Origin of the sequence: Bradyrhizobium sp. B025 (genome assembly GCF_042257955.1) — a bacterium.
Taxonomy (GTDB): Bacteria; Pseudomonadota; Alphaproteobacteria; order Rhizobiales; family Xanthobacteraceae; genus Bradyrhizobium; species Bradyrhizobium diazoefficiens.
In genome coordinates, this window is the sequence record NZ_CP170150.1 from 5,946,351 (window position 1) to 6,056,350 (window position 110,000).

General features: G+C 64.4%; 116 protein-coding genes and 1 pseudogene (1 of these 117 only partly in view). 62 read left to right on the top strand and 55 right to left on the bottom strand.

All coding sequences use genetic code 11. From position 1 onward, the window contains the following. Window positions 1-185 precede the first annotated feature (185 nt). Window positions 186-365: an integrase core domain-containing protein gene (locus ACE10W_RS27880; protein ID WP_162603688.1), complete on the top strand. Its 180-nt coding sequence runs from the start codon at window positions 186-188 to the stop codon at window positions 363-365. Window positions 366-566: 201 nt separating this feature from the next. Here the strand turns inward: ACE10W_RS27880 and ACE10W_RS27885 are convergent, their stop codons facing one another. Beyond that, complete coding sequence (locus ACE10W_RS27885) at window positions 567-1,133, bottom strand: hypothetical protein (protein ID WP_097532620.1); 567 nt, start codon at window positions 1,131-1,133, stop codon at window positions 567-569. Between the two features lie 554 nt (window positions 1,134-1,687). Between ACE10W_RS27885 and ACE10W_RS27890 the strand changes: the two are divergent. Beyond that, a pseudogene (locus ACE10W_RS27890) lies at window positions 1,688-2,751 on the top strand (IS110-like element ISBj4 family transposase). 530 nt (window positions 2,752-3,281) lie between these two features. Here the strand turns inward: ACE10W_RS27890 and ACE10W_RS27895 are convergent. Both ACE10W_RS27895 and ACE10W_RS27900 read right to left on the bottom strand, forming a co-directional pair. Beyond that, window positions 3,282-3,755 carry a GNAT family N-acetyltransferase gene (locus tag ACE10W_RS27895; protein WP_304564189.1) on the bottom strand — a complete coding sequence of 158 codons (474 nt, stop codon included), beginning with the start codon at window positions 3,753-3,755 and terminating at the stop codon, window positions 3,282-3,284. Between the two features lie 307 nt (window positions 3,756-4,062). Further along, window positions 4,063-4,257, bottom strand: a complete 195-nt coding sequence (locus tag ACE10W_RS27900; RefSeq protein ID WP_161534046.1) for a hypothetical protein — start codon at window positions 4,255-4,257, stop codon at window positions 4,063-4,065. A gap of 331 nt (window positions 4,258-4,588) precedes the next feature. Between ACE10W_RS27900 and ACE10W_RS27905 the strand changes: the two genes are divergently transcribed. Beyond that, entirely contained in the window at window positions 4,589-4,774 is a 186-nt protein-coding gene (locus tag ACE10W_RS27905; RefSeq protein ID WP_028174439.1) for a hypothetical protein, read from the top strand. 66 nt (window positions 4,775-4,840) lie between these two features. Here the strand turns inward: ACE10W_RS27905 and ACE10W_RS27910 are convergent, their stop codons facing one another. The 3 genes from ACE10W_RS27910 to ACE10W_RS27920 form a co-directional block, all read right to left on the bottom strand. Continuing rightward, window positions 4,841-5,014 (bottom strand): DUF3606 domain-containing protein, encoded by a 174-nt coding sequence (locus ACE10W_RS27910; protein WP_011088855.1) that lies wholly within the window; start codon window positions 5,012-5,014, stop codon window positions 4,841-4,843. Between the two features lie 97 nt (window positions 5,015-5,111). Beyond that, window positions 5,112-5,303 carry a DUF3606 domain-containing protein gene (locus tag ACE10W_RS27915; protein WP_143279753.1) on the bottom strand — a complete coding sequence of 64 codons (192 nt, stop codon included), beginning with the start codon at window positions 5,301-5,303 and terminating at the stop codon, window positions 5,112-5,114. 159 nt (window positions 5,304-5,462) lie between these two features. Continuing rightward, window positions 5,463-5,897, bottom strand: a complete 435-nt coding sequence (locus ACE10W_RS27920) for a phytanoyl-CoA dioxygenase family protein (RefSeq protein WP_304564188.1) — start codon at window positions 5,895-5,897, stop codon at window positions 5,463-5,465. Window positions 5,898-6,229: 332 nt separating this feature from the next. Between ACE10W_RS27920 and ACE10W_RS27925 the strand changes: the two genes are divergently transcribed. Then, on the top strand, window positions 6,230-7,582 hold the full coding sequence (locus ACE10W_RS27925) for an NRAMP family divalent metal transporter (protein WP_110116789.1): 1,353 nt from the start codon (window positions 6,230-6,232) through the stop codon (window positions 7,580-7,582). Between the two features lie 153 nt (window positions 7,583-7,735). On the opposite strand, the gene ACE10W_RS27930 is transcribed toward ACE10W_RS27925, so the two are convergent. Then, complete coding sequence (locus ACE10W_RS27930; protein ID WP_304564187.1) at window positions 7,736-7,924, bottom strand: hypothetical protein; 189 nt, start codon at window positions 7,922-7,924, stop codon at window positions 7,736-7,738. A gap of 176 nt (window positions 7,925-8,100) precedes the next feature. Here ACE10W_RS27930 and ACE10W_RS27935 point away from each other — a divergent pair, with 176 nt between their 5' ends. Beyond that, on the top strand, window positions 8,101-9,315 hold the full coding sequence (locus ACE10W_RS27935) for a mandelate racemase/muconate lactonizing enzyme family protein (RefSeq protein ID WP_182869100.1): 1,215 nt from the start codon (window positions 8,101-8,103) through the stop codon (window positions 9,313-9,315). A 7-nt stretch (window positions 9,316-9,322) separates the two neighbouring features. Here ACE10W_RS27935 and ACE10W_RS27940 read toward each other — a convergent pair whose 3' ends face one another. The 4 genes from ACE10W_RS27940 to rocF all read right to left on the bottom strand — a co-directional run bounded on the left by ACE10W_RS27940 (window position 9,323) and on the right by rocF (window position 12,661). Beyond that, window positions 9,323-9,607: a hypothetical protein gene (locus ACE10W_RS27940; RefSeq protein WP_028174435.1), complete on the bottom strand. Its 285-nt coding sequence runs from the start codon at window positions 9,605-9,607 to the stop codon at window positions 9,323-9,325. A 114-nt stretch (window positions 9,608-9,721) separates the two neighbouring features. Beyond that, window positions 9,722-10,264, bottom strand: a complete 543-nt coding sequence (locus ACE10W_RS27945) for a c-type cytochrome (protein ID WP_011088861.1) — start codon at window positions 10,262-10,264, stop codon at window positions 9,722-9,724. Continuing rightward, window positions 10,251-11,519 carry a sulfite dehydrogenase gene (gene soxC / locus ACE10W_RS27950; protein WP_182872218.1) on the bottom strand — a complete coding sequence of 423 codons (1,269 nt, stop codon included), beginning with the start codon at window positions 11,517-11,519 and terminating at the stop codon, window positions 10,251-10,253. Before soxC ends, ACE10W_RS27945 begins: the two co-directional genes overlap by 14 nt. Window positions 11,520-11,683: 164 nt before the next feature. After that, window positions 11,684-12,661, bottom strand: coding sequence for an arginase (gene rocF / locus ACE10W_RS27955; protein ID WP_028174433.1), 978 nt, complete (start codon window positions 12,659-12,661; stop codon window positions 11,684-11,686). Window positions 12,662-12,938: 277 nt separating this feature from the next. Here rocF and ACE10W_RS27960 point away from each other — a divergent pair, with 277 nt between their 5' ends. Continuing rightward, window positions 12,939-13,199 (top strand): hypothetical protein, encoded by a 261-nt coding sequence (locus tag ACE10W_RS27960; RefSeq protein WP_060908356.1) that lies wholly within the window; start codon window positions 12,939-12,941, stop codon window positions 13,197-13,199. Between the two features lie 27 nt (window positions 13,200-13,226). Here ACE10W_RS27960 and ACE10W_RS27965 read toward each other — a convergent pair whose 3' ends face one another. Beyond that, window positions 13,227-15,965 (bottom strand): EAL domain-containing protein, encoded by a 2,739-nt coding sequence (locus ACE10W_RS27965; protein ID WP_375762210.1) that lies wholly within the window; start codon window positions 15,963-15,965, stop codon window positions 13,227-13,229. Window positions 15,966-16,026: 61 nt separating this feature from the next. Next, a complete protein-coding gene (locus ACE10W_RS27970) occupies window positions 16,027-17,244 on the bottom strand; it encodes a FecR domain-containing protein (protein WP_375762211.1) in 1,218 nt (405 codons plus the stop codon). 130 nt (window positions 17,245-17,374) lie between these two features. On the opposite strand from ACE10W_RS27970, the gene ACE10W_RS27975 reads away from it, so the two are divergent. The 4 genes from ACE10W_RS27975 to ACE10W_RS27990 all read left to right on the top strand — a co-directional run bounded on the left by ACE10W_RS27975 (window position 17,375) and on the right by ACE10W_RS27990 (window position 20,743). After that, window positions 17,375-19,168 (top strand): ShlB/FhaC/HecB family hemolysin secretion/activation protein, encoded by a 1,794-nt coding sequence (locus tag ACE10W_RS27975; RefSeq protein WP_182872221.1) that lies wholly within the window; start codon window positions 17,375-17,377, stop codon window positions 19,166-19,168. A 152-nt stretch (window positions 19,169-19,320) separates the two neighbouring features. Further along, window positions 19,321-20,151: an alpha/beta fold hydrolase gene (locus ACE10W_RS27980; protein ID WP_182872222.1), complete on the top strand. Its 831-nt coding sequence runs from the start codon at window positions 19,321-19,323 to the stop codon at window positions 20,149-20,151. 78 nt (window positions 20,152-20,229) lie between these two features. Then, window positions 20,230-20,391, top strand: coding sequence for a hypothetical protein (locus ACE10W_RS27985; protein WP_304564185.1), 162 nt, complete (start codon window positions 20,230-20,232; stop codon window positions 20,389-20,391). Between the two features lie 37 nt (window positions 20,392-20,428). Further along, window positions 20,429-20,743 carry a cytochrome c gene (locus ACE10W_RS27990; RefSeq protein ID WP_011088869.1) on the top strand — a complete coding sequence of 105 codons (315 nt, stop codon included), beginning with the start codon at window positions 20,429-20,431 and terminating at the stop codon, window positions 20,741-20,743. Window positions 20,744-20,937: 194 nt separating this feature from the next. On the opposite strand, the gene ACE10W_RS27995 is transcribed toward ACE10W_RS27990, so the two are convergent. From ACE10W_RS27995 to ACE10W_RS28005, 3 genes are all read right to left on the bottom strand, one after another. Continuing rightward, window positions 20,938-21,279 (bottom strand): phasin, encoded by a 342-nt coding sequence (locus tag ACE10W_RS27995; RefSeq protein ID WP_011088870.1) that lies wholly within the window; start codon window positions 21,277-21,279, stop codon window positions 20,938-20,940. Between the two features lie 138 nt (window positions 21,280-21,417). Next, on the bottom strand, window positions 21,418-21,603 hold the full coding sequence (locus tag ACE10W_RS28000) for a hypothetical protein (RefSeq protein WP_028174427.1): 186 nt from the start codon (window positions 21,601-21,603) through the stop codon (window positions 21,418-21,420). A 387-nt stretch (window positions 21,604-21,990) separates the two neighbouring features. Then, window positions 21,991-22,455, bottom strand: coding sequence for a hypothetical protein (locus ACE10W_RS28005; RefSeq protein ID WP_011088872.1), 465 nt, complete (start codon window positions 22,453-22,455; stop codon window positions 21,991-21,993). Window positions 22,456-22,651: 196 nt separating this feature from the next. On the opposite strand from ACE10W_RS28005, the gene ACE10W_RS28010 reads away from it, so the two are divergent. After that, the gene (locus tag ACE10W_RS28010) at window positions 22,652-23,008 is read left to right on the top strand and encodes a hypothetical protein (protein WP_028174425.1); all 357 of its coding nucleotides are present in this window, start codon (window positions 22,652-22,654) and stop codon (window positions 23,006-23,008) included. A gap of 50 nt (window positions 23,009-23,058) precedes the next feature. On the opposite strand, the gene ACE10W_RS28015 is transcribed toward ACE10W_RS28010, so the two are convergent. Both ACE10W_RS28015 and ACE10W_RS28020 read right to left on the bottom strand, forming a co-directional pair. Continuing rightward, window positions 23,059-23,634 (bottom strand): hypothetical protein, encoded by a 576-nt coding sequence (locus ACE10W_RS28015; protein WP_028174424.1) that lies wholly within the window; start codon window positions 23,632-23,634, stop codon window positions 23,059-23,061. A gap of 46 nt (window positions 23,635-23,680) precedes the next feature. Beyond that, window positions 23,681-24,208, bottom strand: coding sequence for a GcrA family cell cycle regulator (locus ACE10W_RS28020; RefSeq protein WP_028174423.1), 528 nt, complete (start codon window positions 24,206-24,208; stop codon window positions 23,681-23,683). Window positions 24,209-24,374: 166 nt separating this feature from the next. On the opposite strand from ACE10W_RS28020, the gene ACE10W_RS28025 reads away from it, so the two are divergent. Both ACE10W_RS28025 and ACE10W_RS28030 read left to right on the top strand, forming a co-directional pair. Further along, complete coding sequence (locus ACE10W_RS28025) at window positions 24,375-24,983, top strand: S24 family peptidase (RefSeq protein WP_011088876.1); 609 nt, start codon at window positions 24,375-24,377, stop codon at window positions 24,981-24,983. Between the two features lie 101 nt (window positions 24,984-25,084). Beyond that, the gene (locus ACE10W_RS28030) at window positions 25,085-25,360 is read left to right on the top strand and encodes a hypothetical protein (RefSeq protein WP_271611929.1); all 276 of its coding nucleotides are present in this window, start codon (window positions 25,085-25,087) and stop codon (window positions 25,358-25,360) included. Between the two features lie 39 nt (window positions 25,361-25,399). On the opposite strand, the gene ACE10W_RS28035 is transcribed toward ACE10W_RS28030, so the two are convergent. Then, complete coding sequence (locus ACE10W_RS28035; RefSeq protein ID WP_011088878.1) at window positions 25,400-26,374, bottom strand: quinone oxidoreductase; 975 nt, start codon at window positions 26,372-26,374, stop codon at window positions 25,400-25,402. Between the two features lie 223 nt (window positions 26,375-26,597). Here ACE10W_RS28035 and ACE10W_RS28040 point away from each other — a divergent pair, with 223 nt between their 5' ends. The 3 genes from ACE10W_RS28040 (at window position 26,598) to ACE10W_RS28050 (ending at window position 29,275) form a co-directional block, all read left to right on the top strand. Further along, complete coding sequence (locus ACE10W_RS28040; RefSeq protein WP_028174421.1) at window positions 26,598-26,798, top strand: hypothetical protein; 201 nt, start codon at window positions 26,598-26,600, stop codon at window positions 26,796-26,798. A gap of 147 nt (window positions 26,799-26,945) precedes the next feature. Then, complete coding sequence (locus ACE10W_RS28045) at window positions 26,946-27,893, top strand: MoxR family ATPase (protein WP_027545880.1); 948 nt, start codon at window positions 26,946-26,948, stop codon at window positions 27,891-27,893. A 5-nt stretch (window positions 27,894-27,898) separates the two neighbouring features. Further along, the gene (locus ACE10W_RS28050) at window positions 27,899-29,275 is read left to right on the top strand and encodes a VWA domain-containing protein (RefSeq protein ID WP_271611930.1); all 1,377 of its coding nucleotides are present in this window, start codon (window positions 27,899-27,901) and stop codon (window positions 29,273-29,275) included. A gap of 26 nt (window positions 29,276-29,301) precedes the next feature. Here ACE10W_RS28050 and ACE10W_RS28055 read toward each other — a convergent pair whose 3' ends face one another. Beyond that, a complete protein-coding gene (locus tag ACE10W_RS28055) occupies window positions 29,302-29,484 on the bottom strand; it encodes a hypothetical protein (RefSeq protein ID WP_025576443.1) in 183 nt (60 codons plus the stop codon). 353 nt (window positions 29,485-29,837) lie between these two features. On the opposite strand from ACE10W_RS28055, the gene ACE10W_RS28060 reads away from it, so the two are divergent. Then, window positions 29,838-30,059: a hypothetical protein gene (locus ACE10W_RS28060; RefSeq protein WP_038966715.1), complete on the top strand. Its 222-nt coding sequence runs from the start codon at window positions 29,838-29,840 to the stop codon at window positions 30,057-30,059. Window positions 30,060-30,066: 7 nt separating this feature from the next. On the opposite strand, the gene ACE10W_RS28065 is transcribed toward ACE10W_RS28060, so the two are convergent. From ACE10W_RS28065 to ACE10W_RS28075, 3 genes are read right to left on the bottom strand one after another with little or no spacing between them, the layout of a single operon-like run. Further along, the gene (locus ACE10W_RS28065) at window positions 30,067-31,458 is read right to left on the bottom strand and encodes an NCS2 family permease (RefSeq protein ID WP_182872226.1); all 1,392 of its coding nucleotides are present in this window, start codon (window positions 31,456-31,458) and stop codon (window positions 30,067-30,069) included. A 12-nt stretch (window positions 31,459-31,470) separates the two neighbouring features. Beyond that, complete coding sequence (locus ACE10W_RS28070; RefSeq protein WP_271611931.1) at window positions 31,471-33,336, bottom strand: adenine deaminase; 1,866 nt, start codon at window positions 33,334-33,336, stop codon at window positions 31,471-31,473. Between the two features lie 8 nt (window positions 33,337-33,344). Continuing rightward, complete coding sequence (locus ACE10W_RS28075) at window positions 33,345-34,013, bottom strand: TetR/AcrR family transcriptional regulator (RefSeq protein WP_304564184.1); 669 nt, start codon at window positions 34,011-34,013, stop codon at window positions 33,345-33,347. Window positions 34,014-34,210: 197 nt separating this feature from the next. Here ACE10W_RS28075 and ACE10W_RS28080 point away from each other — a divergent pair, with 197 nt between their 5' ends. Next, window positions 34,211-35,224 (top strand): formamidase, encoded by a 1,014-nt coding sequence (locus ACE10W_RS28080; protein ID WP_011088885.1) that lies wholly within the window; start codon window positions 34,211-34,213, stop codon window positions 35,222-35,224. Between the two features lie 86 nt (window positions 35,225-35,310). Beyond that, entirely contained in the window at window positions 35,311-36,630 is a 1,320-nt protein-coding gene (locus ACE10W_RS28085; RefSeq protein WP_375762212.1) for a dicarboxylate/amino acid:cation symporter, read from the top strand. 9 nt (window positions 36,631-36,639) lie between these two features. On the opposite strand, the gene ACE10W_RS28090 is transcribed toward ACE10W_RS28085, so the two are convergent. Both ACE10W_RS28090 and ACE10W_RS28095 read right to left on the bottom strand, forming a co-directional pair. After that, complete coding sequence (locus tag ACE10W_RS28090; protein WP_028174414.1) at window positions 36,640-38,013, bottom strand: hypothetical protein; 1,374 nt, start codon at window positions 38,011-38,013, stop codon at window positions 36,640-36,642. A gap of 95 nt (window positions 38,014-38,108) precedes the next feature. After that, complete coding sequence (locus ACE10W_RS28095) at window positions 38,109-39,383, bottom strand: allantoate amidohydrolase (RefSeq protein WP_182872591.1); 1,275 nt, start codon at window positions 39,381-39,383, stop codon at window positions 38,109-38,111. Window positions 39,384-39,782: 399 nt separating this feature from the next. Between ACE10W_RS28095 and ACE10W_RS28100 the strand changes: the two genes are divergently transcribed. From ACE10W_RS28100 to ACE10W_RS28125, 6 genes are read left to right on the top strand one after another with little or no spacing between them, the layout of a single operon-like run. Then, window positions 39,783-40,895 (top strand): BMP family ABC transporter substrate-binding protein, encoded by a 1,113-nt coding sequence (locus tag ACE10W_RS28100; RefSeq protein ID WP_182872229.1) that lies wholly within the window; start codon window positions 39,783-39,785, stop codon window positions 40,893-40,895. Continuing rightward, window positions 40,892-42,004, top strand: a complete 1,113-nt coding sequence (locus tag ACE10W_RS28105) for an ABC transporter permease (protein ID WP_182872230.1) — start codon at window positions 40,892-40,894, stop codon at window positions 42,002-42,004. Before ACE10W_RS28100 ends, ACE10W_RS28105 begins: the two co-directional genes overlap by 4 nt. A 1-nt stretch (window position 42,005) precedes the next feature. After that, the gene (locus ACE10W_RS28110; protein ID WP_011088891.1) at window positions 42,006-42,932 is read left to right on the top strand and encodes an ABC transporter permease; all 927 of its coding nucleotides are present in this window, start codon (window positions 42,006-42,008) and stop codon (window positions 42,930-42,932) included. Between the two features lie 25 nt (window positions 42,933-42,957). Further along, window positions 42,958-43,641, top strand: a complete 684-nt coding sequence (locus tag ACE10W_RS28115; protein WP_182872231.1) for a cysteine hydrolase family protein — start codon at window positions 42,958-42,960, stop codon at window positions 43,639-43,641. Further along, window positions 43,638-45,170, top strand: coding sequence for an ABC transporter ATP-binding protein (locus ACE10W_RS28120; protein WP_182872232.1), 1,533 nt, complete (start codon window positions 43,638-43,640; stop codon window positions 45,168-45,170). The genes ACE10W_RS28115 and ACE10W_RS28120 overlap by 4 nt, the downstream gene beginning before the upstream one ends. A gap of 13 nt (window positions 45,171-45,183) precedes the next feature. Continuing rightward, on the top strand, window positions 45,184-45,663 hold the full coding sequence (locus tag ACE10W_RS28125; protein ID WP_110116803.1) for a nucleoside deaminase: 480 nt from the start codon (window positions 45,184-45,186) through the stop codon (window positions 45,661-45,663). 195 nt (window positions 45,664-45,858) lie between these two features. Here the strand turns inward: ACE10W_RS28125 and ACE10W_RS28130 are convergent, their stop codons facing one another. After that, window positions 45,859-46,965 (bottom strand): hypothetical protein, encoded by a 1,107-nt coding sequence (locus tag ACE10W_RS28130; RefSeq protein ID WP_375762213.1) that lies wholly within the window; start codon window positions 46,963-46,965, stop codon window positions 45,859-45,861. A gap of 583 nt (window positions 46,966-47,548) precedes the next feature. Here ACE10W_RS28130 and ACE10W_RS28135 point away from each other — a divergent pair. From ACE10W_RS28135 to ACE10W_RS28150, 4 genes are all read left to right on the top strand, one after another. Continuing rightward, window positions 47,549-49,120 (top strand): ABC transporter ATP-binding protein, encoded by a 1,572-nt coding sequence (locus ACE10W_RS28135; RefSeq protein WP_011088896.1) that lies wholly within the window; start codon window positions 47,549-47,551, stop codon window positions 49,118-49,120. Further along, window positions 49,104-50,195, top strand: coding sequence for an ABC transporter permease (locus ACE10W_RS28140; RefSeq protein WP_271552148.1), 1,092 nt, complete (start codon window positions 49,104-49,106; stop codon window positions 50,193-50,195). The genes ACE10W_RS28135 and ACE10W_RS28140 overlap by 17 nt, the downstream gene beginning before the upstream one ends. Further along, the gene (locus tag ACE10W_RS28145; protein ID WP_028174404.1) at window positions 50,182-51,099 is read left to right on the top strand and encodes an ABC transporter permease; all 918 of its coding nucleotides are present in this window, start codon (window positions 50,182-50,184) and stop codon (window positions 51,097-51,099) included. The genes ACE10W_RS28140 and ACE10W_RS28145 overlap by 14 nt, the downstream gene beginning before the upstream one ends. Window positions 51,100-51,177: 78 nt before the next feature. Next, window positions 51,178-52,254, top strand: a complete 1,077-nt coding sequence (locus ACE10W_RS28150) for a BMP family ABC transporter substrate-binding protein (protein ID WP_028174403.1) — start codon at window positions 51,178-51,180, stop codon at window positions 52,252-52,254. Window positions 52,255-52,360: 106 nt separating this feature from the next. On the opposite strand, the gene ACE10W_RS28155 is transcribed toward ACE10W_RS28150, so the two are convergent. Then, the gene (locus ACE10W_RS28155) at window positions 52,361-53,710 is read right to left on the bottom strand and encodes an 8-oxoguanine deaminase (RefSeq protein ID WP_271552147.1); all 1,350 of its coding nucleotides are present in this window, start codon (window positions 53,708-53,710) and stop codon (window positions 52,361-52,363) included. A 153-nt stretch (window positions 53,711-53,863) separates the two neighbouring features. On the opposite strand from ACE10W_RS28155, the gene ACE10W_RS28160 reads away from it, so the two are divergent. The 3 genes from ACE10W_RS28160 to ACE10W_RS28170 are packed head-to-tail and all read left to right on the top strand — an operon-like array spanning window position 53,864 to window position 58,831. Further along, window positions 53,864-54,691, top strand: a complete 828-nt coding sequence (locus ACE10W_RS28160) for an FAD binding domain-containing protein (RefSeq protein ID WP_060908378.1) — start codon at window positions 53,864-53,866, stop codon at window positions 54,689-54,691. Beyond that, a complete protein-coding gene (locus ACE10W_RS28165) occupies window positions 54,688-57,411 on the top strand; it encodes a molybdopterin cofactor-binding domain-containing protein (RefSeq protein ID WP_271552146.1) in 2,724 nt (907 codons plus the stop codon). Before ACE10W_RS28160 ends, ACE10W_RS28165 begins: the two co-directional genes overlap by 4 nt. Before the next feature lie 22 nt (window positions 57,412-57,433). Next, window positions 57,434-58,831 carry a nucleobase:cation symporter-2 family protein gene (locus ACE10W_RS28170; protein WP_271552145.1) on the top strand — a complete coding sequence of 466 codons (1,398 nt, stop codon included), beginning with the start codon at window positions 57,434-57,436 and terminating at the stop codon, window positions 58,829-58,831. On the opposite strand, the gene uraD is transcribed toward ACE10W_RS28170, so the two are convergent. From uraD to ACE10W_RS28190, 4 genes are all read right to left on the bottom strand, one after another. Next, window positions 58,832-59,719, bottom strand: a complete 888-nt coding sequence (gene uraD, locus ACE10W_RS28175; RefSeq protein WP_182872236.1) for a 2-oxo-4-hydroxy-4-carboxy-5-ureidoimidazoline decarboxylase — start codon at window positions 59,717-59,719, stop codon at window positions 58,832-58,834. 7 nt (window positions 59,720-59,726) lie between these two features. Beyond that, a complete protein-coding gene (gene puuE, locus ACE10W_RS28180; RefSeq protein ID WP_011088905.1) occupies window positions 59,727-60,662 on the bottom strand; it encodes an allantoinase PuuE in 936 nt (311 codons plus the stop codon). After that, a complete protein-coding gene (locus ACE10W_RS28185) occupies window positions 60,663-61,076 on the bottom strand; it encodes a DUF3830 family protein (RefSeq protein WP_028174396.1) in 414 nt (137 codons plus the stop codon). 91 nt (window positions 61,077-61,167) lie between these two features. Further along, window positions 61,168-61,446 carry a hypothetical protein gene (locus tag ACE10W_RS28190; protein WP_179883794.1) on the bottom strand — a complete coding sequence of 93 codons (279 nt, stop codon included), beginning with the start codon at window positions 61,444-61,446 and terminating at the stop codon, window positions 61,168-61,170. Window positions 61,447-61,448: 2 nt separating this feature from the next. Here ACE10W_RS28190 and ACE10W_RS28195 point away from each other — a divergent pair, with 2 nt between their 5' ends. Continuing rightward, window positions 61,449-61,886: a hypothetical protein gene (locus ACE10W_RS28195; RefSeq protein ID WP_231166552.1), complete on the top strand. Its 438-nt coding sequence runs from the start codon at window positions 61,449-61,451 to the stop codon at window positions 61,884-61,886. Window positions 61,887-63,034: 1,148 nt separating this feature from the next. Here the strand turns inward: ACE10W_RS28195 and ACE10W_RS28200 are convergent. Then, the gene (locus ACE10W_RS28200; RefSeq protein ID WP_311995895.1) at window positions 63,035-63,475 is read right to left on the bottom strand and encodes a hypothetical protein; all 441 of its coding nucleotides are present in this window, start codon (window positions 63,473-63,475) and stop codon (window positions 63,035-63,037) included. 302 nt (window positions 63,476-63,777) lie between these two features. On the opposite strand from ACE10W_RS28200, the gene ACE10W_RS28205 reads away from it, so the two are divergent. Further along, on the top strand, window positions 63,778-64,026 hold the full coding sequence (locus ACE10W_RS28205) for a DUF2798 domain-containing protein (protein ID WP_027546509.1): 249 nt from the start codon (window positions 63,778-63,780) through the stop codon (window positions 64,024-64,026). Window positions 64,027-64,115: 89 nt separating this feature from the next. Here the strand turns inward: ACE10W_RS28205 and ACE10W_RS28210 are convergent, their stop codons facing one another. The 3 genes from ACE10W_RS28210 to ACE10W_RS28220 form a co-directional block, all read right to left on the bottom strand. Further along, window positions 64,116-65,903: a chloride channel protein gene (locus tag ACE10W_RS28210; protein ID WP_011088910.1), complete on the bottom strand. Its 1,788-nt coding sequence runs from the start codon at window positions 65,901-65,903 to the stop codon at window positions 64,116-64,118. Between the two features lie 12 nt (window positions 65,904-65,915). Beyond that, window positions 65,916-66,569 carry a class II aldolase/adducin family protein gene (locus tag ACE10W_RS28215; protein ID WP_271552144.1) on the bottom strand — a complete coding sequence of 218 codons (654 nt, stop codon included), beginning with the start codon at window positions 66,567-66,569 and terminating at the stop codon, window positions 65,916-65,918. A gap of 169 nt (window positions 66,570-66,738) precedes the next feature. Beyond that, window positions 66,739-67,365 (bottom strand): MarC family protein, encoded by a 627-nt coding sequence (locus ACE10W_RS28220; RefSeq protein ID WP_271552143.1) that lies wholly within the window; start codon window positions 67,363-67,365, stop codon window positions 66,739-66,741. A gap of 144 nt (window positions 67,366-67,509) precedes the next feature. On the opposite strand from ACE10W_RS28220, the gene ACE10W_RS28225 reads away from it, so the two are divergent. From ACE10W_RS28225 to ACE10W_RS28240, 4 genes are all read left to right on the top strand, one after another. Next, on the top strand, window positions 67,510-68,079 hold the full coding sequence (locus ACE10W_RS28225; RefSeq protein ID WP_097532440.1) for a ferritin-like domain-containing protein: 570 nt from the start codon (window positions 67,510-67,512) through the stop codon (window positions 68,077-68,079). Between the two features lie 188 nt (window positions 68,080-68,267). Further along, the gene (locus ACE10W_RS28230) at window positions 68,268-68,651 is read left to right on the top strand and encodes an Hsp20/alpha crystallin family protein (RefSeq protein ID WP_011088914.1); all 384 of its coding nucleotides are present in this window, start codon (window positions 68,268-68,270) and stop codon (window positions 68,649-68,651) included. An 8-nt stretch (window positions 68,652-68,659) separates the two neighbouring features. Continuing rightward, a complete protein-coding gene (lon, locus tag ACE10W_RS28235) occupies window positions 68,660-71,050 on the top strand; it encodes an endopeptidase La (RefSeq protein ID WP_271552142.1) in 2,391 nt (796 codons plus the stop codon). 5 nt (window positions 71,051-71,055) lie between these two features. Continuing rightward, window positions 71,056-71,211: a hypothetical protein gene (locus tag ACE10W_RS28240; RefSeq protein WP_192816599.1), complete on the top strand. Its 156-nt coding sequence runs from the start codon at window positions 71,056-71,058 to the stop codon at window positions 71,209-71,211. 71 nt (window positions 71,212-71,282) lie between these two features. Here the strand turns inward: ACE10W_RS28240 and ACE10W_RS28245 are convergent, their stop codons facing one another. The 7 genes from ACE10W_RS28245 to ACE10W_RS28275 all read right to left on the bottom strand — a co-directional run bounded on the left by ACE10W_RS28245 (window position 71,283) and on the right by ACE10W_RS28275 (window position 77,909). Beyond that, window positions 71,283-71,585, bottom strand: a complete 303-nt coding sequence (locus ACE10W_RS28245) for an HU family DNA-binding protein (protein WP_008139488.1) — start codon at window positions 71,583-71,585, stop codon at window positions 71,283-71,285. A 344-nt stretch (window positions 71,586-71,929) separates the two neighbouring features. After that, a complete protein-coding gene (locus ACE10W_RS28250) occupies window positions 71,930-73,162 on the bottom strand; it encodes an acetyl-CoA C-acetyltransferase (RefSeq protein WP_271552141.1) in 1,233 nt (410 codons plus the stop codon). A 264-nt stretch (window positions 73,163-73,426) separates the two neighbouring features. After that, complete coding sequence (locus ACE10W_RS28255; RefSeq protein ID WP_271552140.1) at window positions 73,427-74,890, bottom strand: GH1 family beta-glucosidase; 1,464 nt, start codon at window positions 74,888-74,890, stop codon at window positions 73,427-73,429. Between the two features lie 161 nt (window positions 74,891-75,051). Beyond that, window positions 75,052-75,459 carry a hypothetical protein gene (locus ACE10W_RS28260; RefSeq protein ID WP_271552139.1) on the bottom strand — a complete coding sequence of 136 codons (408 nt, stop codon included), beginning with the start codon at window positions 75,457-75,459 and terminating at the stop codon, window positions 75,052-75,054. Between the two features lie 61 nt (window positions 75,460-75,520). Beyond that, entirely contained in the window at window positions 75,521-75,688 is a 168-nt protein-coding gene (locus tag ACE10W_RS28265) for a hypothetical protein (protein ID WP_165448169.1), read from the bottom strand. 157 nt (window positions 75,689-75,845) lie between these two features. Next, window positions 75,846-76,763 carry an SDR family NAD(P)-dependent oxidoreductase gene (locus tag ACE10W_RS28270; RefSeq protein WP_271552138.1) on the bottom strand — a complete coding sequence of 306 codons (918 nt, stop codon included), beginning with the start codon at window positions 76,761-76,763 and terminating at the stop codon, window positions 75,846-75,848. A gap of 72 nt (window positions 76,764-76,835) precedes the next feature. Then, complete coding sequence (locus tag ACE10W_RS28275; protein WP_028174386.1) at window positions 76,836-77,909, bottom strand: alkene reductase; 1,074 nt, start codon at window positions 77,907-77,909, stop codon at window positions 76,836-76,838. Window positions 77,910-78,013: 104 nt separating this feature from the next. Here ACE10W_RS28275 and ACE10W_RS28280 point away from each other — a divergent pair, with 104 nt between their 5' ends. Continuing rightward, window positions 78,014-78,889: a LysR family transcriptional regulator gene (locus tag ACE10W_RS28280; protein WP_271552137.1), complete on the top strand. Its 876-nt coding sequence runs from the start codon at window positions 78,014-78,016 to the stop codon at window positions 78,887-78,889. A gap of 84 nt (window positions 78,890-78,973) precedes the next feature. Here the strand turns inward: ACE10W_RS28280 and ACE10W_RS28285 are convergent, their stop codons facing one another. From ACE10W_RS28285 to ACE10W_RS28300, 4 genes are all read right to left on the bottom strand, one after another. Further along, window positions 78,974-79,207 carry a hypothetical protein gene (locus ACE10W_RS28285; protein WP_027546492.1) on the bottom strand — a complete coding sequence of 78 codons (234 nt, stop codon included), beginning with the start codon at window positions 79,205-79,207 and terminating at the stop codon, window positions 78,974-78,976. Then, on the bottom strand, window positions 79,204-79,503 hold the full coding sequence (locus ACE10W_RS28290) for a hypothetical protein (protein ID WP_028174385.1): 300 nt from the start codon (window positions 79,501-79,503) through the stop codon (window positions 79,204-79,206). Before ACE10W_RS28290 ends, ACE10W_RS28285 begins: the two co-directional genes overlap by 4 nt. A 126-nt stretch (window positions 79,504-79,629) precedes the next feature. Continuing rightward, complete coding sequence (locus ACE10W_RS28295) at window positions 79,630-82,104, bottom strand: TonB-dependent receptor (RefSeq protein ID WP_271552136.1); 2,475 nt, start codon at window positions 82,102-82,104, stop codon at window positions 79,630-79,632. A gap of 148 nt (window positions 82,105-82,252) precedes the next feature. Continuing rightward, window positions 82,253-83,611, bottom strand: coding sequence for a histidine kinase (locus ACE10W_RS28300; protein WP_271552135.1), 1,359 nt, complete (start codon window positions 83,609-83,611; stop codon window positions 82,253-82,255). Between the two features lie 209 nt (window positions 83,612-83,820). Between ACE10W_RS28300 and ACE10W_RS28305 the strand changes: the two genes are divergently transcribed. Next, on the top strand, window positions 83,821-84,441 hold the full coding sequence (locus ACE10W_RS28305; protein ID WP_027546488.1) for a response regulator transcription factor: 621 nt from the start codon (window positions 83,821-83,823) through the stop codon (window positions 84,439-84,441). A gap of 77 nt (window positions 84,442-84,518) precedes the next feature. Then, complete coding sequence (gene fghA, locus ACE10W_RS28310) at window positions 84,519-85,364, top strand: S-formylglutathione hydrolase (protein ID WP_271552134.1); 846 nt, start codon at window positions 84,519-84,521, stop codon at window positions 85,362-85,364. A gap of 49 nt (window positions 85,365-85,413) precedes the next feature. Here fghA and ACE10W_RS28315 read toward each other — a convergent pair whose 3' ends face one another. Further along, window positions 85,414-85,983: a DUF3280 domain-containing protein gene (locus ACE10W_RS28315; protein WP_271552133.1), complete on the bottom strand. Its 570-nt coding sequence runs from the start codon at window positions 85,981-85,983 to the stop codon at window positions 85,414-85,416. Window positions 85,984-86,042: 59 nt separating this feature from the next. Here ACE10W_RS28315 and ACE10W_RS28320 point away from each other — a divergent pair, with 59 nt between their 5' ends. The 6 genes from ACE10W_RS28320 (at window position 86,043) to ACE10W_RS28345 (ending at window position 91,082) form a co-directional block, all read left to right on the top strand. Continuing rightward, window positions 86,043-87,224, top strand: a complete 1,182-nt coding sequence (locus ACE10W_RS28320) for an ABC transporter substrate-binding protein (protein ID WP_271552132.1) — start codon at window positions 86,043-86,045, stop codon at window positions 87,222-87,224. A gap of 191 nt (window positions 87,225-87,415) precedes the next feature. Beyond that, window positions 87,416-88,384 (top strand): YVTN family beta-propeller repeat protein, encoded by a 969-nt coding sequence (locus tag ACE10W_RS28325; protein ID WP_028174379.1) that lies wholly within the window; start codon window positions 87,416-87,418, stop codon window positions 88,382-88,384. After that, window positions 88,381-89,190, top strand: a complete 810-nt coding sequence (locus tag ACE10W_RS28330) for an ABC transporter ATP-binding protein (protein ID WP_271611944.1) — start codon at window positions 88,381-88,383, stop codon at window positions 89,188-89,190. Before ACE10W_RS28325 ends, ACE10W_RS28330 begins: the two co-directional genes overlap by 4 nt. Next, a complete protein-coding gene (locus ACE10W_RS28335; protein ID WP_110116823.1) occupies window positions 89,187-90,035 on the top strand; it encodes an ABC transporter permease in 849 nt (282 codons plus the stop codon). Before ACE10W_RS28330 ends, ACE10W_RS28335 begins: the two co-directional genes overlap by 4 nt. After that, the gene (locus ACE10W_RS28340) at window positions 90,032-90,646 is read left to right on the top strand and encodes a hypothetical protein (protein WP_271552131.1); all 615 of its coding nucleotides are present in this window, start codon (window positions 90,032-90,034) and stop codon (window positions 90,644-90,646) included. The genes ACE10W_RS28335 and ACE10W_RS28340 overlap by 4 nt, the downstream gene beginning before the upstream one ends. A gap of 136 nt (window positions 90,647-90,782) precedes the next feature. After that, the gene (locus tag ACE10W_RS28345) at window positions 90,783-91,082 is read left to right on the top strand and encodes a copper-binding protein (RefSeq protein ID WP_011088933.1); all 300 of its coding nucleotides are present in this window, start codon (window positions 90,783-90,785) and stop codon (window positions 91,080-91,082) included. A 135-nt stretch (window positions 91,083-91,217) separates the two neighbouring features. Here ACE10W_RS28345 and ACE10W_RS28350 read toward each other — a convergent pair whose 3' ends face one another. Together ACE10W_RS28350 and ACE10W_RS28355 are read right to left on the bottom strand one after the other, a co-directional pair. Further along, window positions 91,218-91,775, bottom strand: a complete 558-nt coding sequence (locus ACE10W_RS28350; RefSeq protein WP_028174375.1) for a PQQ-dependent catabolism-associated CXXCW motif protein — start codon at window positions 91,773-91,775, stop codon at window positions 91,218-91,220. Next, entirely contained in the window at window positions 91,772-92,653 is an 882-nt protein-coding gene (locus ACE10W_RS28355; protein ID WP_038966732.1) for a substrate-binding domain-containing protein, read from the bottom strand. The genes ACE10W_RS28350 and ACE10W_RS28355 overlap by 4 nt, the downstream gene beginning before the upstream one ends. A 129-nt stretch (window positions 92,654-92,782) precedes the next feature. Between ACE10W_RS28355 and ACE10W_RS28360 the strand changes: the two genes are divergently transcribed. Both ACE10W_RS28360 and ACE10W_RS28365 read left to right on the top strand, forming a co-directional pair. Next, a complete protein-coding gene (locus ACE10W_RS28360) occupies window positions 92,783-93,709 on the top strand; it encodes a quinoprotein relay system zinc metallohydrolase 2 (protein ID WP_271552164.1) in 927 nt (308 codons plus the stop codon). Window positions 93,710-93,779: 70 nt separating this feature from the next. After that, window positions 93,780-94,598: a quinoprotein dehydrogenase-associated SoxYZ-like carrier gene (locus ACE10W_RS28365; RefSeq protein ID WP_375762214.1), complete on the top strand. Its 819-nt coding sequence runs from the start codon at window positions 93,780-93,782 to the stop codon at window positions 94,596-94,598. A 120-nt stretch (window positions 94,599-94,718) separates the two neighbouring features. Here ACE10W_RS28365 and ACE10W_RS28370 read toward each other — a convergent pair whose 3' ends face one another. Further along, window positions 94,719-95,078 carry a hypothetical protein gene (locus ACE10W_RS28370; RefSeq protein ID WP_038966733.1) on the bottom strand — a complete coding sequence of 120 codons (360 nt, stop codon included), beginning with the start codon at window positions 95,076-95,078 and terminating at the stop codon, window positions 94,719-94,721. Between the two features lie 87 nt (window positions 95,079-95,165). Between ACE10W_RS28370 and ACE10W_RS28375 the strand changes: the two genes are divergently transcribed. The 5 genes from ACE10W_RS28375 to ACE10W_RS28395 are packed head-to-tail and all read left to right on the top strand — an operon-like array spanning window position 95,166 to window position 98,833. Further along, a complete protein-coding gene (locus ACE10W_RS28375) occupies window positions 95,166-96,146 on the top strand; it encodes an ABC transporter substrate-binding protein (protein ID WP_271552129.1) in 981 nt (326 codons plus the stop codon). A 1-nt stretch (window position 96,147) separates the two neighbouring features. Beyond that, complete coding sequence (locus tag ACE10W_RS28380; RefSeq protein ID WP_011088940.1) at window positions 96,148-96,885, top strand: ABC transporter permease; 738 nt, start codon at window positions 96,148-96,150, stop codon at window positions 96,883-96,885. Further along, window positions 96,875-97,615 (top strand): ABC transporter ATP-binding protein, encoded by a 741-nt coding sequence (locus ACE10W_RS28385; RefSeq protein WP_162603703.1) that lies wholly within the window; start codon window positions 96,875-96,877, stop codon window positions 97,613-97,615. Before ACE10W_RS28380 ends, ACE10W_RS28385 begins: the two co-directional genes overlap by 11 nt. 46 nt (window positions 97,616-97,661) lie before the next feature. After that, a complete protein-coding gene (locus ACE10W_RS28390) occupies window positions 97,662-98,459 on the top strand; it encodes a pentapeptide repeat-containing protein (RefSeq protein WP_271552128.1) in 798 nt (265 codons plus the stop codon). Window positions 98,460-98,485: 26 nt separating this feature from the next. Then, the gene (locus ACE10W_RS28395; RefSeq protein WP_182872250.1) at window positions 98,486-98,833 is read left to right on the top strand and encodes a hypothetical protein; all 348 of its coding nucleotides are present in this window, start codon (window positions 98,486-98,488) and stop codon (window positions 98,831-98,833) included. A gap of 10 nt (window positions 98,834-98,843) precedes the next feature. Here the strand turns inward: ACE10W_RS28395 and ACE10W_RS28400 are convergent, their stop codons facing one another. From ACE10W_RS28400 to ACE10W_RS28415, 4 genes are all read right to left on the bottom strand, one after another. Continuing rightward, window positions 98,844-99,053: a hypothetical protein gene (locus tag ACE10W_RS28400; protein WP_011088944.1), complete on the bottom strand. Its 210-nt coding sequence runs from the start codon at window positions 99,051-99,053 to the stop codon at window positions 98,844-98,846. Window positions 99,054-99,313: 260 nt separating this feature from the next. Next, a complete protein-coding gene (locus ACE10W_RS28405; protein WP_038966738.1) occupies window positions 99,314-100,219 on the bottom strand; it encodes a hypothetical protein in 906 nt (301 codons plus the stop codon). A 25-nt stretch (window positions 100,220-100,244) separates the two neighbouring features. Beyond that, the gene (gene pqqA, locus ACE10W_RS28410) at window positions 100,245-100,325 is read right to left on the bottom strand and encodes a pyrroloquinoline quinone precursor peptide PqqA (protein ID WP_008562446.1); all 81 of its coding nucleotides are present in this window, start codon (window positions 100,323-100,325) and stop codon (window positions 100,245-100,247) included. Window positions 100,326-100,496: 171 nt separating this feature from the next. Further along, window positions 100,497-100,889 (bottom strand): EF-hand domain-containing protein, encoded by a 393-nt coding sequence (locus tag ACE10W_RS28415; protein WP_271552127.1) that lies wholly within the window; start codon window positions 100,887-100,889, stop codon window positions 100,497-100,499. 341 nt (window positions 100,890-101,230) lie between these two features. Here ACE10W_RS28415 and ACE10W_RS28420 point away from each other — a divergent pair, with 341 nt between their 5' ends. From ACE10W_RS28420 to ACE10W_RS28445, 6 genes are all read left to right on the top strand, one after another. Beyond that, on the top strand, window positions 101,231-102,895 hold the full coding sequence (locus tag ACE10W_RS28420) for a methanol/ethanol family PQQ-dependent dehydrogenase (protein WP_375762215.1): 1,665 nt from the start codon (window positions 101,231-101,233) through the stop codon (window positions 102,893-102,895). Window positions 102,896-102,905: 10 nt separating this feature from the next. Further along, window positions 102,906-103,262, top strand: a complete 357-nt coding sequence (locus tag ACE10W_RS28425) for a cytochrome c (protein WP_028174362.1) — start codon at window positions 102,906-102,908, stop codon at window positions 103,260-103,262. Beyond that, window positions 103,259-104,182 carry an ABC transporter substrate-binding protein gene (locus tag ACE10W_RS28430; RefSeq protein ID WP_097532461.1) on the top strand — a complete coding sequence of 308 codons (924 nt, stop codon included), beginning with the start codon at window positions 103,259-103,261 and terminating at the stop codon, window positions 104,180-104,182. Before ACE10W_RS28425 ends, ACE10W_RS28430 begins: the two co-directional genes overlap by 4 nt. Before the next feature lie 180 nt (window positions 104,183-104,362). Next, window positions 104,363-104,518 (top strand): hypothetical protein, encoded by a 156-nt coding sequence (locus tag ACE10W_RS28435; protein ID WP_162603449.1) that lies wholly within the window; start codon window positions 104,363-104,365, stop codon window positions 104,516-104,518. Between the two features lie 34 nt (window positions 104,519-104,552). Then, complete coding sequence (locus ACE10W_RS28440; protein WP_271552126.1) at window positions 104,553-105,566, top strand: tripartite tricarboxylate transporter substrate binding protein; 1,014 nt, start codon at window positions 104,553-104,555, stop codon at window positions 105,564-105,566. Window positions 105,567-105,707: 141 nt separating this feature from the next. Then, window positions 105,708-106,133, top strand: a complete 426-nt coding sequence (locus ACE10W_RS28445; RefSeq protein ID WP_271552163.1) for a hypothetical protein — start codon at window positions 105,708-105,710, stop codon at window positions 106,131-106,133. Between the two features lie 38 nt (window positions 106,134-106,171). Here ACE10W_RS28445 and ACE10W_RS28450 read toward each other — a convergent pair whose 3' ends face one another. Then, a complete protein-coding gene (locus ACE10W_RS28450) occupies window positions 106,172-107,140 on the bottom strand; it encodes a helix-turn-helix domain-containing protein (RefSeq protein ID WP_028174358.1) in 969 nt (322 codons plus the stop codon). Window positions 107,141-107,655: 515 nt separating this feature from the next. Here ACE10W_RS28450 and xoxF5 point away from each other — a divergent pair. Next, complete coding sequence (gene xoxF5 / locus ACE10W_RS28455; protein WP_011088953.1) at window positions 107,656-109,464, top strand: lanthanide-dependent methanol dehydrogenase XoxF5; 1,809 nt, start codon at window positions 107,656-107,658, stop codon at window positions 109,462-109,464. 81 nt (window positions 109,465-109,545) lie between these two features. Further along, window positions 109,546-110,000: the 5' portion of a c-type cytochrome, methanol metabolism-related gene (locus ACE10W_RS28460; RefSeq protein WP_249162777.1), read on the top strand. 67 nt of this gene lie beyond the right edge of the window; the window shows 455 of its 522 coding nt (coding positions 1-455); the start codon lies at window positions 109,546-109,548; its stop codon lies beyond the right edge, outside the window.

Here is a 110,000-nt window from a genome sequence, read left to right on the forward strand (position 1 = left end):
AGAATCACGAGGGAATCATAGCAAAGCAGCGGCGTTTTCACACAGCCAGGGTCAAAAGCTGGCGTCGCAGTCGCAGCGGCTAAGTCCGCAAGGGTGAGAAGCGGCCATGCGGAGCTCTCTGGAAATGCCCGATGCTGCCATCATGCCAGTGTTTTACCCGACGGAGCGCCAAGGCTGAATGCTTCATGAAAACACTCAAGGCCGAACAGATTAACGGCAAAGCCTTTGCCGACCTCAGCGACGCCCGCCGCCACATCAACAGCTTCATCGCGGAGGTCTACAACAAGGAGCGCCTGCACTCGGCGCTCGGATATCAGTCGCCTCTTGAGTTCGAAACCGCGTTCGCGCAAAACAACGTGCGGTAACGCACGTGACAACCCCACTGTCACTGTAATTATCGTGTCTCACTTCAGGGGTGCAGTCCAGCACTGTCACCGTAATCACAGGAGCGGACCATCTGACCTAAATCATGAACAGAATAAGAGCCCAGCTGTGGTGGGCTAGGCTCTCGTTCAGCGATTGATGGCCGCCTCAACACCATCTTTACGGCGACATCGGGTTCAGGATCACTTGATTTCCCAGGACGTGTTGTGCGGGATGTCCATCGCAAAATAATCGCCAGAGCCAGCCAACGCAGGCATAGCTATGCACGCAAATGGTTCGCTTCCGGTGATGCCCTTATACTTACCGGTGCCGCCGGTGATGATATGCGTTCCACAATCCATCTTCGGCTGGGCCTTGTCGAGGTCTCGAGTATCGAAGGTCGAGAAAATCTTGTCGCCGTCGCTGTCGGCGAGCACGCAAGCTCCGTCAATGTATTTCTTGTCTCCGGACGCGACGTTCAGCGCCACGCAGCGTGCTGACATCTTGTCCAGCATCTTCTCCCCCTTCATGTTTTGAGTGGTCCCGACCGCCTCCAGCGTAGTGGCCTTGCCGAGTTCGGCGGTGTCAATGCTCATCAAGGGCCGAAAAATAAAGTGCGTCACATAAGGAGTAGTCCCCTTCTTTTCAATCGGCTCTCCCGCCACAGCCGCGGGGGCAAAGGACACGAGCGCTACAGCAAAAGCCGTTGCTTTGGTGAGTCTCATCGCTGCGGTGAATGTGGGGACTCTGCGCACGTTGATGAAGTTCATGAGTGCCTCCTTAGATCAAGCGGCGGCTCAGGTCTCCGCCGTGAACTGCCGCGAGTTGAAATCGACCTGCGTATGCTTTCTCCTGTCAAATCGAGTTGCACGCCGGCGCCGAGCGTCAACGTGATCATGCTTTCATAATGCTTCGCCTTGGACTGACGAAGTATGTGGGGATGGTGGCTCCAATCATCGGTTTTGACCTCAATACAAGGCTCGACCGAACGACCTGGAATATTCACATAATAGCACGGAACGCGGCAGACGTCAGCGTCATGCCCAGAAAACGCAGCGCGCACCGTCAGCTATCCTGACCGAATGCGCTATACAAAATGCAATTCTCCTGCTGTTCGAATGAAGCACGGTGCACATGGGTGCAGCGACTCTGTGCCGCTCTTCATGCTTTGCGTCGTTCCGCTTGCAACTCAGGAGGTGAGCATTGAGCGACGTCGATTTCCGCAGCCACCAATATCCGCAATATCCGCTAATGGGATGGTCCGGCCGTGCTCCTGCCCCGCCAGCGATAAGCTGGCCAGGGGCGCCAAGACAAGGAGCACGCCATGTCCCAGACACCCAGTACCGCGATCGCCGTGATCGGCATCGATATCGGCAAAAACTCGTTCCACGTCGTGGGCCACGATACGCGCGGCACCGTCGTGCTGCGGCAAAAGTGGTCGCGTGGCCAGGTCGAGGCGCGGCTCGCCAATATGCCGCCTTGCCTGATCGGCATGGAAGCCTGCGTCGGCGCACATCATTTGAGCCGCAAACTCGCATCGTTAGGTCACGATGCCAGGTTGATGCCGGCCAAATATGTCCGCCCTTATAGCAAAGGACCGAAGAACGACTTCAATGACGCCGAAGCGATTGCCGAAGCCGTGCAGCGCCGACGATGAAGTTCGTGGCGACCAAGACCGCGGAGCAACTGGATCTGCAGGCGCTGCATCGGGTGCGCGAGCGGCTGGTGTCGCAACGCACCGGCATCATCAACCAGATTCGCGCCTTCATGCTGGAACGCGGGATCGCGGTGCGCCAGGGTATCGGCTTCCTGCGCACAGAACTGCCCACCATCCTTGCGACGCGCACCGATGCCCTGTCGCCACGCATGTTGTGTGTCATCGAGGAGTTGGCAGGCGACTGGCGTCGGCTGGATCAGCGCATCGATAGGCTCTCCGGCGAGATCGAAGCACTGGCCCGTCAAGATCAGGCATGTTCGCGCCTGATGACGGTGCCTGGCATCGGGCCGATCATTTCGAGCGCCATGGTGGCCGCGATCGGCACTGGAGACGTCTTCTCCAAAGGCCGTGACTTCGGCGCCTGGCTCGGGCTGGTGCCCAAGCAGATCTCGACGGGAGACCGCACGATCCTCGGCAAAATCTCAAGGCGCGGCAATCGCTACCTCCGCGTTCTGTTCGTCCAGGCGGCATGGGTGGTGCTGGTCAGGATCAAGAACTGGGAACGTTACGGACTCAGATCCTGGATCGAAGCCGCCAAGAAGCGATTGCACCACAACGTGCTGGCGATCGCACTCGCCAACAAGCTTGCCCGCATCGCCTGGGCGGTGCTGGCTAAAGGACGCGCCTTCGAGCTGACAAGGACCAACGATGCAGGCGTCCGACCCGCTTGATCGTCGCGCCGTGCTCGGCGCGGTCAAGGCGCGGCCTGGCAACGCCGGAGCCAGCCGCAAGCCAAGCGCAACGGCCGGCCTTGACCGCCCGTGCGCGCGACGCGACGCACGTCCTGCGGGCCGGGACGAAGGAACGGCCCTGGCTCGAACACAGGAACTGCGAGGTAGGAGGAGCAAGCGATGACGTAACCCCATCAACAGGTTCCAGCCGAGGTCTGCGAGAGGATGAGACGAGATGGAGGTTCGGTCTTCCCGGCGCATGCGAACACTGGTGACCCAAATGGCCCAATCGAGGCCTGTCCGCTAATGAGAACGCACGCGCGCTGATATCCATGATGGCCCGGAGAAAATGCTCCAACCAAAGGCCGGATACATTGATGCAAGACCACACCACCTGATCGACGAACCTCTTGCTACGCACGGCCGGACCATACATAGGGTCAAAAGCTGGCGTCGCAGTCGCAGCGGCCAAGTCCGCAAGCGTGAGAAGCGGCCACGCGGGGCTCTCGAGAGTGGTCGATGGACATGGGCTAGTTGGCGAGAACCTTGGTCATGCACCAGAACGGAACATCGGTTTGCCCGTGCTCACCGGCAACCTGCTCCATGATGTCCGCTTTGTGATGCCAGCCCATGCGCTCGTAGAAGCGGCGCGCACGGTCATTGCCAACGACACAGTTCAGTTCTGCCTCGGCAATGCCGCCCTTGGCCATCTCAATTTCAGCGGCTGTCAGCAGACTTGACGCAACGCGCGTCCCTCGATGTGGCATCGCCACAAAAAGTTGGCCCAAAAGCTGGCCTCTCCACGCCGAAAACGCCACGACCTCTTCGTTCAACTCCGTTACCAAAGTCGAATGCAGGAGTGCCGTCATCCTTTCCAGGAAAAATTCCATGGACCGACGGATAATTTCTGCGTGGGGCATGAAGGGAGCCTGGGTCTCGTGCCAAACCGCGTGATAGAGAGCAGCCACCCGAGAGATATCTGACGCGTGGGCACGACGGATCATCGCGCTTTCTCCGGTAAGCCGAAGGACGGGTAGAGCGCAGCGAAACCCATCATCCGCTGCATGTGATCGAGCACGCCGCTATCGTCTTCATCGGGTGGGACCGAGCGATGGGTTTCGCAAGTGCTCTACCCATTACGCGCTGTGGCAATCCTGACATCATGCCAGTGTTTTGCCCGACGGAGCAAACTCTATTTAAATGCAGCAAATCGGATTTGGCGGAATGATAATGCGGAACATCTGCCCGTCGGCCACCATGTGCGCGAAGGCCCCCAAGAGGCGAGATCCGAAACCGTCAACGATCGCGCTCTCACTGCCTCTGGATGATGTTGGCCGAGCTGGTTGGCTGCGGTGGCGACGCTTCCTGGACCTGCGCAAGGTAGGCCTTGTCGTAATACTCCAGGGCGAGGATATGCATGGCCCTCGCTTTTTCCGGGTCGGATTCTGCCAGAGCCATCCGGGACGCGATTTCGGCTTGCTTCAAATAGTACTCGGCGGTCGGCACGATGGTTTCCCCCAACGACGCCACCTAACGCACAGAATTGCAACTTGTTCCCGGGATGAATTCAAATTTCCGAGGCGGGCTTACCTGTTCTGTTCGGGGTCAAGAGCTGGCGTCGCAGTCGCAACGGCCAAAGTCCGCAAGGGCGAGAAGCGGCCATGCGGGGCTCACTGGGAAATGCCCGATGCTGCCATCATGCCAGTGATTTGCCCGACGGAGCAAACTTTATTCAAATGCAGCAAATCGGATTTGGCGGAATGAAATCTGTTCGCGTCAGGCTGGGACATGCCCTCCCAGGAGGGCGCAACCGGAAAGGTTTTCGGAGAGATCGCCGATGTACTACGTCGCCGCCGCACTGCTGGGGTTATCGGGACTGTTCTATTCCGCGAGCCATCACGAGCTCGGCCAGTTCGGCGCGGACGTGTGCCGCTACGGCGGCACGTTCTGCGACAATCCGGTGGTCGTCTTCACCGGCGCGGCGCTGGCCGCGGTCTGGGGCATGTTCGTCAGCGTCAAGTAGCCGGACGCGAAGTTCACGTCTCGTTGTTCTCATGGCGCTCGCGCACGGTGCTGTCGGCGACATGCCCTACCCTGCGAGCTCCTTGCGGACGGCCGCGGCCGAATTGCCGACCTTGTCGACGGCCTTTTGCAGCTCCTCCTTCGACACGCCGAGCGCATGGGTCCAGTATTTGACCTCGAAGGCCTCGTCCATGTTGATCTTGCTGCGGTCCGGCTGCTCGCGCTTCGTCAGATTGTCCATCGGCCAATTCCTCGCTTCCTGAAAACGGGAAACGTCGTCATCGGCGCGCTGTTCCTAATCCGGCTGCCGGCTTCGCCAGCGCGGTCAGGCCGGCGGCTTACGCCCCCAGCTTGCCGGGCCTCGCAGCGGCCGCTTCCTTGACGAGGGCCGAGATCGAATTACCAGACTTGCGAAGGGCGTCGGCGAACTGATCGGGCGACAGCTTGAGGCGCTTGCGCAGGGTCTTCACCTGCACCTTGTCGCTCAAGTCGAGCGCATTGCGAAAATTGGCCGGCTTGAGCCTGTTCATGACTGTCTCTGCTGGTGAGGGGTGAGGCCGAACCGCGACAAGGCGGGCTTGACGCCGCCGTCGCCGCGATGGTGACTGTCCCGCTCCTTGCGAAGATTCCGTCGCCGCGGAGACAACATGCGCGATGAAGCGACGTTCCTCCGCATCCGGAATTATCGCTCAGGAGGGGTTAAACACCTCGCTGGTGTCCATGCGCACGTTGCGGACGGCGCGACAGGCCTCAATGCTCGCCCGATCGCCCACCGCCATGAAGCTCAGCAACAGCGAGCGCCGCCGCGCGCCGGAGCGGTTGCAGGTCGCCCCATGCGGCAGATCGGCGTCGAACACCAGGATGTCCCCCGCCTCGCCGGCCGTCACGAGCGACAGGGTCTCGTCGGACGCGCCGCGGTCGAGATGACGCGGGACCACGCGCGTTGAGCCATTGTCCGGCCCGTAAGCATCGAGGAAGACCAGGGCGGCGACGGCCTTCATGCCGGCGCCATCGCGATGCAGGGGCTGGTGGCCGCCGCCCGGAAGCGGCTCGCGGCCCTCGACCTGGGAGAGGAAGAAGGGACCGCCCAGCATCTGCGCCCCTGCCGCCAGCAGCGGCTGCATGCGACAGGTCCGCTGCACCGTCGGATCGAGATCGACAAGGGCGTGTCGCCAGCCGGCGCCCCGGGGGGGCCACCCACTGGTCGCCGGTGCCCACGCCGGACTCGAAAGCCGAGCGCAGCGCATCGCGCCACGCCGCGGGGACTGCGCCGCGCAGCAGGAGATAACCGTCACGGTCGAGAGCCGCAGCCTGCTCAGGCTTCAGGGGGTCGACCTTCGTGGGTGCCGGATCACGGTTCATGGCGCTCCCTACAACCTCAACGTGCCGTTCGCGAGGGCTGGCAGCATCGGCTTCAGCAGACGCACGACGCTCATCGTGCAGGAACTTTGCGGCCATGAACGCGCTTAAGATCAGGATTCGCAATTCCGGAAGGTCCGCCCTGAAACACCGCCCCGCCAAGCACGACAGCGCCGACGCACCGACGAAGTCCGAGCCGACGCTGCTGCAACGACTGGGTCCCGGCCTCGTCACCGGGGCGGCGGACGACGATCCATCCGGCATCGCCACCTATTCGCAGGCCGGCGCGCAATTCGGCTACGGGCTGCTCTGGACGGTGTTTCTGACCACGCCGTTCATGATCGCCATTCAACTCGTCAGCGCGCAGATCGGCCGGGTCACCGGAAAGGGGCTTGCCGCCAACGTAATGCGGATCGCGCCGCGCTGGGCGGTGCTGGCGCTCGTCGCCATGCTCGTCGCCGCCAACACGTTCAACATCGCCGCCGACATCGCCGCGATGGCCGAGGCGCTCTCGCTCGTCATCGGCGGTCTCAACCACGAGCACGCGCTGATCTTCGCGGCGGGCTCGACCCTGCTCCAGGTGTTCCTGCCCTATCGCCGCTATTCGCCGGTGCTGAAATTCCTCACCCTGGCGCTGTTCGCCTATGTCGCGACCGCCTTCACCGTGGAGATCCCGTGGAGCACCGCGCTGCTCGCCGCGGTGTGGCCGAAGGCGAATGTCAGCGCCGACTATTTCATGATGGTGGTCGCCGTGCTCGGCACCACCATCAGCCCCTATCTGTTCTTCTGGCAGGCCTCGCAAGAGGTCGAGGAGATGAACCAGGGCAAGCGCGACCAGCCGCTGCGCGAGGAGACGCGGCGCGGCGGCGCCCCTGAAATCGCGCGCATCAAGGCCGACACCACGTTCGGCATGCTGCTGTCGAACGGCATCGCCTTCTTCATCATCCTGACCACGGCCGCCGTGCTGAACGCCAACGGCGTCACCCACATCAATTCGGCGACGGAAGCGGCCGAAGCGCTGCGGCCGCTCGCCGGCGACTTCACCTTCGCTTTGTTCGCGCTCGGCATCATCGGCACGGGCCTGCTCGCGATCCCGGTGCTGGCGGGGTCGGCGGCTTACGGTGTCGCGGAAATCTTCGGCTGGCGTGCCACGCTCGAGGCAAAGCCCGACGAGGCCGCCGGCTTCTACACCATCATCGCGGCCGCGACCGCGATCGGCTTCGGCCTCGGCTTCACCGGGATCGACTCGATCCACATGCTGGTCTGGAGCGCCGTGCTCAACGGCATCGTCGCCGTTCCGATCATGGCGATGATGATGCTGATCGTCTCGAGCCGCGCGATCATGGGCCGTTTCAGGGCCCGGACGTGGCTGGTCGCGCTGGGCTGGCTCGGCACCGCGCTGATGGCGCTGGCCGTCCTCGCTCTGCTCGGCTCGTCAGTGGTTCGCTGACCAACCTTGCGACAGTGCCGCCGAAACCTGCGATGCGATGATGAAGGCCGCAAACACGGCCGGCACGCTGATGAGCCGCAAGAACTGGTCTATCGAAAGCATCGCTGCCCCCCCAAGACAACTGCAAAGACAAAAGCGCCTTCGCTCGCCGCGCTACTTCACCCCTTGCGCAACGTGCTGATCGGCCGTCAGAAACTGATCGGAAATAGCGGCCCCGCTGATCGTGAGCAGCGCCAGAAGCGAGATCATGCCCAGAAATTTCATGAGTAGAGGGTCGGTCCCGATTGTGGCCAAAAACGTCAGCGCACGGCGCATTTTCGCGACGATCCCCGGAAAGATCATGGCCGTCCCGCCGGGTCCAACGGCATTTCCCCGCCAAAGAGGGGCGAGAGGCAGCCTCGGCCGCAGCGCTGCGGGCTTCACGCCGGTCCATGGTTGGCCTAACAGTTGCCGTCAGGACCGGGCCTTGCGACCTGGCCACAAGAAAAACAAAGTCCCGCTGGGCGACAGGGAGCGACATGACCAAATCGTCAAAAGCAACAAGCCTTGAAATCCTTGCCTGCGATGCCGGCTGGCGAAACTACCACTTCGTCAAGCTGACGACCGACGACGGCATCGTCGGCTGGAGCGAGTTCGATGAAGGCTTTGGCTCACCGGGCGTCGGCGCGGCGATCCAGCGCCTGTCCACCCGCATCATCGGGCAGAATATCTTCCAGCATGAGCGCATCTACGCCGAGCTGTTCGCCGCCACGCGCCCCGCCGCTGGCGGCGTGGTGGCGCAAGCCCTCGGGGCGATCGAGAACGCCCTGCTCGATGCCAAGGCGAAGTGCCTCGGTGTACCGTGCTATGAGCTGCTCGGCGGCAAGATCCGCGACCGTGTCCGGGTCTACTGGTCGCATTGCGCGACGTGGCGGATCAATCATCCGTCCTGGTACAAGCCGCCGATCGAAAGCCTCGACGGCGTCAAGGCGATGGGCCGCGAGGTGCGCGAGAAGAAGTTCACCGCGCTCAAGACCAACATCTTCTCCTACGACGACGGCAAGCCGACCGGCTGGCGGCCCGGCTTCGGCTCACCTTTCGCACCCGAGATCAACGTCGACCGCAAGATCCTGCGCGACCTGCGCATGCATCTGGAAGCGATCCGCGACGGCGCGGGCCCCGACGTCGACATCCTGCTCGACTGCAATTTCAACGCCAAGACCGAGGGTTACCTGAAGATCCTACGCACCATCGCGGATCTCGACATGTTCTGGATCGAGATCGACAGTTTCAATCCGGAAGCGCTCGGCTACATCCGCAGGCAGAGCCCGCATCCGATCTCGTCCTGCGAGACGCTGCTGGGCCTGCGCGAATTCCTGCCCTATTTCCATGAGCAAGCGATGGACGTCGCGATCATCGACACGCCCTGGAACGGCGTCTGGCAATCGATGAAGATCGCATCAGCCGCGGAAGCGTTCGAGGTCAACGTCGCGCCGCATAATTTCTATGGCCATCTCTGCTCGATGATGAACGCGCATTTCTGCGCGGCCGTTCCGAACCTGCGGATCATGGAGATCGACATCGATCGCCTGTCCTGGGACCGCGAGCTGTTCACGCATGAGCCGGAAATCCAGAACGGCCATCTGATCATTCCGGACCGGCCCGGCTGGGGCACCGAGCCGAACGAAGAAGCGCTGCGCGCGCATCCGCCGAAGATGAGCGGCGGGCTCCTCAACTACGGTCGCAAGAGCTGACGGGGGACTACGGCGTCACGGGATTGACGGTCGGGGACGTCTTCGGCCCCGGCCGCTCAGGCTCGACCGGCGATTTCGGTTCGGTGGGAAGCACCTTGGCGCCGGCGGCGTGTGCGGCCTCGCCCGTGGTTGCATACATCGCGACATGGGCCGGCTGCGTCTTGGCCCGGCTCCACGGCCCATGATCCACGACCAGCATCGCAGCAATCGTCAAGGCGGCCACGATCAACGCGATCACGCCGGGATGGCGAACCGCCTTGGACATGGAGTTAGCGAAGCGATCAGCTGCCATCGAAGGATCCGTGCTTTTTTCCTCTCGCAGGTTAATTCAATGACGTCCCGCGAGTTCCGCCTTCGCCGAAGCAAGTTCCAAGCCAACGCAGGGAACCTCGTCCCCCGCGCGCGTTCACTTTTTGACGTCGGGCCGCGCATCGCCGACAAACCTGTCGCGGTTCGGCATCTTCACGGCCGCAAGCAATTTCGCGTCGAGCGTCGCGTCCGCTCCCACTAGCCCGTTCAGGTTCAGGACATAGGCCGATACCGCATAGACATCCTCATCGCTTAGCGATTGCGGCGCGTTCTGCGGCATGGCGCGACGGATATAATCAAACAGCGTCGGCGCATAAGGCCAATAGCTGCCGACGGTGCGAATGGGCCTGGCTGTTCCGATCGTACCTTGCCCGCCGGCGAGCCGATCACCCAAGCCGCCCTCGCCTTTTTCGCCGTGACACGAGGCGCATTGTTGAGCGAACACTTCACGGCCACGGCTGACTGAACCACTCCCGTTCGGCAGATTGCTGCCGTCGCGCCCGATATCGATATTCCAACCCGCGATCTCGGCGGACGTCGCCGGCCGACCGATGCCATAAGGGCTTTGCGCCTGCGCAACGCTCCCAAAGGTGCACAGCATGATTGCTAATGCGATGCCGCAAATCTCACGCCAGCGCATTGGTCACCTCGCCGTCCGCCGCGATGAGCCAGGGCCAGATCGCATTGTTGTGGTAGAAATAATTCTCGCCGCGCACTGCGAGCAGTTCGGCCAGCGTCGGCTGCACATAGCCGGTCTCGTCAATGGCGCGGCTCTGGATCACCGCGGGCTTGCCGTCCCATTGCCACGGCAAACGGAAGCGTGTCAGCGCACGCGTCAGCACCGGCTCTTGCAATCGCGCGTCCTGCCAGCTCCTCCCGTCGTCGACGGACACCTCGACGCGGGCGATCTTGCCGTGCCCGCTCCAGGCGATGCCGGTGACCTCGTGGAAGCCGGGCGCGCTCAGACGCTGACCGCCGGAGGGACGGGTGATGATCGACTTCGCTTCCATGTAGAAGGAGAACTCCCGCGCCGTGCCGTCGGGCAGGAGATCGGTGTATTTCGAAGTCTCCTCACGCGAATACACGGGCTCGGCAGTCACATGCAGGCGGCGCAGCCATTTCACGCTCATGTTGCCTTCGAAGCCCGGCAGGAACAATCGCAGCGGATACCCTTGCTGCGGTCGCAGCCGCTCGCCGTTCTGGCTGTAGACCAGCATGGCGTCCTCGAGGCATTTCTCGATCGGAATGCTGCGCGTCAGCGCGGCCGCGTCGGCCCCCTCGGCAACCACCCATTTGGCCTCCGGCTTCAGCCCCGCCTCCTGAAGCACCAGCTTAAGGCTGACGCCGGTCCATTCCGCGCAGCTCACCAGGCCGACGAGATCCGATGCCGTCTTGCCATACGGCTTGGTGTAACCGGGATTGCCGGAGCATTCGAGAAAGTGGATGCGTGACTCTGACGGGAAGCGCCGCAGATCGTCGATGGTGAAGATCAGGGGCCTTTCGACAAGGCCGTGGAGCATCAACCGGTGCTGCGCCGGATCGATGGTCGGGACGCCGCCATGATGCCGCTCATAGAACAGCCCGTTCGGCGTAATGATGCCGTCGAGCTCCTGCAAGGGCGTCCGGCTGGACGCCGAGATGTATTGCTTGAGAGCCTTCGAGATGTTCTTGACGACGCCCTTCTCGAAGGGCGATGGCACACCATAGAGCTGACCTCCCGTCGGCTCGCCCGGTGCCTTCATCCATTCGGGAACATTGGGCGGAAGATTGTCGGTCTCCGCAGCAGCAGTGCTTGTGCCGAGAACGGCGCCGCCGACCGCGGCCGAGCCGGCAGTCAGGAAGCGACGACGAGTGGTCGTCACGGGATCATCGTCGGCATGTGTCGTGCTGCTCATTGCGGGCCCCCGGCTGGCGCTGAGACCGCATCAAACATTCTGACGACGGCATTTGCAATTCGCAGCTATTTCAAAAGCAGGCGATTTCGATCAGCGTTGATCTAAATCGCCTGGCAACAACAGCAGTTCCTTTCCTTGCAGCGCACAATCGCCGGCCGCACGATTCACTCGCCCGGCGCGATCGCATTGCTTGGCGTCGGCCGGTCGGTGATCTGCTGCCCGAACAGGCTGCCGATCAGCTCGACCGCGGTCCGCGCGGTTCGACCACGTTCGTCCAGGAATGGATTGAGCTCAACGATGTCGACCGACCCCACCACGCCGGAATCGTGCAGCAGCTCCATGATCAGATGTGCCTCGCGATAGGTCGCTCCGCCCGGCACCGTGGTTCCGACCCCGGGCGCCACGCATGGATCGAGGAAATCGACATCGAAGCTGACATGCAGCACGCCATTGCTCGCCTTGACCCGCTCGATCACACGGCGGATCAGCACGGCGACGCCGAACTCGTCGATCTGGCGCATGTCGACAACCCTGATCCGGCGTGCGCGCATCAACTCCTTTTCGAGCTTGTCGATTGACCGCGCGCCGAACAGATCGAGCCTGTCAGGATCGATCGACGCACGCGGGTCATCGCCGAGCAGGCCATCGAGGCCCGGCTCGCCACACAGAAACGCGGCCGACATGCCATGCATGTTCGCCGTGATCGTCGTCTCCGGCGTATTGTAGTCGGCATGCGCATCGAGCCAGAGCACGAACAGCTCGCGTCCGCGCTCCTGCCAATGGCGCGCCATGGCATTGACCGAGCCCATCGACAGCGTGTGATCGCCGCCAAGGAAGATCGGGAGCGCACCGGTTTTCGCGATCTCGTAGCCTCTGCGGCTCAGCACGCGTGTCCAGCGCTGGATTTCGCGGTAATGATTGGCTTTTTCGGGCGGCCTGTCTGCGAGGTCCCTGACCTCGGCCGCCGTGAGATCGCCGTAGTCGACGACCTCGAAGTCCAGGCTCTCGAGCAGCGTCGCAAGGCCGGCGGTGCGCAGCGCCGCCGGGCCCATCAGGGTGCCGCGCTGCGAGGCCCCCATGTCGATGGGCGCGCCGAGCAAGGCGATGCGCCGGGCTCGATCCGGCATGGTCCGATCGGTCACGGCAGTCTCCTGACATCCACAAGATCGTGCCAGCCTAACAGAGATTCGTACCCGTCGTTTCACGGGTATTTCCCGGTGAAAAGACGCCGAGCGAGAAGCCGTCCCGGAACAAAATCCCGCGCGCCGCATTTCCCCTGCAAGGCCGGCACCCGCCGTACATTACGGCGCCTGTCGCGGATAGCCAAAGGTCTTCGGACCCGCTGTTCAAAACGAGCGCTCGCGCGGATAGCCAAAGGTGCCGGCCTCATTCCCTTCGTCAGGAGCGGAGTTTACGAATTTGAGCACCGAGATTCCGCAGCCCCCGTCCCAACCCGGCATGGCCGAGCGCGCCATCGACGCCGCGGCCGACGTCTCCCAAACGCTCGGCGAGGTCGCGGGAGGCTTGCGCGCCGCTGTCGACCGCTTGGCGCATGTCATCGACGAAGCTCGAAAGCCGGGTAAACCGCTCGCAACGGTCGCCGCGATCACACGTGAAGCGCCGCTCGCGAGCCTGTTCGTCGCCTTCCTGTTCGGCGTTGCCATCGCCCGCCGGCGTTAGCAATGAAGCTCGCGTGACGTGGGTCAGCTAGGCCGCGGTGACGGATCGGGGCTGCGTCAGGAACTGCCGTTCGAAGGCATCCGCGGGCATCGGACGGCCGAAGAAATAGCCCTGCCCTTCCTCGCATCCCATGCTGATCAGGAAGTCGGCCGTGGCACGGTTCTCGATGCCCTCGGCCACGACGGTGAGCCCGAGCTGCTTGCTGAGGCCGATGGTCGAACCGACGATCGCGGCATCGTCGGAATCGGCGAGCAGATCGAGCACGAACGACCGGTCGATCTTGAGGCCGTCGAGCGGAAATTTCTTAAGATAACTGAGGCTCGCGTAGCCGGTGCCGAAATCGTCGAACAGGACGCGGACGCCGAGCTCCTGGATCCGCTTGAACATGTCGAGCACGCGGCCCTCGTCATGGAGCAGGATATCTTCGGTGACTTCGAGCTCGAGCAGCGCCGGCGTCAGTCCTGTCGCGTCGAGCAAGGCCGCAGCCGCATGCGCGAGATCGCCGGACTGCAGCTGCGACGGCGATAGGTTGATCGCGACGCGCACGCTGTTGCCGGACAATTCCCACGCACGCGCCTGCCGGCAGGCCGTCTCCATCACCCAGTTCGCGATCCGCTCGGACAGCGCTGAGGTATTGACCACCGGCATGAACTCCCCGGGGGAGACGTAGCCGCGCACGGGATGCCGCCAACGGATGAGCGCTTCAGCCCCGACCAGGCCGCCGTCGACCAGGCGAACCTGCGGCTGGTAGAACAGTTCGAATTCGCCGCGATCCGCGGCAAGCGCCAGTTCGCTCTCAAGCGTCAGACGGTTCTGCAATTCCTGCCTGATCGCACTCTCGAAGATCACGTGGCTGCCGCGTCGCGTCGCCTTGGCGCGGCTCAGCGCGAGATGGCCGTTGCTCAGGAGGTCGTCCGCGTTGTGTCCACCGTCGGGATAGACGGCAACGCCGATGCTGATCCGGACTCGGTGCTGCCGTGTGCCCGTTACAAGCGGCGCTTCGAACGCGCGCGCGATCCGCTCGGCGAACGCCACAATCGGCTCGCCAGCCTCCGCACAATCAAGTGCGATGGCGAATTCGTCGCCGCTGAGCCGGGCGACCACCGCCTTACCAGCGATTTCGGTCCGGAGCCGCTCGGCGACGGACTGCAGCACGAGGTCGCCGGCCGAATGTCCAAGCATGTTGTTGATCTGCTGGAAGCCGTCGAGCCCCAGCACGAGCAGTGCGACGTCGGAAGACCGCCGCTCCGCCGCGGCGATCAGACCGGTAAGGCCGGCATGCAGCATGTTGCGGTTGGCAAGACCCGTCAGCGCGTCGTGTTCGGCGAGATATCTGACGCGTTCGACCTCGCGCTTGCGGACCGAGATGTCGCGCAGGATCGCTCCATACTGGAAACCGTCCGTTCCCTGCCAGCCCGAGAAGCTCGCTTCGACGGGGAAGGTTTCACCGTTCTTGCGCCGGCCCTCGAACTCGACGACGACCGCCCCGCCGGGCACGAGGAGCGCCTGGCGTGCGGCATCGCGCATGGACGGCCTTGCGTCGCCGTCCGTCGGCACGGCGCACAGCGTGTCGAACGGGCGGCCGATGATCTCGGCCGGCATGTAGCCGAAGATCACGCTCGCGCCGGGATTCCAGACCGTGATCCGGTGATCCTCGTCGGTGCAGACGAGACCGTCGCCGAGCGACATGGCGATGCGATGAAAGCGGCTCTCGGCGATGCGTCCCAGGAGACCGCGGAAATCGATCTCGTCCAGCGCGATCGCCGTCAGATAAGCGATGATCGCGATGTGGAATAGCGATGTGTCAACGACGAAGGGCCATCTTGCCTGCACGAGGGCCGCGGTCAGCTCGACCGCCGCTCCGGCCGCGACGAGGACCGCAACGCGATATCCCGATGCGAAGCGGCGCCACGAATACATCATGAGCAGGCAGATCACACCCAGGCCGAGGATCATGCCGGCATCGGACGTCCAGCGCAGCATCCGGTGCTGGAGGATCGATTCCGCCGCCAGCGCCTGGAGGACGGGCCCCGAGACGATGCCGCCATTCGGAACGCTGAACCGGTCGCCCAGCTCGAGCGCGGTCGCACCGACGATGATCTTCTTGTCTCTGAGCTTGTCGAGTGTCGCGGTATCGCCATGCAGCACGTCGACAAAGGAGACACGCGGAATGGAGGCCGCCCGAATACTGAAGTCGATCAGGAAGGAGGATCGCCGATTGGCGTCCTGCCCAGCCAGCACGATGGCCATCGACGACATAAAGGCGTCGCCGAGCCTCTCGCCGACCGGATAACGGCGAACGAGCCCGTCGGATTCGACCGCGACATTGACGACGGCCGGCCACGACTGGTTGCTGAACGGCTTCAGGGGGCGATTGACGTGAGCTGGGCCACCATTCGGCGCCGGCTGCTTGAAGGACGGCAGGATCGTCGAGCCGCCGACCTCCCGAAGCGCCTTGACGAACGCCTCGTCGGAGGCCGGCTCCGAGGGCGTGCTGAAATCGACATCGAAAGCCACCTCCTGCGCGCCGGCGCTTTCGAGTTTGTGCAACAGCTCTGCGTGGAGCCGGCGCGGCCAGGGCCACACCCCGATCTGGTCGATCGAGGGCGCGTCGATGGACACCACGACGACATTGCCGCTTGCGGCACGCGATTGCCAGGCAAACCGCAGATCGGTGAGCGCATTGCGCAGCGCGCCATGCCATCCCGTGGACAGCACGACCGCCAGCGCGATCACGACAAGAATATGCGGCCGATGGCGTTTCACTTTGTTCCCCTGCACCGGCGGTACCTGCCGCCAGGCGCTCCCCTATGCCGACGACACTGTCCTAGTGATGGCCCCTGCCCCAATACCCACCGTAGTGGTGGCCATGACTGCCGTCACCGCTGTTGCCGTTATTCCCGTTCCCGCTGTTCCCGTTGCCGTTGTTGCCATTATTACCTGTGCCACCGCTTCCATTGCTGGTCGCGCCAGTCCCGTTGCTTCCGCTCCCAGAGCTTCCTCCGGACGTATCGCCGGTCGACCCGGCAGTGGTCGCAACGGTCGTCGTCGCACTTGACGACGAAGATGTGGCACTGGCCGCAGATACACTGCTGCTGACGGTGACCGCCGTTACGGTGGAGCTGTTGGCGGCTGTGGTCGTGGTGCTCGCCTTCGTGTCGCTCCAGACCGTCTCGGTACCGGTGCTGGCGTTGGCGTTGCGCACGTGCCCCGGCGCAATTGCGCCGTGGGCGAGCCCATGCGTGACCTTGTGGACGTTCAGCTTGACCTCGCCGAGCGAGCTGGAGATGCGCACGACGCCGCCTTTGGGCGCCTGACCGCCAGCCGCCTTGGTCCCCTTGTCGATCGGACCCAGCGCATGGATCGCAGGGCCGCTCGCCGCGTTGCGCGGCGCCGTCAATCCCGATTTCGGCACAGGAATTCGCTCGATCGCCGAGGCGCGCGGCTTGCCATGTTCGATTGGATTGAACGTCCCCGCGCCGCTCAGGCTGAGGCCGGGCTTGCCGTGCTCAAAGGCCGTGGCCGCTTGTCCAGGCATGACCTGAGCGATCTGTCCCGTCTTGAAGTCGGAGACTTCGACCTGGCCGCGGAGCACGCCGACCCTGGTGCTGCCCGCATTCACGGTGACGCTGAACTGCGTTCCCTTGACCACGGCGGCGAGGTAGGGCGTCTCGACCTCGAAATGCTTGACGTTGCGCTTCTCCACCTCGAGCAGGATCGAACCTGCCTGCTGGATGATCGTGGTCGAGAGACCCTCCTTCTTCTCGGCCGGCAAGCCGACCACCGAATTGGGAGATATCAGTATCGTTTCCTCGCCGCGGACAAGCAGCACGCGTCCGGTACGTCCGGTGCGAATGGTATCGCCGGGCTTGAGCGCCTCCTGCTGATTCAACGACACCTGCTGCGCGCCGTTGGTGGCGACCCAGACCTCGCCGGCGGCTTTGCTGACCGACCAGACGCCATCCTCCGCCGCGAGTGCACCGGAAGCCATTCCCAGGATCAGCGCCGCCGCGAAGGCGCACCGCATTCCAATTCTGCCGAGCATCACGATCCTCAGTCCGCGTTACGTCCGGGCCTGAGGGGTATTCGAAATCACTCAAGAGAGGATTAGCAGGAAGAGGTCAGTGGAACTGCCGCATTAACCATTCATTGACCATAAAAACCTATGAAAAATCATGCGGCTAACGAACCCTTACCGCCCCGTGGCGATCGCTCCGTCAAATTACGGAGAGAGGTTTGCTGCGCGCGTTGAGAAGCGGCATTTCGCTACCACATTGGCGTTGCTGGTACCGCTTTTTGCGGGAAGTCCGCAATCATTCGCACAACAGGCGAACCAGCCGGGTTTTGATCCGCGCCAGCCCGAGAAATACTTTGAAAACCAAACCGAGCGGGAAACACTGAGCCGGCCTCCGGTCAAGCTACCGACGGTCGGCCAGGCCAACACCGGTGGCGATACCAAGCCTCAGTTCGTGCTGCGCGGTCTCAAGGTCAGCGGCGCCCACGCCATCTCTCGCGACCGCATCGCCGCGGTCTATCAGCCTTATCTCGGCAAGAAGGTCTCGCAGGCGGATCTCGCCGCGATCGCCGGCGCGATCAGCGACCTCTACCGCGCCGACGGCTTCCATCTGAGCCGGGCCGTCGTGCCGCCGCAGGACATCGCCGACGGCATGGTCCGGATTCAGGTGATCGAGGGCGCCATTGTCCAGGCCGATCTGAAAGGCGATGGCGCCGAGCAGTTCGGCGTGAGGCCGATGCTCGGACCGGTTCTGGCCGAGCAGCCATCGCGCCTGGCAACGCTCGAGCGCCAGCTTTTCCTCATCAACGGCAGGCCGGGTGTCCGGATCATCGATACCGCGTTGGAGGAGATCGGCGGTGCGACCGGCCGCTTCCGCCTCACCGTCTATTTGAAGACGTGGCACGTGTTCACATCGTTCGGCCTGGACAATCTCGGCTCGCCCTCGGTCGGCCCCTGGCAGACCTATGCGACCGGCGCGTTCAACTCCTACCTCACGCCTGGCGATACGCTGGCGGTCAACCTGTCGACCATTGCCAACGACCCGCGCGAGCTCGGCTTTGCGCGGCTGTCCTTTGACGCACCCGTCGGCGTCGACGGCGTGCGCCTCGGCGCGTCCGTCCTCTACAGTGCGGTCCGGCCAGGCGACGCCCGCCGCCTCGACAGCGACATCACCACGACCGAAGCTTTCGAGGTGCGGGCAAGCACCGTGCCCTTCATGTCCCAATCGTCGGCACTGACGCTTACCTTGGCTGGGACCTTCAGCAACGTGTCCGAGCATGACCTTTACGGTCCCTGGTACAACGACCATATCCGGACCGCGAGCCTGACCGCCGACTATCGGCTCCAGGATCGCTTCGGCGGTACCAATTTCGCGACGCTGACCTACCGTCAGGGCCTCGACGTCTTCGGCGCATCGCATTTCGACGACGATCTGTTGTCGCGCGACGGTGCGTCATCGAACTTCTCGGTGCTGAATCTCTGGTTCACGCGCTACCAGACGCTCAACGACACCTGGTCGCTCAAGCTCTCGGCGGCAAGCCAGACGGCATCGCGGCCGCTGTTCACCTCGCAGCAGTTCTATCTCGGCGGCGCGGCCTTCGGCCGGGGCTACGGCGCAGCCGAGATCAGCGGCGACAACGGTCTTGCCGGCTCGCTCGAGTTGCGTTTCGACCAGAAGCTCAATTTCCGCTACTGGACCGGCTACCAGCTCTACGCCTTCGGCGACGCCGGCGCAGTCTGGAACGACGGCTACCGCCTGAGCGACGGCCTGTCGCTGACATCAGCCGGAGCCGGCGCACGGTTCTTCCTGTGGGATCTCCAGGCCGATCTCGGCGTGGCCGTCCCCTTGAGCTACCGCGCACCGGACAACGAGCGCCGCAGCCCGCGTTTCCTGTTCACGCTGTCGAGCGCATTCCGGCTCTGCCCCGAACGCGGCAGGAGCGGCTGCCTCTAGCTGCAAAGCCCTCATGCCGCGTACCCGGCATGCGGCCCTTTTGCGGCCTTGCGCACAGACTTGCCTAAATTTAATCCCGTAACCTGCTCACGATCGCTCGATCCGGGCGCTTGCAGTGACCATTTTCAGTCGAAAGTGATTGGGACGGAACCATGAAGAGGGTGTTTGCAATTCTGGCGTTTCTTTGCGCCCTCGGCGTCGGCGAATATTTCGTCGTCAGCCGGTTTGCGATCCGCCATGAGCTTTTGACCCTGTTCGATGCCTCGCGCCAGCGGCCGATCTCGGTCGATATCGCGGTGCGGCGCGACTACGAGACCAAAGCCAATCTCGGTCTCTGGAAGCTGCCGCTCGCCATCATCAGCAACGGCAATACCGTCAAGGCCACCGAGTATTCCTTCCTCGCCAACGCGCTCGCGGCGCGCGGCTATCTCGTTGCCAGCATCCAGCAGGACCTGCCCAGCGATCCGCCGCTAATGACCCATGTCGGCCAGCAATATGTCGGCCGGCGTGAAGTCTATATCCGCTGCGAGGCCAACATCCTCTTCGCCCTGGGCGAACTGAAGAGGCGGCAGGAGAACGCCGACTACGACCACATCACCCTCGTCGGCCATTCCAACGGCGGCGACGTGTCCATGTATGTCGCCCATCAGCACCCGGAGCTGGTGTCGAAAGTGATCACGCTCGACAATCTTCGGGTGCCTTTCGTGCTGAGCGACAACTTGAAGATCCTGTCGTTCCGCTCGAAGGATCCGCATTTCCTGACCGACCCGGGCGTGCTGCCGACGCCGGAAGAGGCCAAGGCGCGCGGCATCGACATCGTCCACACCGGTGCGCAGCACACCGAGATGAGCGATCGCGGGCCCGACGCGGTCAAGGAGAAGATCCAGGCGACGCTCGACCGCTTCCTGCGCGACAGCGCCAGCAGCGCGCTCGCGCCGGCCGATACGAAAAGTCCGATGATCATGAACCCCGGCGACTATTAGCCGGGGACGCCTTGCGGCAGATCAAGGCGGCTCCGGGCCGGCCACGATAGACAGGGTCTCACAATCTCGGAGAGGCACGTGTCGCGCTACATCGAAAGCCTTGATACGAAACGGCTGGGCCTGCCCGCGACAAGGACGCCTGGATTCGTGCGGCATCTGTATCGTTCGACCCGCAGGCTGCTGCGGTCGATCATCGCCCGCATCGATCTCTCCCAATTTCCGGGCTCGTGCTGCGGATGAGCACAGTGGCTGCAAGCGAACGCACGAGGGTTGCCCGATGCACCTGCATTTGAGAGGAATTTGCCTGGTACTTGCCGTGGCCTCGAGTTCCTCGTCCGCTCTCGCCGCCGATGCCGGTCACGGTGCCGACCTCGCCAAGCGCTGGTGCGCAAGTTGCCATGTCGTGGCCAATGGCCAGGCGGTAGCCAGCGCCGACGTCCCTTCCTTTGCATCCGTTGCGCGCCGGCCGGACTTCAGTTCGGAGAAGCTCGCCTTCTTCCTGCTCGACCCGCATCCGAAGATGCCGAGCTTTCCCTTGAGTAGGACCGAAGCCGGCGACATCGCGGCCTATATCGGATCACTGCGTCCATAGAGCGCCGGCCAATCGCGACACTTGTCGCAAAATGCAAATCCCTGCCGGAGGACCGACAGGGATCAGCAGAAAGGATGATGGACGGCGAATGAGAAACCATTCGGTGGCCCATCATGGACCTGCACCAACATCGAAATGCGGATCTCAATGCTGCGCAAGATCAATTTGTAGGCACGCAGCGCACAAACCAGGAATCAGGATTTGCCCTTGCCCGGCTGCATGAGACTGCCGGTCATCTGGCGCATGTGATCTCCGGCGCTGGTGAACTGGCTACGCAGGAAGTCGGACTGGATTCGCATCGCTTCCTGAAGGTCGGTGGCATGAACAAGCTTGCGCGCGTGCTCGAACGCCGACTTCATGTTCTGCTCGGTAAAAGCGAGCGCCTGCTTTGACACCTCCGTCCCTGCTCCCGGAACGGATGACATCGATTTGGTGGCGGCATCGAAAAACATGCCGAATGCCTGTTCCGCCTGGTCGATCGTCTTTTCGGCTAGGTCGCGCAGTTCGGCCGGAACTTCGATTTTCGGTTCGATCATGGTCGCACTCCTCCCTTTTTCTTAGCTGAATACCACACTTGCCGGACCACCTTCCAGCGGCGCCCCCGGGGCAAACGTCCCCGGCGGCCCGGCTCGGGCAGGAAAATCAAGGAAAAGGCGTAAGATGCGCGGTCCAGCTCAGGACAGGGGGTGTTCGGGAAGGACTTCTTCGGTGGCGAGGTCTTCAACGAGCTTGATGACCTCGAAACGCTGGCGAGGCGCGAGCTTCAAAAAAGCACGGAGCAGGCGCAGGCTTTCGACAGTGCCGCTCGCCGGCGCGCCGAGCTTGAGGTGCAGTTCAGCCGCGAAATTGAGGTTCTTCATCTCGCACCTATGACCAGCATCGGCCTTCCTGATCCGACATCGTCCCACTCGGGAGCCGAACACCATAAGCGGGCGCCATGGTGAGGACGAACTTTCGGCCAAGGGGGCCCCGGCGGGTTAGCACGCTCAACTACATATCCGAACGGGCGGGCTCAACCGAACAGGTTGTAGTTATGCCAAGAAACAACCCTTCCGGCAAGCCCGACCAGCGGCCTAGCGATGCTTCGTCTGCATCGCACCACCGCAATTCCGGATAACAGGAATATGGACCGTCGTCACCCACCTGCGTCAAGAAGCGGCATCAGTCACGCACACGGCCCTGATCGCTGTCAACCTGCGCAGCATTTCGCCTTGTTTCCGGCGTGAATGGGCATTGACGGAGGCGATCTAACGCTTCTTGAGCGTATACACGTAATTGTTGAGTCCCACCTCGGCGGTTGTATCGTCGACGAAATGAACGTCGATCTCGCAGCCGGTCTCCAAAGTCCGGATCGGGGCGCCGGCGAAGCCGAGCGAGGCGGCAAGCGCCTTGGGATCGGCCTTCTTGTCGGCACGTCGCATCTCGTCGAATGCGCCCTGGAAGATCATGTCGGGGCCATAATCCGTCACCTTGTACTGCGGCTTGGCGCAGGCAAAGGGGCGCGGTCCCGAGATTTCTTTCGCCTTCAGGACGACTGTCTTGCCCATCAGACGTGCCCGCTCGGTGTCGTCGGGCTTGCGTTGCGGATCGGCCCATGGCGCGACCACGGCAGCCGTGAGTGTCCAGCTTCCGATGTAGAAGGGATCTGCCGCCGCAGCGGCGCCTGCGGCACCGACAGACACGAGAAGGCAAACAGTTGCGGCGAATTTCATCTGACGTATCCCCTTGAGCCTTCGGCTTGGACTCGCCTCTTCGCTTCAAGGTTCATCGTTTCCGACATGTTTCTGCCGATGAACCGCTGTTCAAGATCGGACGACCAAGCGTTGCGATACGGCCACGCAGATCACGGGCGCCATGGCTGACGGATTCAACCGATTCGGGCGCGCGTCAGCACCAAAGGACGACGGCATGCTTTCTCGCTGCGATCTCATCAAGGGCGCCGCGGTTGCGCTTCTCACCCTCTCGATACAAGGCGCATGGGCGCAGGAGACCAAGATGAATCTGTTCAAGATCGTGACCATCAAGGACGAAATCGTCGTCGGACTGTCGGCGGAGGAGCTTCAGGCGCTCGGCGGCAATGATGCGAGCGCGATTGCGCACGCGCTGGCGCAGAAGGGTGACCTCACCGTCTGGCAATACAACGTGCATCGCGGCCCGAACGGCGAATTGCAGCAGGCGCCGACCGCCAGGATCGGGCTTTTGGCCAACGCCTCGCTCCGTGTCGAGCCCTACACGACGCCTTACCAGATTGTACCGCATCCGTAAGCAGCAGGCAGACCGGCACGCCGGCGGCCGAGACCGCCGGCGTGCCGCGATCATCTGCGCTGGTCTGCACGCTGTGTCCCGGCCTCCGTCGCAAAGCCGTAGATCAGTGCCAGCCGGTCCAGGCATTCGCGAAACCGCCGCGCAAAATAGTCGTTCCAGCGCTGCGTACGGACGGCGCGACGCTGCCCGATCTGATCCATGGTCAGACCCAGGACCAGCACGTCGTGCACCAGCGCGGCGCCGTCGGTGCCGAGTTCGCGCTCGACCCGGTTCAGCCGCAGCACCGCCTGCCGCTGGCTCTCGGTGACGGGCTCGCGTGAGCGGGCGCCATCGACATATTCGCGGGTTGGGTCCATCGCCTGAGGCCCCCGCTCCGCCCGCTCCCAATCGTTCTGGAAGGCGCGCCCGCCGCGGTATTGAGCCTCGTCGATCTGGTGGTGCGAGTGCAGACGGCCGAGCGGATCGCTGCGGATCGACCGGATCGCCATAATCTTCTCCCCGGGATCGAGCGCCAGCGGATTGTCGACCTCGACCTCTGCCACTTCCGCATTGAATGGCACCTCGCGCGACCGCCGGTCGTAGATCTGTGCCAGTTTGTAGGATCTGTTGCGTCGGACACGTCCCACTCGGATACTCCTTGCAAGATTGACGATTGATCGGCTGAGCGCACTTTCAGGCGGCGGAGACCAGCCTCAGCACGACGGGACCCGCGACACGGGCGGAGGCAGCCCCGGAGCGGCGCGTCAGGCGCGCATGCGGCGCGCAATAGCTGGAGCCCGGCTGGCGCGGGTGGCCGCAGAAGGCGATCTCCTCCCCGTCCTTGTCGCCGCCATAGGGGTAGCGGCAGTCGGCCTTCGCAAGTTCGACCAGCTGGACAAGGCGCGGCTGGACGCCGACACAGCGCAACTTGACCTGCGCGGCCGGCTTCAGTGCGGACTTCGGCGGCAGATTCAGTAACGCCGGCCGGCGCGGCGAGAGCAGACCGGCCTCGCCCGGCAGAGACGGCGCGATCGACGGGCTCATCACCCATTGCGGCGCAACGAGTCCGAGCCGCTTGGCGCGGCCGGCGACTGCGCTGCGCGTGTAAGCCGTTCCAAACCTTGCGTTAATCTGTCTTCCGATCTCCGCATAAGACATTCCCTTGAGAAAATAGTCGCGAAGCGCGTCGGAGTGCTCCGACGGCCAATGACCCGGTTCCATGCTGCTGTCCTGTGATGCACCCCCTCCGATCGCACGACCGGGAGGCGAAACACACATTCCGTTATTCCGAATCGAAAGTCAAGTCGTAATTCTGATATTCATAATTGCATCAATTCCGAATTTCGGATTACAAGAGGCGAGACGATGGACAATCGAGGGAATCACCATGTTGGACGTTGCGATGATCGAGCGGGGCCTGGAAAAGACAGGCAAAAGCAAGGGCGGCCTGGCGGCAGCCATGGGCGTGCGCCCCGGCGCGGTCTCGGAGATTCTTGGCGGCGAGCGCCTGGTGAAGGCCTCGGAGATCATTCCGATCATGGAATATCTCGAGCTCAATCTCGCGCCGATCATGGGGCGCGTGGGCGCCGGCGCCGTGATTGAGCCGGATTATGAGCAGGTTCCCCCGGAGGGGCTCGGCGACATCGCGCTGCCGTTCCCGATCATGGAAGAGACGATTGCATTTGAGATCGTGGGCGATTCGATGCTGCCCAAATACGAGAGTGGCGACGTGATCGTGGTCTACAAGGACCAGCGTCATCCGCTGTCGAGCTTCTACGGCGAAGAGGCCGTGGTCCGGCTCAAGACCGGCGAACGCTATTTGAAGACCATCGAGCGGGGCAAATCCCCTTCCGTCGTCAATCTCAACAGCTTCAACGCCAAGCCGATCGTCGGCGTCAAGCTCGACTGGGTCGGGGAGATCTGCCTCTCCATGCCCAAGGGTCAGCTCGAACGGCTGCGCGCCAAGTCGGCGCGCCCCCGCAAGAAGGGCAAGTAGGCTACCGATTTCTGATTTTTGGAAATCGAACTTGACTTAATTCTGTTTTTCGGAAATACTCTGCCGTGCTCCCGACCGTCGGGGCACGGCAGGATCGTTCCATGCAGTATTTCGTCGTGATGATCGACTACGGGCGGCGCAGCCGCGAGGCGGTCGTCGACCCTGAAATCACGAGGCGCGAGGTCATCTCCCGTGTGGCCTCGGGTGAATACCGGAACATCTCGTTCATCCACGAGATCGCGGAGAACTCGGTCGAGGACGTCACCGAGGCCATCCTGGCCGAGGCCACCCTTCCCCACGTTCCGCCTGGAGATGTCGACCTCCAGGCAAGCCGCCTCGATCACGCCCGCGACCTGCGCAAGCACGAACGGACGTGACGCGGGCCCGGTCGGTCTGCGTCAGCGTCCGGCAGAACGTCACACCAGGAGCACGGTCGATCCCGTCGTCTTGCGCGCGGCGAGATCGGCATGCGCCTTGGCCGCGTCCTTCAGCGGATAGGTCTGGTGAACCTCGATCTTGACCGCGCCGGACTTGACGACGTCGAACAACTCGCCCGCCATCGCCACCAGGCTCTCGCGCTTGGCGGCATAGGTGAACAGCGTCGGACGGGTGACGTAGAGCGAGCCCTTCTGGGCGAGCAGGCCGAGATTGAGCGGCTCGACCGCGCCGGAAGACTGGCCGAACAGCGCAGCGACGCCGAGCGGTGCGAGGCAGTCCAGCGATTTCAGGAACGTATCCTTGCCGACGGAGTCGTAGACCACCGGCACCTTCTTGCCGCCCGTGATCTCGTCGACGCGCTTCACGAAATCCTCGCGCGTGTAGATGATGACATGGTCGCAGCCATGCGCCTTGGCCAGCTTTGCCTTCTCGTCGTTGCTGACGGTGCCGATCACGGTCGCGCCGAGATGCTTGGCCCACTGGCTCAGGATCAGGCCAACACCACCGGCCGCGGCATGGAGCAGGATCGTGTCGCCGGCTTTCACCCGATAGGTCTGCCGGATCAGATATTGCGTCGTCAGCCCCTTCAGCATCATCGCCGCCGCCGTCTTGTCGTCGACGCCGTCAGGCAACTTCAGCAGACGATCGGCGGGGATCAGCCGCGCCTCGGAATAGGCGCCAAGCGGCGAGGCGCCATAGGCGACGCGATCGCCCGGCTTCAGATCGGTGACACCCGGGCCGATCTCCTCGACGATGCCCGCCGCCTCGCTGCCGAGCCCGCTCGGCAGCTGCGCCGGATAAAGACCCGAACGGTTGTAGATGTCGACGAAGTTGAGACCCACGGCGGTGTGGCGGATGCGCGCTTCGCCCGGTCCGGGCTTTCCGACACTGACCTCCTCCCAGACCAGGACTTCCGGCCCGCCGGTCTTGTGAAAGCGAATGGCATGCGTCATGGGGTTGCTCCCTTATCGTTGCAGTGAGGGTCCGAGAACCGGATCGGCCTGTGAAATAGGCATTTTATCTGCCCGTTACAGTACAGAGACGTAACAAGAATGTCACAGCAAACGACAAACGCGCGCCGTTCCGCCTCTGTTCGAAAGAGTTGATGACGGCTCCGGGGCAACCGGCAGTAGCTTTTGCGCGGGGTTTGGTGGTCGCCTGCGAAGGAGAGCCGAGATGCCAGCTTATGTACAGCATCATCAGGATATCGAGATCGCGCCTGTGATTTGCCCCACGTGCATGGGGTTCCTGCCGATGTATGTGCGCGAGGTCGAACCGCATTGGAGCCTTGCCAAGATCGACTTCGTCTATGAATGCGCCGATTGCGGCGCCGAGGTCCGGCAGACGATCCGGAAGCCGGCGCTGCTCCGGCACTGACCGCGCGATCGGCAGACCGCTCAAGTATTTGCGTTAAGCGGAAAAAACGCCGTTCACGCGGGTCTGATGTCTCCCAAACGAGACTTGTTCTTTGCCCGGAACGCAGGCAGAACAAGCCTCAAGCAAGACCTTTGGGAGCGCCAATTCGTGGCTGAACAGAAGCCCTCGACCGCGATCGAGGCAGTGGAGAGCGGCCTCGCCGCGCAAGGCTATATTGCCAGCCGGCAGATCGCGACCGCCGTCTATTTGTCGCAGCAGATCGAGAAACCGATCCTGGTCGAGGGCCCTGCAGGCGTCGGCAAGACCGAGCTTGCCAAGGCGATCGCTGCCTGGCGCGGCATGAAGATGATCCGCCTGCAGTGCTACGAAGGCCTCGACGAGGCCAAGGCGCTCTATGAGTGGAAATACGCCAAGCAGCTTCTCTATACGCAGATCCTCAAGGACAAGCTCGGCGAGGTCCTCGGCGGCGCGCAGACGTTGCACGCTGCGCTCGATCAGCTCCACGATTTCGGCGACGTGTTCTTCTCCAAGGAGTTCGTCGAGCCGCGGCCGCTGCTCCAGGCGCTCGAGCAGCCCGGCGGCTGCGTGCTGCTGATCGACGAGATCGACAAGTCGGACGCCGAGTTTGAATCGCTGCTGCTGGAAATCCTGTCCGACTTCCAGGTCACGATCCCCGAGCTCGGCACCGTCTCCGCCATTACACCACCGACCGTGATCCTCACCTCCAACAGCGAGCGCGACCTGGGCGATGCCCTGAAGCGGCGCTGCCTGCATCTGCATATCGGCTTCCCCGAGCAGCGGCTGGAGGAGCGCATCGTCGAGAGCCGCGTACCCGGCATCTCGCAGACGCTGCGCCGGCAGATGGTCGGGTTCATCCACGAGATCCGCTCGCTGGATTTGAAGAAGCTGCCCTCGGTCAGCGAGACCATCGACTGGGCGCGCGTGCTGGTGCTGCTTCAGGCCTCCGAGCTCGACACGGAGATCGTCAAGGACACGCTTAACGTGCTCCTGAAATACGAAGCCGATATCGAGGCGGCCCAGCCCCAGGTCACGACCTTCATTGCCAAGGCAGCACGATCCAACGTCTTCGGTTGACGCCGATGCGCGAGAACATCCATCGTTTCTTTCGGGCCGCACGTGGCGCGGGCGTACACGTCTCGCCCGCCGAAAGCATCGACGCGATGCGCGCGGTCGCGCAGGTCGGCTTTTCAGACCGAACCATCCTGCGCGACACCCTGCTTCTGACGCTCGCCAAATCGCAGGACGAGAAACTCGCGCTCGGCGACTGCTTTGATCTGTTCTTCAGCCAGCCGGAGCCGCGGCAGGAGCAGCCCGAAGGCACCGACGAGGATGCGTCGCAGGAGACGGATCAAGCCCCCTCTTCCAGCGCGTCCAGTGATGCGGGCGGCGGTTCGCCGCAGGAGGGACTAGGCCCGCTCGCGCAGATGCTGCTGTCGCAGGATCGCAATGCGATCGCGGCAGCGATCGCCAGCGGGGCCGGCGCCGCGTCCCTGTCCGACATCCGCTATTCCACGCAGCGCGGCATCTTCTCCAGCCGCATCCTCGACGCCATGGGCCTGCAGCGCCTGCGCGACGAACTCGATGAGCTGATCGCAACCAATCCCGCGCTGGCCGAGCGCCTGCGCGCCGCGCTCGACGCCTTGCGCGAAGCTGTCCGCGACACCGTCTCCCAGGGGCTTGCGCTCTATGCTCGCGAAGAGGCCGAAAACCTGCGCAACGAGATCCTCCGCAACGCGCCGCTTGCTCGCATCGAGCGGCGCCAGGTCGCCGAGATGCGCGCCCTCATCCGTCAGATCGCGCGTCGCCTGCGCGAGCGCTATTCCAAGCCGCGCAAGCGCCAGCGCCGTGGGCATCTCGACGTCCGCCGCACGCTGCGCCGCAATGCGGCCTGGGGCGGCGTGCCCTTCCTCACGGCGTGGAAGCGCAAGCATCGCGACCGGCCGAAAATCGTCGCGCTCTGCGACGTCTCCGGCTCGGTCGCGCAGGTCTCCGATTTCTTCCTGCTCCTGATCCACTCGCTGCACGAGGTGGTCGACGACGTCCGCTCCTTCGCCTTCTCCTCGCATTTGATCGAGGTCAGCGACATTCTGGAATCGAAGTCGCCGGAAGAGGCGATGGCCGAGATCATGTCCAAAGTCGGCTTCGGCTCATCCGACTACGGCTCGTCGCTGGTCGATTTCGAGAAGGATTTCATGAGCGCGCTGACGCCGCAGACCACGGTGATCGTGCTCGGCGATGCCCGCAGCAACAATCTCGATCCGCGCGCCGACATCCTGCGCCGGATCTCCGAGCGCTCGAAGCGGCTGGTCTGGCTCAATCCCGAGGGGCGGCTCGCCTGGGGTTTTGGCGATTCGGAGATGCCCCGCTATGCGACCTTTTGCAGCGTGGTGCGCCAATGCGCCACCGCGCACCAGCTCGAGCGCGCAGTGTCCGATATCGTGGCGACTTATCAGTAGACGGGGGTCACGTCCGTCGTCTGGCGTCAGGCGGCAGCCAACTCGGCCTGGACGAGGTTGCACTCTCGAAAGTGATAGGCGATTTCGTCGAGCGCGCGCTGCTCCCATTCCTGGGCCTGCGCGAGCCAGAACATCCGGCGCTCCGAATCCAGCGCGGCGCGCTCCCGGCACAGGAATTCCTGACTGCGAATTTCCACCAGCCTGTTCATGCACTCACACTCCAGTTGTGTGAAGCCAATCCCCTGCGAATCAACCTAGCAGAGTCCCGTACCCCTCGCCTCACGATTTCTGTGCATATTGCGACGCAGAATGGGACAGCAATGCTTGCCGTGCACTGCGGTAGCTTTCACCACACGATCAACAGCCAATCATCAATTAGTGATCGCAGGTCGGGACGATAGTCGTGCGCGAACGATCTTAACTCTTGTGGCGCAACGAAGTGCGGCAATTCGTGAAGAGATGTTCCAAGCAGCTCACCGAATTCCCGACTCATTGTCGTCGCATGGTCTTCATGCAGCGCCGTTAACAGAGGCGCGCGAACGGTACGATCGCTTGAGGCAATATGAGCAACGATTTCGACTTCGATCTTTCACCCGACCAGTGGGAAGCACTGAAGGCGCTTCGCAATCCGGTGTCGAATGGTCGCCTCGCGAAGGCTTATGTCGTCGAAAGCCTCGTCAAGCTCGGCCTTGTCGTCGTCGATGACGGCGCGCCCGCGATGACACCGGCCGGCCGCAAGGCGCTGGTGCGCGGATCGTGCAAATTGCTGGATCTCGCGGCGTAGGCGAACATCAAAAGATCTGGGCGATCACGATCGCGTAAGCGATGAACACGGCGCCGAGCCCCCACACCATCGCCGGAATCTGCGACCGCCGGCCGACTGTCACTTCCAGGGCGATGTAGCTCAGCGTTCCCAGGGCCATTCCGTTGATGAGGTTGTTGGTCAGAACGGTGACGAGCAGCGTCAGCACGATCGGAACCGCGTTGCCGAGATCGGTCATGTCGATGCGGGCAAGCCCCTGCATCATCAGCACACCGACGAGCACCAGCGCGGGCGCAGTCGCTTGCGGCGGGATGATGACGAAGATCGGCCAGAAGAACAGCGCAAGGAAGAAGAGCCCCGCAACGGTCAGCGAAGTCAGCCCCGTTCGGCCGCCGGCCTGCACGCCGGTGATGGACTCGATGTACGCCGTGACGACGGAGGTGCCGAGCAGCGGGCCGACGATGGATGCCGTCGCATCGGTGGCAAACGCAGCGGTGGCGTTCGGGATCGAGCCATCGGGCTTGCGCAGGTTGGCGGCGCCCGTCACGCCGATCAGCGTGCCAAGCGTCGAGAAGAATTCGGCACACAGGAAATAGAACAGCAGCGGCAGCGCGACGACGAAATGGCTGAAGAGATAGCCGAAATCGAGCGCCATGAACGTGCTGCTCGGCCAGCGGGGCCATGACATGATCGCCGAAGGCACCGACGTCACCATCTTGCCGTTGCCGCCGGGAACGAAGAAGCCGATCAGGGTGAGTACCGCGATCGACAGCATCAGCGCCGCCGGAACCCGGCGCGCCACCAGCACCGGCGTGAGCAGGAGGCCAAACAGCGTCAACAGCACCGGCGGGCTGCGCAGCGATCCCATCGCGATGTAGGTCGACGGGTTCTGGACCACGAAGCCGGCGCCGCGCAACGCAATGAAGACGATGAGCGTGCCGACGGCCGCCTGGATGCCGATCTTCAGCGCTTCCGGCACATCCTTCGCGACTTTCTCGCGCAGCTTCGACAGGCTGAGGATCAGGAACAGAACGCCGGTGAAGGCGACCATGGCGAGCGCACCTTGCCAAGGCATGCCCATCTGCTTGACGATGACATAGGTGAAGATGACGTTCGACCCCATAGCCGGCGCAACCGCGAGCGGCAGATTGGCCCACAGCCCCATCATCATCGAAGCGAAAATCGCGGCGAGTGCCGTAGCGCTGACCAGATCGGCACGATCCATTCCGGCGTTGGACATGATGGCCGGGTTCACGGCGATGATATAGGCCATCGCAGCGAACGTGGTCGCGCCGGCCATCACCTCGCGGCCGACACTCGTGCCACGCTCGGTGAGGCCAAAGATGCGATCGAGCAGTCCGGCGGCTGCGCGCGGCGCCGGCTCTGCGGAGGCGGCTTGCGGCTTCGTCATCTCGTTCATCCAGTCCTCCCCCTACCAGATCACCGGGTGCGCTTCGCCGGTCTGCACGTTGATGAAGCCGAGCGGCGCCTGCTCACACGGCGCCACCAGCACCCAGCTCCAGGGCGCGCAGGTCAGCGTCGCGAACATCAGCCGCTCGGGGAATCCCGGATACCAGCGTGGCCGGTAGGTCGGCTCATACATCCAGTCGACCTTGCGCCCCTCCGCGTAGAGCGTCTGCATCTCGGCATCGAGCGCTTGCGCCGAGCGGCAGCTCATCAGCCCGCCGACCTCGAAGCGCACGGTTGCAACGAGCTCTCCCTCGCGCACCAGCGCCCACCCGCCCTGAAGTTCGATCAGCGCGTTCACCGCCTTCGCCATGGCCGCGTCTGAGGAGCCGACCACCCAGATATTGTGCTTGTCGTGCGCCACCGAACAGGCAACCGCCGTCTCCGGCGTGCGCGGTCCACAACCGCGCCAGAACATCTTTGCGATGCGCCCGTTGCCCGAAAAGCGGTCGACGATCGCAAATTTGGTGATGGCCTCGCTCTCGTCGCGCTGCACGGCACCGTCACGCACCGGCAGTTCGAGGGTGTAGAATTCGGGATGCCAATGGAAGGGACGGATCACGGCCGCCTTCATCGTGGCACGGCCGGGCTCGGCCCGCAGTTCGAAATCCTGAGGCTTGATCGAGCGCTTGATGTTGACCGTCTTCGTTGCCCAGTCCGGCCAGACGATCTCGGGCACTTGGCCGATGTAGCGCTCGCCTTCGGAGATTTGGACGCCGTCGGCCCACACTTCGGCGATCGTGAGTTTGCCAACATCCGAAAGCAGCACCACGTCGCCGAAACGGCCTGGAGCCAGGCTGCCGACGAACGGCGTAAGCCGCATGTGGCGCGCCGGATTGATGGTGAGACACTGGATGGCGATTTCCGGCGCAAGGCCGGCCTCGATCGCGAGCCGCGCATTGTGATCGCTGGCGCCGAGCTCGAGCGTGTGGCTGGCACTGCGGTCATCCGTCGTGAACGCGATCTGCGACCAGTCCTGCAAACCCTTCGCGAGCAGCCATCTGACGATCTCGTCCATGGCATAGACGCGCAGCTCGACGAACAGGCCGCGGGTGAGCTTGTCCCAGGTTTCTTCCGGAGTCTGCACTTCGTGGTCGGACGCGAGCCCGGCCGCGGCAAAGGCGTTGATAGAGGGCAGATCCCGCAAGCCGGAGGCATGGCCTTCGACGACGCCGCGCGCCGCGAATGTCGCCTCGATCATGCCCCAGAGCCGCTTGTAGGACGGATTGTCGGGATTCCAGACCGCTGGCCAGTCCATGACCTCGTCGAGCCCGGTCACCATCAGGCTCTCGGCCATGAAGCGCGCCTGCTCGTCGCGGCCATACCAGCCGCCACCCCATTCATAGGCCGTGGGTGGCACCGCCGAACCAGGCTGCGGAAAGATCTTGAGCGGCGAGCCGCGGCGACGCGCTTCGAACCAGAACTCGAGATTGCGCGCACCGTTGACGTTGGAGAACTCGTGGCTTGCCTCGCAGGTCCAGGTATTGCCATGCGGCAGCACCAGCGCGGCCTCCCATTCCGGCGTCAGATGCGAGCTTTCGATATGCTTGTGCACCTCGCCGAAGCCGGGCACGGCGGCAACATCAGGCCGATGCACCCGCTCGCGGACCTCGCCCGGATAGCTGCCGGCGGGCCCGACCCAGGCGATGCGGCGGCCCTTGATGACGATCTCCTGATCTTCGCTCCAGGTACGGCTGTGCACGTCGAGCAGCCTGCCGACCCGCAAGGAGCGATCGGCCGGCCGGTGGCCGAGCGCCGTCAGCACCAGGTCCTGGCGGATGCGAACCTCGTCGGGCGCAGTGATCAGAAGATCGTCGGGTATCGCATTCATGACCTGCCTCACTCTACGCCGGTACGTTCGCGGCTCGTGGTCCGCGTCCGCGAAGATTTGCCGGCCTTGCCGCCTCGCGCCGCAGCGGCATCGCGCTGCCGGACATCCTTCAGGAGGGTCGTGAGCGCCCACTCGATGGCATCGGCGATCTCGCTGCTGGTCATGCCGAAATCCTCGCGCATCGCATTCCAGGCCAGCACGTTGTTGAGATAGGACGCGAGCGCCTCCGCCTGGCGAACCTCCTTCGCGGGGAGATGTCGCACCAGCGGCGCCATCGCCTTGCGATGCTGGTCGATCAGGTGCCGCCGGAAGCCGGCGCGCACCCGGCGGCCGGCCCGCGTCATCGCAATGGCGCGCGCCAGATGCGGATGGCGGTCGAACCGCTTGCACAGTTTGCGGAAAATCTCCGGCAGCTCGTCAGGCGAGGTGAAGGGAATGTAGCTGAAGACGTTGTCCTCGATCCACTCGCCGGCCGCAGCAAACAGTTCCGCGCGGGTCTTGAAGTGCCGATAGATGGTTCGTTCGGCCACCTTCGCGCGCTTGGCCACCGCGGCCATGGAGATGTCGTCGGCCACCTCGTCCTCCAGCGTTTCGACGAAAGCCGCAACGATGCGCTGCCGCGTCATCTCGGCATATTCGTCACGAAGACTGGCGATATGTCGCTTTGCTGTACTCATGTCAGAAGTCTGACATCAGGCGATTTGGAGGGTCAAGCCGAGACTTGAGGCACGCCGCGCCGCAACAATGGGCGTCGGCACGCTCGGCCGCCCGCCTGAAAAATGGACTTTTGCGCGTCGCCAAAATCGGATTTGCTCTTCCACGAAACGATCGCACGCAGCGGCGCGGCGCTCTGGTTCCAGCAAGGGAGCTGATCATGAACGGGCTTGGCGGGTTGAACAAATCGCCTGAGGGCGTGGTCATCGGGCTCGTGCAGCTGCAACTGCCGAACGTCGTCACGCGGGCCGATCTGGCAAGGCAGACCGAGCGTATCGTCTGGATGGTCGGCAAGGCGCGCCGCAACCTTTCCACCATGGATCTGGTGGTGTTCCCCGAATATTCGCTGCACGGCCTCTCGATGGACACCAATCCCGAGATCATGTGCCGGCTCGACGGACCCGAAGTCACGGCCTTCAAGAAGGCCTGCGTCGACAACAGGATCTGGGGCTGCTTCTCCATCATGGAGTTCAACCCGCACGGCAATCCCTACAATTCCGGCCTGATCATCGACGACCACGGCGAGATCAAGCTGTACTACCGCAAGCTCCATCCCTGGATTCCGGTCGAGCCGTGGGAGCCCGGCGACATCGGCATTCCCGTGATCGAGGGTCCGAAAGGCGCCAGGATCGCGCTGATCATCTGCCATGACGGCATGTTCCCGGAGATGGCGCGGGAATGCGCCTACAAGGGCGCCGAGATCATGATCCGCACTGCGGGCTACACCGCGCCGATCCGCGAGGCCTGGCGCTTCACCAACCAGGCCAATTCGTTCCAGAATCTGATGGTGACGGCCAATGTCTGCATGTGCGGCAGCGATGGCTCGTTCGATTCCATGGGCGAAGGCATGATCGTCAATTTCGACGGCGCGGTGCTGGCGCACGGCACCACCGGTCGCGCCGACGAGATCATCACCGCCGAGGTGCGGCCCGATCTCGTGCGCGAGGCGCGGATCAATTGGGGCGTCGAGAACAACATCTACCAGCTCTGGCACCGCGGCTATGTCGCGGTGAAAGGCGGCGCGATGGACTGCCCCTATACCTTCATGCAGGACATGGTCGCTGGCACCTTCCGCCTGCCGTGGGAAGACCAGGTCAAGGTCACCGACGGCAGTTCCTGTGGCTTCCCGGCACCGACACGGATGTACGGCAAGACGGCGAAGGCGGCGGAATAGAGCCGTTTTCGGCTCCGACCGCGACATTCTGGCACGGTAGTTGCTCCTTTTGACGCCCGAGACGCGCCAAATTGGGGGAGTTCACCATGTCGACCATTGCCGCGGCCCCGGCCGCCGAGCGCAAGCCGCTTTACGCCTCACTGTTCGTCCAGGTCCTGGCCGCGCTGGCGCTTGGTGTCATCCTGGGAATGGCCGTTCCGGACTTCACGATCGGGCTCAAGATCCTCAGCGACGCCTTCCTGAAGCTGATCTCGATGATCGTGGCGCCGATCGTGTTCTGTGTCGTCGTCCACGGCATTGCCGGCGCCGGCGACCTCAAGAAGGTCGGCCGGGTCGGCGTCAAGGCGCTGGTCTATTTCGAGGTCATGACGACGGTCGCCCTCGTGGTCGGCTTGCTGCTCGCCTACCTGTTCGGCCCCGGCCACGGCATGAACATCGATCCGTCGACGTTAGATGCGAAGGCGCTCAACACCTACGCCGACAACGCCCACAAGCTGTCCGGCGGCGGCATCGGCGCCTTTCTGATGAACGTGATCCCGACCACCTCCTTCGATGCGCTGTCGCGCAATGACGTGCTCCAGGTGCTGTTCTTCGCGGTGCTGTTCGGCGTCGGTCTTGCGCTCGTCGGCGGCGAGAAGGGCGCGCTCGTCACCTCCATCATCGACGCAGCCTCCACCGTGCTGTTCCGCGTCATGGGGCTTATCGTCCGTGTCGCTCCACTCGGCGTGCTCGGCGCAGTCGCCTACACCGTCGGCAAATACGGCGTCGGCTCGCTGAAGCAGCTCGTCTCACTGGTGATGCTGTTCTACGTCTCGGTCGGCATCTTCGTGCTTGGCGTGCTCGGGGGCGTGATGGCGCTTGCCGGAATCAACATCCTCAAATTCCTCGCCTACCTGCGCGAGGAGCTCACCATCGTGCTCGCAACGGCGTCCTCCGACGCGGTGCTGCCCCAGATCATGAAGAAGCTGGAGCGCATGGGCGTGAAGGATTCCGTGGTCGGCCTCGTGATCCCGACCGGCTATTCGTTCAACCTCGATGCCTTCTCGATCTACCTCACACTTGCCGTCGTGTTCATCGCGCAAGCGACCAACACGCCGCTGTCGTTCGGCGATCTCCTCTTGGTGCTCGGCGTTTCGCTGATCACCTCAAAGGGCGCACACGGCGTGCCGGGCTCCGCCATCGTGATCCTGGCCGCGACGCTCAACGCGGTGCCGAGCATTCCGGCAATCGGCCTCGTGCTGGTGCTCTCGGTCGACTGGTTCATCGGCATGGCCCGCGCGCTCGGCAACCTCGTCGGCAACTGCGTGGCGACGGTGGTGGTGGCGGCCTGGGAAGGCGACCTCGACCGCGCCAAGGCGGCCAAGGTGCTCGAAGGCGGCGAGATGGTGGACGTGACGGCGGGCTAGCGCTCCGGATCAATCGTTCCACTGGAGGAGCGGCGTTCCATACGCCCTCCTCCAAACGGACAGGAAGCGTGGAAACCAGGAGTGAGCTACGGCGCCCTTGTAAGCCCAGGTGCGATATTTCAGACCATGCTCCGAGATCAATTCCTGATAACCGCCATGGACCTCGGTCGCGGTCCGGATGTCCTTCAATATCCCCTGGGCGCAGGCCCGATAGGTATCGCCTCCCGAGAATTCGTCGTAGTCGAGCATGCGATCGGCAAACTCGACGTTGAAGGTCGGCCAGGACGAACGCCCCTGATAGGCGGGAGCCGCGATCTTGTGGATCATCTTGTTCCGGGGATTATCCGCGGACACCAGGAAATGGAACGTGCTGGGGATGCGAAAACGCGGCTCGGCGATGATCAGATCCGTCGTGGCCGCGAACAGCGCGCGCTCGCTTGCCTCGCTCATATCCCAAAATCCGCGATGCACGCTGACGAAGTCCAGGGCGACCGATGACACCGGCGAGCCCGCCGGGCCATCCAGAGAGTGCCTGATATAGCCGCCCTTGCCGAACAGGCGGAGCAGGTCCCTCTTGTAGTGCCCCAGGTCGTGCCCGAGCAGCCGCTTCAGCTCATTCTCGTCGACGACCCCGAGCTCCACGCCCCATACGAACGTCGTGTAGACGCAGGCGTTGGTGACGAAACGCCTGCGCTCGGCACGCGTGTCCGTCGCCGCGGAGCGCGGCGCGCGGGCGTCGCAGAGCAAATACCTGACACCGTCGTCGTCGAACGGCTCCAGCTCACGCGCGAGCTGAAGGATCGCGCGCTTCAGGTCGCCGCCGTATTCGGCCAGCAGCAAGCGGCCGGCATGCGCGCATTGTGACATCGCCAGATAGGACGACGCTCTCTCCTCGGCAGAGATCATCTGCCGCAGGCCGGCCAGAATGCCGAGCAGCGTGTCCGACGGGCGCGAGAAATAGTTCACGCCGAGATACCGTGCGTGTCCCGCCGGGACGATGGTCGTCGTGACGACGTTGGCTCGAACCGCCTCCAGCAACAGACGGACGCTCTTTTCGAGCAGACGCGCCCGCCGCACCGCGTCCTGCGCATCCATGATGGTCTCGGGGTCGAGGACATCAGGGTAGAACCAGGCGAAGTCGCGCGGGTAATAGGCGGATGCGTGCGGCGCTCCCGTGACGAGAAAGGACTCGGTCACCGAGAAGGCGCTGTCCATCGAGTGCCGATAAAGATCCTCGATGGCCGACAACGAAGGATGCGACTTTCTCAGGAATCGATCACCGAGAAAATTGACGGCCTGAAGAGCGTTGGCGGCAAAGGTCGCGGCCATACCCTGGTAAAACCGATTTCCGCGATGTGACGGCAAGGAAATATCGCTGTTCATGTGCGCCTGGTGTCTCGGGATCCCGGCGATGGCCGGCCACCGTTCCAAGCGTGACTGATTCGTGTCTCGTCCCGATGACTGCGGGCTCCCGATAGTCACTTCGCGCCGGCGCGATCCTCCCGCGGCCTGAAATTCTCGATCACCCTGAGCAGCACCCGTGCGCCGGCGTCGGCGTCGGCGAGCTCGACATGCTCGTCCGGGTGATGGCTGACGCCGCCACGGCAGCGGACGAAAATCATGCCGACATCGGCGATGTCAATCATGGCCATGCCGTCGTGCCCGGCCCCGCTCGGCAGGTCGAACACGGAAACGCCTTCCGCGGCGATCGCCTGCGCGATCTGGTCTTTCAGCCAGGGCGCGCAGGGTGCGGTGCGGTTCTCGTGGGTGACATCGAGCTGGAGCTCCAGCTGCCGGCGCTTAGCGATCGCCTCGATCTGCCTGACGACGTCGGCGACCGCGCGCTTGCGGTGCATGTCGGTCGGCGCGCGCATGTCGATCGTGAAGGACACCTCGCCCGGGATGACATTGGTCGCGCCGGGCCTCGCCTGGATGTAGCCGACGGTGCCGACCAGGCCGCCCTCGTCGGTCCGGCAGAACTGCTCGATCGCGCCGATGCATTCGGCCGCGCCGGTGAGCGCGTCACGGCGCAGCGCCATCGGCACGGTGCCGGCGTGACCGGCCATGCCGTTCAGCCGCACGGCCAGCCGTGTCGCGCCCGCAATCGCGGTGACAACGCCGACGGGCAGGTTCTGTGCTTCCAGCACCGGACCCTGCTCGATGTGCAATTCGAGATAGGCCAACAACTCGCGCCGGGCCCGCGCGGCCGCGCCGACATGGTCCGGATCGAGGCCAAACTTGACGAGCGCATCGCGCATCGACACGCCGTCGCGATCGCGCGTGTTCAGGACGCTCTCGTCGAAAGTGCCGGCCACCGCACGGCTGCCGAGCAGCGTTGAGGCGAAACGTACCCCCTCCTCGTCGGCAAAGCCAATGACCTCGATCGCGAACGGCAGGCGCTTGCCGCGGCGATTGAGATCGGCGACGCAGGCGATGGCCGTGATCACACCCAGCGGCCCGTCCCATTTGCCGGCGTCGCGCACGGTGTCGTAGTGCGAGCCGAGCATCAGGCAGGGCGCCCCCGGCCGCTCGCCCTCATAGCGGCCGCAGACATTGCCGATCGCATCGAGATGCGCGCTCATGCCGGCCTCACGCATCCAGCCGAGGATGAGATCCGCAGCGGCGCGCAGCTCCTTGCTGAGATAGATGCGGGTGAGCTTGTCGGTCTCTTCCGAAATCGCGCCGAGCTCGTTGATGCGGCGAACGATCTCCTTGCCGAGCGATGCATCGTGAACGGCGGTTGCAGCACCCATCTCGGTCGAGCTTTCCATCTTCTGGGACCGCGTCCTGGCGGCGATCGATACAAGTTCGGTGCCAGCAAAATAATGCGGCCGGCGCCGTCCCAATCAGCGCGTGGTTAGCATGAATGCGCCTCGCCGGCAGGCTGCCCGACGCCAGTCATGCACATGCGAGAGCTGGTTAAGACTGCTCAACGCCACTGCATACAATAGAACGATATTGCCTATAAATTGAACTGCTATTTTCCCTCAGCAGGATTCCAACAAGATATATATCATTTATTTTTCAAATGCTTGGATCGCTATGCACACTTCATAGCCTCTGGCACAAAGCTTGCGACAACTCATCCCGGCTCCGCCAAACCGGCGGTGGCCGCGAGATCAAGGCGGGGCATCCGCCAAGGGGAGCAAGCAATGGATATTGGCAGGATTTCACGACGTCGTTTGTTGCAGGGCGGCGCCGCCCTCACCCTCGGCGCGGCGGCGGGCGCCCGCCCGGCCTTCGCGGCCGACACCACCATCGGCTTCATCTATGTCGGCTCGCGCGACGACTACGGCTACAACCAGGCGCATGCCCAGGGCGCGGCAGCGCTTAAGAAGATTCCCGGCCTCAAGGTCGTCGAGGAAGAGAAGGTGCCGGAGACCGACGCGGTCGAGAAGACGATCGAGTCCATGATCAATCTCGATGGCGCCACCCTGCTCTTCCCGACCTCGTTCGGCTACTACAATCCGCACATGATCAAGATGGCCAACAAGTTCCCGAAGCTGCGCTTCGAGCACTGCGGCGGCCTCTGGACCGACAAGGACCCGAAGAACGCCGGCAGCTATTTCGGCTATATCGACGAAGCCCAGTACATCTCCGGCATCGTCGCCGGCTACACCTCCAAGAGCGGCAAGCTCGGCTTCGTCGCCGCAAAGCCGATCCCGCAGGTGCTGCGCAACATCAATGCCTTCGCGCTCGGCGCAAAGCTCGCCAATCCCAAGGCGACGACGCAGGTGATCTTCACCGGTGACTGGTCTATGCCGGTCAAGGAAGCCGAAGCCACCAACAGCCTGATCGACCAGGGCGTGGACGTCCTCACCTGCCACGTCGACGGGCCGAAGACGATGGTCGAGAACGCGGCGCGCCGCGGCGCCTTCGTCTGCGGCTATCACACCAACCAGTCGCCGCTCGCGCCGAAGGCGTATCTCACCGGCGCCGAGTGGAATTGGGAAGCGCTCTATCCGAAATTCGTCAAGATGATCGCCGCCGGCGAGAGCATCCCGAACTTCTATCGCGGCGGCCTCAAGGAAGAGATCGTCAAGACCTCGCCCTATGGCGAAGCCGTCTCCGCCGAGGCGCGCAAGCATGCCGACGACATCAAGGCCAAGTTCCTGTCGGCGGAAGGATACGCGATCTTCAAGGGAGGGCTCGTCGACAACAAGGGCAAGACGATGATCCCTGCCGGCACCGATCGCGGCCAGAAGGATCCCGAACTGGAGAAGATGGACTATCTCGTCGAAGGCGTGATCGGAGCGACTTCGTGACCACGGAAGCGGCGGATTCCGCCGAGGCGGCCGGGACAATTGCCCCGGCCGCCGATCCGGGATTCCTCCAGCGCCACGGCGCGACAATCGAGTACATCCTGATCCCGGGCGCGGCGCTCGCCGGCGCGCTCGTGGTCTTCGGCATTTTCGTCGCGATGTTCGGCAAGAACCCGCTCGACCTCTTTTTCTACATGTACTACGGCGCCTTCGGCACCTGGTTCTCCTGGCAGAACACGCTGACGCGTGCTGCGCCGCTGATCCTCACCGCGCTCTGCACCGCGCTGCCCGCGCAGCTCGGCATGGTCATCATCGGCGGGGAAGGCGCGCTGCTGATCGGCGCGCTGTCCGCGACGAGTGCTGCGCTCGCACTCCAAGGCATGCCGCCGCTCGTCGTGCAGATCGCCATGGTCATCGCCGGCGTAATCGGTGGCGGTCTGTGGATCATGCTATCTGGCGCGCTGCGGCAGTACCGCGGCGTCAACGAGACCATCTCGAGCCTGCTGCTCGTCTACATCGCGCTCGCGATCCTCAACCATCTCGTCGAGGGGTTGATGCGCGATCCCGCCAGCCTCAACAAGCCGTCGACCCGCGAGATCGGTGCCGCCAACATGATCGGCTCCATCCCCGGCACCGACGTGCATTGGGGTCTCGTCTTCGGCCTGATCGCGGCGATCGCCGCCTACATCCTGATCTATCACACCGTGTTCGGCTTCGCTGCGCGGGTCGCCGGCGGCAACATCCGCGCCGCGAAGATCGTCGGCCTCGGCGTCAGCAAGCTGATCCTGACCGTTTGCTTCCTCGCCGGCGGCGCCGCAGGCCTTGCCGGCATGGTCGAGGTCGCGGCCGTGCAGGGGCGCACCAACGCCAATCTCGCGGCTGGCTACGGCTTTACCGGCATTCTCGTTGCGTTCCTGGCGCGGCAAAATCCGCTCGCCGTCATCCCCGTCGCGATCCTGCTCGGCGGCATCAGCGCCAGCGGCGGCCTGTTGCAGCGCCGCCTGGGGCTGCCCGACGCCTCCGTGCTGGTGCTCCAGGGCATCATCTTCGTCTTCGTGCTGGCCAGCGATGCGCTCTACGGCCGCATCGGATTCTTGAAGGGAAGATCCTGAGATGGCAGACGGATCGATCGGACTCTGGACCGTCCCGCTCGCCGTGCTCGGCGGAGCCATTCGCGTCTCCACGCCTTTCCTGTTCGTGAGCCTGGGCGAATGCATCACGGAGCGCTCAGGCCGCATCAATCTCGGCCTCGAAGGCACGCTGGTGATGGGCGCGATGAGCGCCTACGGCATCTCCTATCTCTCGGGATCACCATGGTTGGGTGTGCTCGCCGCCGGCATCACCGGGGCGCTTCTCGGCGCACTGCATGCCGGCATCTGCTCGCTGCCGCGCGTCAACGACGTCGCGGTCGGCATCGCCCTGATGCTGTTCGGCACCGGGCTTGCCTTCTATCTCGGCAAGCCGCTGATCGAGCCCACCGCACCGCGGTTGCCCGCGATCGATTTCGGCTGGTGGAGCGACATCCCGCAGGTCCGCGCGGCGCTACGCGTCAATGTCCTGTTCCTGATCGGCGTCGCGCTCGCGCCGATCCTTTACTGGGCCTTCCGGACCACACGTTGGGGCCTTCTCATTCGCACCGCCGGCGAAAGCTCTGACGCTGCACGCGCCATGGGCCATTCCGTGCTGCTGATCCGCCTGCGTGCCACCATGGTCGGCGGCTTCCTCGCCGGCATCGGCGGCTCGTTCCTGTCGCTGTTCTATCCCGGAAGCTGGAACGAGGGCCTGTCCTCCGGGCAGGGCATCACCGCGGTCGCGCTTGTCATCTTCGCGCGCTGGGATCCCCTGCTCTGCCTGTGGGCCTCGCTCGCCTTTGGCGGCGCCGCGGCGCTGGGACCGGCACTGCAATCGGTCGGCGTCACCTCAGGCTATCACCTCTTCAACGCCGCGCCCTACATCCTGACGCTGGCGATCATGATCATCACCTGCTCGCCCAAACGCACGCTGACCGGCGCGCCCGCCGAACTCTCGATCACACGGTAACACGCGACACGCAACGAGGTCGTCCATGCCCGAGCGCTACATCAAGTCCGAGCCCTATGCCTGGCCCTATAACGGTGACCTCCGTCCCGAGAACACGGCGCTGATCATCATCGACATGCAGACCGATTTCTGCGGCGTCGGCGGCTACGTCGACAAGATGGGCTATGACATCTCGCTGACGCGGGCGCCGATCGAGCCGATCAAGAAGCTGCTCGCGGCGATGCGCGCCCAAGGCTTTCACATCATCCATACCCGCGAGGGCCATCGTCCCGATCTCTCCGACCTGCCCGCCAACAAGCGCTGGCGCTCGCGGCAGATCGGCGCCGGCATTGGCGACCCCGGACCCTGCGGACGTATCCTGGTGCGCGGCGAGCCCGGCTGGGACATCACCGAGGAGCTTAGCCCCCTGCCGGGCGAGCCCATCATCGACAAGCCTGGCAAGGGCTCGTTCTGCGCCACCGACCTGGAGTTGATCCTGCGCGTGCGCGGCATCGAGAACATCGTGCTGACGGGCATCACCACCGACGTCTGTGTCCACACCACCATGCGCGAGGCCAACGACCGCGGCTTCGAATGTGTCCTGCTGCACGATTGCTGCGGCGCCACGGACAAGAGCAATCACGATCATGCGCTGAAGATGATCAAGATGCAGGGCGGCGTATTCGGCGCGGTCTCGACCTCCGAGGCCTTCATAGGAGCGATTTCGTGATCATCGGCGAAACGCCTCCGCCCTCAGGCGCGTTCGGCGTCGACGCCATCGCCATGACCATGCGCTTCGGCGATTTCCTGGCGCTCGACAATGTCGAGCTGAAGGTGCGGCCGGGGTCATTCCATGCGCTGCTCGGCGAGAATGGCGCCGGCAAGTCGACGCTCGTCAAGTGCATCATGGGCTATTACCACGCAACCGAGGGCGACATCATCGTCGGCGGCCGCGAGCAGGCGATCGCCAACCCGAAAGACGCTCACGCCCTCGGCCTCGGAATGGTCTACCAGCACTTCACGCTGGTGCCGGCCATGACGGTCGCCGAAAACCTCGTTCTGGCACGTGACAATGTGCCGGCCGTGGTGGACTGGTCGAAGGAGATGAAGCAGCTCGAGGCCTTTCTGGCGCGGATGCCCTTCAAGGTGCCGCTCTCCGCAAGAGTCTCCGACATCTCGGCCGGCGAACGGCAGAAATGCGAGATCCTGAAACAGCTCTATCTGAAGCGCCGCTTCCTGATCCTGGACGAGCCCACCTCGGTGCTGACGCCGGCGGAGGCGGACGAGGTGCTCGGCATGCTCCGCGACATGGTCGTCAAAGGCGAGCTGACGATCCTGATGATCACGCACAAGTTCCGCGAGGTCATGGCCTTTGCCGACGAGGTCACGATCCTGCGCCGCGGCAAGCTCGCCGGAGCCGGCAAGGTTGCCGAGCTGACGCCGGACGCGATGGCGCGCACCATGATCGGCGCCGAGGAGCTGACGGTGCAGCCGCCGCGCACCGGCGAAGCCGGCCAGGCGCGGCTGGAGCTGGAAAAAATTCGCGCGCTCGACGACGCCGGCGCCATTGCCGTCCATGACGTTTCCCTCACCGTGCGCGCCGGCGAGATCGTCGGCATCGCCGGCGTCTCCGGCAACGGCCAGCGCCAGCTCGTCGAGGTGCTGGCCGGCCAGCGCGAGGCCGAGAGCGGCGAGGTCCGCGTCGCCGGCGATCCCTATCACGCCAGCCGCGAGGAAATGCGGCGCCACAAGATGTCGCTGCTGCCCGAGGAGCCGCTGAAGAACGCCTGTGTCGGCGGCATGAGCGTCGCCGACAACATCGCCTTCCGCGAGTTCGACCGCGCACCGTTCGCCAGCGGCGGCTGGTGGCTCAATCGCAGCGCCTTCCGCAACGACGCCATGAAGAAGATCGGGCAGTACAAGATCAAGACTCGAACGCCCGATACGCCGATCTCGGCGCTCTCGGGCGGCAATGTCCAGCGCGCCGTGCTGGCCCGCGAGCTCGGCGGCGACGTCGAGGTGCTGATTGCCGCCAATCCCTGCTTCGGTCTCGACTTCGCGGCGGTGGCGCAGATCCACGCCGAGATCATGGCGGCCCGCAACCGCGGCGCGGCGGTGCTGCTCGTCAGCGAAGACCTCGATGAACTGCTCGAACTGTCCGATCGCCTCGTGGTAATGTTCCACGGCGAGTTCGTGTATGAAGCACGAACCAGCGAAGCCGATCTCACCGTGGTCGGCCGGCACATGGCGGGACACTGACTGCGGAGGACCGATGGACGGCGCACGCGACGAGCACTTTCTGCGTCTGTCCTTTGCGGTCGCCCGCCGTTCCCTCACCCATGGCAACCATCCCTTCGGCTGCGTCGTCGTCGGTGCGGACGGCAAGGTGCTGATCGAGACCGAGAACGGCTACATGCCCGATTGCGACGGCACTGCGCATGCCGAGCGCCTCGCGGCCACGCAGGCCTGCCGCACGCTCAGTCGCGAGGTGCTCGCAAAGGCCACGCTCTACTCCTCGGCAGAACCTTGTGCGATGTGCGCCGGGGCGATCTACTGGGCCGGCATCGGCCGCGTCGTCTACGGCCTCAGCGAGCACCGCCTGCGCGGCGTCACCGGCAACCACCCGGAGAACCCGACCCTCGATCTGCCCTGCCGCACGGTCTTTGCCAGCGGCCAGCGACCGACGGAAGTCGTCGGGCCGCTGCTGGAGGACGAGGCCGAGGTGCTGCACGACGGCGTGTGGACGAAGTAGCCGCCACCACAAACTCGGAAGCGTAGGGTGGGCAAAGGCGCTCTTGCGCCGTGCCCACCATTTGAATGCAATCGAAGCAGAAGTGGTGGGCACGCTTCGCTTTGCCCACCCTACGGCAGCGTCTTCCCGTAAATACAAATGGCGCCGCACGGGTCATGCGCGGCGCCATCGTTGCAGCTTGGAGTCTTCAGCCGATTAGAACTTCACAGTGATGCCACCGTAGACCGTCGATTCGGTGCAGCTCTTGGTGCTCTGGCCGGTCGCGGCGACCGTGCAGACACCCGCCATGGCGTTGTGGTCGAGACCGAACTTGTTCTGCCAGTAGCGGTAGGCAACCCAGAGGTCGACGAAGTGCGAGTACTTGTCACCCCAGACCGCCTTCGAGGCATCGAAGGTCAGGCGGATCGGTTCGCTGTTCAGCTCGGTCTTGGACTTGGTGCTGAAGATGCCGGTGCCAGACAGCGCGGGAAGGCCGTTCGAGTCGCCCTTCGGTCCGTACCAGCCAGCGCGGCCGCTGATCGACCAGAATTGCATGTTGGGCGGCAGGAAGCCGAGGTCCATGTAGTAGTTGATCTCGACGGCCCAGGTCGGGTTGTAGCTGACATTGCCGTCCGAGTTACACGTCACGCCCGCAACGCCCGGTCCGAACAGGCCGCACTGGGTGAAGGCGTTGTGGTTCGAGAACTCCCAGTACATCAACGGAGCGACGTTGATGTAGCCCTTGTAGGGAAGGTCGAAGGCGAACTGGAGACCGGCGACGACGTCGCGCTTGGCGGGCGCGAGGAAGGTGTTCTCGGTGTTGGCGTCCATGCCGACTTCGAACGAGATGTTGTGCAGCGGCCCCATGGTGAAGGCCTTTGTGTTGAAGATCTCGTTCCAGCCGAAGGTCGAGCGGAACAGGCCATAGATCTCGGTCGCACCCGCGCAGTCGCTGGCGGTGCCGCCGATGTTCACGCCGGGCGCGAGGCAAGGGCTGGCGGGGTCATTGTGACCCGACTTGAACATCGAGATGGTGAAGAAGTTGGTGCCGTAGGCCCAGAGGTCGAAGTGGGTGAAGGAGTAGACCTGCTTGGCTGTGGTGCCGTTGATGCTGCCGTCGGGGCGAACACTCCACATGCCGGGGTCGGTGCCCTTGGGCATCCAGGAGAACGTGACGCGGTTGTCGATCACCAGGAAGAACGGGAGGTCGGCCGGCTTCTTGGCAGCCTTGACCGGCAGATCCGCCGCCTGGGCCAGGCCAGAGGTAGCGAGCGTAGCAAGTGACAGCGCGGCGGCTGCAATTGCCTTGAAGCGAAACGACATCCTGAATACCCCCAAGTTTGGACACGTAAAAATGAACGTCCCTTGGGTGCGACACTTGCGCCGATCTCCCGGGGTGAGAAGCCTCAACTTTTTTCAAGGCATGCCGCTTGTTTCGGCAGCCGGTGGCTCTTCTCCGCGGAGTTTTGAGGATTCTTGTGCGCTCCCACCTGCCTGCATGCGGCAAGGCAAGGCGGGCCATTGCCGAACATTCCCGTTTGATTTTGTTCGCCTTTCATGTCGGAGCGAAAGGGCAGACATGATGATCGGCGGCCGTCGTCACGTCGGTCCGCAAATGCATACGCGTGGTGGCGCGACTTTGCTCAACTTCAGGTCAAGCCTGCACAGCCGGTTCCGATTTGGCTTGAACCGTCACAAATTTGCAACAGACGTCACGCGCAAGCCGCGCCCGCAAGGACAGTCCTGAGGCGCTGGAGCACGATCCGCGCACGGCGAGAGCGGCGACTCGCCGTCATCAACCGCCTGCCGAAGCGTTGAGCAAGGGATGACGCTTTTTCACACCTTACGCGGCGGTTCAAACTAGCTCACTATTGAGGCACTTCACCCCATGCAAGCGCATCAGCGAATGTTAGATCCGACGCCTAACGGCCTGCATTCCGGCGAGTCCCCGCTGCTTCAGACGCTCGGGCTCACCAAGCGCTATGGGGATTTCCTCGCCAACGACTCCATCGACATCGATATCTGGCCGAAGGAAATCCACGCGCTGCTGGGCGAGAACGGCGCCGGCAAATCCACGCTCGTCAAGGCGATCTACGGGCTGATCCAACCCAGCGCCGGCGAGATTCGCTGGCAGGGCGAACGAATCGTGCTGTCGGGCCCGTCGGAAGCTCGCAGCCGCGGCATCGGCATGGTGTTCCAGCATTTCTCGCTGTTCGACAACCTCACCGTTGCCGAGAACGTCGCGCTCGGCCTCGATGGGAAAGAATCCTTCAAGGACATGTCGGCACGGCTGGAGCAGGTGTCGAAGACCTATGGACTGCCGCTCGACCCCAGACGCGAGGTCTGGCAATTGTCGGTCGGCGAGCGCCAGCGCATCGAGATCGTCCGTGCGCTGATGCAGGATCCGAAATTCCTGATCCTGGACGAGCCCACCGCCGTCCTGACGCCGCAGGAGGCCGACCAGCTCTTCATCGTGCTGGAGCGGCTGAGGGCCGAAGGCCGCGCCATCCTCTACATCAGCCACAAGCTGGAGGAGGTGAAGCGCCTCTGCGACACCGCCACGATCCTGCGCGGCGGCAGGAAAGTAGACACCTGCAATCCCCGGCTCGAGACCGCCGCCTCGCTCGCGCGCATGATGGTCGGCGGCGAGATCAAGGAGGTCAAAGCGCCCGCCGGCCGCAAGACCACCGTGCCGCGGCTCGTCGTCAACGACCTCTCGCTCGCGCCGAGCGAAGCGCACGGCGTTCGGCTGGAGCACATCTCGTTCGAGCTGAAGGGCGGCGAGATTCTCGGCATCGCCGGCGTCGCCGGCAACGGCCAGGACGAGCTGTTCGCCGCGCTCTCCGGCGAGCGCCTGTCCAAGGACCCCGGCACGGTGGTGATCGAAGGCATCGCCGCCGGGCATCTGTCGATCACGCAGCGGCGCAAGCTGGGTGCCGCTTTCGTTCCCGAGGAGCGGCTCGGTCACGGCACCGCACCGCGCATGAAGCTGTCGGAGAACGCGCTGCTGACCGGGCACGCCGCCAGCGGCATGGTTCATCGCGGCTTCATCGACACCGCCGCGACGCTGAAGACCGTCGATCGCGCGACCGAAACCTTCGACGTGCGCAAGGCCAAGCGCGATCCGGAGGCTGCGAGCCTTTCCGGCGGCAATCTGCAGAAGTTCATCGTGGGACGCGAGATCCTGCGCAATCCGGCGGTGCTGGTGGTCAGCCAGCCGACCTGGGGCGTCGACGCCGGCGCCGCCGCGGTGATCCGCCAGGCGCTGCTCGATCTCGCAACCGCGGGCGCGGCCGTGCTGGTGACCAGCCAGGACCTCGACGAGCTCGCCGAGATCGCCGACCGCATCGCCGTGATGTTCCACGGCCACCTGTCGGCGCCGCTCGCAACAAGCGAAGCGACCCGCGAAAAACTCGGCCTTTTGATGGGCGGCAGCAGCCTGGAGCCGAAGGAGGCCGCGCATGCAGTTGGTGCTTGAGAAGCGCGCCGAGCGCTCCAACACGATCGCTCTGGTCTCGCCGCTGATCGCGATCGGCCTGACGATCGTCACCATGACCATCCTGTTCGCGATCCTCGGCAAGAATCCGCTCCTCGCCCTGCATGCCTATTTCATCGCGCCACTGACCGACGGCTATTCGCTCCAGGAGATCGCGGTGAAGGCGACGCCGCTGGTGATGATCGCGATCGGCCTGTCGCTCTGTTATCTCGCCAATGCCTGGAACATCGGCGCCGAGGGGCAATTCCTGATCGGCGCGGTCGCCGGAAGCTGGATCGCGGTGGAGACGCAAGGCACTGACGCCGGGGCCTGGGTATTGCCGGCCATGCTCGTGCTCGCAGCCGCTGCAGGCGCGCTCTATGCGCTGATCCCGGCGATCTGCAAGGTGAAGTTCGGCGCCAGTGAAATCCTGACCAGCCTGATGCTGGTCTATGTCGCCGACCTCTTCCTTGATTATCTCGTGCGCGGCCCCTGGCGCGATCCGCACGGCTTCAACTTCCCGACCACCGCCGAATTCGATCCGGTGGCGACGGTGCCGCTGCTGATCGAAGGCGGCCGGCTGCATCTCGGCTCGATCATCGCCCTGCTCGTCGTTGCGGCGGCAGCGATCCTGCTCGGACGAACCATCAAGGGTTTCGAGATTCGCGTAGTCGGCGCAGCGCCCCGCGCGGCGCGGTTCGGCGGATTCAACGCCGACCAGCTGATCATCCTGACCTTCGCGGTTTCCGGCGCGCTCGCGGGCCTTGCCGGCATCATTGAGGTCGCGGGTCCCGTCGGGCATCTCCAGCCCGGCATCTCGCCAGGCTACGGTTTTACGGCGATCATCGTCGCCTTCCTCGGCCGGCTGAACCCGCTTGGAATATTAATTGCAGGTCTTTTTCTCGCATTGACCTTTATCGGCGGCGAGCAGGCGCAGATCGCGATGAAGATCCCGTTGGATGTCACCAAGGTGTTTCAGGGCATTCTGTTGTTCTACGTGCTCGCCTGCGACTCCCTCATCCTCTACCGCTTCAAGCTGGTGTTCCCGAACCGACAGGTGGCCAGTGGAACTGGTTGAAGCCATCATCCTTGCGGTGCTCGCCGCCTCGACGCCGCTCCTGATCGCGGCGACCGGCGAGCTCGTGACCGAGCGCTCCGGCGTGCTCAATCTCGGCGTCGAGGGAATGATGATCGTCGGCGCGGCCTGCGGCTTTGCCGGCGCCTGGCTGACCGGCTCGATTCTGGTCGGCGCGCTGTTCGGCATCGTCGCGGGCGCGCTGATGTCGCTGATCTTCGCGCTGATGGCGCTCGGGCTGGCCGTCAACCAGGTCGCAACGGGCCTCGCGCTGACCATTCTCGGCATCGGGCTCTCCGGCCTGATCGGCGCCGGCTTCGTCGGCGAGCGCATCACGCCGGCTGCGCATCTCGCCCTTCCCGGCCTCACCGACATTCCGCTGGTCGGCCGCGTGCTGTTCGGCGAGGACGCCTTCGTCTATTTCTCCATCGCGCTGATCATCGGCGTCTGGTGGTTCCTGTACCGCACGCGGGCGGGCTTGATCCTGCGCGCCTGCGGCGACAATCACGTCTCGGCGCATGCGCTCGGCTATCCCGTGCTGCGCATCCGCACCTTCGCCGTGATGTTCGGCGGCGCCTGCGCCGGCCTTGCCGGCGCCTATCTGCCGCTCGCCTACACGCCGTTCTTCATTCCGGGCATGACCGCGGGTCGCGGCTGGATCGCGCTGGCGCTGGTGGTGTTCTCGTCCTGGCGGCCGGGCCGGCTCGTGGTCGGTGCTTATCTCTTCGGCGCGGTGACCATCCTGCAACTGCACGCGCAGGGCTGGGGCGTCGGCATTCCTTCGCAATTCATGTCGGCGCTGCCTTACCTCGCGACCGTCATCGTCCTAGTCCTGTTGTCCCGCGCGCGCACCGGCGGCTCGACCGCGCCGGCCGCGCTCGGCACCGTGTTCGTGCCTGACCGCTGAGTTTTCATTTCCGCGGCGGGCGCGATGGGGCGCGCACGCTGCGGATCGTGGCTTTCCCCGACTATCTGGAGATTGATGATGAGAAAATCACTTCTTGCGCTGGCTGCCGGGCTTCTGCTTGCCGGAAGCGTCAGTGCCGCCTCCGCCGCCGACAAGCTGAAAGTCGGCTTCATTTACCTCGGCCCGGTGGGCGACCTCGGCTGGACCTACCAGCACGAACAAGGACGCCTGGCGCTGGTGAAGGAACTGGGCGACAAGATCGAGACCACGACGCTCGAGAACGTCCCTGAAGGTCCCGACGCCGAGCGCGCCATCGAGCAACTCGTCCGCGCCGGCAACAAGCTGATCTTCACCACCTCGTTCGGCTACATGGACCCGACGCTGAAGGTCGCCAAGAAGTATCCGAACGTGCATTTCGAGCACGCCACCGGCTACAAGCGCGACAAGAACATGTCGACCTATTCGGCCAAATGGTACCAGGGCCGCTACATCCAGGGCCTGATCGCGGCCAAGATGTCGAAGTCGGGCGTGCTCGGCTATATCGGCTCGTTCCCGATTCCCGAGGTCGTCTCCGGCATCAACGCGACGATCCTCGCGGCGCAGACCATCAATCCGAACATCAAGGTCAAGATCATCTGGGCCAACACCTGGTTCGACCCGGGCAAGGAAGCCGACGCCGCCAAGGCGCTGATCGACCAGGGCGCCGACGTGATCATGCAGCACACCGACTCGCCGGCGGCAATGCAGATCGCCAGCGAACGCGGCAAGCTCGCCTTCGGCCAGGATTCCGAGATGATCAAGTTCGGGCCCAAGACCCAGCTGACCTCGATCCTCGACACCTGGGGCCCCTACTACATCGAGCGCGTCAAGGCCGAGCTGGCCGGCACCTGGAAGTCCGAGGACACCTGGGGCGGCCTCGACAGCCACATGTTCGCGATGGCGCCCTACACCAACATGCCCGACGACGTGAAGAAGATGGCCGAGGATGCCCAGGCCGCGATCACCGCCGGCAAGCTGCATCCGTTCAAATGCCCGATCGTTGGGCAGGACGGCAAGGAGGTCGAGTGCAAGGGCGGCGCCAATCTCGCTGACGGCCAGATCCTTGGCATGAATTTCTACGTCAAGGGCATCGACGACAAGCTGCCGGGCAAGTAGCACGCTTCTTGCATTGCCTGGACCACCTGCTCCTCCCGGAGGAGGTTCGGAGGGGGTAGCCACAAGCACCCGGCACTTGTGGTTGCCCCCTCTTTTTAGTCCGCCCCTATCCCGCCTGCATCGCCCGCGCCGCGGAACTGTGGCGGCGGATGAGATCGGCGACATCCAGTCCCGGAATCGCGCCGTCGATCACGGCCCATTGTCCTGCCACCATGACCCGGTCGGCCCGGTGCGCCCCGCACAGCACCAGCGCGGCCAGGGGATCGCCATGGCCGGAGAAACGCAGCTCGTCGAGCCTGAACAGCGCCAGATCGGCCGCCTTGCCCACGGCAATCTCGCCGAGTTCCGGCCGACCGACACAGGCCGCCGAGCCCTTGGTGGCCCAGCGCAGCGCATCCTTGTGGCTGACCTTCGTCACCCCGTAGCGCGCCCGTTGCAGCAGGAACGCGGCCCGCACCTCCTGCATCAGATTCGACCCGTCGTTCGAGGCCGAGCCGTCGACGCCGATGCCGACCCCGACACCGGCATCCTCCATCTCGCAGACCGGACAGCAGCCGGACGCCAGAAGCTGGTTGCTACAGGCGCAATGGCTGATGGTCGTCCTGGCCTTGCCGAGCCGCTTGATCTCGTCGGCGTTGAAAAAGATGCCGTGGGCGAGCCAGGTCCGCGCGTTGAGCCAGCCGCATTGCTCGAGATAGTCGAGCGGACGGCAGCCATACATCTGCTGGCAGAATTTGTTCTCGTCCTCGGTCTCGGCGAGATGGGTGTGCTGGCGCACGTCGAGCTTGTCGGCGAGATCGGCGGTCGCGCGCATCAGGGAGGTCGTCACCGAGAACGGCGAGCAAGGCGCCAGTGCGATCTGCACCATCGCATCCGCACCGCGCTGGTGATGTTTCGCGACGACGCGTGCGCTGTCGGCGAGGATCGTGTCCTCGTCCTGCACGACGCTGTCCGGTGGCAGGCCGCCGTCGCGCTGCGACAGGTTCATCGAGCCGCGCGTCAGCAGCACGCGCACGCCGAGCCGTTTTGCGACTCCGACCTCGATATCGACGGACTCCTCGAGCCCCGCCGGGAACACGTAGTGATGATCGGTCGTGGTGGTGCAGCCCGACAGCAGCAGCTCGGACATCGCCACGGTCACACCGAGCTCCAGCGATTCCGGCGTCATCCTCGCCCACACCGGATAGAGCGCCCGGAGCCAGGGAAACAGCTCGCGGTCCATCGCCGCCGGCAGCGCCCGCGTCAGCGTCTGGTAGAAATGATGATGCGTGTTGATAAGGCCCGGCAGCACGACGTGTTCGCTCGCGTCGAACACCGCGACATCCGCCGTCGCAGGCACGCCGCCGGCCGGCACGAGCTCGACGATCCGGCCATCCTTCACCACGATCCCGCGCCCGGCGCCGTCGGCGAGGATGGCCAGGGGGTCCCTGATCCAGATCGGCTTTGCGTCGCTCATGATCCTGTTTCTCCCCACATCCGCTGACGGCAGACCTGCAAGGCGGAGGCCAGCCCAATCGCGTTCCCGCTGCGACTTCTTGTTGCGACTTGGCTCTGGTCTTGCAAGACTTTCTCTCGGTACAAATCACTCGATGCAAGCGCTGGCGCAGCCATGGACTTGAATACCATCACAGCCGTAGCCCATCCGCAAACGCGCGCGCAGCTGCCCGTTTGGACGCCAGGCGATGCTTGGCTCGCAGGCGGCACCTGGCTGTTCTCGGAGCCGCAAGCGCAGCTGACGCGCCTGATCGATCTCACCGATCTGAAATGGCCGGCGCTGACGATCACCGAGAGCCATCTCGGCATCGCCGCCACTTGCACCGTCGCGCAGATCGACGGACTCGCCTGCCCGGCCGACTGGCTCGCAGCGCCGCTGATCAGCCAGTGCTGCCGCGCGTTCCTCGCTTCGTTCAAGATCTGGAAGACCGCGACCGTCGGCGGCAATCTCTGCATGTCGCTGCCGGCGGGACCGATGATCTCGCTCACATCAGCGCTCGACGGCGTCTGCACGATCTGGAAGGCTGGCGGCGGCGAACAGAAGATTCCCGTCATCGACTTCGTCACCGGCAACCAGCGCAATCGCCTGACGCCGGGAGACCTGCTGCGGCAGATCGATATCCCGATTGCCGCGCTGAAGCGCCGTACGGCGTTTCGCCAGATCTCGCTCGCCCCGGTCGGCCGCTCAGCGGCACTCCTGATCGGCAGCCTCGATAGCGACGGCACGCTGGCGCTGACAGTCACCGCATCGACGGTGCGGCCGATCCGCCTCACCTTTCACAAAGCCCCGGACGCGAGCGCGGTTCGCGACGCGATCGTGCAGCAGATCACCGATGACCTCTACCACACCGACATCCACGGCAAGCCGCTCTGGCGCAAGCACATGACGCTGCGGCTCGCCGAAGAGATTCGCGGCGAACTCCTGGGGGCAACGCCGTCATGAGCTTCGAGATCAACGGCAAGACGTTTCCGCAGGAGCCGCGCGCCGGCCAGTGCCTCCGCACGTTCCTGCGCGAGCTCGGTCATTTCGGCGTCAAGAAGGGCTGCGACGCCGGCGATTGCGGCGCCTGCACCGTGCTGCTCGACGGCGAGCCGGTGCACAGCTGCCTGATCCCGGCGTTCCGCGCCGAGGGGCGCACTGTGACCACGATCGAGGGCCTCGGCGGCGACCACGGCGCGCATCCGATGCAGCAGGCCTTCCTCGATGCGCAGGGCTTTCAATGCGGCTTCTGCACCGCCGGCATGATCCTGACCTGCGCCTCGCTGAACCAGGCGCAGCGCACCGATCTCGGCGCCGCGCTGAAAGGCAATATCTGCCGCTGCACCGGCTATCGCGCGATCGAGGACGCGCTGCTCGGCAAGATCAACGTCGAGGAGAGCGTCGAGGCCGGCGCCGCCTTCGGCCGCAGCCTTCCGGCGCCAGCAGGTCCCGATGTCGTGCGCGGCAAGGCACGCTACACGTTCGACACGCAGATTGACGGCCTGCTGCACATCAAGCTGCTCCGCTCGCCTCACGCGCACGCCAGAATCACCGCGATCGACAAGTCTGCGGCGCTCAGCGTTCCCGGCGTGCATGCGGTGCTGACGCATGAGGACGCGCCATCGGTGCTGATCTCGACCGCGCGGCACGAGAAGGACTGGATGGACCCCGAGGACACCCGCATCCTCGACGACGTCGTGCGCTTCATCGGCCAGAAGGTCGCGGCCGTCGTCGCCGAAAGCGAAGGCGCCGCCGAGGAAGCCTGCCGGAGGCTCAAGGTCACTTACGAGGTCCTGCCTGCGCTGATCGATCCAGAGCAGGCGATGGCGCCCGGCGCACCCATCATTCATCCCGACCGCACCACCGAGAACCGCGTCGCCGACGCCAGGCGCAACCTTGCGGCTGAGACCCATGGCGAGTTCGGCGATGTCGCAGCAGCACTCGCCACATCCGCCGTCACCTACGAAGCCACCTTCCACAGCCATCGCGTGCAGCACGCCGCGCTGGAGACCCATGGCGGCCTCGCCTGGCTCGACGCCTCCGGCGTGCTCAACGTCCGCACCTCGACGCAGGTGCCGTTCCTGACCCGGCGCGCGCTGTCCGACATCTTCCAGCTGCCCATGGACAAGGTCCGCGTGTTCTGCGAGCGCGTCGGCGGCGGATTTGGCGGCAAGCAGGAGATGTTCGTCGAGGATATCCTTGCGCTCGCCGCGCTGAAGACCGGACGCCCCGTGAAGCTGGAGCTCACCCGCGAGGAGCAATTCATCGCGACGTCGACGCGGCATCCGATGCGGGTCCACATCAAGGCCGGTGCCGATGCCGACGGCAAGCTCACCGCACTCCAGCTCGACGTGCTCTCCAACACCGGCGCCTACGGCAATCACGCCGGCCCGGTGATGTTCCACTCGCTGTCCGAGTCCATCGCCGTCTACAATTGTCCGAACAAGCGGGTCGACGGCTACGCCGTCTACACCAACACGGTGCCATCGGGCGCGTTTCGCGGCTATGGCCTGCCGCAGACGCTGATCGCGATCGAGGCCGCAATCGACGAGCTGGCCGGGCAGCTCGGCATCAGCCCCTACGACATGCGCCGGCGCAACATCGTCAAGCCAGGCGACCCCATGCTGTCGCCGCCGCCATCCGAATTTCACGACGTGCTCTATGGCTCCTACGGGCTCGACCAGTGCCTCGATCTCGTCGAGCGCGCGATGCAGGCGGATGGCCCGCGGCCGGAGCTGTCGCCGGAATGGCTGATCGGCGATGGCATCGCGCTGACCATGATCGACACCGTGCCGCCCGCCGGCCACATCGCGGACGCCATGATCGCGCTCAACGACGACGGCGGCTTCGATCTCACCGTCGGCACCGCCGAGTTCGGCAACGGCACCAGCACGGTCCACCGCCAGATCGCGGCGACGACGCTGGCGACCACCGTCGACAGGATTCGCCTGCGCCAGTCCGACACCGCCCATGGCGGCCACGACACCGGCGCCTATGGCAGCGCGGGCACCTTCGTCGCCGGCAAGGCGACGCATGCAGCCGCCATGCAGCTTGCCACGGACTTGAGGGCGGCCGCGGCCGGCGCCTGGCTTTGCGATGTCGGAAGCTGCGCGCTCGAGGACGAGTTCGTCGTGAGCGGCGTCAGGCGCATGTCCTTTGTGGAGCTTGCGAAGCTTGCGCGCGAACGCGGCCAGCCGCTCGCAGCACAAGGCAATTCCGGCGGCACGCCGCGCTCGGTCGGCTTCAACGTGCAGGGCTTTCGCGTGGCGGTGAACAAGGGCACCGGCGAGCTCAAGATTCTCAGAAGCGTGCAGGCCGCCGACGCCGGCGTCGTCGCCAATCCCATGCAGTGCCGCGGCCAGGTCGAGGGCGGCGTCGCGCAGGCGCTTGGTGCTGCGCTCTACGAGGAGATGGTGATCGACGCGGACGGCCGCGTCACCAACGCCAAATTCCGCGACTACCACCTGCCCTCCTTCGCGGACGTGCCGCGCACCGAAGTCTTCTTCGCCGAGACCTCCGACACCATCGGCCCCTTGGGCGCGAAGTCGATGAGCGAGAGTCCGTACAATCCGGTCGCCGCGGCGCTCGGCAACGCGATTGCAGACGCCACCGGCATCCGCTTCACCGCACCACCGTTCAAGCCGGACCGGCTGTTTCCGGCGCTGCACGATAAATTTGGTTAGTCCTATTTTGGGGGATTCATTCGTGAGCAGCGAGGTCCATCCCGTCGACGAAGTCCTGCCGGTCCCGCGCCTGCTCGCGCTCGGGCTCCAGCATGTGCTGGTGATGTATGCCGGCGCGGTCGCGGTGCCGCTGATCATCGGACGCGCGCTGAAGCTGCCGCCGGAGGACGTCGCCTTCCTGATCAGCGCCGACCTGTTCGCCTGCGGGCTTGCGACGCTGGTGCAATGCCTCGGCTTCCCCGGCGTCGGCATCCGCCTGCCCGTGATGATGGGCGTGACGTTTGCTTCGGTCGGGCCGATGCTCTCGATGGCCGCCGCGCCCGATATCGGCCTGCTCGGCATCTACGGCTCCGTCATCGCCGCCGGCCTGTTCGGCATCGTCGCCGCACCCTTCGTCAGCCGGCTGCTGCCGCTGTTTCCGCCGGTCGTCACCGGCAGCATCATTCTCGTCATCGGCATCTCCTTGATGCGGGTCGGGATCAACTGGGCCGGCGGCGGCCTGTCGACCTTGACGAAGGTCGTCGACGGCGTTGCAGGCAGCTTTCCCAATCCGGCCTATGGGCAATTGCAGGGGCTCGGCATTTCGCTGTTCGTGCTGCTTTTCATCCTCGGCCTGATCAAATGGGGCACCGGCTTCCTCGCCAACGTCTCCGTGCTGCTCGGCATCGTCGCTGGCGCCGTGCTCGCGACCATTCTGGGCGTGATGCATTTCGACAAGGTCAGTGCTGCCTCCTGGGGCGCGCTGGTGATCCCGTTCCGCTTCGGCATGCCGCAATTCCACCTCGTGCCCGTTGTCACCATGTGTGTCGTCATGATCGTGGTGATGATCGAGTCGCTCGGCATGTTCCTCGCGCTCGGCGACATCACTGGCAAGGCGGTCGACCGCGAAGCCCTGAGCCGGGGCCTGCGCGCCGACGGCGTCGGCACGCTGCTCGGCGGCATCTTCAACACCTTTCCCTACACCTCGTTCTCGCAGAATGTCGGCCTCGTCTCCGTCACCGGCGTGCGCTCGCGCTGGGTGACGGTGACGGGCGGCTGCATCATGCTCGGGCTCGGACTGTTGCCGAAGCTCGCGGCGCTGGTCGAGGCGGTGCCGCTGGTCGTGCTCGGCGGCGCGGGCCTCGTCATGTTCGGCATGGTCGCGGCAACAGGCGCGCGCATCCTCACCTCGGTCGATTTCCGCACCAACCGCTACAATCTCTTCATCGTCGCGATCTCGATCGGCTTCGGCCTGATCCCGCTCGCCGCGCCCGGGTTCTTCCGGAACCTGCCTCATGATCTACAGCCGCTGCTGGAGTCCGGCATTTTGCTTTGTGCGGTGGTCTCGGTACTGCTCAACGCCTTCTTCAACGGCTTGGGCGGCGGCGCTGCGGCCGAGGCGGATGCAGCGGCAGTCGCGTCATCCGCACAACATGTTTAGCTAGCTGCCGCGATAGGTCGCGTAGCTCCAGGGCGTGACCAGCAGCGGCACGTGGTAGTGATTTTCCGGCTCGCTGATCGCAAAGCGCAATGGGATCTCGTCGAGGAACGGCGGCTCCGACAGCGGCACGTTGCGCTCGGCGTAATATCTGGCGACGCGGAAGCGAAGCTCGTAGCGGCCGATCGGAAGCGGACGGCCGCCGATCAACGGCTGATCGGTACGCCCATCCGCATTGGTGACGGTGCGCGCGATGACGCGGCTCTCGCCGAGACTCGCAAGCTCGATCAGCTCCACCGGGATGCCTGGCGCGGGCTTGCCGGCGTGATTGTCCAGCACATGCGTCGAGAGCCGGCCGTGCACCTTGAGCTTGTCGTCGGCAACGACGAGCTGGTCGAGCCGCAGCGCCGAGATGCGGCCAATCTCCTCGATCGCACGTCGCGTCTCGGTCTTGGCAATATTGAGTAGCCGCGTCTCGAAGTCGGCCAGCACGGAATCCCTGGTATGGCGGCGCACGCAGACGATGTAGGGGAAGCCGAACTTTTCACGGTACGCGTTGTTGACGCGCTCGAACGCGGCATATTCGGCGTCCGACAGCCGGTCGAGCCCGGCGCTGTTCTGCTCATCGGTCGATTCCGCCGTCAGGCCCGCGGCGCGCTGGGTCTTGTTGGCGAGGTCGGGATGCGCCCGGATCAGCGCCAGCTGCACGTCGGGTTCGGCGCTCTGGATCGCTGCCATCAGCGCGGCGTGCAACTGGGTGATGCCGGTGAATGGCCGCTGCCCGGCGAGCTTCTCCGCAATCCACGGCGAATATTCGACGACATTGGCGAGGGCCGCGACGAAGTCGGCTTTGTCGGCGGCGTTGAGATCGGCGAGCGAGGTTTGCAACATCACACCTTCACCCGATCTCGAAGGCGTCGGCAGCAAGATGCGCGTGCTTGTCGTGCCAGTGCTGCGCGATCTGGAGCCGCGTCGGCACCCAGACGCGTTCGTGCTTGCCGATATAATCCAGGAAGCGGATCAGCCCCGCGGCGCGGCCGGGCCGGCCGGCGAGACGGCAGTGCAGGCCGACCGACATCATCTTCGGCGCGGTCTCACCTTCGGCGTAGAGCACGTCGAAGGCGTCCTTCAGATAGGTGTAGAACTGCTCGCCTTCGGCAAAGCCCTGCGGGTTGATGAACCGCATGTCGTTGGCGTCCAACGTATAGGGAATGATGAGCTGCTTGCCTCTGGCGCCCTTGACCCAATAGGGCAGATCATCGGCATAGGAGTCGCAGAGATAGAGGAAGCCGCCCTCCTCCATCAGGAGGCGGTTGGTGTTGATCGAGGAGCGCCCGGTGTACCAGCCGAGCGGCCGCGACCCCGTCGCCTCGAGGTGGACGCGGATCGACTCGGCGATCTCGGCGCGCTCCTGCGCCTCGGTCATGTCCTTGTGCTCGATCCATTTCAGGCTGTGGCTGGCGATGTCCCAGCCGGACTCCTTCATCGCGGCGACGATTTCCGGATTCCGCTTCAGCGCGGTGGCGACGCCGAACACGGTGGTCGGCCACTTTCGCTCATCGAACATCCGCCACAGCCGCCAGAAACCGGCGCGCGAACCATACTCGAACATCGATTCAATATTGGCGTGGCGCTGGCCCGGCCAGGGCTGCGCGCCGAGCACGTCGGACAGGAAGGCTTCCGAGGCGCGGTCGCCGTGCAGGATGTTGTTCTCGCCGCCTTCCTCGAAATTGACGACGAACTGCACCGCGACCCGCGCGTTGCCCGGCCATTGCGGATGCGGCGGGTTGCGGCCGTAGCCGCGGAGATCGCGCGGGTAGCGGGTATCAGTCACTCAGACTTCCTCGAAGCGGATCGGCAGCGCGCCCTTCCACAGCACGCTCTTGCCCAGCGTCGCCAGATTCTCCAGCCCCGAGGTCACCGTGATGAAGTGATTGCCGGCGAGCTGACCCATCTTGCTCGCGAAGCTCACACCGCCATAGGCCATCAGGATCTCGGTCTCGCTGATGCCGCCGGGATAGAGGATGATCTGGCCCGGCGCGGGATAGCTGGTGTGGTTCTCATAGCCGACGCCGAAATCGAGGTCGCCGAGCGGCATCCACACCGCTTCGCCGCTCCAGCGCACATGGATGATGTGGCTTTCGAACGGCATCGCCTTGCGGAACGCGGCAACGGTCTTGGGCGCCGCCTGCTCCTCGAAACGGGCATCGAAGGTGTAGTCGCCGGCGCGGATAACGAGTTTTCTCATCTCATCTCTCTGGATCGGGAGCCTGAAGGCCCCACGGGGAATTTTCAAGCAAAGAGCATTCCATCGGGCTCCGCGCAAGGGGCGCGGCCCCTCACCTGCGGTCGTAGGACCAGCCGAAAATGCCGCTCCGCCGCGTCTCCGGCTCGGGCTCGGCGGCAGGCGGCGGCGCCTCCTTGAGTTCCGCCTGCGGCGGGGGTGGAGGCGGTGCGGGAAGGTTCTCGCATTTCATCGAGTAGACCAGCTTGCCGTCCGCGGTCCGCCCGATCGGCGCGCAGGGGTCCGGATGCGCCGCCGAACTCTTCGGCGTGAGCTTGACCTGCGCCGCGGCCGGCGAGGCGATCAGGAGAAGGACCAGCAGATATTTCGACATCGTTGTCGCCTGAAAACCAATTCGCCCCATTCAACCGGATTGCCGGGGGCAAGTCCATCGGGCCCAACCGGGCGATTGCCGAATATTTAGCCGGGACCAAAAAATTTGCTCGCTCCATCGTGAAGGCGGCGCCGCTGATATCTGAAGGGGCGCATCGCTATGTCAGCCGCGACGACGAAAACATGTCTCACAGCCGGAGCGTCGTCGCGGGAGAAACAACGATGCAGAAGACCTTCGCCATTCTCAGCGCAACGCTGATTGCCGCCGCCACCATCCAGACCGCCGCAGCCAGCGATCGCCACCACGGCCGCAAGGCGCACCCCGTCCCCATCACCCAGTCGGTGCGCAACTCCAACGCCGCGCTCTGGCCGTCGCAGCCGACGCAGCCCGACTGGTCGCGCTACGCCAACGGCGCCATGTCGGCGCCCGCGGGACGGTGATGCTGGAAGCGTAGTGCACAACTGCTGCAACGTCGTCATTGCGAGGCGCCCTTGCGAGTTTCATCCAGTGCGCGTCAGATCTTCAGCGCTGATTCCAACTCGCAACGACGACGCTAGCAATTCCGTCATCCTGAGGCGCGAGGCTTGCGATGCAAAGCATCGCGAGCGGAGCCTCGAAGGATGAACGGCCGAGGATGCAGCCGGGCCGTCGCCCTTCGAGGCTTGCTCAGCGGCGCGGTTGCGTCGCAGAGCGCGCACCTCAGGGTGACGGTCATAGAGTTTCGTCTGGATCATCAATTTCAGCATCTTGAGCAATAGACACGCCTTCCCGTTCTCGCGGCGCGTTTCGCCCGAGCTTTGCTTCAACTCTCTCCTCTTGAGCCAAGAGGGCGCAGGGAAGGCCGGGTGCCGGCTGGCACCCGCGGTCTGCTGCGCGAAAGCACACGCAGGTAAACCGCACAGCAGCATACAGGTGTAGCCAATCACTCGGCCTTCCCTGCGCAGTGGTTGGACGGCTTATGCCGTGCTCTCCCGGGAGCCGAGTTCGTTCTGGCCTCCCTCACTTTCGCGAAATTCACCGGCACCGCGCCGGTTGACGCGACTGCCGCATTCGCAAGAGCTTGACCGTAGCAACGACGGCCAGGACCACACGGTTTTGCCGTACGCGCGGTTCGCTTGTTCGCCGCAGTTTTCCCAGCCCTGTCGACGGAGCCGGAAACTTACAGGCGAGACGAACCTGACAGCGCCGTTCGTCCGCGCGACACCTCAGGGCTCACGGAGGGCAATCCGCCCTGCCCCTGGCCACTCGCGCCCGACGCTGCCGCGTCCACCGCAAGCCCGGCTCGCGAAAATGACGACCTCATGATCGCCCCTCAAGGATGAGCCGGGATGGGCGACACATACGATAAATCCGAATTTCGGCAAAGTGGAATATTTTCGCGAGATCGGATTGACAGCCGAGCGACACACCCCGGTCTCGGTGGCCCGGATGAGCGACTTGTCCGCCGTAGCTCGAAGAGCGAAGGCGGAAGCGACATCCGGGGTCTTTGCGTGACTGCGGAGCGGCAAAAAGGGGTGGGTTACGCTTTCGCTAACCCACCCCATGGCAATACCTGCGAAGCTGTCCGGCCCGACAGCCGCGTCCGAACTCAATGGTCGTAATTGCCGCAGATGGCCGAGGGGCCTCCACCGGCACAATAGCCCCCAGGGATGTATGGGCCCGGAGGACGGTTCGGCCCCCGGTAATAGTTGGAACCGCCGTAATAGGCTGGACCACCGTAGTAGCCTGGGCCCCGATCGTAATAATAACGATCTTCGTAGTAGTCGCGGCGCCGGCTTTCGGCGATCGCGCCGATGGCCAGGCCGGTCGCCGCGCCCATGATGGCGAGGGCTGCAGCATTCGGTCCGCGGCGATAGTAACGGCGCTTGGCCGCGCTGAAATCGGTGGCGTCGGACACAGCCTGGCCAGCGACGGCCGCCTTGGAAGGAGTCCCGGACGAGACTGCCGCGGACGGCGTCGCGGAGGCCGCAACCAGGGCGAGGCTTGCGAACGCGGCCAGCACCGTATTGCGGCTGGCTGCTGAAGTCATAGGTCCAATCATCTTAATCTTCCTCATTTCTCGCCCAAAGAGACACGTGCAAACGACCTATAACGCGCAAACCACTGAAATCGTTTCATGATCGCGGCAATTTGCCACGCTTTGAACGATTGTAAACCGACTGACCAGATCCAGCTTGAACCACTCAACCTGAGCGGATAATGAACAGCCGCGCCGTTTTGCGGTCGCCGTAAGCGTTCACGTGAACCAACGCATCAACCGACGCCGTCGGGATCGATGCCATTTGCAGGGTTCAACGTGACTGACGCGTCTTTTTCCCTAAGAGAAATCAGATGATTGCGGTTCGCAAACTGCCGGCGCGCTATGCGCCGATCGTGATGCCCTTTGTGCTGTCCATCCTCATGACAGCCGTGGTGTCGGTCATTTCGACGCTTCGAAGCCTCGGCGCAACGCCGGCCTTCCTCGCGACCTGGCCCGGCGCCTGGGCGCTGTCATGGCTTGTCGCCTTTCCAACGCTGCTGATGGTGCTGCCACTGGTCCGCCGGATCGTGGCCTGCGTGGTCGCGTCTCCATCGCAATGATCCGGAAACGCGCCTAGCGGCCTTCCGAAAGATCACGCTCAAACACCAACGTGAAGCGCGATGACGATTCACTCCGATCTCATCCCGCTTTACGACAGCGCCCCGAGCACGCCGCGCGTGGCCTTGTCGATCTCCTCGACATAGCGGCGGCGGGCGAAATTCTCGGTGAGGAAGCCGACCACCTTGCGGCTGTCGGTGGAATCGACCACCGCCAGCATCTCGGCTTCCGCCTCGTCGAACACCGCCATCGCCGACTTCACGTTCATTTCCGGGATCAGCACGATGTCGATCAGGCGGGCGAGCTCGATCACCTGGATGTCGTCGGCGATGGTGTCGAGGTCGCTGGAGAACAGATCGGGCAGCAGGACGAGGCCGATATACTCGTCAGCATTGTTGACGATGACGACTCCCGGCCGCGAACCCAGCACGAATTCGCGGCGTACGGCGGCGATCGTCGTGGTCGACGGCACCTTGCCGACGTCGGAGCGCATCAGCCGCTCGACTGTCAGGTTGCGCAGCCAGCCGACGTCGTTGGCGCTGCGGATGGTCTCGCCGCGCAGATGCAGACGCCAGGTCGAGAAGGAGTGGCCGAACATGAAGCGGACGCAGATCGAGGTGACGATGCAGCCGGCCAGCACCACGGCGGTGACGTCGACATTGCGGGTCATCTCGAGCACGAGGAACGACATCGTCAGGGGACCGCCGACGATGGCGACGCCGAGCGTCGCCATGCCCGTCAGCATCGCCACCAGCGGATCGATCACGAAGTTCGGACTGATCAGCAACAGCACCGCGGAGAAGAACTTTCCGATCAGGCTGCCGACGAACAGCGAAGCGAAGAACAGGCCGCCGCGGAAGCCCGAGGCGAGCGAGATCAGGCAGGCCGTCACCTTCAGGGCGATGATCAGCGCGATCAGGCCGATCGTCATGTCGTGAAAGAGATCGAGCACCATGGCGCCGTGGCCGGCCGCCAGCACCTGCGGCGTGACGATGGCAAAGCCGCCGACGACGAGGCCGCCCATCACCGGACGCAGCCAGACCGGCAGCCAGGCGAACAGGCGCTCGAACATCGGCGAGGAGCGCATCACGGCGATGCCGACGCCGCTGGTGATGAGGGCGAGACCGATCAGTGCCAGGTACTGCTCGACGCCGACGGCGCTGACCTTCGGTATCTCCAGCGAATACGGCGCGCCGCCGAGCCATTGCGCGGTCAGCGCACCTGCGAGCGAGGCCGCCAGGATCGGGGCGGCGCTGCCGACCGAATAGACGCCGACGATCAGCTCGCAGGCGTAGAAGGCGCCGGTGATCGGCGCGCCGAACGCCGCGGCGATCGCGGCGGCCGCACCGCAGCCGACCATCAGGCGCAGATCGTTGCGGCGCAGATTGAAGAACTTGCCGAGCAGCGAGGCGATGCCGGAGCCGATCTGCGTATAGCCGGCCTCGAGGCCGACCGAGGCGCCGCAGCCGTTGGAGATCAGCGTCTGGCTCGACACCACCAGGCTGTCGCGCATCGACAGATTGCCGCCGCGCAGCGCATTGGCCTCGATCGGGTCGACCGCGCTGGAGATCTTCATCCGCCGCCGCGACCATTCCATGATGCCGAGCGCCAATCCGCCGAGCGCAGGCGCGATCAGCGCCGCCCAGGGGCTGACCCTGGCGTTGGCCGACAGGCGGACGTCGACGGGAATGCCGTAGATGACCATATGGGCAATCTGCGCGATCTCGGCCATCAGCGTCACGATGGCGCCGGCCAGCGTGCCGATCACCAGTGCGAGCGGGATCAGGTAGAACTCGTTGCTGCGCAAGAGCGCGCGCAGGCGAACCATGAGGCGGTTCGATCCCTTGCGATCGGCGAGATGTCTGATCCGCACGAACACCTTCTGCCCGCCCTACCCTTCCGACATGCCGTAGCCGGACATGCGCTGGCGCACGCGTTCGATCTCAGCGCTAGAGAGCAGCGGCGGTTTCCCGATCTGGAGGCAGCCGTGATATTGCCGCGCCAGGGTCTCGACCTCGACAGCGAGCCACATCGCCTTGTCCAGCGTCTTGCCGATCGCGATCATGCCGTGATGGTCGAGCAGGCAGGCAAGCCGCCCCTCCAGCGCCCGCACCGCATGTTCGGACAGTTCCTCCGTTCCGAACGTGGCATAGGACGCGCAGCGGATGCTGTCGCCGCCTGCGGCCGCAATCATGTAGTGCACCGGCGGGATCTCCATGCCCATGATCGCCAGGATGGTGCAATAGGTCGGATGGGCATGGACCACGGCGCCGACGTCGGGCCGGGCCTTCAGGATGTCGCGGTGGAAGCGCCACTCGCTGGACGGCTTCTGATCGGGCGCGTGCGAGCCGTCCATCGCCATGAACACGATCTGGTCCGGCGTCATGGCCTCATAGGGCACGCTGGTCGGCGTGACCAGCAGCCCGTCCACATGCCGGACGCTGATATTGCCTGATGTGCCCTGGTTGATGCCGAGCGCATTCATGCGGCGGCAGGCGTCGATGATGGCCTGTCTCTTGGCGAGCTCGTCCACGGTCATCGACATCCCGATTTCATCTCGACTTCTTGGCGATGGGCGTTTGTCAGACCGGAAGTACGTCAAAGCAATATGGCAGCGCAAGCGAAAGCGACCGGACCGCCTGTCGTCTCGCCGGCCGGTCCGGCGCGGCACGAAATAGACCGTGAAATCAACGGATTAACGGATCGTCGCAACCCTACGGCAGGCTCGCCCGGACGGCCGCGATGCCGTTGATCACGAACTGCACGGAATAGGCGGCGAGCAGCATGCCGAGCACGCGCGAAAGCACGGCATTTCCGGTGCGCCCGAGGGTGCGGGCGATCAGGCTCGCGGACAGAAAGCACAGGATGCAGAGCAGGCACACCGAGAGGACGACCGCGATGATGATCGCGAGCCGCGCCCCGTAGCCGGCATCGCCCGTCAACAGCAATGTGGTCGCAATCGCACCGGGACCGGCCATCATGGGGATCGCCAGCGGAAACACCGCGACATCGGACGCGTGCTCCGAGGTCGCCTTGTCGGCCTCGCGGGCCTCGCGATGCGGGCGGTCGCCGAAGATCATCTGGTAGGAGACGCCGAACAGCAGCAGCCCGCCGGCGATCTGGAACGCGGGGATGCCGATCCCGAGCTGGCGCAACAGCCAGTTTCCGACCAGCGCGATCACCACCAGGATCGAGGCGGCGATCAGCGGCGCGCGCAGCGCGATCGTGCGCTTGACCGTGTCGGGCATGCCCCCGGTCGCGGCCAGGAAGGCCGGCGCAAGGCCGACGGGATCGACCACCAGCAGCAGCGTCACGAAGGCGGACAGGGCGAAGTCGAGCATGCGGCTGGGTCTCGCGCGAGGTGGGGCCGCAATCCATAACGGCTCGACGCGGCCTTCGCGAGGAACATTTGCCCTCGCAGAGTCTTGGTCGCGCGAGGATTGAGGAGGGCCTCGCCTTCCCGTGTCGCCTCAAGAGGAGGATTTATGGCCAAACGAGCAAAGAAACGTGCGAACGCGAAAAAGTCCGCGGCGCGCCGCCCGCGTCAGGCGCCGAAGATGTTGAGCGACCTGTTTCTGGAGACGCTGAAGGACATCTATTACGCCGAGAACAAGATCATCAAGACGCTGCCGAAGATGGCGAAGGCGGCTCACTCCAAGCAGCTGTCCGCCGCCTTCAACAAGCATCTGCGCGAGACGCAGGGCCAGGTCAAACGCCTTGACCAGATCTTCAAGATGCTGGGCAAGCCCGCGCGCGGCAAGCCCTGCGAGGCGATCAACGGCATCACCGACGAGGGCGCCGGGATCATGAAGGATTTCAAGAACGCCCCCGCCCTCGACGCCGGCCTGCTCGCCGCGGCGCAAGCCGTCGAGCACTACGAGATCTCCCGCTACGGCACGCTGCGCACCTGGGCCGAGGAGCTCGGCATGCCGGACGCCGCCAGGCTGCTCCAGGCGACGCTCGATGAGGAAGAGGCGACCGATCACACCCTGACCGAGCTCGCCACCTCCGTGATCAACCTCGAAGCGGAAGAAGAATACCGCGCCGCCGCCTGATCGGCGCGCCCCGGCCCAACTGTTGCCTACGACGCCGCGGAACATCTCCGCGGCGTCGCAGCGACTGATTGCAAGGGCCTCCTCGGGTTCGAGGGGACAGGCATGCTCCAAACGCGCGATGCTGGAATTTTGGGGAACCGTCCCCATATCCTCGTTTTCCAACCGCAGCGCCTTCCCCGAGTTTTGCCATGCAACCCAAAAATCCCCTCGACTGGATGCTGTCCGAAGCCCTGGACTCGCTGACCCGCGCCGAACGGCTGCGGCAGCAGTTCGGCCGCCAGGAAGCCTGCTGGGAGCCGCCGATCGACGTGCTCGAAACCGAGCATGAGCTTTTGATCCTGGTCGCGCTTCCCGGCGTCAATCCCGACAATGTCGAGACGGTGATCCATGACGGCGCGCTCGTCATCTCCGGCCAGCGCACCCTTCCGCCGGAGCTTCGCAACGCCCGCATCCACCGGCTCGAGCTGCCGCAGGGGCGTTTTGAGCGCCGCATTGCATTGCCCCTTGGCCGCTACGCCATCAGCCGCTTCGTGATGGACGGCTGCGTCGCGCTGCGCCTCGCCAAATCCTGAGGTCGATCATGGCCACCGAACAGATGAATAACGCACAGACCAATTCCACCGAGTCCGACGTGAAGATCCCCGACGACGCACTGATCATCATCCCCGTGCGCGAGATGGTGCTGTTTCCCGGCGCCATCGCGCCGATCGCGATCGCGCGGCCGAAGTCCGTCGCCGCCGCGCAGCAGGCGCTGCGCGAGCAGCGGCCGGTCGGCATCGTCCTGCAACGCAGCCCGGAGACCGAAGAGCCGGGGCCGGACGATCTCTATCGGGTCGCGACCATCGCCAACATCGTGCGCTACATCACCGCGCCCGACGGCACCCACCACATCGTCTGCCAGGGCGTGCAGCGCGCGCGCATCCTCGACTTCCTGCCGGGGACGCCGTTCCCGGCCGCGCGGATCCAGCAGATTCCGGAGCCGACCACGACCTCGCCCGAGATCGAGGCGCGCGCGCTGAATTTGCAGCGCCAGGCGATCGAGGCGATCGAGCTGCTGCCGCAGGCGCCGCCCGAGCTGGTCGCGATGTTCCAGAGCACCACCGCGCCCGGCGCGCTGGCGGACCTGGCGACGTCGTTCATGGACATCAAGCCGCAGGACAAGCAGGAAGTGCTGGAGACCATCGACCTCTCCTTGCGGGTCGAGAAGGTGTCGAAGCACCTGGCGGAGCGGCTGGAGGTGCTGCGCATCTCCAACGAGATCGGCCAGAAGACCCGCGCCAGCTTCGACGAGCGGCAGCGCGAGGCGATCCTGCGCGAGCAGATGGCGACCATCCAGCGCCAGCTCGGCGAAGGCGACGGCAAGGCGGCCGAGGTCGCCGAGCTGAACGCTGCCATCGCCCAGGCCAAGATGCCGCCGGAGGCCGAGGCGCACGCCAAAAAGGAGCTGCGCCGCTACGAGCGCATGCCCGAGGCCGCCGGCGAAGCCGGCATGGTCCGCACCTACCTCGACTGGCTGATCGAGCTGCCCTGGGCGCTGCCCGCGGAGAAGCCGATCGACATCAAGGAGGCGCGCCGCATCCTGGATGCCGATCATTTCGGCCTGGAGAAGATCAAGAGCCGGATCATCGAATATCTGGCGGTGCGCAAGCTCGCCCCGCAGGGCAAGGCGCCGATCCTGTGCTTCGTCGGCCCGCCCGGCGTCGGCAAGACCTCGCTCGGCCAGTCCATCGCACGCGCGATGGATCGCCCTTTCGTGCGCGTCAGCCTCGGCGGCGTGCATGACGAGGCCGAGATCCGCGGTCACCGGCGCACCTATATCGGCGCGCTGCCCGGCAACATCATCCAGGGCATCAAGAAGGCCGGTAGCCGGAATTGCGTCATGATGCTGGACGAGATCGACAAGATGGGCCGTGGGGTGCAGGGCGATCCTTCCGCCGCCATGCTGGAGGTGCTCGACCCCGAGCAGAACGGGACATTCCGGGACAATTACCTGGGCGTGCCCTTCGACCTGTCGCGCGTTGTCTTCATCGCGACCGCCAACATGCTGGACCAGATTCCGGGTCCGCTGCTGGACCGCATGGAGCTGATCAGCCTCGCCGGTTACACCGAGGACGAGAAGCTGGAGATCGCGAAGCGCTATCTGGTGCGGCGGCAGCTCGAGGCCAACGGCCTGACGGCCGAGCAGGCCGAGATCGAGCCGGACGCGCTGAAGCTGATCGTCAAGGGCTACACCCGCGAGGCCGGCGTGCGTAACCTCGAGCGCGAGATCGGCAAGGTGTTCCGCCATGCTGCGGTGCAGGTCGCCGAAGGCTCGGCTGCGAAGGTCGTTGTGACGGTGAAGGACATCGCCACCGTGCTCGGCCAGCCGCGCTTCGAAGGCGAGATCGCGCAACGCACCAGCATCCCGGGCGTAGCCACCGGCCTTGCCTGGACGCCGGTCGGCGGCGACATCCTGTTCATCGAGGCCTCGCGCGTGCCGGGCCGCGGCGGGATGATCCTGACCGGCCAGCTCGGCGACGTCATGCGCGAGAGCGTGCAGGCGGCGATGACGCTGGTGAAGAGCAGAGCCAGCCAGCTCGGCATCGATCCGCAGCTGTTCGAGAAAAGCGACATCCACGTTCACGTCCCGGCGGGCGCAACCCCGAAGGACGGACCGAGCGCGGGGGTCGCGATGTACACGGCGCTGACGTCACTGCTCACCAATCGCACGGTGCGCAGCGACACCGCGATGACCGGCGAGATCTCGCTGCGCGGCCTGGTGCTGCCGGTCGGCGGCATCAAGGAGAAGGTGGTGGCCGCGGCCGCCGCCGGCTTGAAGCGGGTGATGCTGCCGGCGCGCAACAAGCGGGACTACGACGACATCCCGAAGAGCGCGCGGGACAACCTCGAATTCATCTGGCTGGAGCGCGTCGACGAGGCCATCGCCGCAGCGCTCGAGCCGACCGAGGCCAAGGTCGAAGCGGCGGAGTGAATGCGATGAAGAAACTGCTGGAAAGAGCAAAGAGATCGCGCAAGACGCAGCGGCTGCGCCAGCTGCTCGATCGCGCCATCGACGGAGTTCGCGATGCGCTGGCGGGACCCGAGCCGCGGCTTCAGCCGGTCCCGGTCCGGGTCAAGCGCCGCAAAGGCTGACCCCCTCCGTTTCAGCCCTTGCGGTCGTCGAACATCAAAGGCCCCCTCTTTTCGAGGGGGCCTTTGCTTTATCAGGCCACGGCGTCCTTGGCAGCCTTGACCGGGCGAGCGCGGACGATCTTCCGGGCCGGCTTGGCCTTGAACATCATCTCCTCACCCGTGAACGGGTTGGTGCCCTTGCGTGCCTTGGTCGCGGGCTTCTTGATGACCACGAACTTGGCGAAGCCCGGCACCAGGAACAGGCCGTTCTTCTTGAGCTCCTTGTGACCGACGTCGGTCAGCGTCTCCATGACGCTCTTGACGTCGCGCTTGGAAAGCTCGGTGGCGGTCGCAATCTTTTCGATCAACTGCGATTTGGACATTTGGGCTGGCATCGTGTCTCCTCTGATTCGTTGCCGGTTGCATATTAGACCAACCGGCGAAGGCCTAGAGCCTTCTGCACAGTTATGTCGCGATTTTACGGGCTTTTTTGGCCCCCTGTGGCAAAAAACCCTGCTTTTTAGCTACTTCCGGAGCCGGAGGAGCCTCGGGCAGCGGATTTTACCTTGTTTCAAAGGCCCGCACGCAGCCTTGCTAAAGCTGATTCGCTGCTTTCGACAAGCGACGACCGGCCTCTTTGTGCAAGGAGGGGTGCGTTTCACCCTAGAAAATAAGGGTCGGATTGCACCGCAGCCGCTCCCTCTCCCCGTTTTTGCGGGGAGAACTGAGGAGGCGTCGGCTAGACGCGCTCGATAATGATGGCGGGCGCCATGCCGCCGGCGGCACACATGGTGACGAGGCCGCGCTTCAGGTCGCGCCGCTCGAGCTCGTCGAGCACGGTGCCGATCAGGATCGAGCCGGTCGCGCCGATGGGATGGCCGAGCGCGATCGAGCCGCCATTGACGTTGACCTTGGCGCGGTCGAGCTTGAGGTCGCGGATGTATTTTTCCGCGACCACCGCGAAGGCCTCGTTGATCTCGAACAGGTCGATGTCGTCGATGGTGAGCCCCGCCTTCGCCAGCACCTTGCGCGTCGCCGGCACCGGCGCGTTCAGCATCAAGGTCGGCGAGTCCCCCATGTTCGCCATCGCCACCACGCGGGCGCGGGCTTTAAGGCCATGCGCCTTGGCGTAGGCCGGCGAGGCCAGGAGGATCGCGGCGGCACCGTCGACGACGCCGGATGAATTGCCGGCGTGGTGCACGAAGTCGATGTTCAGATCCGGATATTTCTGCAGGATCAGGCCGCGATAGGTCGTGCCCTTGTCGTCGAGCACATAATCCGCGATCGCGGGAAATGCGGGCTTCAGCGCGCTCAGGCCTTCCATCGTGGTCTGCGGCCGCGGATACTCTTCGTGGTCGAGCGCGAGGCTGCCGTCCTCGCGATGAACCGGCACGAGGCTCTTCTTGAAGTGCCCGTTCGCGGTCGCATGCGCGGCGCGCTTCTGGCTCTCCAGCCCGAGCGCGTCGACGTCCCGTCGCGTGATGCCTTCCATGGTCGCGATCGCATCGGCGCAGACGCCCTGATGCGACTGCGGATGCCGCGCACGCAGGCGCAGATTGCCGCCGTCCATCATCATCGGACCGCCGCCGCGGCGTCCCTCCATCGACATCATCTCGCAACCGCCGGCGATGACGAGGTCTTCGGCGCCCGCCATGATCGAGGATGCCGCCATGTTGACGCTGGTGATGCCGCTTCCGCAGAAGCGGTCGAGCGTCACCGCGCTGGCGCGCACGTCGTAGCCGGCATCGAGCGCCGACATCCGGCCGAGATCGCCGCTTTGTGTTGCGACCTGCGCGCTGCAGCCCCAGACGATGTCGTCGACGTCGGCGGTATTGATGCCGGTGCGATCGGCGAGCGCGCGCAGCACGGTTGCGCCGAGTTGCTGCGGATGAATGCCCGAGAGCGCTCCCTTGCCGGCCTTGCCGACGCCCCGCGGTGTCCGGCAGGTATCGATGATCAGCGCGTCAGCCATTGGCGTTGTCCTCTTGTTATGAGTGTTGAGAGGCGTTGTGAATCAGGGGGAGAGTTGAGTCAATGCGCGGTGCCTCCCCTTCGCCTCTCCCCGCTTGCGGGGAGAGGCCGGATTTTACGCGTAGCGGAAAATCCGGGTGAGGGGGAGCTTCGGCAAGGACGGTGACAGATGGACTCGCGGAGAGTCCCCCTCACCCGGAATTTGCTGCCGCAAATTCCGGCCTCTCCCCGCACGCGGGGAGAGGCGAAGGCACCGAGACCGCAGCTACACCCCCGCCGCGTTCCTCGCGATCACGTTGCGGTAGTAGTTCGCGCTGAGCTTTGGCGTACGGACCTGGGTGTCGAAATTGACGTGATAGAGCCCGAAGCGCTTGCTGAGCCCGAACACCCATTCAAAGTTGTCCATCAGGCTCCAGAGGAAATAGCCGCGCACCGGCACGCCTTCGGCGGTTGCGCGCTGGAGCTGGGCGAGATAGTTGCGCAGGTACATGATGCGGTCGGTGTCGTAGATCTTGCCGTCTGGCGTCACCACGTCGTCACCGGAGGTGCCGTTCTCGCTGATGTAGATCGCATCCGTCTTCCAGATCTTGGCCGCCAGCTTCGGCACCCAGTAGATCGTCTCCGGCGCGACGCGGAGCCAGTCCGAGTTCATGTGCGGAAAGGATTTCGGGATCGGCAGCGGCATGAAGCCGGCGCCCTGGTCGGACGGCACCACATAGTTCTGCGGCGCGTAGATGTTGAGACCGAGGAAGTCGACCGGCGAGGAGATGATCTTCAGCTCCGCGTCGGTGTATTTCGGCGCATTGGCGCCGGCGTATTTCAGGAAGGCCTCGGTGTAGCTGCCGGTCATGATGACGTTGAGATAACCCGCGTTCATCTCGCGTAGCGCGATCTCGGCGGCGCGGACATGCTCGGGCGTGTCGATCGCGGGAACGCAGACGTCGATGTTCTCGGCCGGCCCGATCCTGGTGCCGCGGCGGCCATGGGCGCGCACCGCCTGCACCGCGAGCCCATGCGCGAGCGCGCTGTTGTGCCTGACCTGGTTGACCTCTCCTTGCGGAAGCGTCACGCCGGGCGCATCGATGCCGAGCCCATAGCCGAACTGCACGAAGCGGCCGCTCTCGTTCAGCGTGAACACGTTCTTGACGCGGTCGGTCAGACGCTCGGCGACATAGGCGGCATAGTCGCCGAAGATCTTGCAGGTCTCCGTCGAGCGCCAGCCGCCGAAGCGGTCCTGGAGCGATTGCGGCAGGTCCCAATGATAGAGCGTCATCCACGGCTCGATGCCGTTCTTGAGCAGCTCGTCGACCAGGCGATTGTAGAAGTCGAGGCCCCCGGGGTTCGGCTTGCCGTCGCCGTCGGGAAACACCCGCGGCCATGCGATCGAGAAGCGGTAGGCCTTGCAGCCAAGCTCCTTGATGAGCGCGATATCCTCCTTGTAGCGGTGATAGTGCTCGTTGGCGCGATCCCCGGTCGAGCCGTCCTCGATCTTGCCGGGGATGCGGACGAACCTGTCCCAGATCGAGGCCCCTCGCCCGCCCTCGTTGACGGCGCCCTCGACCTGGTAGGACGAGGTCGCCGTGCCCCAGAGAAAGCCTTCCGGAAAGCCGCTGTCGCGCGAGGCCGCGGCCGCCGGCTTGGCGTCGGCGCCGTCCAGAGGGTTTGCGATTGCCGCCGCGGACAATCCCGCCAGCGCGGCAAACTGGCGACGCGAGACCTTGTCCGACATGTGATGCTGCCCCCGGGATGATGCTGGTGCGGCGGCACAATGACCGGTCGCGGGCGGTTTGAGAAGCGAGCTTTGAGGAAGGCCGGATGCAGAATTGCGCCGCCCGGGGTCGCGACATAAGGATGCGGGCGACCCGGCCGGCCGGCGAAGCGCTCCCGCGATCAGCGCGAGCGCTTGGGAAGCTTTGGAAGCTTGCGGGGATTGAACGCAGGGAGCTGTCCGGCTTGTTCAGGCGCCGCCGGCTTCTGTTCCGTCAGAATGAGCGTTCCATGGAGGATCATTCCCGGCACTTGTTGCGCCGTCGCCGTGTAGGTCGCGATCTTGCCGGGGCAGTGTCCCTCGATGTCCAGCGTGAGTTCATCATCGACGCCGAAGACCGTCGCACGTCCATCGGTATGACGTTTCGTCAACACGGTTGCGGTGAAGCGATCGCCGTCGACCTGGCAGGAGCCGTGATACGTCATCAGGCTGTCACGGCCCCAAATCTGGCCGTCTGCGACATGGACGATACCGGTCCCCTGATCGAGGGGCGTCTTGTACCACGCCGTGTAGGTGCCATCCTTCAGCATGGGAGCAGTCTCCCCTCGTAGTCCCCCGCAAACAATCCGCATGATTAGCGCTAAGAAAGCGTTAATCGCGCGGCCCGTGCCAATCCGGTCGGTCCCTGCGCAGCTCGGCTTCAAGATCCTCGATGATGCTATGAAGCAGACACGCGGCAAGCGGGTCGGTCACTTCCCGTTCCAGATGCCGATAACGCGCGATCCGGGATTCCTGCTCTCTCAACTGGTGCTCTGTCATCAGACGGGCCCTCCGGCAAACCGACGCGCAGACAACCAGACAGTTTCGTTAAAATTTTCGGATCATTTGCCATGGTTTCCGGTCAGTTAAGAGCGACTCGGCGTCAGGCTTTACCCGCGCGCGGCATGCGGCAGTCAGAGCCAAAGACGCACGCCGGTCATGTCCCCGCTCCCTCACCTGCCCGGCCGGCCAACGCGCGGCTGACCAAACGGTCGGCCGCCCCCATGAGGGCGGCCGCATAGGACGGCTCGCTGGCTGTCGGGCTCGGCAGGATGGCCTCCGCCCTGTTGTTGAACATCGCGCCGCTGCGGCCATCGAGGTCGCGCGACACCAATAGCGGGACCAGCCGCGCGGCGTATGTATCCGGCTCGATCATCATGAAGCTGGTCAGCCATTCCACGACGGCGACAAGCGCGCGCGACCCGAGCAGATTGGCGCGGATGTTGGTCCTGACGAAGCCGGGGTTGAGGCCGAAGACATCGACGTCGGGAAAACGCCTGGCGGCCTGAAGGACAAGCACCTCGTTTCCGGACACGGTGTTCGAGTGTGCGGAGAAGCGCCTGTAACCTTGTTCCGAGTTGAGGTCGTCGACATCGGCCTTCTGCTCTGTGCCCGGAAATCCCATGACGAAGATGCGGGGCCTCAGGTCGGTCCTCGTCCGGTCCTTGCCGATACGCGGTGCGATCTCGTTCAGGATGACGAGGCGGCTCAAATAGCTGACGGCAAGATCGCGTTCGATGCCTTCGGGTGTCACCTCGCGTTTGGGGCCGGCCATGATGCCGGTCGTGAAGACGACGATGTCGATGTTTCCGGCGGGCAGCTCGGCGCCGATCCGCCTCGCATCCCGCATCGAGCTCAAATTGGCCCTCAAGAACGTGATGCGCGGCACCTCCTGATCGCGGAAAGTCTGACCGACGACCAGGACATTCGCGCCCTTCGCCGCAAATTGATGACTGAGCGCGCGACCGATGCCGCCGGTGCCACCGATCACCGCGACATTCAGTCCGTTGAGCCGGAGGCTTTCGAGCGGCGGCGGAGTGACATTCTGGCTCTTGTCCAATTCCACGCGTTTCATTGCAGGTCTGCCTTCCGCAAGCATTGATGAAGAACAGCCGCCGCACCACGAATGCGGTGCAGGATCGATGACTCAGACGGCCGCAATCGCGTCCAATGCGGGATAGTCGGTGTACCCGCGGGCGGTGCCGCCGAAGAACGTCGTGCGATCGGCCTCGTTCAGGAGCGCGCCGGATTTCAGGCGCGCGATGAAATCGGGATTTGCCAGGATCATCTGGCCATATGCTTCCAGATCGGCCAGTCCCGCAGCGACGTCGGAGCCGATGCGATCGCGCGGACGCCCCGGCCTGTTCACGATCAGCTTGCCGCGCCACAGCCTGCGCAGATCGGCCAGAAGGCGCTCGTCGCCCTGATGCATGATGTGAAGGTAGGCGAGCGAGAGCTTGTCGAGCTCGCCGACCAGATGGCGATAAAGATCCGGTCCTTCGGCGCCTTCATCGATGCCCCACATCGTGATGCCAGGCGACAGGCGGATCGCCGTCCTGTCCGCGCCGATCTCCCCGGCGATGGCGGTGGCCACCTCGATGGCGAAACGTGCGCGATTTTCGATGGAGCCGCCATATGCGTCGGTTCTTGTGTTCGCGCTCGGCGCAATGAACTGCTGCACCAGATATCCATTGGCGCCATGGATCTCGACGCCGTCAGCCCCCGCCGCAATGGCGTGGCGCGCGGCGTCGCGGAAGTCGGCGACGGTCCGGCGCACGTCATCGGTCGCGAGCGACCGCGGCTGCGGGATATCCTGCATGCCCTTCGGCGTGAAGATCGGCGTATCAGGCGCGATCGCGGACGGGGCCACACCCTGCCGGTGATGCGGCGTGTTATCTGGATGCGACATGCGTCCGGCATGCATGAGCTGGATGAAGATATGGCCGCCCTTGCCGTGGACGGCGTCCGTAACCTTGCGCCAGCCGGCGACATGTGCGGGCGTGTAGATGCCCGGCGTTGTCATGTAGCCCTGCCCGTCATCGGATGGCTGCGTACCCTCGGTGACGATCAGTCCAACCCCGGCGCGCTGCGCGTAATATTCGGCGGCGAGGCCGCCGGGAACGCCATCGGCATCGGCGCGCGACCGCGTCATAGGCGCCATGACCAAGCGGTTCGAAAGCTCAAGTCCACCGATGCGGACGGGACTGAATAGCGAGTTCATGGCGGGTTCCTTCTCGAAGACGACTGAGAAGGGAGATGGACCCTCCACCTAATGGAATAAATACCGTATAATGGATCAGATTGATCCATATATGGGATAATGACATGGAGCTGTTGAACGACATGGCGCTCTTCGTGGAGGTCGTGAAGGCCAGGAGTTTCCGAGGCGCAGCCGCGACGCTCGACATGCCCAACTCGACCCTGTCGCGACGGATCAGCCTGCTCGAGAAGGAAATCGGGTTGCGCCTGCTGAACCGGACGACGCGCAGGGTCGAATTGACCGAAGCCGGCCAGCTCTATTTCGAGCGCTGCAAGCGCATCGTCGACGAGGCGCGACTGGCGCACGAGCAACTCGGCGAGATGCTGGCGCGGCCGAGCGGACTGCTGCGCGTCTCACTGCCGGTGGACTTCGCCAACACCTATCTGGCCCCGCTGATCACCGAATTCGCGCAGCATTATCCCGGTATCGATTTCGAATTCGACCTGACGCCGCGGCGCGTCGATCTGGTTTCCGAGCCGTACGATCTGGCGATCCGCATCGGAGAATCCGCGGCGTCCCACATGATCGCACGGCCGCTCGCCCGCCTGCACGGCAATCTCTACGCCTCGCCGCGCTATCTCGAACTCAACGGCGAGCCGCGCGAACCGGCCGATCTTGCACGCCATCAATGTCTCTGTCAGACGAGGGTGAGCACATGGACGCTGCACAACGGAACGCAAACGGTCGAAGCCGAAATTGCCGGCCGTTTCCACCTCAACAGCGTTGGCATGCTCCGCCGCCTCGCGACGCTCGACATGGGCATTGCTTTCACGCCGCAGGAAATCGTCGCCGACGAAGTCGCATCCGGCCGGCTGCGCCGCATTCTACCGCAATGGCAGGGCTTGCCCATGACCATCTACGCCGTGACCGAGACCAGACTGCTCCCCGCCAAGACGCAGCGCTTCATCGAGTTTCTGCGCGAACGGCTGAGCCGGGGGTAGATCGTGCCGCTCCAACCTCCCGTCTGCAGATCGCGCGTCGAGTTCACGCTTGCGAAAGATTGAGGCCCAAGCGAATCCACGATGTCACGGCACGTCGCCGGCCTTGCGACTCCCGCCGATGCTGTGCGGCTTGTTGAGGAAGAACTCCCGATTGCCGAGAGCGGCCTCCGCGTATTGATCGATCGCGACCTGGATGGCCTCGATGTGCATCCGGCACCAACCTTCGTAGCAAGACAGGCGCCGCGCATGATCGAGCGCCTTCAGGAATTCCGGCGGCTCCTGCATGTCGGAGAAGTAGGTCGGCCTCTCCCCCTTCATGCCCGTGCCACCTCTCGCGGCGGGACAAGACGGCGCTTCTCGGCATGGACGCGCGGCGGCGTCGGCCGCCGGCGGGGAATGAAGAGGCTGGCGACGACAATCGGGTCGGTGTCACCAAGGGCGGCTCGCTCCTGGACGAGCCCGCTCATCACCGTGCGCATCTTCATGACCTCGTGGGCCACGAAAGTGCAGTCCTCGTCCCGGTTGATCTGTTCATGCATGATCGCTTCAGCCTCACGCATGCTGACACGTAACGCTCTGATAACTCTACGGATTTCACTGATGCGGTTGTCCATGGCTCGCTCCCTGGCTGGACGGCCAGCATAAGAACAAATCATGAACATCGTGTCAATCGGCCTAAGGTAGAACAGGTCGGTGCCGACACCCCATGACGAGCCTGGCGAAAGGTCGATCCGCCGAACTCAGAATGTCACCCGCATCCCCGCATAGAACGCGCGCGGCCTTGCCGGGCTCAGCGAGCGCGGGTCGGTGAATTCTGCGCCGCCATTGGTGAAGTTGGGCAAGGCTTCGCGGTCGAAGAACTGTCCGTAGGTCGCGTAACGCTTGTCGAAGATGTTGTCGACCTTGCCATAGAGCTGGATGTTCTTCGCGACCTGGTACGAGGTGTGGAGATTGAACACCGTGTAGGACGGCAGCTTCGAATACTGGTTGGACTCGTCGCCGACGAAATACTGGCTCGAGACGAACAGCGCATTGCCCCCGACTTTCCAGACGTCGGTGACGTTGTAGTCGATGCCGACCTTGACCCGGTGGCGCGGGATCGCGGGAATCTGGTCGCCGGGCAGGACCTGGATGGTCTCGGTCACGGGATCCCTGAACGGACTTTCGGAGCCGAGCTCGAAAGCGTCGAGATAGCGTGCGTCGACGAACGCATAGCTCGCCTGGAACTGGAGCGTGGGCGATTTGATGTTGACCTCGGCCTCGAGCCCCTGACGCCGCGTCCTGCCGACATTGGTGAAATAGCCGAAGCCGGTGCGCCCCACTGCGGGAACGGCGACGATGTCGTCGTAGTTGGTGGCGCGGAACGCACCGACTTTCCATCCGAGCGTACCGATGTTCAGCTCCTTGGTACCGCGGAAGCCGGCCTCCACGGTCTTGGACACGACTTGCTTCAGCGGCGGGTCCGAAACCAGAAACGCCGCGAGCAGGCAGGGCCGGACCGGGTCGGCGCAGCCGAGCTCGAGCGGCGTGGGCACGCGATTGGCCTCGGAATAGCCGGCATAGGCGGTCAGCTCGGGCGTGATCTTGTAGGTGCCGCCGATCACCGGATTGAAGCGGGTGAAGGTGTGATCGCCGTTGAGACTGGTGCCGAGCTGATCCTCCAGCGTGATGCGCGCCACGTTGAAGCGGCCGCCGCCGGTGATGGCGAGCGCATCCGTGACGTTGAACGTGTCCATCGCGTAGAGGCCGTTATATTGATTGACGGTCCGCAGCGAGACCGGACCTGCGACGGTGTCAGGTACGCCTGTCGGTCCCAGGAAGAGGCCGCTACCGCTGACGACGTAGTTTTCTCCCATCGTGCCGATCTCGGCGGTCGCATTGTAGCGCGTGACACTGGCGTCGTAGCTTGTGCCCATCACGAAGCGGTTGTCGTGCCCGAACAGTTGATCGGTGTTGGTGGCCTGCCCCGACACGCCGAAGCTGGTCGACCGTATCGAGCTGCGGTCGATCTCGCCGAGGATCGTTCCCGGCGCAAAAGGATTGGCGAGCTGCACACCGTTGGTACCGTTCGCGGGCGTGGTGTCATTGCCGAAGCAAAGCAGCGTTGGATCCGCACCGCATTCCTGCACATCGGTCGGGTTGCCGTCGACCAGCTTCTGCTCGTATCTGCGCAGATGCGCGGTGCCTTCCAGCGTCCAGGTCGGCGTCGCATCGACCTTTCCGGTGAAATTGAGATAGCCGACGCGGTTGCTTGTGGTCTGCGGCGTCGTGTAGGTCGCGCCCCAATACTTGTCGAGCAGCTCGGCCGGAACGGTGGCGCTGGCCCCGAAATCGTTCTTGGCGATGCCCATGTTGGCGTGGAATTCGCTGTCGCCGGCCTTGTAGCCGACATCGCCGTAGAAGCGACGCACGTCCGATTGGGAGAAATTGCGGAAGCCGTTGTCGTGCAGGCCTTCGAGCGCGGCGTAGACGCCGTAATTCTTGTCGACCTGCTTGCCCCATTGCGCCGAGCCCTGGATGCGGCCGAACGAGCCGCCCATGACGTCGAGCTCGGCCCCCTGATAGGTGAAGCCGTCCTTCATCTGCAGATTGAGGGCCCCGCCGAGCGCGTTGAGGCCGAAGGCGGGATTGTTGGTCACCAGCGTCACCGACCTGATCGCGGCGGTCGGGATCAGGTCCCAGTTGACCGCGTCCGAGAAGGCTTCGTTGATGCGGACGCCGTTCTGGTACACGGCAAGGCCCTGCGGCGTGCCCGTCACAGGCGAGGCAACGAAGCCGCGGAATTCGACATCCGGCTGAAACGGATTGCCGGTGACTTCGGTGATATTTACGCCGGCGATGTTGTCGCGCAGCGCGTCGGTGACGTTGAGCGAGCCGGTCCGCTTGATCTGGTTGGCATCGACGGCGTTGATGGCCGACGGAACCTTGTCGACATCGAGACCCCTGCCGGTGCCCGGCGCGGTCGGGTAGACGTAGATGCGCGTCTTGGGGCTGCTCGACGACGATGCTCCTGCTTGCGCCACCGGCCGCGACGGCACGTTGCGCCTTGTCGTCGCGGGCGGCGGCGCCGTCACCTCGACCGGCGGCAGGTTCTGAACGTTGGTCTCCTCATCCTGCGCAGCCCCGGCAGGGCCCGCAACGACCACCCCCGACAGCAGCCCTGTCGAAACCGAAGCCATCAACAAATGACGCTTGAACCAAAGACGCTTGACCATCCCAGCCTTCCCATCCGTGACCACGGGCTGTTTTGATTTTCGCCGTTTGGTCGAGACGAGTGTATTCGGCAGCAGCTCACGCGCCAGCCACAAAAGATCGGGCAATATCCGCGCCCGTTTTCCCGACCAAATCGGGAATTTTTCCCGATCAGGCCGCCGCCGTCGGCACCAGCGCCTCGACGGTCAGGCCGCCGTCGCCGGAGACGACGTTGAGCGTGCCGCCCAGCGCCAGAATCCGCTCGCGCATGCCGACGAGGCCGAAGCCGAGCTTCTGGCCTGGCTCCATGCCGCGGCCATTGTCGCTAACCCGCACCAGGGCACAGAAGCGGCCATCGCGCGTGAGCTGCTCCGCCGGCTCGATGACGACATTGACCGTGGTCGCGCCGGCATGACGGAACACGTTGGTGAGCGCTTCCTGCACGACGCGGTAGATGGTGAGGTCGGCGGTCTCTCCGGTCGCCCCGAGCCCGGACGCGATCGTGGTCTGGATCGTGACGTCGGGATGCGACTCCCGCCACAGCCGCGACAGCGATTCGAGTGCCTGGCCGAGGCCAAGCTCGGCGAGGCCGACGGGCCGCAGCCGCTCCAGCACGCGGCGGGTGAATTGCTGGAGCGCGTTGATCTGTTCCAGCATGGCGCTGCCGTGTTTTCGCACGGCGTCCGCGCTCGGCGCGCGTCCATCCGCCTGTTTCGCCAGCGCGCTGGCATGCGCGCGCAGCGAAAACAGATACGGCCCGAACTCGTCATGCAGCTCGCGCGCGATCTCCTTGCGCTCCACGTCCTGGAGCGACACCGCGCGCTCGGCGAGCCGCCGCTTGTCCTCGACCGCCTCACCGAGCGTTACCGCAAGATGGTTGAGCTTGGTGCAGATCGCGGCGAGCTCGGGCGCGCCACCCGGCGCGACGCGCGCCTCATAGTGCCCGCCCTCGAGCTCGGTCATCGCCTCCGCCAGCGACTGGAGCGGCGCCAGCGCCCGCCCGACCACCGTCATCATCACCAGGAACAGCGCGAGCGCGATCACCGAGCCGACCTCGAGCTGGGTCACGATGCCGTCCCATATCTCGGCGATCTCGTCGTCCGGATGCGAGGTGATCCGCAGCGAGCCGGGCTTGCCATGGATCGAGACGGGCACGCTGACCGCGGTCTGCTCGGGATGAACCAGGCTGACGAACCAGGCCGGCGGCCCGCGCGTGTCGTCATCGGCGTCGGGCCGGGGCGGCGTCAGCGGGTTCCCGCCGGAATCATGAAGCGCGATGCTGACATGACGCAGCCGGCTGAGATCGCGCGCGATCTGGTTCAGCCTCGCATCCGGATCGGGCGCCTCGTTCAGGTCCGCCACGATCATCTCGATGAACTCGCGCGCGAGCCGGATCACGCTCTGGTCCTCGGCCTGCACCCGCGGCCCCGCCTCCGTGACCTGGCGGCCGATGTTGACGGCGAGCCCCAGCGCCAGCAAGAGCGCCAGCAGCAGGTTGATGCGCGCGCGCAAGGATAGATTTTGCCACATTGGTGTCGCCTGTGCCTCGCGAAGCTTGGCCCGCACCTGTCCGATGACGTTGACAGAGGCGAAGCGCCCGATATCTAATCGAAAGCGTACAGCAATCCCGGCCGGGTTGCATGAGGCGACATGAGACGCGCGTGGCTCTCCTGTCGGTATCATGCGGCGCAAAACAGGCAAGTCCAGTCACAGGGAACGCGCTGTCGCGGGGAACGCCTATGCGCATTCTGATCGTCGACGATCATCCCATTGTCGCCTCCGGCTGCCGTGCCGTGCTGGCCGACGAGGGCGAGATCGAGATCCTGGAGGCCGCCGACGCCGAAGACGGCGAGTGCGTCTTCATTGTCGAGCGCCCCGACCTCTGCGTCATCGACATCAACCTGCCGACCGTCTCCGGCTTCGAGCTGGCGCGCCGCATCCTCGAGCGCGCGCCCGAGGCCCGCATCATCATGTTCAGCATGAACGACGACCCCGCTTTCGCCGCCCGCGCGATCGAATGCGGCGCCAAGGGCTACGTCTCCAAGACCGGCGACCCCGACGATCTCGTCGAGGCGATCCGCACCGTCGGAAGCGGCGGCACTTATCTTCCGAGCGCGATCGCGCGCAGCATCGCCTTCGCCGGGCCGGCACTGGCGCAAAGCCCGCTGTCCAAGCTGAACGCGCGCGAGATGGAGATCCTGCGGCTGCTCAGCGCCGGAAAGAGCCTGTCCGAGATCGCCTGGCTGGTGCAGTCGTCCTACAAGACGGTCGCCAACACCTCGTCGATCATGCGCCAGAAGCTCGGGGTCAAGACCTCGGTCGAGCTGGTGCGGCTGGCGATCGACAGCGGCGTCGCTTGACGCGCGGGCAGCCGCCACAAATTCGGTCACACAAGCGTTGCAATGTTGATGTGGTTAAGTGCCACTGGAGTTAGGGCATGACGATTCAGACTGTCTCGACCAATAAATCCTGCGGCGGCGTGCAGGGCGTATACCGCCATGCGAGCCAGGCGACCGGAACCGACATGGTGTTCTCGGTCTACGTTCCCCCGCATGCGGACGGCGCAAAGCTTCCCGTGGTCTGGTATCTGTCGGGTCTCACCTGCACGCATGCCAACGTCACCGAGAAGGGTGAATTCCGCAAGGCCTGCGCCGAGCTCGGCCTGATCTTCGTCGCGCCCGACACCTCACCGCGCGGGCCGGACGTGCCGGGCGATCCCAACAATTCCTATGATTTCGGCCTCGGGGCCGGCTTCTATGTCGACGCGACGCAGGAGCCGTTTGCGCGCAACTATCGGATGTGGAGCTATGTCACCGACGAGCTGCCGAAGCTGGTCGCCGAGAACTTTCCGGTCGATGCCAGGCGGCAGTCGGTGATGGGCCATTCGATGGGCGGCCACGGCGCGCTGACGGTGGCGCTACGCAACCCGCACCGCTATCGCGCGGCGAGCGCGTTCGCGCCGATCGTGGCGCCGTCGCAGGTGCCCTGGGGCATCAAGGCCCTGACCGGCTATCTCGGGCCCAACAAGGACAACTGGCGCAGCCACGACACCGTGGCGCTGATCGAGGATGGCGCGAAATACTCGGGCTTCCTGGTCGATGTCGGCGATGCCGACAACTTCCTGAAGGAGCAGCTCAAGCCGGAGCTGCTGCAAGCCGCCTGCAGCAAAGCGAGCATCCCGCTGACGCTGCGGCGGCAGGCGGGCTACGACCACAGCTATTATTTCATCTCGACGTTCATGGGCGATCATCTCAACTGGCATGCGGAGAGATTGAACGGGTGAGCTCGCTTTCTCCTCCCCCTCTCCCCGCACGCGGGGAGAGGCGAAGATCTCATGGCTTGCCGTAATTCGGCGCCAGCAACCGGTTGCGGATCAGATAGCTCATCGTGCGGGTCCAGGATTCGTCGGTGTTGCCGCGCATGTCGGCGCTCGCCACCGTGATCATGTTGCCGGTCTTCACGTCGCGCAGGTAGATGTTGAGGTTGATGATCAGGTTCGAGACCTTCTGCACCATGCCGGTGATCTCCAGGTCGGCACCCAGCTGCCCGGCGAGCTTGAGGTCGCAGCCGCCGCAGGCCTGTAAGTTGGCGTGACGGGCGGCGTCCCTGACCGGCGCGATGTCGAGCACCTGGAACCGGCCTGAATCAGCCAGCTCCTTCCGCAGCTGCTCGCTGATGTGATCCAGCCGTACCAGCTCGGGCTTGGAGCCGTAGAACTCGCCGGGCAGGCTGGTGTCGATCAGCTCGAAGTCGAACACGGCGAGCTTCGGCGGATCGGCGAGCGCGACTGAGCCCGTCAACAGCAAAGCGGCGAAACATAGCAGCGCTCGCATGATCGTGATTCCGCCGCCTCGCGTCGCGAGGACGAAATGCGGGGTTGCATGCCCTGACAAATCGGTCATGCTTTAACAGAGACAATTCTCCATCGGCGGTCAAGCCGGGGAGAACGCCTGGAGGAAACATGATCCGATGGTTGGTCGGCCTGATCGGCTTAGGTCTTGCTGCGACGAGCGCGTTCGCGGCCGACCCTGTCATGATCGGCGTCGGCTATCTCGGACTCGCCGGCACCAGATCGACGCTGTCGCTGGTCGAGCAGCCCGCGGAGAATGACGGCGTCGCCGGCGCACGCCTCGCCATCGAGGACAACAACACCACCGGAAAATTCCTGGGCCAGCGCTTTGCGCTGGAAGAGCGCCGCATCAGGGAAGGCGAGGACGCGGTGCCGGCCGCGACCGCGCTCGCCGAGAAGAACGGCTTCATCATCGCCGATCTGCCGGCGGATGCGCTGCTGAAAGTGGCCGACGCCCTGCGCGAGCGCGGCACGCTGCTGTTCAACGCCGGGGCGATCGACGAGCGGCTGCGCGAGGCCGATTGCCGCGCCAATGTCATCCACACCGCGCCGACGCGCGCGATGCTGGCAGACGCGCTCGGCCAGTATCTGGTGTGGAAGCAGTGGAAGCGCTGGCTGCTCGTGGTCGGCTCGCGTGACGAGGACAAGCTGTTCGCCGATGCGCTGAGGCGCACGGCCACACGATTCGGCGCCAAGATCGTGCAGGAGCGCACCTTTGAAGATGCCGGCGGAGCGCGCCGCACCGACTCGGGCGTGACGCTGATCCAGCGCCAGATGCCGGTGTTCACGCAGCAGGCCCCTAGCTACGACGTGCTGGTCGCCGCCGACGAGAGCGAGGTGTTCGGCGCCTATCTGCCCTACCGCACCTGGGATCCGCGGCCCGTCGCCGGCTCGGCGGGCCTCGTGCCGCGCAGCTGGGACGCCGCGCAGGACCAGTGGGGCGCAATCCAGATGCAGAACCGCTTCATCAAGCTGAACTCGCGGCGGATGACGGCGCTCGACATGCAAGCGTGGACGGCTGTGCGGATGATCGGCGAAGCCACCTCGCGCACCAATTCCGGCGATGTGAAAAAGGTCGCAGATTTCATCAAGGGGCCGGATTTTTCGGTCGCCGCCTTCAAGGGCACGCGGCTGACGCTGCGCGACTGGAATCTCCAGCTGCGCCAGCCGATCCTGCTGGTCGACGGCCGCATGGTGGTGTCGGTGTCGCCGCAGGAAGGTTTTCTGCACCAGGTCTCCGAGCTCGATACGCTCGGCTACGACCGTCCGGAGAGCAAATGCAAATTGAAGTGAGCGATGTGATGAGATCGAGCCCTCGCCGCAACGACGCTGCGCCCCCTCTCCCGCTTGCGGGGGAGGGTTGGGGTGGGGGTGTCTCCGCGCACGAGAGCCCCCAAGAGGAGCGAGCCCCCACCCGCATCGCATCTATCGATGCGATGCGACCTCCCCCGCAAGCGGGGGAGGTGAAACCAATCCGCAGCGGAATGTCGCGCATGTGGCGTGTTGGGCTTCTCTCCGGACTGGCGCTCATGACCGCGCCCGCGCACGCCTACATCGCCTATGTCTCGAACGAGAAGAGCAACACGGTCTCGGTGATCGATACCGACAGCTGGACCGTGACCAAGACCATCAAGGTCGGCCAGCGCCCGCGCGGCATCGACTTCACGCGCGACGGCAAGTTCGTGATGGTCGCGGTCGGCGACGACGACACCATCCAGGTGATCGACGCCAAGACGCAAAGCGTGGTGGACAGCCTGCCCTCCGGCCCAGATCCCGAATTGTTCGCCCAGGATGCCGCCGGCAAGATCCTCTATGTCGCCAACGAGAACGACAACACGGTGACCGTGATCGATCTCGAGAAGCGCGCCCGCCTCGGCGACATCCAGGTCGGCGTCGAGCCCGAGGGCATGACCATCAGCCCCGACGGCAAGACGCTGATCAACACGTCCGAGACGACCAACATGGCGCATTTCATCGACACCGCCTCGCGCCAGATCGTCGCCAACGTGCTGGTCGACGCGCGGCCGCGCTTTGCGGAGTTCAAGCACGACGCTTCCGAATTGTGGGTGTCCTCGGAGATCGGCGGCACTGTCTCGATTATCGATCCCGGGAAGCACGAGGTGATCGGCAAGGTCACGTTCGAGATTCCGGGCCTGCGGAAAGAGGCCATCCAGCCGGTCGGCATCGGCATGACCAGGGACGACAAGACCGCCTTCGTCGCGCTCGGCCCCGCCAACCGTATCGCCGTGGTCGATGTCGCGACGCGGAAGGTGACGAAATACCTGCTGGTCGGGCAGCGGGTCTGGCACATGGCGTTCACGCCGGACGAAAAATACCTGCTCACCACCAACGGCGTGTCGAACGATGTTTCCGTGATCGACGTCGCCGCGCAGAAGGTGATCAAGACCATTCAGGTGGGCGAACTGCCCTGGGGCATCGCGATCGCGCCATGACCAGTCCCGCCTCCATCGCCGAGCCGCGCGACAGCGCGCCGAAGCTAGATCCGGCGGCGGTGCCGGCGCTGTCGGTCGACGGCGTCAGCCATGCCTACGGCCCGCGCCGGGCGTTGATGGACGTCTCCTTCAACGTGCAGCCCGCGAGCTTCACCGCATTGCTCGGCCTCAACGGCGCCGGCAAGAGCACGCTGTTCTCGCTCATCACGCGGCTGTTCGGCATCCAGTCCGGCCGCGTCGGCATCTTCGGTCATGACGTCAGCAAGAGCCCCGGCGAGGCGCTGCGGCTGCTCGGCGTCGTGTTCCAGCCGCGCACGCTCGATCTCGACCTGTCGCTGACGCAGAACCTGCTCTATCACGCCGCGCTGCACGGCATCAGCCGCCGCGAGGCGGCCGCGCGCAGCGCCGAACTGCTCGGCCGCATCGGCCTCTCCGAGCGCGCCGGCAGCAAGGTGCGCGATCTCTCCGGCGGCCAGATGCGGCGGCTGGAGATCGCACGCGCGCTGCTGCACCGGCCGCGCCTGTTGCTGCTGGACGAGCCGACCGTCGGCCTCGACGTCAAGGCGCGCACCGATATCATCAGCCACGTCCGCCAGCTCGTCACCGAGCAAGGCATCGGCGTGCTCTGGGCCACGCATCTGTTCGACGAGATCATGGCCGGGGACGACCTCGTGGTGCTGCACCAGGGCAAGGTGCTGGCGCAGGGGCCGATGAGCCGCGTCGTCACCGAAGCCGGCGCACAGGACGTCAACACCGCCTTCATGCGCCTGACCGGCGCGCAAGTAGTGCCGGGAGGCGGCGTATGAGCAGCATCACCACGCGCGAGGCGCCGCGCGGCTTCTCGTTCCAAGAGTACATGACTTGCCTCACCGGCATCGTCTGGCGCGAGGGCTTGCGCTTCCTGCATCAGCGCGAACGCTTCGTCTCGGCGCTGGTGCGCCCCCTGGTGTGGCTCTTCATCTTCGCGGCCGGCTTCCGCCAGGTGCTCGGCATCTCCATCATCCCGCCCTACGAGACCTACATCCTCTACGAGGTCTATATCGCGCCGGGGCTGATGGCGATGATCCAGCTCTTCAACGGCATGCAGTCCTCGCTCTCGATGGTCTATGACCGCGAGATGGGCAATATGCGCACGCTGCTGGTGAGTCCGCTGCCGCGCGGCTTCCTGCTGTTCTGCAAGCTGCTGGCGGGCACCGCGGTGTCGCTGCTCCAGGTCTATGCGTTCCTCTTGATCGCCTGGTTCTGGGACATCACGCCGCCATCATCCGGCTACTTCACCGTGCTGCCCGCGCTGATCCTGTCCGGATTGATGCTGGGTTCGCTCGGCATGCTGATCTCGTCCGGCATCAAGCAGCTGGAAAACTTCGCCGGCGTGATGAACTTCGTGATTTTCCCGATGTTCTTCGCCTCCTCCGCACTCTACCCGCTCTGGCGGGTGCAGGAGGGCAGCCCTTATCTGTACTATCTCTGTGAGGCCAATCCGTTCACCCATGCGGTCGAGCTGATCCGTTTTGCGCTCTACGGGCAAATCAACTGGATCTCGCTGGCGGTGGTTGCGACCTGCACAATCGTCTTCATGATCGGCGCGATTCTGGCCTATGATCCCTCGCGCGGGCTGGCGCGACGGGGCCCTGCGGGAGGCGAAGGATGAAGGCTCGGACCGTGACCATGGCCGTTCTGGCGCTCGCCGCCGCGAGCACGGCCGCGCGCGCGGCCGATCCGCGCTATCCGGACTGGCCCTGCACGCAGGCGAAAGTGCCGGAGATCTCGCTCGCCGCCGTCTGGGCCGGCCCGGCGCTCGACGATGTCCAGACCAAGTGGAAGGACGATGCCAAGATCAGCGCGCTGGTCTCAAAACTGTCGGCGCGCAAGACGCCGCTGGACGAGGCCGAGAAATCGGTGAAGGAATTCCTGGCCGGCTCCGCCGCTGACAAGACCGCGAACGCAAAGCTCCTCTTCGCCGGCCTGTTCGACACCCTCAACGCCCAGCGCTCGCAGGTCATGAACGGGCTCGAACGAGTCAGCCGCAAGCAGCGCGACGCCGCCGACAAGATCCGCGACGAGACAATTCAGCTCCAGGCACTCCAGGGCGCGACACCGCGCGACGAGGCCAAGGTCGAGGCGCTCAGCAACGAGCTGGTCTGGAAGACCCGCATTTTCGAGGACCGCCACAAGGTGGTGCGGTTCGTCTGCGAGGTTCCGACCGCGATCGACCAGCGCCTGTTCGCGCTCGGCCGTGTGATCCAGCAGGAAATGGAATAGCGTCAACCTCGCTGACGGCTCCGCAGAAGTTCCCGCGATCTCATTGCGACTATTAACCTTTGCCGCGCTATCTGCCGGAACCAAATCGCTCTAGGATGTCTTGTCGATGTGAATCTCGAAATGCCCGGAGGCCTCGATGGGAACCACCAGATTCATCCTCGCAGGCGCTGCGGTCCTCAGCGTGCTCGCATCCAGCGCTTTTGCTGACGACATGACCGGAATGGTCACCAGGATCGACCGTCTCAACGGGACGATCTCGATCCAGCAGACGCAGAAGGGAACGGTCGGCGGGAGCGCAGGCGGCGCCGGCATGCTCCAGGAGTACAAGGCCAAGGATGCCGCGATGCTGGATGCCGTCCATGCCGGCGACAGGGTGAACTACTCTGCGACCGACAATAACGGCACGGGGACGCTGACCAAGCTGCAGAAGCAGTAGGCCTCCACGGCGTCATGGCCGGGCTTGTCCCGGCCATCCACGCCTCGCCCACAGCGCGAAGAACGTGGATGCCCGGGACATAGGCGAGCGAAGCGACGCCGTCCTTCGGACGGCTATGCCCGGGCATGACGGTTACTATTGATCCGGCCGCGGCTCCGGCTGCCCTTCGTCGGTCGGCAATGCCGCGCGCTCCCAGCCGTCGGTGCCATCAGGATACCAGGCGATGTTGGAATAGCCGTAAGCCAATGCACGCCTGGCGGCGTTCCAGGACATCCAGCAGTCGGCCAGGCAATAGATCACCAGCAGCGCGGCCTTGTCGCCGCGCGACGCTTGCGCGAGGCCGCGCTGCAAATAATCGTCCATGGCTGGCGGCAAATTTCCGTAGCCGGTATCCGGCAGCCACAGGCTGCCGGGAATGTTTCTGCGCGGCGCATCGCGCCAGACCGTACCTTGGGGTAGATTTTTCGGCTTCGGCGCGCGCGGCATCACGTCGATGAACGCGCCGCTCTTATCCCGCCAGATCGCCTCCGCTTCGGCTGTGGTGAGCACGCGCGCGCCGGCGAGCGTCGCCGGCACCGGCGCACGGTAATTGTCGGTGCGGTAGCCCTCGGGCTCGAACGGCTCCGGCTGCTGCGCCAGTGCCGGTGCCGCCAGAACGGCGGCGACCAGTGCAGCGGCAACGCGCCGCCTCATGGCGCCTTCTTGGCCGTCTCCGCGCCGAGCGGCCGGTCGCTCTCGTCCAGCAAGGGAACGCCGAAGTCGAGCAGGATCTTGTTGATCTCGCCCTGGTTCTCCTGGATCAGCTTGTTGAGCTGCCGCTTCCAGTTCTGGTCGGCGGGACGCACGCCCATGCCGATGCGATAGACCAGCTTCGGCCCGGTGGTTTCCTTCACCAGCGGCGTGACATGGAGCGAGCCGGCTTTCTTGGCATAGAAGCCGGCCATCGGTCCCCACAGCACGCCGGCGTCGATCTTGCCGGCCGAGAGGTCGTCGATCATCGCCTGCGCGGAATTGTCGAAGCGCGTGTCGATCATCAGCGGATAGGGCTTTGCGTCGCCCATCAGGCCTGCGATCGCCATATTGGTTGCCGGCGGCGTGCCGGCGACGATGCCGACGTGCTTGCCCTTGAGCCTGGTATCTTCGAGCGTGTCGACGTCTTCGAGCCCGCTGCCGGCCTTTGCGACCAGCGCATAGGTCGTGCGGTAATAGGGATTGGTGCCCTGCACGAGGTCGTCGCCTTGCGGGAAACCCATGATGACGTCGCAGCGATGTGCGCCCAGCGTCATCCGGACGAAGCCTGTCGCCTGCGGGAAGAACACGTAGTCGAGCTTCTTGCCGAGCTTGTCGGCGAACAGCTCGGCGAGCTTGTTCTCGAACCCCTCGCCCTTCTCGTTGGAGAACGGCAGATTGCGCGGATCGGCGCAGACCCGCAGCACCTTCGGGTCGACCAGCTCGAACGAGAGGTCTCCGGTCTCGCTGGTCTGCGCCATGGCAACGCCGCCCAGCGCGCAGGACGCAACCAGGCCCCACAGCAAGAACAACCCGCGACGATGTCGTCCGGCCTCCGTCATCGCGCTTCCTCCTCGTTTTGTTTGAATGTTATCCATGCAACGCATGACGCGCCATGTTTTGCCAAACCTTGCGCTGGCTTCCCTTTGTTGCAGTGCAATGCAACAAACCCTTTGAACTGGGGCGGAAAAGTGTCTCACATCGCTTCAATGATCTCTGCCCTGACCCTGCTCGGGATAGCGACGCTAGCACGCACTGATGCAGCCGAATTGCCTGTAAGCGAAGTCGCGCCGGGAATCTTCGTACACTCCGGGACCATTGCCCTGATGACGCGCGAGAACAAGGGCGACATCGCCAATGTCGGCTTCATCGTGGGCACTGACGCGGTCGCCGTGATCGACACCGGCGGCAGCTTGCACGAGGGCGAGGCGCTGTTGGCGGCCGTGCGGGCCCGCACTGAGAAGCCGATCCGCTACGTCATCAACACCCACGGCCATCCCGACCATGTCTTCGGCAATGCAGCCTTCGTTGCGGAAGGAACCAGCTTCGTCGGCCACACTAGGCTGCCGCAGGCACTGGCGACGCGCGGTCCCTACTATCTCGACAATTTCCGTCGCATCATGGGCGGCGGGCTGATCGATCCCGTGAAGATCGTACCGCCCACCCTACTCGTTTCGGACACGATGACGCTCGATCTTGGATCGCGACGCCTGACCTTGCGGGCCTGGCCGGCCGCGCACAGCGACAATGACCTGACGGTGTTCGACGAGACGACCAAGACGCTGTTCGCGGGCGACCTCGTCTTTCTCCGCCACATTCCGGTCATGGACGGCAGCATTCGCGGCTGGCTTGCCCTGCTTAGGGAGCTTGAAGCGGTTCCGGCAATTCGCGTCATTCCCGGTCACGGCCCCGTGAGCGAGTGGCCTGCGGCGCTGGCCGATGAACGACGTTATCTCACGACGATGCTGTCCGACGTCCGCACACTCAACAAGAAGGGCGCGCCGATCCGAACCGCCGCGGACAAGGCCGCTGAATCGGAACGGTCGCACTGGCAGCTGTTCGAGGACTACAATGCCCGCAACGCAACCGCAGCATTTTCGGAAATTGAATGGGAGTAGCGGGCGCGCTACGCTATGCAGGAATGAGCTTCGCGGACCCTGACTGCTTCGTCCGCACGGGACCATGACCATGACGGGATGCATACGCCGCCTGCCCCTGATCGCCCTCCTCCTCGGCGTCGCCTTTGCCGCGCCGACGCAGGCCGAGGAGACCTACGATCCCTGGCCGGGCCTGGTGCAGGACATCTTTAGCAACCGTCCGATGAACGACGGCGCCGACGTGATCGGCATCGAGATGCCGTATCGCGCCGAGGACGCGGCCATCGTGCCGGTGACCCTGCGCAGCAAGCTCTCGCCGGGCGATGCCCGCCGTATCCGTTCGATCACGCTGGTCATCGACCGCAATCCGGCGCCAATGGCGGCGAAATTCGAGCTCGGGCCGGATGCCAATGTCAGCGAGATCTCCACGCGCGTGCGCGTCAACAACTACACCGACGTCCACGCGGTGGCCGAGCTCAGCGACGGCCAGCTCTATGTTTCCAAGACCTATGTGAAGGCCTCCGGCGGCTGCTCCGCGCCGGCGGGAAAGAATGTCGAGGAAGCCAAGAACCGGCTCGGCCAGATGCGCTACCGGCAATTCGCGCGCGAGGACGCGCCGGCGAGCCGCGTCCGCGAGGCGCAGATCATGATCGGCCATCCCAACAATTCCGGCCTGCAAATGGACCAGGTCACGCAGCTCTATATTCCCGCCTTCTTCATCAACCAGTTGAAGCTGACGCAGGACGACAGCCCCGTGCTGTCAATGGAAGGCGGCATCTCGATCTCCGAAGATCCCAATCTGCGCTTCACCTATGTCTCCAACGGCGCCAAGCGTTTCCGCGCGGAAGCGAAGGACACGGATGGACATGTGTTTCGGAACAAGTGGGATGTGGAGAAGCCGGGGACTTGATAGTCTCGCCGTCATTCCGGGGCGGTCCGCGGGACCGAACTATGGTGCGCGATTGCGCACCTGAGAATCTCGAGATTCCGGGTTCGATGCTTCGCATCGCCCCGGAATGACGGTGTTAGATCAGAAACACCTCACCTCGGCTTCCGCCTGCGCCCGCCTCAAATCATTCACCGCCGAATTCGCCTGCTCCGACGTGCGAAACTGGACGCCGAGATTGCCGCGCACCTGGGACATGCTGAGCGCGGTCTCGGCGGTGACATAGCGCTCATAGGTGACGATGGACGCCACAACGTCGATCGAGCAGGAACATTGCTCGATCGCGGCCCGTGTCTCGCCATTGGCCTTCATGCAGCCATAGACATATTCCGCGCGCGCCGCCGTCGGATAGTCGTTGGCCTCCTGCGCGCACGCCGTGGACACGGTCGCCGCCAGCACCGCCAATGCGGCGACAATCGGTCGTAGCTGTCCCGCCAGATTCATGAGCGTCCTCCCGCTGGTTGCGATGAAAGCTATGCTATGCGTATTGTCCTGAAAAGCACTCCCTTCGAGGAAACGGCTCACAAGGTGATGAGAGCACTTGGTCGGACATTGGCGCTCGCGGTGACGCTGGCGCTGACACAGGTCGCAAGCGTCCGCGCCGCGGATACCATCCGCCTTGCGGTGCAGAAGACCGGAACATTCTCCTGGGAGCTGGCCGCGATCCGGGCCGGCGGCCTCGACAAGGAAGCCGACCTGTCGCTGGTGGTCACCGAGCTTGCGAGCCCCGAAGCCGGCAAGATCGCGCTGCGTGCGGGCAGCGCCGACATCATCCTGTCGGACTGGCTATGGGTGTCGCGCGAGCGCGCCCTCGGCGCCAAGCTCACCTTCTACCCCTATTCCAGCGCACTTGGCGCCGTAATGGTGCCCGCGGCCTCGCCGATCAAGACGCTCGCCGACCTCAAGGGCCGCAAGCTCGCCGTCGGTGGTGGCGCGATCGACAAGAGCTGGCTGCTGCTGCAGGCGCGGATGAAGCAGGACGGCATCGACCTGAAGTCCGACGCGACCATCGTCTATGGCGCGCCGCCCTTGATCGCCGCCAAGGCGCTTGACGGCGAAATGGATGCCAGCCTCAATTTCTGGAATTTCTGCGCCCAGCTCGAGGCCAAGGGCTTTCGCCGCCTCGCCGGCATCGAGGACATCCTGCCGAAGTTGGGGGCCAAGGGCGCGGTCTCCGCGGTCGGTTATGTCTTCGACGAGGGCTGGGCCGCAAGCCACCGCGATGCGGTGGCGCGTTTCATTGCGATGACCCGCAAGGCCAAGCAGCTGCTGGTCACCTCCGACGCCGCCTGGGAGAAGATCGCGCCGCTCACCGGCACGAGCGATGCCGTCATGCTCAAGACCTACCGTGACCGTTATCGCGACGGCATTCCGCGCCGGAGCATCGCCGACGAGGAGGCCGATGCGCGCGTGCTCTATCGCGTGTTGGCCGAGACCGGCGGCCGCGACCTGGTCGGGCCGGCGGCCGAACTCGACCCCGGCACCTTCTATCATGCAGTCCCCGGAGACTGAGGTGCTGCGTCTGCTCTCGTTTTCCCTATTCCTCGCGACCTGGTGGCTTGCAGCGCTGTTCGTCGGCGGCGCAAAGCTGCCCTCCCCGCCTGCCGTGCTCACCGTCATCATCGCGGAAGCGTCGAGCGGCGCGCTGTTCCTGCATCTCGGCGCCACGCTGGCGCGCGTCGCGCTCGCCTTCGTGCTGGCGATGTCGCTCGGCAGCGCCATCGGCTACCTGATGGGGCGGGTGAAGCTCGCCGACCGGCTCGGCGATCCCTGGCTGATCCTGCTGCTCAACCTGCCTGCGCTGGTCGTGATCGTGCTCGCGTATATCTGGGCCGGCCTGACCGAGGCGGCGGCGATCGCCGCGATCGCCATCAACAAGCTGCCGACCGCCATCGTCACCTTGCGCGAGGGCACGCGCGCGCTCGACCGTTCGCTGGACGAGATGGCGAGCGTGTTCGCGATGCCGCGCTGGCGTGCCTTCCGCCATGTCGTGCTGCCGCAGCTTGCGCCTTATATCGCGGCCTCGGCGCGCTCCGGATTGTCGCTGGTGTGGAAGATCGTGCTGGTCGCCGAACTCCTGGGACGGCCGAACGGCGTCGGCTTCGAGATCGGCGTCGCGTTCCAGCTGTTCGACACGCCGCGGCTACTCGCCTACTCCCTGACATTCGCCGCCGTCGTGCTCGTGATCGAGACCGTGCTGGTGCAGCCGTTCGAGGCCCGTGCAACAAGGTGGCGGCCCCGTGCGGCTTGAAGTCGATATCACAGGCAAGACGTTCAGGAGTGCCGCGGGCGAAACGCACGAGGTGCTGGCCCCGGTCAAGTTCGCGGTTCAATCCGGCGAGGTCGGCGTGCTGATCGGTCCCTCCGGCTGTGGCAAGAGCACGATGCTGCGCATCATCCTCGGGCTCGACCGCGATTTCCACGGGACCGTCGCGCGACCGCCGGAAGCGCGGATCGGGATGGTGTTCCAGGAGCCGCGGCTGCTGCCGTGGCGCTCGGTCGAACAGAATGTGCGGCTTGCGGCTCCAGACATCTCCGAGGCGAAGCTGTCGGAGCTGTTCAGGATCCTGGAGCTGGAAGCGCATCGCAGCCACTTTCCCGGCGAATTGTCGCTGGGTCTTGCCCGGCGCGTCGCTCTGGCTCGCGCCTTCGCAGTCGAGCCCGATCTGCTCGTGCTCGACGAGCCCCTCGCCTCGCTCGACGACGCGCTCGCGGGCCGCCTGCGCGACGAGATCGCGACGCTGGTCGCAAGCCGCCCCGTGATGACGCTGCTCGTCACCCACAGCCTCGACGATGCGGTCCGCCTCGGCGACCGCCTGTTCTTCCTGTCGCCGCAGCCGGCGCGCATTCTGGCGGAGGTGCCCATCAGCATCCCGCGTGGGGCACGCGGCGACGCAGAGATCGCCACGATCAAGGCGGACCTCGTGGCGAGGATCCAGGGCGAACATGGCGGCGAACGCGCCGGGCGTGATGCCTCATAGCCAGCCACGCAACGCGCGTGGTAAACAGGGCCGGTAGCGGAGCCTGATGATGAAGCGAATGGTCGCCCTCATGACGCTTGGCCTCGCTCTCGTCGCGACCATGGCGAGCGCGCAGGACATGATGCGTGACGTCGACCTCACGTCACCCGCGATGGTCTCCGCGGAAATGAGCCGGCAGGAGGTCGAGGCCATCCTGGGCAAAGCGAGCGCCGGGGCGCCGGCCGATTTCACCGGCAAGCGGTTGTCGGGGCTCGATCTCTCGGGTCTCGACCTTTCCACGGTGATTTTCCGTGCGGCACGACTCAACAAGACAAAACTCGCCGGTGCCCGTCTGGATCATGCGATCCTCGATCAGGCGTGGCTGCTGGACGCCGATCTCGCGGGCGCGAGCCTGAAGGGCGCCAACCTGTTCGCCTCGCAAATGGCGCGCGCGCGTCTAGACGGCGCGGACCTGACCGGTGCTCGCATCGCGGCCGACCTCACCGGCGCAAGCCTGGTCGGCGCCTCGATTGCGGATGCGCATCTTGGCGCCGATATGCGCAACCAGTCGATGGGACTCATGCGCGCCGTGCTGCGATCCGCCAATCTGGAACGGCTGAACGCGCGCAACGCCGACCTGTCGCGCGTCGATCTTGAATTTGCCTCCCTCAAGGGAGCCGACCTGACCGGTGCGTCGCTCAAAAATGCTCAGCTCGGCGGCGCCGACCTGACCGGAGCTACCGTCACTGACGCCGATTTCGAGGGCGCTGATCTTACCTCAGCGAAGCTGATCGCGCCGATCGGCCTTGACCGCGCCCGGAATTTCGACAAGGCAAAGAACCGCGAGCGCCTGATCAGCGAATAAAGGCGCGCCTTTGGGAGGATCGGTTGATGCGTTGGTTTCTGGCCTTGATCGCGTTGTTGACGTTTGCCGGCGAAACCACCGCCCAGAGCAAGGGCAAGGGCATCCGGCTCTGGAACCTGACGACGGAGACGATCTCCGGCTTCCAGCTCTCGCCCGCCGGCAAGACCGAGTGGGGACCGAACCAGTGCCTGAACGACAAGGACAAGGAGGTGGACCACGACGAGCGGCTGCGCATCACCGGCGTCGAACCCGGCCGCTACGACGCCAAGGTCAGCTATCCCAACGCGCGGCAGTGCGTCGTCCGCGACATCGAGATCAAGGCCGACGCGGTGTTCTCGATCGCCGACAAGGATCTGAAGGACTGCACGAAATAGGACGGCCGCGTCACGCCTTGTCGTTCGCGTGCGGATATTCGCAGCGCCACCGTACCGCCTGCCACTTCGGATGGTCGCCAACCCATTGCGCGATATAGGGTGGCGCCGCCATCGCGCATTGCCGCGGCGACCCCGCATAGTTGAACACCAGATGCTGTTCCTCGCAGGTCGCAGGCGACAGCACCGCACACACAGTCACCACCAGGTCGATCGGGTTCATGCCGGAATCCTCACGCAAGGGCGATCAAGGTTTAGCATGAAAGGCTACGTTCCGAGGAGCCGGAAGTTTCAATCCGCCGTGAGGGTTGGCCGGAACAGCCGATCTCTCTGCTGCGCGAGGTCCTAACATGCGAGGCTAGAACTTGAGACCTTGACGCTTCCACATCGTCATGGCCGGGCTTATCCCCGGCCATCCACGCCTTGCTCCGCGGTACAGAGAACGTGGATGCCCGGGACAAGCTCGGGCATGACGACCCTGCATTAGAAATTAACGCCGAACACCAGCCGCGCCTGATGGCGCTCGAAATTGACGAGGTCGAGATTGGCGCCCGATCCGGCCGGGCGGCCCCAGGCCTGCATGCTCCAGCTCAGGGTGAGGCGCGAGCGCTCGGAGAGCTGGAAATAGGCGGTCGGGCCGACGAACAGGGCCTGGCCCGAGAATTCGCCGAGGCCGATGCCCTCGTATTGCCGGAAGTAGCGCAGCTCGCCGCCGAGCAACATGTTGGGCCGCACCCGCACGAGGCCGGCGAAGGCCGCGCCGATCGTAGAGCTTTTCTCCGACAGCCCCGCCACATCGAAGCGCGCCCATTCCGGCTGATAGATCAGGTTGAGGGCGCCGATGGCAAAGTTCGGGATCAGCTCGCGATCGAAGGCGAGCGTGAACTCGGTGCCGTACATCCGCCCCTTGGCGCCGCTGGTCTCGTCGATGCGATCGCCGTGGAGCTCGGCGGCAACGGTCAGGCCAAACGGCGCGCGCTCGCGGTCGAGCAGGCGATAGCGCAGGTCGAGCGAGGCGCCCTGGAAATTGAATTGACGGCGATCGTCGATATCGGGGACGCCGGTGATGTCGTGCAGGCTGGCGGTGGCGCCGAGCTCGATGCGGAAGTTCGGGAGCGGCACCACCTCGATCTCGACCTCCTGCGCGAGGGCGCGATAGGTGCCGCCGCCCTTGCCGAACCGCCCCGTGGTCTGGCTCTGGAATTCGCGCTCGCCGGGATTTCCGACATCGGTCCCGATCATGAAGCCGAAGATGTGCTCGGTATCAAAGCCCTCCTCGGCGTGCACGCAGGTCGGTGCAAGCGCGAATGTGCAGGCAGCCATGATCCAGAAGGTTTGAGCTCTCGCGCGCATCCCGAACACTACCACGGCTTCGACGGCGTTTGCCATCGAAGCCGCGGCAGGTTCGTCAGTCTTACTTGCGCGAAGCGCAGGCGTACATGTTGATTTCCATGCCGACCGGCACTTCCACGATCTTCGGAGCTTTCCAAGCCATCCGGGGTCTCCCAAGGTATTGAGCGCGACATCGCGCGAGGCAAAACCTAGGGCTGCGTCAGGCACAGCGCAAGTCTGGAATCGGAGCGCAAACACAGCGAACTGTCGCATATCGCTTGCGAATTTCCCTCTCGGGCAAACCGTCTTCGCTCCCAGTCAAGCGCGGCTGCTTTCACCGCAACAAGCGCAGCAGCGCGCGGCCGGCGCGCGAGTTCAGCTCCTTCGCATCGAGCGTTCCGTCCTTGTCGGGATTCGCCGCGTTGAAGCGCTGCTCCACCACAGCAAGATATTCGTCGAGCGTGAGAGTCCCGTCGTGGTCGGGGTCGGCGGCCGCGAGCTCTTTCGCGGTCAGCCGTCCGCGCAATTCGCGCGCGTCCAGAGTCCCGTCGTGGTCGGGATCGAGCTTCGCGAACAGCGCCGTAGCCGCCTTCTTCACCTCGGCAAGGTCGAGCGTGCCGTCATTGTCGGTATCAAACATCTTGACGGCATTGCCGGAGGCCGACCAGGCCGGACCGGACAGCAATGCAACCGTGAGCGCAAGCGCAACAGAGCGGCGTGACATCATGAAAACCTCCCTCACCAAGAGCTCCGATTCGAGCCGGATCGAAACGACATAAGTCCACAAGCGAGGCCCGGTTCAAGTCTGGAATTGCAAGTATCGCGCCGCACAACTCGCGGAACCGGTCGGCCCGCGCGCGGCGGCCCCGCGCTGGCATTTCCTCATGCCGTGGAATTTTTTCAGCGCCTGCGCACAAGTGAGAGTCGGTCGTCAGGTTTCCGTAAGGTAACTGACATCTGCGTCCAACATATCGGCATGACGCTTACGACTTTCGTATTGACGCGTTTTGCATTCGGGCGGAGTGTTGCTGTCGCAGCGTCAAAAGGCGCGCATATTTGGAGGAACGGATGAAACGCTTTGCGATGGCCGCGAGCCTCGTCATGCTTGCATCAACGTATGCAAACGCCCAGACCACCGAGCAACTGGTCAAGGGTGCGACCGATACATCGAACGTTCTCAACTACGGGATGGGCTACAATCTCCAGCGCTTCTCGACCCTGAACCAGATCAACAAGGACACGGTGAAAAACCTCGTCCCGGTCTGGAACTACTCCTTCAATGACGATCGCAGCGAGGAATCGCAGCCGCTGGTGTACCAGGGCGTGATCTACGTGACCTCGCACAACGCGACCATGGCGGTCGACGCCAAGACCGGCAAGCAGATCTGGAAATCCAAGATCGAGTATCCCGCCGAGACGCCGCGCATCGTCTGCTGCGGCATCATCAACCGCGGCGCCGCGCTCTACGACGGCAAGGTGTTCCGTACCACCCTCGACGCCAACGTGATCGCGCTCGACGCCAAGGACGGCAAGGAGCTTTGGCGGCAGAAGGCGGCCGACATCAAGGAAGGCTATTCGATGACGGTGGCCCCGCTGGTCGCCGACGGCGTCGTCATCACCGGCATCTCCGGCGCCGAGTTCGGCACCCGCGGCTTCATCGACGGCTGGGATCCGGCGACGGGCAAGCATCTCTGGCGCACCCATTCGATCCCCTCTCCCGACGAGCCCGGTGGCGACACCTGGAAGGGCGACACCTGGAAGCTCGGCGGCGGCTCGACCTGGATCACCGGCTCCTACGATCCCGAGCTGAACACGGTCTATTGGGGCATCGGCAATCCCGGCCCGTTCAACTCGGCGGTGCGCCCCGGCGACAACCTCTACACCTGCTCCGTGCTGGCGATGGATCCCAAGACCGGCAAGATCAAGTGGCACTACCAGTTCTCGCCGAACAATCCGTTCGACTATGACAGCGTGGCCGAGATGGTCCTCGCCGACATGAACGTCGAGGGCAAGCCGACCAAAGTGCTGATGGATGCCAACCGCAACGGCTTCTTCTACGTGCTCGACCGCACCAACGGAAAGCTGCTCGCGGCCAATCCCTACGTGAAGGTGAACTGGGCGACCGGCGTCGACATGAAGACGGGCCGGCCGATCGAGACCGACGTTTCAAAGGACGCACGCGAGGGCAAGAAGGTGACGGTCTATCCGTCGATCCTCGGCGGCAAGAACTGGGAGCCGATGTCGTTCAATCCGCAAACCGGATTGGCCTACGCCAACACGCTCGCCTTCGGCGGCAAGTACAAGGCCGAACCGGTCACCTTCAAGCAGGGCGAATGGTATCTCGGCATGGACCTCACCGATCCCTGGGAATTCGGGGACGGCGCGCGCGGCCATCTGAAGGCGATTGATCCGATGACCGGCAAGGCGAAGTGGGAGGCGCCCGCCGACATCCCGCGCTTCTCTGGCGTGCTGTCGACCGCGGGCGGCGTCGTGTTCACGGGCGCCCTGACCGGCGAGTTCGAGGCCTTCGATGCCGACACCGGCAAGAAGCTCTGGCAGTTCCAGACCGGCTCCGGCATCGAGGGACAACCGGTGACGTGGCAGCAGGATGGCGTGCAGCACATCGCCGTCACCAGCGGCTACGGCGGCGTCTACTCGCTGTTCTCCGGCGACGAGCGGCTCGCCAAGGTGCCGCCCGGCGGCTCGCTGTGGGTCTTTGCGGTCAAGCAATAGCCCCGGCAAGATGCTGAGAGAAGTGGCTTACAAGACGGCGGCGAAGATCGCCGCCGTCGCGGTGCTGACGGTCGCGCTTGCGGCGACCGCTCGTGCCGCGGATGACGCAACCGGCAATCCCGTGCAGGCGCAGATCGACCATGGCAAGTCGACCTATGCCGAGAAATGCTCGCACTGCCACGGCCCCAATCTGATGAACTCCGGCACCATCACGCCGGACCTCCGCGCCTTCCCCGACGACAAAACGCGCTTCGTCACCACCGTGAAGAACGGCAAGAACAACAAGATGCCGCCCTGGGGCGACATCCTCAGCGAGGACCAGATCGGGGAGCTCTGGGTCTTCATCTCGAGCCGGAGGAAGCCATGAAGCGCTGGCTCGCCGCCTGGAGCCTCGCCGCGGTCCTCGCGGCCAACGCTGCGCATGCGGCCGATGGCCCGTTGAGCGTCTGTCTCGACGAGGACCGGCCGCCGCTCTCGGTGCATCACAAGGGCAAGGCGGATTCCGGCTTCGATGTGCTGCTGGCGCAGGCGATCGCGGAGCGGATCGGACGACCGCTGAAGATCCAGTGGTTCGAGAGCAGGCTGGATGAGGATTCCAGCCCGCAGCTCGAGGCCAACGCGCTGCTCTCCGACGGACGCTGCTCGCTCGTCGGCGGCTATGCGCTGACGACGGATTCCCTCGTCAAGCCCGGCATGAAGACGGCGCGCCTGCCGGATTTCACCGGTGCCACGCGCGAGGACCGGCGGCGCCGCGTCGCGCTCGGCGAGCTCACCCCGAGCCAGCCTTACGTCTACTCGCCGATGACGGTGGTGCTCGGGCCGAAGGCGAAGGGGCGCAAGATCGCCGACATCGGCGATCTTGCCGGGCTCCGCCTCGCCATCGAGAGCGGCTCGCTCGGCGATGCGATCCTGATGACCTTCGACAAGGGACGCCTGATCGACGGCATCACGCATCTCGTTCCCGGCCGCGACGATCTCCTCGGCGCGCTCGCCAGCGGCGACTATGATGCGACACTGATCGACCTCGGCCGCTTCGATGCCCACCGCGCCGCGCATCCGGATACGGCGATCACCGCGTCCGGCTACTATTATCCGATCGGCGCCAATCGTGGTTATGTCGGGCTTGCCAGTGACCCTGCCCTGATCGACGCCGTCAACAAGGCACTGACCGAGCTCGCAGCTGAAGGCAAGATCGCCGAATTCGGCAGGCAGGCCGGCCTCACCTATTTGCCGCCGCGGGAGCCCGTGATCCTCGGCGATGTCTGGATGAAGATCATTCAGCGGTGATTCTGTTCGTCATTCCGGGGCGCCCGCAGGGCGAACCCGGAATCCATTTCTCCGCAGAGCATGCGGCCCCAATGGATTCCGGGCCTGCGCGCTTCGCGCGCTCCCGGAATGACGGCGGATGTGGCTGGCAGCGTCTCACTTCGTATAGTGCGGCGGTTCATTCGGCCATTTGGTGAAGTCGTGAGCGCCTCCGCCACAGACCTGCGCGCCACCCTCTCCCGGGAAATCAAGACCGGCGAGCTGCTGCGCGCGCTGATCGTCGGTCCGAACAAGCAGCGCCATACCTTCCAATGCGCCAATCTGTCTCGCCTGCCGACCATGGCAGAGACGGCGTGATGCAGTAGCTTCGGTAAAAATCCGGGAGAGAATCATGTCCGCAAAACTCGATCGCCGCCACTTCGTCGCCGCCGGCACCACCGCACTCGCGATGCCCTTCCTCGCGCGCAGCGCCTCGGCGCAGGGCACATCGCAAGGCACATCTCAAGGCACCTGGCCGTCGCGGCAGGTTCGCATGATTTGCAGCTACCCGGCCGGCGGACAGACCGACCTGCTCGCGCGCGCCTACGGCGAATTCATCTCCAAGCAGGTCGGCAAGACCGTCGTGATCGAGAACAAGCCCGGCGCCGCCGGCGCGATCGGCACGGCCGAGGTTGCCCGCGCGGAGCCCGACGGCCACACCATCCTGTGCTCGATCTCGACCACCTACATCATGAACCGGGTGGTGATGAAGAATCCCGGCTACGACATGGACAAGGACCTGACGCTCGTCAGCGTCATTCCGGGCGCCGGCCTTTTGCTGGTCGCGAACCCCAAGACCGGCGTCAAGACGCTGGAAGATTTCGTCGCGTTCGCGCGCAAGAGCGGCAAGGTGAACTTCGGCACCTACAGCGCGGGCTCGTCCCCGCACATGACGATCAACGAGCTTAACAAGCAATACGGCCTCAACATCGAGCCGGTCCATTACCGCGGCGAAGCCCCGATGTGGACCGGAATGCTGGAAGGCACGCTCGATGCCGCGATGGGCAGTTACACGGCCGCGCAATCGGTCCTGCAAAGCGACCGCGGCACCGTGTTCGCGGTGCATTCGAAGAAGGTCGACGCGATTCCGGCCATCAAGACCCTCCCCGAACAGGGCGCCACGTCGAAATTCTTCACCGTCAGCGGGTTCACCGGCTGGGCGGTGCCGAAGGCAACGCCGCAGCCGGTGGTCGACCGGCTGGCCGAGCTCTGCGTCGCCGCCAACAGCGATCCGAAGGTGAAGGAGGTGCTCGCGACCTTCGTGCTCGAACCCGCGATCGGCTTCAAGGAGACCAATGCGCTGTATCAGCGCGAGCTGCCGATCTGGATCGAGAGCGCGCGGTCGTTGGGCCTCGAGCCGGCTTGAACCTTTGGGCATGGCGCATCGGACACGCTTCCGCGGTGCGGCACGGCATCCGACCAAAGCCTAGGTCGATGTCGGCGACGGCCCCCACTATCATAGGTGGTGCCGGAGAACCTCGGGGTCCGAACGAGAAAGGCCGATCGCATGACGCCAGATGCCATCGCCATAGCCGCCATGATCATCCTGCTCTTTCCGATGGGCTATTTCACGCTGGCCTCGCCCGCCTTCCTGCTGGTGAAGCTCGACATCCGGCCCGTCGCCCTGCTGCTGCGTGGAATGTTCAATGCCCATTTCCTGGTCATGGGCGTTGCCGGAATCATCGGGACGGCGGCTTTCCTCCTCGCCGGACGGCCGCTCTTCGCCGCGGCGGTCGGCCTGCTTGCAGCTGTGGCGATTGGCGGGCGCCGCTGGTTCATGCAGCGGATGGACGACCAGCTCAGCGCGAGTGATGCGGGCGACACCGAGGCTCCGCGGCGGCTACGCCGGCTGCACTGGAGCGGGATGCTGTGCAACGCGGTCCTGCTTGCCGCTCTGCTGGCCAGCATTCCCTACATTGCGACGACGGCATGAGCGCATTGGCCGCTCGCCGGGAGCTCCCCGGCGTGCGCCTAATGCTCGTTCGCGGCCGCGGCGCTCTGCTGCCCCTTGTGGATCGAGGACGGCACCACGCCGAAATATTTCCGGAATACGCGGCTGAAATGCGATGAGCTGGAAAAGCCCCAGGAGAATGCCACGTCGGTGATGGTCTTGCCGGCGTGGGCCTCGAGCTCCTGACGGCAGTTCTGAAGCCGCGCCTGCCAGATGTAATCGCTCACCGTGGTGCCGCGCTCGGAGAACAGCATGTGCAGATAGCGCTTGGAGCAGCCGAGCTCGGCGGAGATCTGGTCGATGCACAGATCCGGATCGCGCAGGTGCTCGCGGATGAAGAACTGCGCGCGCACATACATCGCCTCGGGCCCGACCCGATCGAACATCGTGTCGGCTTCGCGCAGCGGCAGCAGCAAAAGGTCGATCAGCGAATCGGCGACGCCGACCGCGCTATTCGCCGACAGCTTGGCCGCCTCGTCGAATGTCGCGTGGACGAAATCGTGGGCGATCCGCCCCGTGCCCGTCTTCGCCGACAATTTGCAGGCCGGCATCCGCTGCGACGGGAAGCCGCGGTCGCGCAGCAGTGCCTTCGGCACGATCACCACGTCGTGACGCGTGAAGGCGGGGCTGATGATCGAATGCGGGCAGGATACGTCATAGGCGATGATGTCGCCGGGATTGATTTCGATGTGACGGCCTTCCTGCTCGAAATAGGACACGCCGTAGGTCTGGAAGTGGATTTTTATGTACGGGTGTTCGTTGGCCTTGGCGCGCGCCAGCGTGTGCGCGATGCGATGCTGGCTGACCTCGATCTGACACAGCTTCAGGCGCGAGACGGTGGTGTAGTCGATGCGGCCCTCGAGCGAGGACGCCTCCAGCGGATCGACGTCGAAATGCCCACACAGACTGGTCAGCCCGTCGATCCAGCTCTGGATCTGGCGCTTCGGCGTCATTCCCGTCGTCGAGAGCGTGTGAATGGTGTCGGACATTAATCCAGCCACTGGTTTGATTCGGAAATTTCGACGCGAATCGCGACCAGCGCTTCCGGAGCCCTCAGCCGAGATTGCGTGACGTTTACCTCGAATTTGAGCGGTCTTCTGCAACGAGCGCCATCGTTTCATTGCCACCCTTGAAGGTTAATCCTCCGCCTTAGTTGCAGCGCCGTCAAGGGGAACCTGAGCGCAGAGCGCGGTCCCGAAGCGACGCGGAAGCCGCTGAATTCGCTACTGCAAAATCAAAATCTTCGCGTCCGTGCGCTGTCAAGCAAACCGGCTTCCCTCTTGGGCAAGTTTCCCGATGACGAAGTCGTTAGGGATTGCGGCAGGAACAACAAGAACGGGCCGCTCCTGCACGTGGACCCGTGGCTCTCATCAGGAGGAGGAAACACCGCACCATCGTTTCTGGTCCCAATCGTGACCGCCCTGCACGAGCAGACGCCGGACGAGAAGCCCGGTGATTGAGCAACGCTTCGGAAACAATAAACGATACCAACGGAGGAATAACTATGCGCAAGGTGCTACTGGCGACCTATCTTGGCTCCGCGGCGGCTCTCGCCGTCGGCAGCGCTTCAGCCAATGACGAGCTGATCAAGATGTCGCAGAACCCGAAGGACTGGGTGATGCCGGCGGGCGACTATGCCAATACCCGCTATTCCAAGCTGAACCAGATCAACGCACAAAACGTGGGCAAGCTCCAGGTCGCCTGGACCTTCTCGACCGGCGTGCTGCGCGGCCATGAAGGTGGCCCGCTGATCATTGGCAACATGATGTACGTCCATACGCCGTTCCCGAACAAGGTCTACGCTATTGACCTTTCCAACGAGAACAAGATCGTCTGGAAGTACGAGCCGAAGCAGGACCCGAACGTCATCCCGGTGATGTGCTGCGATACGGTCAACCGCGGCCTGTCCTATGGCGACGGCAAGATCATCCTGCATCAGGCCGACACCAACCTCGTCGCGCTCGACGCCAAGACGGGCCAGGTGGCCTGGTCGGCGACGAACGGCGATCCGAGCAAGGGCCAGACCGGCACCTCGGCGGCGCTGGTCGTCAAGGACAAGGTCCTGGTCGGCATCTCCGGCGGCGAATTCGGCGTGCAGTGCCACGTCACCGCTTACGATCTCAAGAGCGGCAAGCAGGTCTGGCGCGCCTTCTCCGAAGGTCCGGACGACCAGATCAAAGTCGATCCGGCCAAGACGACGTCGCTCGGCAAGCCCGTCGGCGCCGACTCCTCGCTGAAGACCTGGCAGGGCGACCAATGGAAGATCGGCGGCGGCTGCACCTGGGGCTGGATGTCCTACGATCCCGCTCTGAACCTCGTCTATTACGGGTCGGGCAATCCTTCGACCTGGAATCCGAAGCAGCGTCCGGGCGACAACAAGTGGTCGATGACCATCTTCGCACGCGACGCGGACACCGGCATGGCCAAATGGGTCTACCAGATGACGCCCCACGACGAGTGGGACTATGACGGCGTCAACGAGATGATCCTCTCGGATCAGCAGATCAATGGCCAGGCGCGCAAGCTCCTGACGCATTTCGACCGCAACGGCCTTGGCTACACCATGGACCGTGAAAGCGGCGAACTGCTGGTTGCCGAAAAGTACGATCCGAAGGTGAACTGGACCTCCGGCGTCGACATGGACAAGAACTCGCCGACCTATGGCCGTCCGAAGGTGCTCGACGCAGCTTCGACCGACAAGGCGGGCGAGGACCACAACGTGAAGGGCATCTGCCCGGCCGCGCTCGGCACCAAGGACGAGCAGCCGGCAGCCTACTCGCCGGACACGCAGCTGTTCTACGTTCCGACCAACCACGTCTGCATGGACTACGAGCCGTTCAAGGTGAGCTACACCGCGGGCCAGCCCTATGTGGGTGCGACGCTCTCGATGTATCCGCCGCAGGGTGAAAGCCACATGGGCAACTTCATCGCCTGGGACGGCAAGACCGGCAAGATCGTCTGGTCGAACAAGGAGCAGTTCTCGGTCTGGTCGGGTGCGCTCGCAACCGCCGGCGGCGTGGTGTTCTACGGCACGCTCGAAGGCTACCTGAAGGCGGTCGACGCCAAGTCGGGCAAGGAGCTCTACAAGTTCAAGACTCCGTCCGGCATCATCGGCAACGTCACGACCTATGAGAACGGCGGCAAGCAGTACGTCGCAGTGCTCTCGGGCGTCGGCGGATGGGCCGGCATCGGTCTCGCCGCAGGCCTGACCGATCCGACCGCCGGTCTCGGCGCAGTCGGTGGCTACGCGGCCCTCAGCAACTACACGGCACTCGGCGGTACGCTGACCGTGTTCTCGCTGCCGGCGAACTAGCCCCACCTTCGTGTCGCTCCGGCGCGTGGATCAACTCCACGCGCCGGCTCGTCTCCACCGAACGCCTTCGAGGATAATCTCTTGCGTAAAATCTGCTTTGTCATTGCTGCGATCATCTTCGTGACTTCGGGGGGAATAGCCGTTGCGGACGGTCCGGGCGACCCGACCGCCGTCAAGAAGGAAGACGACGGAAAGTGGCTCGATAAGGAAGGAAACCCGACCTACAAGATTTCGGCCGACGGCACCGTGGACTGGTTCACCTATTCCGGATATCGCCGCTATCACTCCGACTGCCACGTCTGCCATGGCCCCGACGGCATGGGATCCACCTACGCACCGGCGTTGAAGGATTCAGTCAAGACCATGAGCTATGGCGACTTCCTCGGCGTCGTCGCCTCCGGTCGCAAGAACATCTCGACCGCGCAGGAGAACGTCATGCCAGCCTTCGGCGACAACCCCAACGTCGCCTGCTACATGGACGATCTCTACGTCTATCTGCGCGCCCGCTCCAACGAGGCGTGGGGCCGGCAGCGTCC

Excerpts from the sequence above, each read along its gene's own strand:
- ACE10W_RS28010 (WP_028174425.1), top strand. The coding sequence starts at position 22,652 with ATGCTTTCTCGCTGCGATCTCATCAAGGGCGCCGCGGTTGCGCTTCTC.
- ACE10W_RS28150 (WP_028174403.1), top strand. The coding sequence starts at position 51,178 with ATGAGAAAATCACTTCTTGCGCTGGCTGCCGGGCTTCTGCTTGCCGGA.
- ACE10W_RS28250 (WP_271552141.1), bottom strand. The coding sequence starts at position 73,162 with ATGGCTGACGCGCTGATCATCGATACCTGCCGGACACCGCGGGGCGTC.
- ACE10W_RS27910 (WP_011088855.1), bottom strand. The coding sequence starts at position 5,014 with ATGGACAATCTGACGAAGCGCGAGCAGCCGGACCGCAGCAAGATCAAC.
- ACE10W_RS28335 (WP_110116823.1), top strand. The coding sequence starts at position 89,187 with ATGAGCAGCATCACCACGCGCGAGGCGCCGCGCGGCTTCTCGTTCCAA.
- ACE10W_RS28055 (WP_025576443.1), bottom strand. The coding sequence starts at position 29,484 with ATGAACAGGCTGGTGGAAATTCGCAGTCAGGAATTCCTGTGCCGGGAG.
- ACE10W_RS28280 (WP_271552137.1), top strand. The coding sequence starts at position 78,014 with ATGGAGCTGTTGAACGACATGGCGCTCTTCGTGGAGGTCGTGAAGGCC.
- ACE10W_RS28225 (WP_097532440.1), top strand. The coding sequence starts at position 67,510 with ATGGCCAAACGAGCAAAGAAACGTGCGAACGCGAAAAAGTCCGCGGCG.
- ACE10W_RS28075 (WP_304564184.1), bottom strand. The coding sequence starts at position 34,013 with ATGAGTACAGCAAAGCGACATATCGCCAGTCTTCGTGACGAATATGCC.
- ACE10W_RS28450 (WP_028174358.1), bottom strand. The coding sequence starts at position 107,140 with ATGTCCGACACCATTCACACGCTCTCGACGACGGGAATGACGCCGAAG.
- ACE10W_RS28160 (WP_060908378.1), top strand. The coding sequence starts at position 53,864 with ATGGACTTGAATACCATCACAGCCGTAGCCCATCCGCAAACGCGCGCG.
- ACE10W_RS28305 (WP_027546488.1), top strand. The coding sequence starts at position 83,821 with ATGCGCATTCTGATCGTCGACGATCATCCCATTGTCGCCTCCGGCTGC.
- ACE10W_RS27880 (WP_162603688.1), top strand. The coding sequence starts at position 186 with ATGAAAACACTCAAGGCCGAACAGATTAACGGCAAAGCCTTTGCCGAC.
- ACE10W_RS28190 (WP_179883794.1), bottom strand. The coding sequence starts at position 61,446 with ATGTCGAAATATCTGCTGGTCCTTCTCCTGATCGCCTCGCCGGCCGCG.
- ACE10W_RS28200 (WP_311995895.1), bottom strand. The coding sequence starts at position 63,475 with ATGACTTCAGCAGCCAGCCGCAATACGGTGCTGGCCGCGTTCGCAAGC.
- ACE10W_RS28115 (WP_182872231.1), top strand. The coding sequence starts at position 42,958 with ATGCCCGAGCGCTACATCAAGTCCGAGCCCTATGCCTGGCCCTATAAC.
- ACE10W_RS27905 (WP_028174439.1), top strand. The coding sequence starts at position 4,589 with ATGTACTACGTCGCCGCCGCACTGCTGGGGTTATCGGGACTGTTCTAT.
- ACE10W_RS28375 (WP_271552129.1), top strand. The coding sequence starts at position 95,166 with ATGAGAGCACTTGGTCGGACATTGGCGCTCGCGGTGACGCTGGCGCTG.
- ACE10W_RS28220 (WP_271552143.1), bottom strand. The coding sequence starts at position 67,365 with ATGCTCGACTTCGCCCTGTCCGCCTTCGTGACGCTGCTGCTGGTGGTC.
- ACE10W_RS28340 (WP_271552131.1), top strand. The coding sequence starts at position 90,032 with ATGAAGGCTCGGACCGTGACCATGGCCGTTCTGGCGCTCGCCGCCGCG.
- ACE10W_RS28095 (WP_182872591.1), bottom strand. The coding sequence starts at position 39,383 with ATGGGTGCTGCAACCGCCGTTCACGATGCATCGCTCGGCAAGGAGATC.
- ACE10W_RS28295 (WP_271552136.1), bottom strand. The coding sequence starts at position 82,104 with ATGGTCAAGCGTCTTTGGTTCAAGCGTCATTTGTTGATGGCTTCGGTT.
- ACE10W_RS28420 (WP_375762215.1), top strand. The coding sequence starts at position 101,231 with ATGAAACGCTTTGCGATGGCCGCGAGCCTCGTCATGCTTGCATCAACG.
- ACE10W_RS28155 (WP_271552147.1), bottom strand. The coding sequence starts at position 53,710 with ATGAGCGACGCAAAGCCGATCTGGATCAGGGACCCCCTGGCCATCCTC.
- ACE10W_RS27925 (WP_110116789.1), top strand. The coding sequence starts at position 6,230 with ATGAACGCGCTTAAGATCAGGATTCGCAATTCCGGAAGGTCCGCCCTG.
- ACE10W_RS27940 (WP_028174435.1), bottom strand. The coding sequence starts at position 9,607 with ATGGCAGCTGATCGCTTCGCTAACTCCATGTCCAAGGCGGTTCGCCAT.
- ACE10W_RS28005 (WP_011088872.1), bottom strand. The coding sequence starts at position 22,455 with ATGAAATTCGCCGCAACTGTTTGCCTTCTCGTGTCTGTCGGTGCCGCA.
- ACE10W_RS28365 (WP_375762214.1), top strand. The coding sequence starts at position 93,780 with ATGACGGGATGCATACGCCGCCTGCCCCTGATCGCCCTCCTCCTCGGC.
- ACE10W_RS28325 (WP_028174379.1), top strand. The coding sequence starts at position 87,416 with ATGTCGCGCATGTGGCGTGTTGGGCTTCTCTCCGGACTGGCGCTCATG.
- ACE10W_RS28300 (WP_271552135.1), bottom strand. The coding sequence starts at position 83,611 with ATGTGGCAAAATCTATCCTTGCGCGCGCGCATCAACCTGCTGCTGGCG.
- ACE10W_RS28215 (WP_271552144.1), bottom strand. The coding sequence starts at position 66,569 with ATGTCGATGACCGTGGACGAGCTCGCCAAGAGACAGGCCATCATCGAC.
- ACE10W_RS28440 (WP_271552126.1), top strand. The coding sequence starts at position 104,553 with ATGTCCGCAAAACTCGATCGCCGCCACTTCGTCGCCGCCGGCACCACC.
- fghA (WP_271552134.1), top strand. The coding sequence starts at position 84,519 with ATGACGATTCAGACTGTCTCGACCAATAAATCCTGCGGCGGCGTGCAG.
- ACE10W_RS28110 (WP_011088891.1), top strand. The coding sequence starts at position 42,006 with ATGGCAGACGGATCGATCGGACTCTGGACCGTCCCGCTCGCCGTGCTC.
- ACE10W_RS28020 (WP_028174423.1), bottom strand. The coding sequence starts at position 24,208 with ATGGAACCGGGTCATTGGCCGTCGGAGCACTCCGACGCGCTTCGCGAC.
- ACE10W_RS28135 (WP_011088896.1), top strand. The coding sequence starts at position 47,549 with ATGTTAGATCCGACGCCTAACGGCCTGCATTCCGGCGAGTCCCCGCTG.
- ACE10W_RS27935 (WP_182869100.1), top strand. The coding sequence starts at position 8,101 with ATGACCAAATCGTCAAAAGCAACAAGCCTTGAAATCCTTGCCTGCGAT.
- soxC (WP_182872218.1), bottom strand. The coding sequence starts at position 11,519 with ATGAGCAGCACGACACATGCCGACGATGATCCCGTGACGACCACTCGT.
- ACE10W_RS28060 (WP_038966715.1), top strand. The coding sequence starts at position 29,838 with ATGAGCAACGATTTCGACTTCGATCTTTCACCCGACCAGTGGGAAGCA.
- ACE10W_RS27975 (WP_182872221.1), top strand. The coding sequence starts at position 17,375 with ATGCGGCTAACGAACCCTTACCGCCCCGTGGCGATCGCTCCGTCAAAT.
- ACE10W_RS28405 (WP_038966738.1), bottom strand. The coding sequence starts at position 100,219 with ATGGCAAACGCCGTCGAAGCCGTGGTAGTGTTCGGGATGCGCGCGAGA.
- uraD (WP_182872236.1), bottom strand. The coding sequence starts at position 59,719 with ATGTTGCAAACCTCGCTCGCCGATCTCAACGCCGCCGACAAAGCCGAC.
- ACE10W_RS28035 (WP_011088878.1), bottom strand. The coding sequence starts at position 26,374 with ATGACGCATGCCATTCGCTTTCACAAGACCGGCGGGCCGGAAGTCCTG.
- ACE10W_RS27990 (WP_011088869.1), top strand. The coding sequence starts at position 20,429 with ATGCACCTGCATTTGAGAGGAATTTGCCTGGTACTTGCCGTGGCCTCG.
- ACE10W_RS27945 (WP_011088861.1), bottom strand. The coding sequence starts at position 10,264 with ATGCGCTGGCGTGAGATTTGCGGCATCGCATTAGCAATCATGCTGTGC.
- ACE10W_RS28390 (WP_271552128.1), top strand. The coding sequence starts at position 97,662 with ATGATGAAGCGAATGGTCGCCCTCATGACGCTTGGCCTCGCTCTCGTC.
- ACE10W_RS28085 (WP_375762212.1), top strand. The coding sequence starts at position 35,311 with ATGTCGACCATTGCCGCGGCCCCGGCCGCCGAGCGCAAGCCGCTTTAC.
- ACE10W_RS27970 (WP_375762211.1), bottom strand. The coding sequence starts at position 17,244 with ATGCTCGGCAGAATTGGAATGCGGTGCGCCTTCGCGGCGGCGCTGATC.
- ACE10W_RS27930 (WP_304564187.1), bottom strand. The coding sequence starts at position 7,924 with ATGATCTTTCCGGGGATCGTCGCGAAAATGCGCCGTGCGCTGACGTTT.
- ACE10W_RS27920 (WP_304564188.1), bottom strand. The coding sequence starts at position 5,897 with ATGCAGCCGCTGCTGGCGGCAGGGGCGCAGATGCTGGGCGGTCCCTTC.
- pqqA (WP_008562446.1), bottom strand. The coding sequence starts at position 100,325 with ATGGCTTGGAAAGCTCCGAAGATCGTGGAAGTGCCGGTCGGCATGGAA.
- ACE10W_RS28315 (WP_271552133.1), bottom strand. The coding sequence starts at position 85,983 with ATGACCGATTTGTCAGGGCATGCAACCCCGCATTTCGTCCTCGCGACG.
- ACE10W_RS28070 (WP_271611931.1), bottom strand. The coding sequence starts at position 33,336 with ATGAATGCGATACCCGACGATCTTCTGATCACTGCGCCCGACGAGGTT.
- ACE10W_RS28290 (WP_028174385.1), bottom strand. The coding sequence starts at position 79,503 with ATGGACAACCGCATCAGTGAAATCCGTAGAGTTATCAGAGCGTTACGT.
- ACE10W_RS28230 (WP_011088914.1), top strand. The coding sequence starts at position 68,268 with ATGCAACCCAAAAATCCCCTCGACTGGATGCTGTCCGAAGCCCTGGAC.
- ACE10W_RS28355 (WP_038966732.1), bottom strand. The coding sequence starts at position 92,653 with ATGACGGAGGCCGGACGACATCGTCGCGGGTTGTTCTTGCTGTGGGGC.
- ACE10W_RS28260 (WP_271552139.1), bottom strand. The coding sequence starts at position 75,459 with ATGCTGAAGGATGGCACCTACACGGCGTGGTACAAGACGCCCCTCGAT.
- ACE10W_RS28255 (WP_271552140.1), bottom strand. The coding sequence starts at position 74,890 with ATGTCGGACAAGGTCTCGCGTCGCCAGTTTGCCGCGCTGGCGGGATTG.
- xoxF5 (WP_011088953.1), top strand. The coding sequence starts at position 107,656 with ATGCGCAAGGTGCTACTGGCGACCTATCTTGGCTCCGCGGCGGCTCTC.
- ACE10W_RS28125 (WP_110116803.1), top strand. The coding sequence starts at position 45,184 with ATGGACGGCGCACGCGACGAGCACTTTCTGCGTCTGTCCTTTGCGGTC.
- ACE10W_RS28350 (WP_028174375.1), bottom strand. The coding sequence starts at position 91,775 with ATGAGGCGGCGCGTTGCCGCTGCACTGGTCGCCGCCGTTCTGGCGGCA.
- ACE10W_RS28415 (WP_271552127.1), bottom strand. The coding sequence starts at position 100,889 with ATGATGTCACGCCGCTCTGTTGCGCTTGCGCTCACGGTTGCATTGCTG.
- ACE10W_RS28140 (WP_271552148.1), top strand. The coding sequence starts at position 49,104 with ATGCAGTTGGTGCTTGAGAAGCGCGCCGAGCGCTCCAACACGATCGCT.
- ACE10W_RS28445 (WP_271552163.1), top strand. The coding sequence starts at position 105,708 with ATGACGCCAGATGCCATCGCCATAGCCGCCATGATCATCCTGCTCTTT.
- ACE10W_RS27980 (WP_182872222.1), top strand. The coding sequence starts at position 19,321 with ATGAAGAGGGTGTTTGCAATTCTGGCGTTTCTTTGCGCCCTCGGCGTC.
- ACE10W_RS28130 (WP_375762213.1), bottom strand. The coding sequence starts at position 46,965 with ATGTCGTTTCGCTTCAAGGCAATTGCAGCCGCCGCGCTGTCACTTGCT.
- ACE10W_RS28240 (WP_192816599.1), top strand. The coding sequence starts at position 71,056 with ATGAAGAAACTGCTGGAAAGAGCAAAGAGATCGCGCAAGACGCAGCGG.
- ACE10W_RS28080 (WP_011088885.1), top strand. The coding sequence starts at position 34,211 with ATGAACGGGCTTGGCGGGTTGAACAAATCGCCTGAGGGCGTGGTCATC.
- ACE10W_RS28030 (WP_271611929.1), top strand. The coding sequence starts at position 25,085 with ATGCAGTATTTCGTCGTGATGATCGACTACGGGCGGCGCAGCCGCGAG.
- ACE10W_RS28100 (WP_182872229.1), top strand. The coding sequence starts at position 39,783 with ATGGATATTGGCAGGATTTCACGACGTCGTTTGTTGCAGGGCGGCGCC.
- ACE10W_RS27995 (WP_011088870.1), bottom strand. The coding sequence starts at position 21,279 with ATGATCGAACCGAAAATCGAAGTTCCGGCCGAACTGCGCGACCTAGCC.
- ACE10W_RS27885 (WP_097532620.1), bottom strand. The coding sequence starts at position 1,133 with ATGAACTTCATCAACGTGCGCAGAGTCCCCACATTCACCGCAGCGATG.
- ACE10W_RS28245 (WP_008139488.1), bottom strand. The coding sequence starts at position 71,585 with ATGCCAGCCCAAATGTCCAAATCGCAGTTGATCGAAAAGATTGCGACC.
- ACE10W_RS28275 (WP_028174386.1), bottom strand. The coding sequence starts at position 77,909 with ATGAACTCGCTATTCAGTCCCGTCCGCATCGGTGGACTTGAGCTTTCG.
- ACE10W_RS28065 (WP_182872226.1), bottom strand. The coding sequence starts at position 31,458 with ATGAACGAGATGACGAAGCCGCAAGCCGCCTCCGCAGAGCCGGCGCCG.
- ACE10W_RS28345 (WP_011088933.1), top strand. The coding sequence starts at position 90,783 with ATGGGAACCACCAGATTCATCCTCGCAGGCGCTGCGGTCCTCAGCGTG.
- lon (WP_271552142.1), top strand. The coding sequence starts at position 68,660 with ATGGCCACCGAACAGATGAATAACGCACAGACCAATTCCACCGAGTCC.
- ACE10W_RS28395 (WP_182872250.1), top strand. The coding sequence starts at position 98,486 with ATGCGTTGGTTTCTGGCCTTGATCGCGTTGTTGACGTTTGCCGGCGAA.
- ACE10W_RS28040 (WP_028174421.1), top strand. The coding sequence starts at position 26,598 with ATGCCAGCTTATGTACAGCATCATCAGGATATCGAGATCGCGCCTGTG.
- ACE10W_RS28050 (WP_271611930.1), top strand. The coding sequence starts at position 27,899 with ATGCGCGAGAACATCCATCGTTTCTTTCGGGCCGCACGTGGCGCGGGC.
- ACE10W_RS28285 (WP_027546492.1), bottom strand. The coding sequence starts at position 79,207 with ATGAAGGGGGAGAGGCCGACCTACTTCTCCGACATGCAGGAGCCGCCG.
- ACE10W_RS27915 (WP_143279753.1), bottom strand. The coding sequence starts at position 5,303 with ATGAACAGGCTCAAGCCGGCCAATTTTCGCAATGCGCTCGACTTGAGC.
- ACE10W_RS27895 (WP_304564189.1), bottom strand. The coding sequence starts at position 3,755 with ATGATCCGTCGTGCCCACGCGTCAGATATCTCTCGGGTGGCTGCTCTC.
- ACE10W_RS28205 (WP_027546509.1), top strand. The coding sequence starts at position 63,778 with ATGATTGCGGTTCGCAAACTGCCGGCGCGCTATGCGCCGATCGTGATG.
- ACE10W_RS28090 (WP_028174414.1), bottom strand. The coding sequence starts at position 38,013 with ATGAACAGCGATATTTCCTTGCCGTCACATCGCGGAAATCGGTTTTAC.
- ACE10W_RS28430 (WP_097532461.1), top strand. The coding sequence starts at position 103,259 with ATGAAGCGCTGGCTCGCCGCCTGGAGCCTCGCCGCGGTCCTCGCGGCC.
- ACE10W_RS28330 (WP_271611944.1), top strand. The coding sequence starts at position 88,381 with ATGACCAGTCCCGCCTCCATCGCCGAGCCGCGCGACAGCGCGCCGAAG.
- ACE10W_RS28165 (WP_271552146.1), top strand. The coding sequence starts at position 54,688 with ATGAGCTTCGAGATCAACGGCAAGACGTTTCCGCAGGAGCCGCGCGCC.
- ACE10W_RS28400 (WP_011088944.1), bottom strand. The coding sequence starts at position 99,053 with ATGAACCCGATCGACCTGGTGGTGACTGTGTGTGCGGTGCTGTCGCCT.
- ACE10W_RS28370 (WP_038966733.1), bottom strand. The coding sequence starts at position 95,078 with ATGAATCTGGCGGGACAGCTACGACCGATTGTCGCCGCATTGGCGGTG.
- ACE10W_RS28320 (WP_271552132.1), top strand. The coding sequence starts at position 86,043 with ATGATCCGATGGTTGGTCGGCCTGATCGGCTTAGGTCTTGCTGCGACG.
- ACE10W_RS28000 (WP_028174427.1), bottom strand. The coding sequence starts at position 21,603 with ATGAAGAACCTCAATTTCGCGGCTGAACTGCACCTCAAGCTCGGCGCG.
- ACE10W_RS28025 (WP_011088876.1), top strand. The coding sequence starts at position 24,375 with ATGTTGGACGTTGCGATGATCGAGCGGGGCCTGGAAAAGACAGGCAAA.
- ACE10W_RS28185 (WP_028174396.1), bottom strand. The coding sequence starts at position 61,076 with ATGAGAAAACTCGTTATCCGCGCCGGCGACTACACCTTCGATGCCCGT.
- ACE10W_RS28265 (WP_165448169.1), bottom strand. The coding sequence starts at position 75,688 with ATGACAGAGCACCAGTTGAGAGAGCAGGAATCCCGGATCGCGCGTTAT.
- ACE10W_RS28425 (WP_028174362.1), top strand. The coding sequence starts at position 102,906 with ATGCTGAGAGAAGTGGCTTACAAGACGGCGGCGAAGATCGCCGCCGTC.
- ACE10W_RS28270 (WP_271552138.1), bottom strand. The coding sequence starts at position 76,763 with ATGAAACGCGTGGAATTGGACAAGAGCCAGAATGTCACTCCGCCGCCG.